At 35.1% G+C, this 115,343-nt stretch carries 103 protein-coding genes and 1 riboswitch (2 of these 104 only partly in view); of the genes, 68 read left to right on the top strand and 35 right to left on the bottom strand.

The window, feature by feature from the left end:
• The 4 genes in view from B9O19_RS02020 to wecB are tightly spaced (at most 20 nt apart) and all read left to right on the top strand, a layout consistent with a single transcriptional unit that may run on beyond the window.
• Positions 1-475, top strand: partial view of an aminotransferase-like domain-containing protein gene (locus B9O19_RS02020; RefSeq protein WP_245862973.1) — the final stretch only. 728 nt of this gene lie to the left of the window's left edge; the window shows 475 of its 1,203 coding nt (coding positions 729-1,203); its start codon lies off the left edge, out of view; it ends in the stop codon at positions 473-475.
• A 1-nt stretch (position 476) separates the two neighbouring features.
• Positions 477-1,481: a tryptophan--tRNA ligase gene (gene trpS / locus B9O19_RS02015; RefSeq protein WP_102364879.1), complete on the top strand. Its 1,005-nt coding sequence runs from the start codon at positions 477-479 to the stop codon at positions 1,479-1,481.
• A gap of 20 nt (positions 1,482-1,501) precedes the next feature.
• Positions 1,502-2,614: a glycosyltransferase family 4 protein gene (locus B9O19_RS02010; protein ID WP_102364878.1), complete on the top strand. Its 1,113-nt coding sequence runs from the start codon at positions 1,502-1,504 to the stop codon at positions 2,612-2,614.
• Positions 2,601-3,725, top strand: coding sequence for a non-hydrolyzing UDP-N-acetylglucosamine 2-epimerase (gene wecB, locus B9O19_RS02005; RefSeq protein ID WP_102364877.1), 1,125 nt, complete (start codon positions 2,601-2,603; stop codon positions 3,723-3,725). The genes B9O19_RS02010 and wecB overlap by 14 nt, the downstream gene beginning before the upstream one ends.
• Before the next feature lie 1,177 nt (positions 3,726-4,902).
• On the opposite strand, the gene B9O19_RS02000 is transcribed toward wecB, so the two are convergent.
• Together B9O19_RS02000 and B9O19_RS01995 are read right to left on the bottom strand one after the other, a co-directional pair.
• Positions 4,903-6,309 carry an MATE family efflux transporter gene (locus B9O19_RS02000; protein WP_102364876.1) on the bottom strand — a complete coding sequence of 469 codons (1,407 nt, stop codon included), beginning with the start codon at positions 6,307-6,309 and terminating at the stop codon, positions 4,903-4,905.
• 212 nt (positions 6,310-6,521) lie between these two features.
• Positions 6,522-12,578 (bottom strand): glycoside hydrolase family 3 C-terminal domain-containing protein, encoded by a 6,057-nt coding sequence (locus tag B9O19_RS01995; protein WP_102364875.1) that lies wholly within the window; start codon positions 12,576-12,578, stop codon positions 6,522-6,524.
• 120 nt (positions 12,579-12,698) lie between these two features.
• Between B9O19_RS01995 and B9O19_RS01990 the strand changes: the two genes are divergently transcribed.
• Both B9O19_RS01990 and B9O19_RS01985 read left to right on the top strand, forming a co-directional pair.
• Positions 12,699-13,496: an AraC family transcriptional regulator gene (locus B9O19_RS01990; protein ID WP_102364874.1), complete on the top strand. Its 798-nt coding sequence runs from the start codon at positions 12,699-12,701 to the stop codon at positions 13,494-13,496.
• A 77-nt stretch (positions 13,497-13,573) separates the two neighbouring features.
• Positions 13,574-14,398, top strand: a complete 825-nt coding sequence (locus B9O19_RS01985) for an AraC family transcriptional regulator (RefSeq protein ID WP_102364873.1) — start codon at positions 13,574-13,576, stop codon at positions 14,396-14,398.
• 3 nt (positions 14,399-14,401) lie between these two features.
• On the opposite strand, the gene B9O19_RS01980 is transcribed toward B9O19_RS01985, so the two are convergent.
• Positions 14,402-15,127, bottom strand: coding sequence for a stage II sporulation protein M (locus tag B9O19_RS01980; protein WP_102364872.1), 726 nt, complete (start codon positions 15,125-15,127; stop codon positions 14,402-14,404).
• A gap of 95 nt (positions 15,128-15,222) precedes the next feature.
• Here B9O19_RS01980 and B9O19_RS01975 point away from each other — a divergent pair, with 95 nt between their 5' ends.
• The 12 genes from B9O19_RS01975 to B9O19_RS01920 all read left to right on the top strand — a co-directional run bounded on the left by B9O19_RS01975 (position 15,223) and on the right by B9O19_RS01920 (position 30,986).
• On the top strand, positions 15,223-16,242 hold the full coding sequence (locus B9O19_RS01975; protein ID WP_102364871.1) for a zinc-binding metallopeptidase family protein: 1,020 nt from the start codon (positions 15,223-15,225) through the stop codon (positions 16,240-16,242).
• 57 nt (positions 16,243-16,299) lie between these two features.
• On the top strand, positions 16,300-17,316 hold the full coding sequence (locus B9O19_RS01970) for a zinc-binding metallopeptidase family protein (protein ID WP_102364870.1): 1,017 nt from the start codon (positions 16,300-16,302) through the stop codon (positions 17,314-17,316).
• Positions 17,317-17,422: 106 nt separating this feature from the next.
• Positions 17,423-20,047 carry a DNA polymerase I gene (gene polA / locus B9O19_RS01965; RefSeq protein WP_102364869.1) on the top strand — a complete coding sequence of 875 codons (2,625 nt, stop codon included), beginning with the start codon at positions 17,423-17,425 and terminating at the stop codon, positions 20,045-20,047.
• A gap of 136 nt (positions 20,048-20,183) precedes the next feature.
• Positions 20,184-20,795 (top strand): dephospho-CoA kinase, encoded by a 612-nt coding sequence (gene coaE / locus B9O19_RS01960; RefSeq protein WP_102364868.1) that lies wholly within the window; start codon positions 20,184-20,186, stop codon positions 20,793-20,795.
• A 24-nt stretch (positions 20,796-20,819) separates the two neighbouring features.
• Entirely contained in the window at positions 20,820-21,464 is a 645-nt protein-coding gene (locus B9O19_RS01955) for a lytic transglycosylase domain-containing protein (protein ID WP_102364867.1), read from the top strand.
• Between the two features lie 26 nt (positions 21,465-21,490).
• On the top strand, positions 21,491-22,897 hold the full coding sequence (locus tag B9O19_RS01950) for an aminopeptidase (RefSeq protein WP_102364866.1): 1,407 nt from the start codon (positions 21,491-21,493) through the stop codon (positions 22,895-22,897).
• Between the two features lie 64 nt (positions 22,898-22,961).
• A complete protein-coding gene (locus B9O19_RS01945; RefSeq protein WP_158648886.1) occupies positions 22,962-25,310 on the top strand; it encodes an S-layer homology domain-containing protein in 2,349 nt (782 codons plus the stop codon).
• Positions 25,307-25,816: an anaerobic ribonucleoside-triphosphate reductase activating protein gene (nrdG, locus tag B9O19_RS01940; RefSeq protein WP_102364864.1), complete on the top strand. Its 510-nt coding sequence runs from the start codon at positions 25,307-25,309 to the stop codon at positions 25,814-25,816. Before B9O19_RS01945 ends, nrdG begins: the two co-directional genes overlap by 4 nt.
• 28 nt (positions 25,817-25,844) lie before the next feature.
• Positions 25,845-28,949: an S-layer homology domain-containing protein gene (locus tag B9O19_RS01935; RefSeq protein WP_102364863.1), complete on the top strand. Its 3,105-nt coding sequence runs from the start codon at positions 25,845-25,847 to the stop codon at positions 28,947-28,949.
• 67 nt (positions 28,950-29,016) lie between these two features.
• Complete coding sequence (locus tag B9O19_RS01930) at positions 29,017-29,571, top strand: ECF transporter S component (protein WP_102364862.1); 555 nt, start codon at positions 29,017-29,019, stop codon at positions 29,569-29,571.
• Positions 29,564-29,977, top strand: a complete 414-nt coding sequence (locus B9O19_RS01925) for a DUF1893 domain-containing protein (RefSeq protein WP_102364861.1) — start codon at positions 29,564-29,566, stop codon at positions 29,975-29,977. The genes B9O19_RS01930 and B9O19_RS01925 overlap by 8 nt, the downstream gene beginning before the upstream one ends.
• 235 nt (positions 29,978-30,212) lie before the next feature.
• The gene (locus B9O19_RS01920) at positions 30,213-30,986 is read left to right on the top strand and encodes a hypothetical protein (protein ID WP_102364860.1); all 774 of its coding nucleotides are present in this window, start codon (positions 30,213-30,215) and stop codon (positions 30,984-30,986) included.
• Positions 30,987-31,034: 48 nt separating this feature from the next.
• Here B9O19_RS01920 and B9O19_RS01915 read toward each other — a convergent pair whose 3' ends face one another.
• The 4 genes from B9O19_RS01915 to B9O19_RS01900 form a co-directional block, all read right to left on the bottom strand.
• The gene (locus B9O19_RS01915; RefSeq protein WP_102364859.1) at positions 31,035-31,553 is read right to left on the bottom strand and encodes a hypothetical protein; all 519 of its coding nucleotides are present in this window, start codon (positions 31,551-31,553) and stop codon (positions 31,035-31,037) included.
• Positions 31,554-32,129: 576 nt separating this feature from the next.
• Positions 32,130-32,771 (bottom strand): CPBP family intramembrane glutamic endopeptidase, encoded by a 642-nt coding sequence (locus B9O19_RS01910; RefSeq protein WP_158648885.1) that lies wholly within the window; start codon positions 32,769-32,771, stop codon positions 32,130-32,132.
• Between the two features lie 4 nt (positions 32,772-32,775).
• Positions 32,776-35,367, bottom strand: a complete 2,592-nt coding sequence (locus tag B9O19_RS01905) for a copper amine oxidase N-terminal domain-containing protein (RefSeq protein WP_102364857.1) — start codon at positions 35,365-35,367, stop codon at positions 32,776-32,778.
• An 88-nt stretch (positions 35,368-35,455) separates the two neighbouring features.
• On the bottom strand, positions 35,456-36,355 hold the full coding sequence (locus B9O19_RS01900; RefSeq protein WP_102364856.1) for an NAD(P)/FAD-dependent oxidoreductase: 900 nt from the start codon (positions 36,353-36,355) through the stop codon (positions 35,456-35,458).
• A 294-nt stretch (positions 36,356-36,649) separates the two neighbouring features.
• On the opposite strand from B9O19_RS01900, the gene B9O19_RS01895 reads away from it, so the two are divergent.
• Entirely contained in the window at positions 36,650-37,645 is a 996-nt protein-coding gene (locus tag B9O19_RS01895) for an SPL family radical SAM protein (protein WP_102364855.1), read from the top strand.
• 384 nt (positions 37,646-38,029) lie between these two features.
• On the opposite strand, the gene B9O19_RS01890 is transcribed toward B9O19_RS01895, so the two are convergent.
• Both B9O19_RS01890 and rlmD read right to left on the bottom strand, forming a co-directional pair.
• On the bottom strand, positions 38,030-39,136 hold the full coding sequence (locus B9O19_RS01890; protein ID WP_102364854.1) for a GGDEF domain-containing protein: 1,107 nt from the start codon (positions 39,134-39,136) through the stop codon (positions 38,030-38,032).
• Positions 39,137-39,327: 191 nt separating this feature from the next.
• On the bottom strand, positions 39,328-40,665 hold the full coding sequence (gene rlmD / locus B9O19_RS01885; RefSeq protein WP_102364853.1) for a 23S rRNA (uracil(1939)-C(5))-methyltransferase RlmD: 1,338 nt from the start codon (positions 40,663-40,665) through the stop codon (positions 39,328-39,330).
• A gap of 111 nt (positions 40,666-40,776) precedes the next feature.
• Between rlmD and B9O19_RS01880 the strand changes: the two genes are divergently transcribed.
• Both B9O19_RS01880 and B9O19_RS01875 read left to right on the top strand, forming a co-directional pair.
• Positions 40,777-41,364, top strand: a complete 588-nt coding sequence (locus tag B9O19_RS01880) for a toprim domain-containing protein (protein WP_102364852.1) — start codon at positions 40,777-40,779, stop codon at positions 41,362-41,364.
• 25 nt (positions 41,365-41,389) lie between these two features.
• Positions 41,390-42,583: a M20 metallopeptidase family protein gene (locus tag B9O19_RS01875; protein WP_102364851.1), complete on the top strand. Its 1,194-nt coding sequence runs from the start codon at positions 41,390-41,392 to the stop codon at positions 42,581-42,583.
• Between the two features lie 15 nt (positions 42,584-42,598).
• Here B9O19_RS01875 and B9O19_RS11600 read toward each other — a convergent pair whose 3' ends face one another.
• Positions 42,599-42,763, bottom strand: a complete 165-nt coding sequence (locus B9O19_RS11600; protein ID WP_158648884.1) for a hypothetical protein — start codon at positions 42,761-42,763, stop codon at positions 42,599-42,601.
• 73 nt (positions 42,764-42,836) lie between these two features.
• On the opposite strand from B9O19_RS11600, the gene B9O19_RS01870 reads away from it, so the two are divergent.
• The 9 genes from B9O19_RS01870 (at position 42,837) to B9O19_RS01830 (ending at position 51,358) form a co-directional block, all read left to right on the top strand.
• A complete protein-coding gene (locus B9O19_RS01870; RefSeq protein WP_102364850.1) occupies positions 42,837-43,541 on the top strand; it encodes a DUF6873 family GME fold protein in 705 nt (234 codons plus the stop codon).
• A complete protein-coding gene (ytxC, locus tag B9O19_RS01865) occupies positions 43,538-43,999 on the top strand; it encodes a sporulation protein YtxC (RefSeq protein ID WP_102364849.1) in 462 nt (153 codons plus the stop codon). Before B9O19_RS01870 ends, ytxC begins: the two co-directional genes overlap by 4 nt.
• 184 nt (positions 44,000-44,183) lie before the next feature.
• Entirely contained in the window at positions 44,184-45,662 is a 1,479-nt protein-coding gene (locus B9O19_RS01860; protein WP_102364848.1) for a sodium:solute symporter family transporter, read from the top strand.
• Positions 45,662-46,972 carry a phenylacetate--CoA ligase family protein gene (locus B9O19_RS01855; RefSeq protein WP_102364847.1) on the top strand — a complete coding sequence of 437 codons (1,311 nt, stop codon included), beginning with the start codon at positions 45,662-45,664 and terminating at the stop codon, positions 46,970-46,972. The genes B9O19_RS01860 and B9O19_RS01855 overlap by 1 nt, the downstream gene beginning before the upstream one ends.
• A 46-nt stretch (positions 46,973-47,018) precedes the next feature.
• Positions 47,019-48,749, top strand: coding sequence for an indolepyruvate ferredoxin oxidoreductase subunit alpha (gene iorA, locus B9O19_RS01850; RefSeq protein ID WP_102364846.1), 1,731 nt, complete (start codon positions 47,019-47,021; stop codon positions 48,747-48,749).
• Between the two features lie 12 nt (positions 48,750-48,761).
• Complete coding sequence (locus tag B9O19_RS01845; protein WP_102364845.1) at positions 48,762-49,343, top strand: indolepyruvate oxidoreductase subunit beta; 582 nt, start codon at positions 48,762-48,764, stop codon at positions 49,341-49,343.
• Positions 49,344-49,378: 35 nt separating this feature from the next.
• Positions 49,379-49,822 carry an ACT domain-containing protein gene (locus B9O19_RS01840; RefSeq protein ID WP_102364844.1) on the top strand — a complete coding sequence of 148 codons (444 nt, stop codon included), beginning with the start codon at positions 49,379-49,381 and terminating at the stop codon, positions 49,820-49,822.
• On the top strand, positions 49,812-51,095 hold the full coding sequence (locus tag B9O19_RS01835) for a methionine gamma-lyase family protein (RefSeq protein WP_102364843.1): 1,284 nt from the start codon (positions 49,812-49,814) through the stop codon (positions 51,093-51,095). Before B9O19_RS01840 ends, B9O19_RS01835 begins: the two co-directional genes overlap by 11 nt.
• 32 nt (positions 51,096-51,127) lie before the next feature.
• The gene (locus tag B9O19_RS01830; RefSeq protein WP_102364842.1) at positions 51,128-51,358 is read left to right on the top strand and encodes a hypothetical protein; all 231 of its coding nucleotides are present in this window, start codon (positions 51,128-51,130) and stop codon (positions 51,356-51,358) included.
• A gap of 165 nt (positions 51,359-51,523) precedes the next feature.
• Here B9O19_RS01830 and B9O19_RS01825 read toward each other — a convergent pair whose 3' ends face one another.
• Positions 51,524-51,742: an alpha/beta-type small acid-soluble spore protein gene (locus B9O19_RS01825; RefSeq protein WP_102364841.1), complete on the bottom strand. Its 219-nt coding sequence runs from the start codon at positions 51,740-51,742 to the stop codon at positions 51,524-51,526.
• 330 nt (positions 51,743-52,072) lie between these two features.
• Here B9O19_RS01825 and B9O19_RS01820 point away from each other — a divergent pair, with 330 nt between their 5' ends.
• From B9O19_RS01820 to thrC, 3 genes are all read left to right on the top strand, one after another.
• Entirely contained in the window at positions 52,073-53,410 is a 1,338-nt protein-coding gene (locus B9O19_RS01820) for a glucose-6-phosphate isomerase (RefSeq protein ID WP_102364840.1), read from the top strand.
• 171 nt (positions 53,411-53,581) lie between these two features.
• Positions 53,582-53,995, top strand: a complete 414-nt coding sequence (locus B9O19_RS01815; RefSeq protein WP_102364839.1) for a hypothetical protein — start codon at positions 53,582-53,584, stop codon at positions 53,993-53,995.
• A gap of 172 nt (positions 53,996-54,167) precedes the next feature.
• Entirely contained in the window at positions 54,168-55,664 is a 1,497-nt protein-coding gene (gene thrC / locus B9O19_RS01810) for a threonine synthase (protein ID WP_102364838.1), read from the top strand.
• Between the two features lie 109 nt (positions 55,665-55,773).
• Here thrC and B9O19_RS01805 read toward each other — a convergent pair whose 3' ends face one another.
• Positions 55,774-55,926 (bottom strand): DUF1540 domain-containing protein, encoded by a 153-nt coding sequence (locus tag B9O19_RS01805; protein ID WP_102364837.1) that lies wholly within the window; start codon positions 55,924-55,926, stop codon positions 55,774-55,776.
• 93 nt (positions 55,927-56,019) lie between these two features.
• Between B9O19_RS01805 and B9O19_RS01800 the strand changes: the two genes are divergently transcribed.
• From B9O19_RS01800 to B9O19_RS01775, 6 genes are all read left to right on the top strand, one after another.
• Positions 56,020-56,715: a metallophosphoesterase gene (locus B9O19_RS01800; RefSeq protein ID WP_102364836.1), complete on the top strand. Its 696-nt coding sequence runs from the start codon at positions 56,020-56,022 to the stop codon at positions 56,713-56,715.
• 113 nt (positions 56,716-56,828) lie between these two features.
• Positions 56,829-58,109: a trigger factor gene (gene tig, locus B9O19_RS01795; protein ID WP_102364835.1), complete on the top strand. Its 1,281-nt coding sequence runs from the start codon at positions 56,829-56,831 to the stop codon at positions 58,107-58,109.
• A gap of 106 nt (positions 58,110-58,215) precedes the next feature.
• Positions 58,216-58,821 (top strand): ATP-dependent Clp endopeptidase proteolytic subunit ClpP, encoded by a 606-nt coding sequence (clpP, locus tag B9O19_RS01790; protein WP_102364834.1) that lies wholly within the window; start codon positions 58,216-58,218, stop codon positions 58,819-58,821.
• Positions 58,822-58,844: 23 nt separating this feature from the next.
• A complete protein-coding gene (gene clpX, locus B9O19_RS01785; RefSeq protein ID WP_102364833.1) occupies positions 58,845-60,119 on the top strand; it encodes an ATP-dependent Clp protease ATP-binding subunit ClpX in 1,275 nt (424 codons plus the stop codon).
• A 134-nt stretch (positions 60,120-60,253) separates the two neighbouring features.
• The gene (locus B9O19_RS01780; protein ID WP_102364832.1) at positions 60,254-60,964 is read left to right on the top strand and encodes a metal ABC transporter ATP-binding protein; all 711 of its coding nucleotides are present in this window, start codon (positions 60,254-60,256) and stop codon (positions 60,962-60,964) included.
• Positions 60,957-61,775 (top strand): metal ABC transporter permease, encoded by an 819-nt coding sequence (locus B9O19_RS01775; protein ID WP_102364831.1) that lies wholly within the window; start codon positions 60,957-60,959, stop codon positions 61,773-61,775. Before B9O19_RS01780 ends, B9O19_RS01775 begins: the two co-directional genes overlap by 8 nt.
• Positions 61,776-61,886: 111 nt before the next feature.
• On the opposite strand, the gene B9O19_RS01770 is transcribed toward B9O19_RS01775, so the two are convergent.
• The 3 genes from B9O19_RS01770 to B9O19_RS01760 all read right to left on the bottom strand — a co-directional run bounded on the left by B9O19_RS01770 (position 61,887) and on the right by B9O19_RS01760 (position 64,698).
• Positions 61,887-62,378, bottom strand: a complete 492-nt coding sequence (locus B9O19_RS01770) for a glycoside hydrolase family 43 C-terminal domain-containing protein (protein ID WP_102364830.1) — start codon at positions 62,376-62,378, stop codon at positions 61,887-61,889.
• A gap of 107 nt (positions 62,379-62,485) precedes the next feature.
• Positions 62,486-63,145 carry a uracil-DNA glycosylase gene (locus B9O19_RS01765; protein WP_102364829.1) on the bottom strand — a complete coding sequence of 220 codons (660 nt, stop codon included), beginning with the start codon at positions 63,143-63,145 and terminating at the stop codon, positions 62,486-62,488.
• Positions 63,146-63,168: 23 nt separating this feature from the next.
• On the bottom strand, positions 63,169-64,698 hold the full coding sequence (locus B9O19_RS01760) for a DHHW family protein (protein WP_102364828.1): 1,530 nt from the start codon (positions 64,696-64,698) through the stop codon (positions 63,169-63,171).
• 336 nt (positions 64,699-65,034) lie between these two features.
• Here B9O19_RS01760 and infC point away from each other — a divergent pair, with 336 nt between their 5' ends.
• The 7 genes from infC (at position 65,035) to trmFO (ending at position 71,863) form a co-directional block, all read left to right on the top strand.
• Positions 65,035-65,532: a translation initiation factor IF-3 gene (gene infC, locus B9O19_RS01755; protein WP_154058597.1), complete on the top strand. Its 498-nt coding sequence runs from the start codon at positions 65,035-65,037 to the stop codon at positions 65,530-65,532.
• A 60-nt stretch (positions 65,533-65,592) separates the two neighbouring features.
• Positions 65,593-65,790 (top strand): 50S ribosomal protein L35, encoded by a 198-nt coding sequence (rpmI, locus tag B9O19_RS01750; RefSeq protein WP_102364827.1) that lies wholly within the window; start codon positions 65,593-65,595, stop codon positions 65,788-65,790.
• A gap of 67 nt (positions 65,791-65,857) precedes the next feature.
• Positions 65,858-66,202: a 50S ribosomal protein L20 gene (gene rplT, locus B9O19_RS01745; RefSeq protein WP_102364826.1), complete on the top strand. Its 345-nt coding sequence runs from the start codon at positions 65,858-65,860 to the stop codon at positions 66,200-66,202.
• A 77-nt stretch (positions 66,203-66,279) separates the two neighbouring features.
• A complete protein-coding gene (locus tag B9O19_RS01740) occupies positions 66,280-67,077 on the top strand; it encodes a TrmH family RNA methyltransferase (protein WP_102364825.1) in 798 nt (265 codons plus the stop codon).
• 33 nt (positions 67,078-67,110) lie between these two features.
• Positions 67,111-68,379 (top strand): DNA-processing protein DprA, encoded by a 1,269-nt coding sequence (gene dprA, locus B9O19_RS01735; RefSeq protein ID WP_102364824.1) that lies wholly within the window; start codon positions 67,111-67,113, stop codon positions 68,377-68,379.
• A gap of 12 nt (positions 68,380-68,391) precedes the next feature.
• Positions 68,392-70,527, top strand: a complete 2,136-nt coding sequence (topA, locus tag B9O19_RS01730) for a type I DNA topoisomerase (protein WP_102364823.1) — start codon at positions 68,392-68,394, stop codon at positions 70,525-70,527.
• A 25-nt stretch (positions 70,528-70,552) separates the two neighbouring features.
• Positions 70,553-71,863 (top strand): methylenetetrahydrofolate--tRNA-(uracil(54)-C(5))-methyltransferase (FADH(2)-oxidizing) TrmFO, encoded by a 1,311-nt coding sequence (gene trmFO, locus B9O19_RS01725; protein ID WP_102366579.1) that lies wholly within the window; start codon positions 70,553-70,555, stop codon positions 71,861-71,863.
• Between the two features lie 314 nt (positions 71,864-72,177).
• On the opposite strand, the gene B9O19_RS01720 is transcribed toward trmFO, so the two are convergent.
• Both B9O19_RS01720 and B9O19_RS01715 read right to left on the bottom strand, forming a co-directional pair.
• Complete coding sequence (locus tag B9O19_RS01720; RefSeq protein WP_102364822.1) at positions 72,178-72,669, bottom strand: GNAT family N-acetyltransferase; 492 nt, start codon at positions 72,667-72,669, stop codon at positions 72,178-72,180.
• 21 nt (positions 72,670-72,690) lie between these two features.
• Positions 72,691-73,188, bottom strand: a complete 498-nt coding sequence (locus tag B9O19_RS01715; protein WP_102364821.1) for an AAA family ATPase — start codon at positions 73,186-73,188, stop codon at positions 72,691-72,693.
• Positions 73,189-73,501: 313 nt separating this feature from the next.
• Between B9O19_RS01715 and B9O19_RS01710 the strand changes: the two genes are divergently transcribed.
• From B9O19_RS01710 to B9O19_RS01690, 5 genes are all read left to right on the top strand, one after another.
• Positions 73,502-74,170 carry a class I SAM-dependent methyltransferase gene (locus B9O19_RS01710; RefSeq protein WP_158648883.1) on the top strand — a complete coding sequence of 223 codons (669 nt, stop codon included), beginning with the start codon at positions 73,502-73,504 and terminating at the stop codon, positions 74,168-74,170.
• A gap of 22 nt (positions 74,171-74,192) precedes the next feature.
• Entirely contained in the window at positions 74,193-75,014 is an 822-nt protein-coding gene (locus B9O19_RS01705; RefSeq protein ID WP_102364819.1) for a DNA-formamidopyrimidine glycosylase family protein, read from the top strand.
• A 151-nt stretch (positions 75,015-75,165) separates the two neighbouring features.
• Positions 75,166-75,561, top strand: a complete 396-nt coding sequence (locus tag B9O19_RS01700; RefSeq protein WP_245862972.1) for an RNHCP domain-containing protein — start codon at positions 75,166-75,168, stop codon at positions 75,559-75,561.
• A gap of 26 nt (positions 75,562-75,587) precedes the next feature.
• The gene (locus B9O19_RS01695; protein WP_102364817.1) at positions 75,588-76,313 is read left to right on the top strand and encodes an ABC transporter ATP-binding protein; all 726 of its coding nucleotides are present in this window, start codon (positions 75,588-75,590) and stop codon (positions 76,311-76,313) included.
• On the top strand, positions 76,297-77,883 hold the full coding sequence (locus tag B9O19_RS01690; RefSeq protein WP_102364816.1) for a hypothetical protein: 1,587 nt from the start codon (positions 76,297-76,299) through the stop codon (positions 77,881-77,883). Before B9O19_RS01695 ends, B9O19_RS01690 begins: the two co-directional genes overlap by 17 nt.
• Before the next feature lie 936 nt (positions 77,884-78,819).
• Here B9O19_RS01690 and B9O19_RS01685 read toward each other — a convergent pair.
• The 6 genes from B9O19_RS01685 to B9O19_RS01660 form a co-directional block, all read right to left on the bottom strand.
• On the bottom strand, positions 78,820-79,779 hold the full coding sequence (locus B9O19_RS01685; RefSeq protein WP_102364815.1) for an alpha/beta hydrolase: 960 nt from the start codon (positions 79,777-79,779) through the stop codon (positions 78,820-78,822).
• A 112-nt stretch (positions 79,780-79,891) separates the two neighbouring features.
• Positions 79,892-80,509 carry a tyrosine-protein phosphatase gene (locus tag B9O19_RS01680; RefSeq protein WP_102364814.1) on the bottom strand — a complete coding sequence of 206 codons (618 nt, stop codon included), beginning with the start codon at positions 80,507-80,509 and terminating at the stop codon, positions 79,892-79,894.
• Between the two features lie 217 nt (positions 80,510-80,726).
• Positions 80,727-81,356: an NAD(P)-dependent oxidoreductase gene (locus B9O19_RS01675; RefSeq protein WP_102364813.1), complete on the bottom strand. Its 630-nt coding sequence runs from the start codon at positions 81,354-81,356 to the stop codon at positions 80,727-80,729.
• 144 nt (positions 81,357-81,500) lie between these two features.
• Positions 81,501-82,355, bottom strand: coding sequence for an SIR2 family NAD-dependent protein deacylase (locus tag B9O19_RS01670; RefSeq protein WP_172620947.1), 855 nt, complete (start codon positions 82,353-82,355; stop codon positions 81,501-81,503).
• Positions 82,321-83,097, bottom strand: coding sequence for a protein-ADP-ribose hydrolase (locus B9O19_RS01665; protein WP_102364811.1), 777 nt, complete (start codon positions 83,095-83,097; stop codon positions 82,321-82,323). Before B9O19_RS01665 ends, B9O19_RS01670 begins: the two co-directional genes overlap by 35 nt.
• Positions 83,098-83,101: 4 nt before the next feature.
• Positions 83,102-83,722 (bottom strand): 4Fe-4S dicluster domain-containing protein, encoded by a 621-nt coding sequence (locus B9O19_RS01660; protein WP_102364810.1) that lies wholly within the window; start codon positions 83,720-83,722, stop codon positions 83,102-83,104.
• Positions 83,723-83,932: 210 nt separating this feature from the next.
• On the opposite strand from B9O19_RS01660, the gene B9O19_RS01655 reads away from it, so the two are divergent.
• From B9O19_RS01655 to B9O19_RS01640, 4 genes are all read left to right on the top strand, one after another.
• A complete protein-coding gene (locus B9O19_RS01655) occupies positions 83,933-84,253 on the top strand; it encodes a winged helix-turn-helix transcriptional regulator (RefSeq protein ID WP_102364809.1) in 321 nt (106 codons plus the stop codon).
• A 51-nt stretch (positions 84,254-84,304) separates the two neighbouring features.
• On the top strand, positions 84,305-84,979 hold the full coding sequence (locus tag B9O19_RS01650; RefSeq protein WP_102364808.1) for an HAD family hydrolase: 675 nt from the start codon (positions 84,305-84,307) through the stop codon (positions 84,977-84,979).
• 345 nt (positions 84,980-85,324) lie between these two features.
• The gene (locus B9O19_RS01645; protein WP_102364807.1) at positions 85,325-85,708 is read left to right on the top strand and encodes a Fur family transcriptional regulator; all 384 of its coding nucleotides are present in this window, start codon (positions 85,325-85,327) and stop codon (positions 85,706-85,708) included.
• Between the two features lie 45 nt (positions 85,709-85,753).
• Positions 85,754-86,302 carry an NADH peroxidase gene (locus B9O19_RS01640; protein WP_102364806.1) on the top strand — a complete coding sequence of 183 codons (549 nt, stop codon included), beginning with the start codon at positions 85,754-85,756 and terminating at the stop codon, positions 86,300-86,302.
• A gap of 74 nt (positions 86,303-86,376) precedes the next feature.
• On the opposite strand, the gene B9O19_RS01635 is transcribed toward B9O19_RS01640, so the two are convergent.
• On the bottom strand, positions 86,377-87,732 hold the full coding sequence (locus tag B9O19_RS01635; protein ID WP_102364805.1) for a citrate/2-methylcitrate synthase: 1,356 nt from the start codon (positions 87,730-87,732) through the stop codon (positions 86,377-86,379).
• Between the two features lie 242 nt (positions 87,733-87,974).
• Entirely contained in the window at positions 87,975-88,235 is a 261-nt protein-coding gene (spoIIID, locus tag B9O19_RS01630; protein WP_102364804.1) for a sporulation transcriptional regulator SpoIIID, read from the bottom strand.
• A 346-nt stretch (positions 88,236-88,581) separates the two neighbouring features.
• Here spoIIID and B9O19_RS01625 point away from each other — a divergent pair, with 346 nt between their 5' ends.
• From B9O19_RS01625 to B9O19_RS01575, 11 genes are all read left to right on the top strand, one after another.
• Positions 88,582-88,890 carry a hypothetical protein gene (locus B9O19_RS01625; RefSeq protein WP_102364803.1) on the top strand — a complete coding sequence of 103 codons (309 nt, stop codon included), beginning with the start codon at positions 88,582-88,584 and terminating at the stop codon, positions 88,888-88,890.
• Positions 88,891-88,920: 30 nt separating this feature from the next.
• The gene (locus B9O19_RS01620) at positions 88,921-90,957 is read left to right on the top strand and encodes a V-type ATP synthase subunit I (protein ID WP_102364802.1); all 2,037 of its coding nucleotides are present in this window, start codon (positions 88,921-88,923) and stop codon (positions 90,955-90,957) included.
• A 2-nt stretch (positions 90,958-90,959) separates the two neighbouring features.
• Positions 90,960-91,442, top strand: coding sequence for a V-type ATP synthase subunit K (locus tag B9O19_RS01615; protein WP_102364801.1), 483 nt, complete (start codon positions 90,960-90,962; stop codon positions 91,440-91,442).
• Positions 91,443-91,473: 31 nt separating this feature from the next.
• Entirely contained in the window at positions 91,474-92,064 is a 591-nt protein-coding gene (locus B9O19_RS01610) for a V-type ATP synthase subunit E (protein WP_158648882.1), read from the top strand.
• 20 nt (positions 92,065-92,084) lie between these two features.
• The gene (locus B9O19_RS01605) at positions 92,085-93,053 is read left to right on the top strand and encodes a V-type ATPase subunit (protein ID WP_102364799.1); all 969 of its coding nucleotides are present in this window, start codon (positions 92,085-92,087) and stop codon (positions 93,051-93,053) included.
• Positions 93,046-93,366: a V-type ATP synthase subunit F gene (locus B9O19_RS01600; RefSeq protein WP_102364798.1), complete on the top strand. Its 321-nt coding sequence runs from the start codon at positions 93,046-93,048 to the stop codon at positions 93,364-93,366. The genes B9O19_RS01605 and B9O19_RS01600 overlap by 8 nt, the downstream gene beginning before the upstream one ends.
• 24 nt (positions 93,367-93,390) lie before the next feature.
• Positions 93,391-95,157, top strand: coding sequence for a V-type ATP synthase subunit A (locus B9O19_RS01595; protein ID WP_102364797.1), 1,767 nt, complete (start codon positions 93,391-93,393; stop codon positions 95,155-95,157).
• A gap of 1 nt (position 95,158) precedes the next feature.
• Positions 95,159-96,538 carry a V-type ATP synthase subunit B gene (locus B9O19_RS01590; protein WP_102364796.1) on the top strand — a complete coding sequence of 460 codons (1,380 nt, stop codon included), beginning with the start codon at positions 95,159-95,161 and terminating at the stop codon, positions 96,536-96,538.
• An 11-nt stretch (positions 96,539-96,549) separates the two neighbouring features.
• Positions 96,550-97,236: a V-type ATP synthase subunit D gene (locus B9O19_RS01585; protein ID WP_102364795.1), complete on the top strand. Its 687-nt coding sequence runs from the start codon at positions 96,550-96,552 to the stop codon at positions 97,234-97,236.
• A 77-nt stretch (positions 97,237-97,313) separates the two neighbouring features.
• Complete coding sequence (locus tag B9O19_RS01580) at positions 97,314-99,302, top strand: fructose-1,6-bisphosphatase (RefSeq protein WP_102364794.1); 1,989 nt, start codon at positions 97,314-97,316, stop codon at positions 99,300-99,302.
• Between the two features lie 21 nt (positions 99,303-99,323).
• Complete coding sequence (locus B9O19_RS01575; protein ID WP_172620946.1) at positions 99,324-99,923, top strand: GrpB family protein; 600 nt, start codon at positions 99,324-99,326, stop codon at positions 99,921-99,923.
• A 147-nt stretch (positions 99,924-100,070) separates the two neighbouring features.
• Here the strand turns inward: B9O19_RS01575 and B9O19_RS01570 are convergent, their stop codons facing one another.
• The 6 genes from B9O19_RS01570 to B9O19_RS01545 all read right to left on the bottom strand — a co-directional run bounded on the left by B9O19_RS01570 (position 100,071) and on the right by B9O19_RS01545 (position 106,330).
• On the bottom strand, positions 100,071-102,788 hold the full coding sequence (locus tag B9O19_RS01570) for a hypothetical protein (protein WP_102364792.1): 2,718 nt from the start codon (positions 102,786-102,788) through the stop codon (positions 100,071-100,073).
• Positions 102,789-103,249: 461 nt separating this feature from the next.
• Positions 103,250-103,744, bottom strand: a complete 495-nt coding sequence (locus B9O19_RS01565; protein ID WP_102364791.1) for an NUDIX hydrolase — start codon at positions 103,742-103,744, stop codon at positions 103,250-103,252.
• Positions 103,745-103,756: 12 nt separating this feature from the next.
• On the bottom strand, positions 103,757-104,356 hold the full coding sequence (locus B9O19_RS01560) for a DJ-1/PfpI family protein (protein WP_102364790.1): 600 nt from the start codon (positions 104,354-104,356) through the stop codon (positions 103,757-103,759).
• A gap of 39 nt (positions 104,357-104,395) precedes the next feature.
• The gene (dmpI, locus tag B9O19_RS01555; protein WP_102364789.1) at positions 104,396-104,605 is read right to left on the bottom strand and encodes a 4-oxalocrotonate tautomerase DmpI; all 210 of its coding nucleotides are present in this window, start codon (positions 104,603-104,605) and stop codon (positions 104,396-104,398) included.
• 124 nt (positions 104,606-104,729) lie between these two features.
• A complete protein-coding gene (locus B9O19_RS01550) occupies positions 104,730-105,782 on the bottom strand; it encodes a DUF5050 domain-containing protein (protein ID WP_102364788.1) in 1,053 nt (350 codons plus the stop codon).
• 59 nt (positions 105,783-105,841) lie between these two features.
• On the bottom strand, positions 105,842-106,330 hold the full coding sequence (locus B9O19_RS01545; protein WP_207655133.1) for a GtrA family protein: 489 nt from the start codon (positions 106,328-106,330) through the stop codon (positions 105,842-105,844).
• Between the two features lie 244 nt (positions 106,331-106,574).
• Between B9O19_RS01545 and B9O19_RS01540 the strand changes: the two genes are divergently transcribed.
• On the top strand, positions 106,575-106,952 hold the full coding sequence (locus B9O19_RS01540) for a metal-dependent transcriptional regulator (protein WP_102364787.1): 378 nt from the start codon (positions 106,575-106,577) through the stop codon (positions 106,950-106,952).
• A gap of 11 nt (positions 106,953-106,963) precedes the next feature.
• Positions 106,964-107,142, top strand: a riboswitch (cobalamin riboswitch).
• 107 nt (positions 107,143-107,249) lie between these two features.
• Positions 107,250-110,276: an S-layer homology domain-containing protein gene (locus B9O19_RS01535; RefSeq protein WP_102364786.1), complete on the top strand. Its 3,027-nt coding sequence runs from the start codon at positions 107,250-107,252 to the stop codon at positions 110,274-110,276.
• Here B9O19_RS01535 and B9O19_RS01530 read toward each other — a convergent pair.
• The 4 genes from B9O19_RS01530 to B9O19_RS01515 form a co-directional block, all read right to left on the bottom strand.
• Positions 110,273-112,693 carry an ECF transporter S component gene (locus B9O19_RS01530; protein WP_102364785.1) on the bottom strand — a complete coding sequence of 807 codons (2,421 nt, stop codon included), beginning with the start codon at positions 112,691-112,693 and terminating at the stop codon, positions 110,273-110,275. The genes B9O19_RS01535 and B9O19_RS01530 overlap by 4 nt on opposite strands.
• Complete coding sequence (locus B9O19_RS01525; RefSeq protein ID WP_102364784.1) at positions 112,666-113,553, bottom strand: energy-coupling factor transporter transmembrane component T; 888 nt, start codon at positions 113,551-113,553, stop codon at positions 112,666-112,668. Before B9O19_RS01525 ends, B9O19_RS01530 begins: the two co-directional genes overlap by 28 nt.
• A gap of 109 nt (positions 113,554-113,662) precedes the next feature.
• Positions 113,663-114,535 (bottom strand): DUF4430 domain-containing protein, encoded by an 873-nt coding sequence (locus B9O19_RS01520; protein WP_102364783.1) that lies wholly within the window; start codon positions 114,533-114,535, stop codon positions 113,663-113,665.
• A 20-nt stretch (positions 114,536-114,555) separates the two neighbouring features.
• On the bottom strand, positions 114,556-115,343 hold the 3' portion of the coding sequence (locus B9O19_RS01515; protein WP_102364782.1) for a prenyltransferase/squalene oxidase repeat-containing protein. Its footprint extends 232 nt past the window's final position; the window shows 788 of its 1,020 coding nt (coding positions 233-1,020); the start codon falls outside the window, past its right edge — the gene reads right to left on this strand; it ends in the stop codon at positions 114,556-114,558.

Here is a 115,343-nt window from a genome sequence, read left to right as displayed (position 1 = left end):
TCCGGGTATCAGGGTTGGATTCACTTCATGCGATAAAGAGCTTATGGAAAGAATGATTATCTGTAAGCAGGTTCAGGATGTACATACAAATGTTTTGGCTCAGATGGTCGTATATGGATTCCTAACAAAATATTCAATAGACGAGCATATTTCAAAACTAAAAGAGACATATGGTGAAAAGTGCAGGTTTATGTGCGAGTGCATGGACAAGTATTTCCCAAGTTCAGTTAGTCATACTGTTCCGGAAGGCGGTATATTCCTTTTCTGTGAAATGCCTGATGGATACGATACCAAAGCTATTATGGCGAAAGCGGTAGACAGAGGTGTTGCTTTTGTACCTGGCTCAACTACTATGATTGATGATAAAGCTGTTTGCAGCAGTTTCAGAATGAATTATTCAACTGCGTCAAAAGAGCAGATAGAAAGCGGAATAAAAACTTTGGGCGATTTGCTAAAAGAAGAAGTAGGTGAATAATTTGGAAGATACAAAGAAGAGAATTTTAAGCGGTATACAGCCATCCGGCGCATTGACACTGGGAAATTATGTGGGAGCGCTCAGAAATTGGGTGAATCTGTCAAAAACAGATGAATACGAGTGTTATTTTATGCTTGCCGATATGCACACCATAACTGTAAGGCAGGAACCAAAGGATTTTAGAAAAAACTCTATGGATTTATTAGCACTTTTTATAGCTTCAGGTCTTGACCCGGAAAAGAGCCCTATATTTTTTCAATCCCATGTTCCGGCGCATTCTATGCTGGCGTGGGTAATGATTTGCAACACTTACATGGGCGAGCTTTCAAGAATGACTCAGTATAAGGATAAAGCTAAAAAACATGCTAATAATTTAAATGCAGGTCTTTTTACTTATCCTTCTCTTATGGCTGCTGATATTTTACTGTATCAGGCAGATTTGGTTCCGGTGGGAAACGACCAGTCTCAGCATTTGGAGATAACCAGGGATTTAGCGAATCGTTTCAATAATGCATACAGCGAGACTTTCAAAATTCCAGAGCCATATATACCCGAGGTCGGAGCCCGCATTATGAGCCTGCAGGAGCCGACGCAAAAAATGTCAAAATCAGATACTAATGAGAATGGATATATTCTTCTTCTTGACCCGGTTGATAAAATTGTTAAGAAAATTAAGCGTGCGGTCACTGATTCAGGCAGTGAGGTGAAACGCGGTGAAGGAAAAGAAGGCGTTGAGAACTTGATGAGTATTTATTCTGCAGTAACCGGTAAAACCATGGATGAAATTGAAGCCGAGTTTGACGGAAAGGGTTACGGCGACTTTAAAAATGCTGTGGCAGAGGCTGTTGTGGATACTATAAGACCTATACAGGACAAGTATAACGACCTTATGAAGAATAAGGATTATCTTAAACAAGTATACAAGTCCGGCGCTGACAAGGCAAATCGGACAGCAATGAAAACTTTGTCTAAAGTATATCGTAAGGTAGGGTTTATTGAACCTTAATCAATTCAGGAGGATTTCCTATGATTTTCGATAATAATATATATGTGCTGCTTGCGCTTGTTGTGGCCTTTTTGGTAGCGTTTTCCGCAACTCCTATGGTAATATCGCTGGCGCATAAGGTGAATGCTATTGATGTTCCGAAAGATTCAAGACGAGTACATAAAAAGCCGATTCCGCTGATGGGCGGTTTGGCAATATTCTATGGATTTATAGTAAGCGTCGCTTGTTTTGCTACAATTGATATAGAAGTTATGGGCATATTAATTGGATGCGCTATAATTGTTACAACGGGCGTCATTGACGATATTACTGAAATGAAGCCTATTGTGAAGCTTGTGTGTCAGATTTTGGCAGCGGCTGTTGTAGTATACTGCGGAGTTCGTATTGAACATTTTGCCAATCCTTTCAGCGCATGGTTCGGAGGACCTTATATAGTCATGAACTATTGGGTTTCATGCGTTGTTACTATGTTTTGGATTGTGGGAATATGTAACGCTGTAAACTTGCTGGATGGATTAGATGGCTTAGCGGTTGGTGTTTCCTCTATATCTTCAATTGCATTGCTGGCATTAACTTTAATCAGTGATAATCTCAATGTAGCTATTTTGACAGCTGCGGTTGCAGGAGCTGGATTTGGATTTTTGCCGTATAATTTTAACCCGGCAAAGATATTTATGGGTGATACTGGGGCGCTGTTTTTAGGTTTTATTTTGGCTTGTATATCAGTGCAGGGTATGCTTAAAATGTCAGCTGTTATCACTTTTGCGGTGCCTATTTTAATATTGGGACTGCCGATTTTTGACACTATGTTCGCAATTATAAGACGTGTGCTTACCGGTCATTCTCCTATGCAGGCTGACAGAGGACATCTTCATCACCGTTTGCTGGATATGGGCTTTTCTCAGCGCAGGGTTGTAACTATTTTATATACTTTGACCGCTGTTTTATGTATGACTGCCGTAGTTATCTCTATAAAAGGATATGGCAGAGGATTGATATTAATTTGCTCAGTGCTTTTGATTATATTGGTTTCAATAAAGGTTATGGGAGAGCTTCATGATCCCGGCGAATATATTAACTATAATGCTGACGAACAGTTGACCGAGGAGGATAACTATAATGAAGAAGATTAAGGTAATGACGATTTTCGGGACAAGACCGGAAGCAATAAAAATGGCGCCATTGGTGAAAGAACTTGAAAAAAATAGTGACAGGATTGAGTCAATTGTTTGCGTTACGGCTCAGCATCGCGAGATGTTGGATCAGGTGCTTAAAATTTTTGATATAAAGCCGGATTATGATTTAGATATTATGCACGAGAGACAAACTTTAGTTAATATTGCTACCAGAGCTCTTGAGGGTTTGGATGAAATAATGAAGGAAGTCAAGCCGGATGTAGTATTGGTTCATGGCGATACATCGACCACTTTTGCAGGAAGTCTTGCCGCATATTATAACCAAATTCTTTTGGGGCATGTTGAAGCAGGGCTTAGGACTTATGATAAATATTTTCCGTTCCCGGAGGAGATTAACCGCCGCATAACAGGAGTTATCGCGGATATGCACTTTGCTCCTACAAAAAGAAATGAAAATAACCTTTTATCTGAGAATACTCCAAAAGAGAATATATATGTTACTGGAAACACTGTTATAGACGCTTTAAAAACTACGGTAAAAGATGACTATGAGTTTTCTGATGAAGGACTAAAAACTTTAAATTGGGACACTAAAAAGGTTATTGTTATGACTGCTCATAGGCGTGAGAATTTGGGCGAACCGTTAAAAAACATTTGCCGTGCAGTATTAAGAATAGTAAATGACTTTGATGATGTTGAGGTTGTATATCCTGTACATTTAAATCCTGCGGTAAGGGAAGTAGTATTTGATATTTTAGGAAATCATGACAGAATAAAGCTTATAGACCCTGTAAATGCTGACGAACTTCATAATGCTATAAAGCGAGGTTATTTGGTTTTGACTGATTCGGGCGGTTTGCAGGAGGAAGCACCTTCTTTGGGCAAGCCGGTCTTGGTTTTAAGAAATGAAACAGAAAGACCGGAAGCCGTTGACGCCGGAACAGTAAAAATTGCCGGCGTTAATGAGGATAACATTTATAATATGACTAAAGAATTGATAGAAAATGTTAATGAGTATGAAAAAATGGCTCATGCGGTTAACCCATACGGTGACGGTCATGCCTCTGAAAGAATAGTTAAAGCTATAATTGAAAGATTTGATAAATAGAGAATTAATAAATATGATATAAAAATGACAGCGGATTGATTCTGCTGTCTTTTTTTATAAAGAGGTTAATAATATAAAATATATTATTAATATATTTTAATCTAGATAGATGATAAATCATACGGATTTGGATTACAGATGTTATCTGTTTATGTAATTATTTAAACAGTAAATTATTTTATATAGTATATTAAAAAGTAAACATTCAATAAACTATTATTATAAAATCAAGTGTATGAACTGGAAGACAACAATCGCGTAAGCAACAAGCCATACAAATTAAACAAAATATAATTGTTCACTAACTATAAAAACAACCTGTTATTTTAAAGTATATTAAAATAAATATTTAATAAAGGCTCATCAATCAGCAAGCATCGGCAGGGTGCCGGCAGGCACCACGTAAGGCGCGCAGGCGAGGAATGCAGCAAAATATAATTATTGATTAAATTAAAAAATCAACTTGTCATTATAAAATATATTGAAAATAAATATATAATAAAGATACATTAACAAGCAAGCATCGGCAGGGTGCCGACAGGCACCACGTAAGGCGCGCAGGCGAGGAATGCAGTAAATAATTATTGATTAAATTAAAAAATCAACTTGTCATTATAAAATATATTGAAAATAAATATATAATAAAGATACATTAACAAGCAAGCATCGGCAGGGTGCCGACAGGCACCACGTAAGGCGCGCAGGCGAGGAATGCAGTAAATAATTATTGATTAAATTAAAAAATCAACTTGTCATTATAAAATATATTGAAAATAAATATATAATAAAGATACATTAACAAGCAAGCATCGGCAGGGTGCCGACAGGTACCACGTAAGGCGCGCAGTCACGGAATGCAGTAAAATATAGTTAATGATGAAATAAAAAATAACTTGTCACAATGAAATATATAGAAAACAATATATAATTAAGGAACATTAATCAGCAAGCATCGGTAGGGTGCCGACATGCACTACATAAGGCGGCAGGCACAGGAGTACATTTATTCTTTAAATAGTTACAAAACCATAATAATATTATTTTAACATTAAGAGGAGCGCGATTAACGCTCCTCTTATAAGTTACAGATATAAATATTTTGAGTAATTTTTCTTATAATAAAATTGCTTTAAAAATTAAACATTATTTTAAACATATAGTATAAATTTATGTATTGTTAATTATGTTTAGCAGGACTTGCGCTGCGAACTCCAAGACTGTCTTTTTCCCATATTCTTGTTGTGTATACTATTAATAATATGAGCGCTGAGAGCCCATTACTTACAACAACAGAATACCAAATACTTTCTACACCCATATGAAGTATATTTTGGCAGAAGAAAATAGTTGCAAATCTAAATACCCATAATCTTGTAGCTTCTATAATCATAGTAATTTTTGTTTTTCCTGACCCGTTTAATAATCCAACAGTACAGTTATATACACTGTTAGTAAAGCACCAAAATGACATTATAGAAATAAAATCAACTGCCATCGGAACAACAGTGTTATCAGATGTAAATATGTTTACAATAATAGTTGATACAGCGGGTCTTGATAGAATCATACCCATTATAAAAAGCAGTCCCATGCCAACAATGGTTGCTGTTTTATAACCTTTTTCAGCGCGTTTTATTTGTCCGGCGCCTAAATTCTGTCCTACAATAGTGGAGGTAGCAGAACCCAAAGCGTTTGCAGGCAGAGTTATGATTCCGTTGATTTTATTTCCAACGCCATATGCAGCCATAGCGGATGAACCGAAAACATATACGTTCTTTGACATAAGTACAAATCCAAACTGCATAGCGCTGCTTCCCAATGCGGTTGGAAGACCGACTGAAATGATTTTTTTAATTTTGTTCCATTTTGGTCTCATATATCTTAAATCCAAAGATATAGAATTATTTCTGTTTAATAAGTATTTAAGTGCGATTATCGCACATGGAATTTTAGCTCCAAGGGTCGCAATTGCCGCCCCTCCAATACCCATATGAAAGACCATTAAAAACAGCGGATCGAGAATCATATTTATTACAATGCCCAGGAAGTTTATAAGCATAGGGAATATTGTATTTCCCTGAGATTGATTAACCGCTCCGAAAATGTTTATTATAAATAATAAAGGAGTATCCAAGATAACTATACGTAAATAAATATTGCCAAGTGAAAAAATTTCGCCGTCTGCTCCCATCCAAGATGTAATTATTGGTGTTAGAGCAAAAAGCGTGCCGGCGCAGAATACTGAAAATATCATAGCGCAAACAAAAATTTGGTTTGCCATTGATTTAGCGCTTCTCATTCGTCCGGCTCCTATGTATTGTGCCATCAAAATTGAGCCGGCCATTGTTATTCCTTGTCCAAAGCTCATCATAGTACTTTGAATCGGTGATACCATTGAGATAGCGGCTTGAGGTATGGTGCCTATTTTCCCGAGCCAGAATGTGTCTGTCAGGTTATACATTTGTTGCAAGAAGTTAGTGATTATAATTGGAATTGCTAAAAACAATAGGGCTCGTATAACATTGCCTTCCAAAATTAAATCACGGTTGTTCTTTACTAAAAAAATTCGTTTAAGTTTTTCCACTTAACGTTACCCCCATAATTATTTTCTTACCTAGGTTAATATTATAGAACATATTTTTATTATATTCTATAAACTTCTTGCGTTATTTAGAAAAAATCTTTGTTTTTTTGCCATATAATTTTTATTCAAGGAACGATTTTTATTATATAAATACCGCCGGGCAATTGAGCGCCGGCGGCAATTTTATATTTTAATAAAACAGTTACTCTTTATTACTTAAGATTATCAATACTGCCTAAGTCATATATTTTTGTATATCCAAGTTTTTCAGCAATCTCAACAGCCTTAGCAGAGCGAGCTCCGGATGAACAATATACTATTATAGTTTCATCTTTTGATTGAGTCTGCAGCCATGTTTCAAACTCATCTATAGGAACATTTATTGAACCGCTGAAATTATTTGCTGAAAATTCTTCTTTGCTTCTGACGTCTGCAAGTACTGCACCTTTTTCTGAAAGTTTCAAAGCTTCATCAGCTTTTATATTTTTTTGTCTTGCGCTGCTTAAATCTATTTCTTTTTTATCATTATTATTGCTGATAAAGATTTTTTCGTTATCATATTCAATACTTTCAATATTGAAATCAGCAGCCTTTTTTAAAGTATAACACTTTGAGCAAGAAGTCATCGTTATTAATATTCCGTCGTTACATCCTAAATAAAGCTGGTCATCTATAACTATGAAATCATTTATAACAAAGTTCTCATTACCTTTTAAATCAATATCACTTTCAGCAAAATCGGATGGTGTTATTTCATTCCAAACACTTCCCAGAGGACTGGCTATTATATCAGTTTTTCCGGTTTCTCTATCCTGTACCAGAGCAGTAAACATATTATTCCATACTGCCAATTTCTTAAAATCAACATTTTTTTGATATTCCTCATTATAATTGAGTTGTGTTGATTTACCGTCTTTTGTTACAGTAATGGTATCACCGCTTACACTTAATTCCACAGAGTTATTTGAAGCATTCAATATAACAGTATTTTCTGGTGATGAAGCAGTGCTTATATTTGGGTCTGAATACATGAGATTCATATAATCAAAGTTACCCAAATATTTTCCTGTAGTTGTTCCTTTCATAAATATCCCTTTGGTTCCTGTAAGTCCAGATTTTATTCTTATTACGTTTGTTTTAAAATCATTCCAGTTTTTTGTACTTGCAATAAGAGTAGCTGAACCAATGCTGTTTGCAGATGTAAGATGCTTATTTATTTCGCTCTGTGAAGCAGTGTCAACATTTATACCTGCCATATCAACAGCAAAAAATTCAACATTTACAGGCGAAGTTTCTTTTGTTCCGGCTATCAATTCTATAATTGCAAAGTCTTGCATATCATGTTCGCCGAAGTAGAAAGTATCATTGTTTCTGGTATTGTCTATAACATAACCTCCACTGGCTTCTGCCACTGAACTCTTAGTCATACCGGCATCGTACCATCCTTTATTGTAATCTTCAAATTCAACTTTTCTAGTATATGTTATATTTGGTGTTGGTTCCGGTTCCGGCGATGCAGTAGGGGAAGGGGACGGTGAAGATTCAACTATAGTTTTTTCAGTATCAAAGAATACTGCAAATATTGATTTATTAGCTCCACCTCCATAGATATATACCGGTGAACCTGCTTTTACCATTACTTCAAGTGCAGTCAATTTACCGGAAGCTGTTCCGTATTGTTGTTTTAATTCAACGCCGTTTTGACTTGCTGCAATATATCTGTCTGAGCTTGAATCAAATAGTACAGTCATTGCTCCGTCAGTATCAGGAGTAAAGTATACACATTTAAGTGTCTCACTGCCGCGGCCGCCTTTTAGACCTCTTTTAAAAGTATAAGAAGTGCCATTATAAGTATATTTTCTGTCTTTTGCCTCAGTGTTCCATCCGCCGATACCATCCATGCCGGTACCGCTGGTCAGTTTAGTTCCGTCAGATGTTTCAAAGAATGAGTCAAAAGCAGGATCGTCGAAACGATATAGTGTCAGTGTTTTTGCTTCAGGTTCGTGATATACATGTTTCACTGCTTTATCAAGAGGAGTAATATTGTTTAAGTTTTCCCATGTAAAGAATGTTACCTCATCGTTTTCTTTGAAGCCGTCAAAAACATAATCACCGGGTGCAGAGAACTCCTGAACTGTTTGATTTTTAAGTGCGCCGTTTTCATATGAAGCAGCTACCAAAACGCCGGATTCATAAGGAACACTCACTTTGGTTTTTCCTCCGGGTTGGTCAACAACATCTATATCTGCATTTATGTGGTTAAGTTTCATAAAATCTAAGTTTGATGTGTTAGTTTGAACATAAATTGTTCCGCAGCCGTTAGCATCAAGATTTAGTTTTGAAAGCTCATTTCTGTTAATTCCAACATTAACCTCAGTCCAGTTTGTCCAAGCTCCGGTTACAGGCACTGTAGCGGTTCCTATAATTCTGTTTGTATTAGGACTGAGTGATACATTAATTTCACTTGGTGTTTCAAGCTGTGATAAACGGAAAGTTATATCGGTGAGTTTATCAAGTTTTACACCATCAAATCTTAACCAGTAATTTTTTGTGCTGCCGGCGTTAAGACCTCCGCTGGCACCTTGTTTTGCGTCACTTAAATTAGCACCGCCGCCGTTGTCAGCGCTTTCACCTTCGATTTGTAAATTGGCATATACAATAATTGTTCCGCACTCTTTGTCAGTATAATTTTTTGCTGAAACTTTAAATACGCCGTTTTCGTATATGGTGAGTTTTCCTGTTGAGCTATCTATTTCAGGAGCTTTTCTTGAAGAGCTGTCAAGCTTTTCAACTGTCCAAATCAGTTTTGAATTATCAACAGAAACATCATTATTTAATGCTTTTAAATCAACTGTGCATGGTGAATCAACAGTGATTGTTCCGGATATTTCGGTTTCGGAAGCTGTATATTCACCGATTCCTGCCTTTGAGTAATCAATTCTATTATCTACCAATATGCTCGGATTTGTTGATTTTATATTATATGTTTCAGCTAATTCAATAGTTGGCACAGCTTTTAAGTCTGCTGCTGCTTGTTTCAAAATACCCGGCAGGTTTTCTTCTAAGAGTTCTGATTCAATAGCAGTTTTGGCTGTGTTATAAACACTTAAAATTGTTTCCCAGTTTTCAGGCAGATAAGCAATTTCCGGGCATGCTTTAAACGCATTTTCCAGTTTTTCTAAATAAGATGCGGTAACTTCAGGAGCAACCTTTTCTTTTAGCTGGGTTACTACTGGGAATGAATCTGTCACAGGAGTTCCTGATTGAGGTGTGATTGTAACTGTTATTAAAGCTGTTCCCTCAATATTTGAAGCTGTAACTTTACCATTGCTGTCAACTTTGGCTACATCTTCATTAGAACTTGTATAAGTAACTGTAGCATTGCTTAGTGTTGATAAATCAGTTATCAGCGTATCGTCTTGAAGTGCTGCTGATGCGTTTGATTCAATATAGTTGGCAGGCGCAACACTTGTTTCTCCCTTAGCTACAGCACCGTAAAGTTTTATACCGGTAGGTACTGCGTGTACGTTTTTAACATTTTTAGAAATGCTTCCGCTCACATTTACAGTGGTAGAAAGAGCATTAGCATCATTTGCATTTGAACCAACTTTAATGGTATATGCACCGTTTACTACATAATTGGACTGAGTTGTTTCATCAAAGAAATATACGTCCGATATATTTAAATCAAATGAAACTGTTTTAGTTTCGCCGGCCTTTAATTCAACTCTCTCAAAACCTTTGAGTTGTTTTAATGGCAAAGTTTTTCCGTCTGCCCCGGGAACTGTAACATAAAGCTGAGCTATTTCAGTGCCGTCAACAGAACCGGAATTAGTTATATCTGCAGTAATTCTGACAGTATCATTGGCGTCAGCGTTGGTTTTGTCAGCCTTGATATTTGAGTATACAAAATTTGTATAACTTGTGCCGTAGCCGAACGGATATACAGGTGTTCCTGAATAATATTGATGTGTTCTGCCCGGATAATTATCTGCCTGTGCTATTTCATAATTTGTAAAGTTATAATCAACGCCATTAACATTTTGTTTTGGCGAGCCGAGAGGCATCTTTTGTAGATCTTCAGAAGTATACCATGTGGTGGTTAATTTACCTGATGGATTAACCTTTCCGGTCAGGACTTTTCCTAAGGCTTCTCCTTGCGTTTGTCCGTTATATGAAGTCCATAACATAGCGGCACATTTATCTTTAAATGGTTCTGCATTGATTTGTCCTACAGTAGACATTACTACAATGGTCTTTTCTGGATAACTGTCACAAATCATTTGAACATGTGCTTGTGATATAGGAAGGTCTATTGAACTTCTGTCGTTTGATTCTTTGGAATCTGCTGTTGTTGTTCCTGCATATGCTATAATATAATCTGCAGCGTCAAGAGAATTCTTGTAGTTCTCTACTGAGAAGTCAGCGCTTGCGTTTATTGTAATATACATATCAGCTGTGGAGTTATATCCACCGTCAGCTCCTGTATATTTAGCTTCGTTTGTAACATAAGTATCAGGACTGTCTGTATTTGCTATGTCAACGGTGGCTACAGTCTGCGTCATATTGCTGTAACTGATATTTACAGACGCTTTAGGCATACCGGGCATTGATGCTGCTTCTATTTTTACGTCTGTAACTTTAGAAAAGTCAACATCTTTTACAACAGCCATGCCTGATTTAGTGACATCTTTAAGGTTTGAACCTGATAAAGTCATTCCTCTAACGCTTGTCGCTTTTGACAAGTCAACAGTTCTTGTTTTTCCATCTTCAAGAACAAGATTTATGCTTTTAATATTAAACAGCGGCGTACTGTCGCTTACATTTCCGATGAGTTCAACATTAGCGTTAGAGTTAATGCTTTGGATTTCGTTTTTCATACCTTGATATGGAGTTGTAGTTTTGGTTGGTTCTCCTGAATAATCACCAAGTGTCAGCTCGTCAGCAAGATTTCCTACAACAGCCACATTAGACACTGTGTTTTTGAGTGGGAGTGTATTATTTCTGTTTTCAAGTAAAACCCAGCTCTTTTCAGCGGCTTCTTCGGCTTTTGCAACATGCTCGTCTTTTTCTATTACATCGCTTTTTATTTTTTGATATTCAACATTTGAATCAAATTCGCCGGTTTTCATACGAGCAAGAAACAGACTATATACAGCTACATCCAGAGTCTCTTCACTCATCCATCCCTGTTCAACGGATTCGAATGTACTGCCTTGCGCTCTGGAACCGCAGTCAAGGTTGTTTCCGGCATTAAAAGCTTTTGATACTGCCATAGGCGCAGTTATATCGTCTAAGTTCCAATCCGGAAACAGTTTTTGTCTCATAGATTGTCTTCCGAAAAGATTTTCCCACGCGCCGCAATCTCCGACTACATAGCCTGAAAATCCCCATGTGCGTCTCAATAAATCTGTCAGCAGATATTTGTTAGCGCTGGAAGCAATATAGTCAGAAAAAACTTCTCCGTTTCTGCTTATGGTAAGCGCGTTATATGAACTCATAACTGATGCAGGATTAGAGCTTTCAACTATATCTTTAAATGTTCTTGTATAATATTCTCTAAAAGTTTTTTCTGTCATAACTGATGTTCCGGTTTGTCTTTCGCCTTCACAGTTATTAGCAGCAAAATGTTTAAGGGTTGCTATTGTTTTAAGATATTTTGCGTCTTCACCCTGCATACCCTCTACAGATTTAGCACCTATTTCAGATGTAAGATATGGGTCTTCACCGTATGATTCCTCATTTCTTCCCCATCTTGGGTCCCGGGCAAGATTTATTGTTGGGTTCCAGTATGATAAATCATACTTATTGTTTTTTCCTCTTGCCTCTGTGGATGTTATGTCAGACGCTTCATATACAAGCTGTCTGTCCCAGGTATTTGACATAGCAAGACTTGAAGGGAAACTTGTTGCTTTACCCTGTCTTGCAACACCATGTATACCTTCTCTCCAATAATTATAAGCGGAGACGCCCAAACGTTTTATAGCCGGTGCGCTGCGTCCTGTTTGAGAAACTTTTTCTTCGAGCGTCATTCTAGCTACCAAATCAGCGGCTCTTTCCTCAAATGAAAGAGAAGTGTCCTGGTATGGAAGCGTTTCAGCAATTTCAGCGTCTTCCATAATAGGTTCGCTGATTTGTTCAACAGCTGATACAGCTTGTTCGGTTGGTTTGTTTTCGGTTCCATTGTCGGCAAATGCAACTGTAATCGGCAGTGTAGTTGCCAGCATTGCAGCTGCGGTGATTGCAGATAATACTTTTCGTATAATCATAAAATTTCCTCCTTGAAAATATATTAGTTCATACTTGAACTATAACACTTTTAGTGCTATAATTAAAGTCAAATTGTATGAAGTTTTAGACAAAATATAGCTGGATTGGAGGTAAGGAAAATGCTTCCGGCATACGAGATTAGAAAATCTGACTTAACCGTAAAACATAACAATTACGAGCTTGATTTTCCTGAGCATATGCATAAATATATAGAAATTGTATATGTATATAAAGGATTTCAGCATTTAAAGATTGAAAATCAGGACTTTGAAGTAACAGAGGGGGTTATGACTGTAATATTCCCGGATACCGTGCATTCTTTTTATTCTATAGACAAAAAGAATTCAGAGGTATTAATTGTTATGTGCGATCCAAAATTATTTGGAAATTTGTTCCCTGACTTAAAAAACTTTAGACCTCAAAATCCGATTATAAGCAGGGAGTCGATAAATAAAAAATTTAAAACTGCTCTTACATGTATTTCTCCTGATGATTCCTTCGAGGTTAAATTTTCTTGGGCATGCGTTATTATGTCGTACATTATGGAAATAATGAAACTTGAACATCTGCCGTCTGACCCTGTGACAGATATTTCGTACAAGATTGTTAAATATGTTGAAGAAAATTTTACAGAACCGATTACTAGAGCTTCTTTGGCTCAGCATTTTAATGTGAGTGAATGTTATATTTCCAGAATTTTTGCCCAAAAGTTTAAAATTAATTTAAGAAACTATTTGGGGTTAATTAGGGCGGAATACGCAGCAAATTTGATACGTACAACTGATGAAAATATAACTTTAATCAGTCAGCTTTCGGGTTTTGACAGTCAGAGAACGTTTAACCGCATGTTTAAAGCAGCGTATGGAAGAACTCCCAAAGAATACAAAAATAGTATTAATCAGTTTATAAAAGAATGATAAAACTAATATAAAAAAACATGTAAAATTATAATTTTATTGTTTACTATACACGATATAAGATTGGAGGGATAGCAGTGCTCCAGGACGACAAGATAACGATTTCAACTGTCCGACGGCAGAGAAATTATGAGACAAATCCACATTTTCACAGACACAATGAGATTTATTATTTGGAAGAAGGAAGCAGTAAAATTTTTGTTGACACAAAGCTATATAATCTCAGTGCAGGAAGTTTAGTATTTATTAGAAGCGGAAGAATACATAGGACAGTGGCTGGGGATAATACTAGTCACAAAAGGACTGTTTTAATGTTCCCGGACAGCATAGTTAAAAAGTTATTTGATATTTGTGATGATTCTCAGGCTTTAAAAAATATTGATTCTATGGTTGTGCATATTCCGGAAATTGTCAGGAACCAGTTAAAAACAAAGTTTTCAAATATTCATAAAGAAGTAACTTCTCCTGACAGCATGTCTGATATTGTGCTGAAAAGTATAATAAACCAAATATTGATAGACATGTTAAGAACATATAAAAATAAATCACATGTAGCAAGAGACAGTGATAATATTCTAAACGAGGTTATTCAGCAGGCGATAAATTTTATATGTAAAAATTATAACCGGCAGATAACTTTAAATATGACAGCAGACTATATAAATATGAGCCCAACATATTTTTCTAAAAAATTTAAGAGAGAGACAGGTTTTGGGTTTAAGGAATATCTTGCGAAATACCGATTGCGTGAGGCAGTCAAATTACTTAAAAGCAATAAGTATAGTTCTATAACAGATGTTGCTACACGCTGCGGATTTAATGACAGCAATTATTTTGCTACAGCTTTTAAAGCTGAATATGGAGTGTCTCCTAATAAGTTCAGGCATTATTCTGATGTTTAAAAATTATGCAAACTTGCTAAAAATAGAGTAGAGTGCTTTTAGCAATCCGGGACCTACAAAACTTTCAATAGGAGCTGAAATCAGGGCTATTGCCAAAAATATAACTAGGCTGAGAAGAAGTTTAAGCAGGTTTTTTCCGACCGGAATGAATTTTGTGTATTTATCCCGGGATAATTTATTCAGTTTGCGTCCGTGTCTTGCAGTTTTTCCTGTTTCAGATGCAGTTATTGTAAACCATATCATAGCAGTGACTATTAATGCATTGCATGCTATAATTGATAAAAGACCAAATATTATTCCTTTTGCCCCATATCTTGAAACAAGAAATGTTAGGGAGAATCCTATAGTAAATCCTTTTGAACACAGTCTGATAAAGCTTAGAGGTGATAAAAAAATAAACATTCCTGATAGAAAAATTATGAAAGCGGTAATAATATGTTCATAGATTACAGTTTTAAATATTTCGGAATGTGATACTCCAATAATAACAGAACCTTGGAAGTAGTTTTGCATATATGAAAAAATTTGATTTTTCAAGTCTTGAGGGAGCCATGTATAGACAGCTCCTCCGGCTATACCGCCGAGCAGCAGCAATACAATACAAAGAATCATTGAAGCTCTGTTTCTTGTTATAAACTCAGAAGCGTTATTTTTATATCTTCTTGATATTTTTATCTGATTTACATTGCTTACTACATTTGGCATTCCGGTATCAAAAAATTTTTTCATATATGTAGGCCTCCAATTAATACTTTTGCTGAGCTAAATATATAAAATTATATGCCTGATAAAAAATATTATGATTTTAGAAAAAAGGAGAAATTATGAAAACAGCTGAATTAATAACTGAATTGACTGAAAAATATGGAGTCAGCGGACATGAGTCTGCCGTTTCAGATTTTGCAGTTGAGATTATATCAAAGTATTGTGACGAAACAAACATAGATAATATGGGAAATGTGATTGGTAAAATTACAGGAACATCGTCAGAAAATGAAGAGAAACAAAAAATTATGATAGAAGCTCATATGGACCAAGTAGGTTTTTTGGTGTCTGAGATTACAGAAGACGGTGAGATTAAATTTGTTGCGGTCGGCGGTATTGACGTTAGAATTTTGCCGGGTTTGCGAGTTAAAATAAACGGTAATAAACAGATACCCGGTGTAATTATGGTTCCAAAAGACGGCGGTGAGAAAAATGCTGCAATTGAGGAGCTAAGAATATACACAGGACTTCAGAAAGAGAGTTTGGAGAGTATGGTTAAAATAGGTGACCACATTGTCTTTGACTATGAGGTTACGCATTTGTTGTGCGACAATATCTGTTCGGGCTCGCTGGATAATCGGTCAGGTATGTCAGCAATAATTATGGCGCTTAAAAAGATTAAAGAGTCAGCTTTAAAGAATGATGTTTATGTTGTGTTTTCTACCCAGGAAGAGGTTGGGTTAAGAGGTGCGTTTACAAGTACCTATGGTATAGAACCGGATTTGGCAATAGTGGTTGATGTTACTCATGGAACCACTGTCGACTCAAAGGATGACTGCGGTGTATTTGAATTGGGAAGCGGAGCCATTATTCTGCGAGGACCAAATGTTGACTATGATAAGGCACTGAAATTGATCGATTTGGCCGAAGAAAATGAGATAAATCATAAGATTGAAGTTGCCGGAGGAGCTTCAGGAACTACCGCTTGGGCAATTCAAACTGTTGGTAAAGGCGTACAGGTTTTGCTGATTTCAATACCGCTTAGGTATATGCACACAAATGTGGAAGTTTTGAAAACATCGGATGTTGAGAACGTTTCAGATTTAGTGGCAGCGGCTGTAAAACACTTTTCAATTTGAGAATAAGCCGATTTATAACAATGAAGCAGAAATTAATTAATAATGGATGGTGATTAAATGAGCAAAGTAGATATGAATTTGTTAAAGCATTTGTCAGAAGCGTTTGGTGTTTCAGGACGGGAAAGGCAAGTGCGTGAAGTAATATTGTCTGAGATAAGGTCAAGCTGTGATGAAATAAAAGTTGATAATATAGGCAATATAATAGCAAAAAAGCATGGAAAAAATAATAAGAATATTTTGATTATGGCAAGCATGGATGAGCCTGGATTTATAATCAGTGGTTATAAAGAAGGCGGCGGAGCATTTTTGAGTTTTGAACCGGTTGGAATAATCAGGCCTCAGTCGATAGTTTCAGAATCGGTTGTTGTGGGAGATAAAATGATTCCGGGCATTATTTCTCTTAAGGCTGTTCATTTATCAACAAAAGAAGAGCGTGAAAAACTTGTGTGCCTGAAAGATTTGTTTATTGACATTGGCGCCGATAATAAACAGGCTGCTGAGCGTGAAATTTTGATAGGAGATTTTGCAGGATTTAAAAGCAAATATACCGAACTTGGTGAATATGGCGTTTCAAACAAAGCGATAGGACAGCGGGCTTGCTGTGCTGTTTTAGCTGCGCTGTTGAAGGCGGACTATGATTGCAGTATAACTTGTGTGTTTACAGTTCAAAAGCAAGTTGGGCTTAGAGGAGCAAAGCTAAGTTTTGGTTCAGATGATGAGTTTGACGAGGCAATAACTCTAGATACAATTGAAGAGGAACAATATAAATTAGGCAGCGGATGTTTTATACCATGCCTAATTAATTCAACATGTCATGACAGGTCTATAGCAATAAAGCTTATGTCCATGAAAGACAATTTAAATATTGAGAACAAAGATAATGATATAAAATGTGAAATTATAGCTAAGAAGATTGATGACGGAGATATTACAAGTGTAAATATTAAGGGAAAAGGAATTCTGACTGCTGAGCTTGATATTCCGGTAAAAAATAAGAATACCTCATCTGAAATTGTCGATAAACGCGACATAGACGCGGCATATCAGATTATATCAAAATATTTGGAAAGCTAAAACCAATAATTATTTTTATTATCTGATTTCCAAATAAAAATTTGATTGAATTCCCTAGTAATGTGTGTTATCATATACACATTATGACAATTCGGAGGATTATACTATGTCTGAGAAAAAGAGACTATTGATTGTGGACGGAAACAGCATTCTTAACAGGGCGTATTATGGAATACGTCCACTCAGCGCTCCTGACGGCACGCCTACAAATGCTGTGTACGGCTTTTTAAATATACTTTTAAAATATCTTGAGGAGGAAACTCCTGATTATCTTGGAGTAGCTTTTGATTTAAAGGCTCCCACTTTCAGGCATAAAATGTTTGATGATTATAAAGCGCAAAGAAAGCCCGCGCCTGATGATTTTATCGTTCAGATACCGATTATGAAAGAAGTTCTCAGCGCTATGGACTGCAAATGTATTGAGCTTGAAGGATATGAGGCTGATGATATTATAGGGACAGTGTCAAAAATCTGTGATGAAAATGATGTTTCATGCAGCATCCTAACAGGGGATAAAGATGACTTGCAGCTCTCTTCAGATAATACTGTTGTTAAACTAGTGGTGACCCGTATGGGTAATACAACCACTACTCCATACGATTATAACGCTGTGATTGAAAAATTTGGGGTTACACCGAGCGAATGTATTGACGTTAAAGGGTTGGCAGGAGATCCAAGCGATAATATACCGGGTGTAAAAGGAGTTGGAGAAAAAACAGCTGTTTCACTTATTGAAAAGTATCAGAGCATAGAAAATATATACGATAAGATAGATGAAATTGAAGTTACTAACTCTGTCAGAACTAAACTTAAAAATGATAAAGATATGGCTTTTTTAAGCAAGAAATTAGCCACGATTATTCGCGACGTTCCCATAGATTTCAAGTTTGAAGATTATAAGTTTGAGGAGCCTGACGAAAAAAAGCTGAGTGAAATATTTATTAGATTAAACTTTAAGTCTTTTTTGAAAAGACTTAATCTGAAAGGCGTTGCAGAGGATGAGCGTGTGATAGAAACTATTTCTTCCGACTGTGAAAAAATAGATATAATCGGCGCTGAAATTATGTTAAAGGATGCTGACAGCGTTTATTATTATCTAAACAGCGGTATGGATAAAATGTACTTTTCCAAAGACGGCAAGAAGGTTTGCTGCTGTACGTGTGATGACAATTTTTTAAAAAGCTTTTTTGAAAATGAACGCATATCAAAACTCGGATATGATATAAAAAATGATATTATACGCCTAAACGATAAAAATATAAAGTTTAATGGGATAGGTTTTGATGTTTTGATTGCCGCATATATAAATAATCCAACAAGAACAAAATACGATTTAGATATTTTGTGTTTCGATTATTTAGGTATGAATATGCCTTCTTCAAATATAGAAGAAGACGGACAAATTTCTATGGATTTAGGCAATGAAGATTCGAATGATGACGCCGGAGTTTTAGCGGCGATAATAAAGCTAAAGAATTTTTTTGAAGCTGATATAAAAAAGAATGAGCAGGAAGACCTCTATTATAAAATAGAACTTCCGCTTGTTGAAGTTCTTGCAGATATGCAAATAACCGGTATGTATGTGGACAAGAGTGAGCTTGAAAAGTTCGGAAACATGCTGAAATCTAGAATAGAGGTATTAACTTCTGAAATATATGATTATGCGGGTGAAGAATTTAATATTAACTCTCCAAAACAGCTGGGAAATATACTGTTTGAAAAGCTGTCGCTGCCTCATGGTAAAAAAACTAAGAGTGGTTATTCAACAAATATTGATGTATTAAATAAGCTGATGGGTGAGCATCCCATTATTGAAGATATAATGGAATACAGAACTCTGACAAAGCTTAACTCAACATATGTTGACAGTCTGATAAGTATAATAAACCCTGTGACAGGGCGCATACATTCAAGTTTTAATCAGACGGTTACAGCAACCGGAAGAATCAGCAGTACCGAGCCTAATTTGCAGAACATTCCGGTCAGAACTGATATTGGCCGTGAAATCAGGAAAATGTTTACGGCTGAGGGTGATAACAGAGTTTTGGTAGACGCCGACTATTCACAGATAGAATTAAGAGTGCTTGCAGATATTTCGGGTGATGAGAATATGTGCGGAGCGTTTAGAAATAATATAGATATTCACAGACAAACGGCTTCTCAAGTTTTTGATGTGCCTTTAGATGAGGTTGATTCCACCATGCGTTTCAGAGCTAAGGCTGTTAATTTTGGAATAGTTTATGGTATTGGCGCTTTTTCACTTGCTCAGGATTTAAAGATTTCACGAAAAGAAGCGGATCAGTATATTAAACATTACCTGGAGCATTATCCAAAAGTTGATGAATATATGAAGAATATTGTTGAAAAAGCAAAAGAAGACGGGTATGTAACGACTATGTATAACAGAAGGAGATATTTGCCCGAGCTTAAAGCAAGCAATAAAATAACCCAGGCATTTGGCGAAAGGGTCGCTATGAATGCTCCTATACAGGGAACTGCCGCAGATATAATAAAAATTGCCATGGTAAACGTGTATAACAGATTAAAAAGGGAAGGACTTAAATCCAAGCTTGTTCTGCAGGTTCATGACGAACTTATAGTAGAAGCTGTAAGCGATGAAAAAGAAGCGGTAGAAAGGGTTGTGAGAGAAGAAATGCAAAATGCGGCTAAGCTGAAGGTTCCGCTGATTGTTGACCTGAACGTTGGGCATAGCTGGTATGATACAAAATAAGCGCTTAATATGATAACAAAAATATTACAGCAGGTTTCAATTATATTAAATATTTGAAAACAATTTCTGATTTGCTTGATAGGAAATGATAGTATGTGTTATAATATATTGGTATGTATGTAAGGAGTTGGGCTGATTGATTATTGTTGGGCTTACAGGAGTTATCGGTTCCGGTAAAAGTACCGTTTCCCACATTTTATCAGAGTTGGGCGCATATACTATTGACGCGGACGAGATTTCCAGAACTGTTCTTGATAAGGATACTCCGGCGTATTTTGAAACTGTTGAGCATTTCGGCAGGAAAATTTTAAGTTGTGACGGAACTATAAACAGAAAAGAATTGGCTAAAATTGTTTTTAATAATAAAGCTGAACTTGAAGTGTTAAACCGCATTACTCATAAATATATTTTTATAAAAATGCAGAATATGATTGATAAGTATATCTCTGCCAGCGGTTCAGGTGATATGATTGTGCTTGACGTGCCATTATTATTTTCTGATGATTTTAATATAAAATACGACAAGTCTGTTGTTGTTACAGCCAGCCGGGAAATTATCATCAAACGCGTAATGCTGCGGGATGGTATGGATGAATCAGAAATTTTGAGCCGTATAAAAAATCAGCTTACTGATGAAGAATTAATAAAAAGAGCAGATTTTGTTATAGAAAATAATTATGAAAATATTGATGAACTTAGAACATGTGTAACAGGTATTTATAAAGAGTTGATAAGTTTGAATACGTAAAATAATGATTTGAGGTTGAAATATATGAGAATACCTGACAGAACACGGCGCAGGTCTCCGAAGAAAAAAGGCAATAAAGGGTGTGCTGTGGCTGCCGTTTTTGGTGTAATAGTTATTATATTATTATCAGCTTTTCTGTTTAGGAGCTGTGTTTCAGGAATAAATAATGCGCTTTCGGGTATAGGAAGTAATATAACAGCGCAGACTTATCCAATAAAATATCAAAACTTGGTTGAAAAATACTCCAAAAAGTATGATGTTGATAAATATTTAGTTTACGCGGTTATAAAAGCCGAAAGTAAGTTCGACCAGTATGCAGTATCCCAAGCCGGAGCGTACGGACTTATGCAGCTTCAGACAGAGACGGCTTCGGACTGTGCTAAAAAACTTGATTTGAAAGTTAATTTGCCGGATGATTTATATGTTCCGGATATAAATATACATATCGGCACATATTACTTATCATGGCTTCTTGATAAATATGAAGGCGATATAAGCCTGGCTATTGCCGCCTATAACGGCGGTATTGGAAATGTTGACAGCTGGCTGAAAGATGAAAGATATAAGGATGGTAAAGGCGGACTTTCAGATATTCCTTTTGCGGAGACAAAAAACTATGTTACCGGAGTGAATTCCGCATACCAAAAATACAAAGAGCTTTATGAATAGTGTAAATATAAATAGGAGGTATTATTATGTCAAACGAAACTGAAAAGAATCTTTTTTATGAAAACAAGAATCAGTATTCATCATTGAGTGAAACGGATAAAAAGAACATGGCGGCTTACAGCAGTGAATACAGGTCTTTTTTGGATATGTCTAAGACAGAACGTGAGTTTGCAGTAAACGCTCAAAAATATTTGGAAACTAATGGATTTGTGCCTCTCAGCTCAAAGGATTCATTAAAAGCAGGAGACAAAGTTTATACTGTTAACCGCGGAAAAGGAATAATTGCGGCAGTTATCGGTTCGGAGGATATTACAAACGGCACATCAATTGTAGGCGCTCATATCGATTCTCCAAGACTTGACTTGAAGCCGAATCCCTTATATGAGGACAGTCATTTTGCATATTTTAAAACTCACTACTACGGCGGTATAAAAAAGTATCAGTGGACAACTATACCTCTTGCTCTGCATGGGGTTGCAACGCTGCAGGATGGAACACAGATACAAATTTCAATTGGTGAAGAGGATGACGACCCAACTTTTGTAATATCTGACTTGCTTCCGCATTTTGCTAAAGACCAAATGCAAAAGAAGTTGGCAGAAGCCATTCCAGGGGAAAGTCTGAATATTATATTGGGAAACATTGAAGGAAAAGACTGCGGAGAAGATGTGAAGGAAAAAGTTAAGTATAATATTTTGAATCTTCTCAATGAAAAGTATGATATATGTGAAGAAGACTTTATAAGTTCTGAAATCGAAGCTGTACCGGCCTATAAAGCTCGTGATTTAGGTTTTGACAGAAGCATGGTTGCAGGGTATGGTCAAGATGACAGGGTTTGTGCATATGCCGCGTTAAGATCTGTAGCGGATGTTAAGAAACCTAAATATACTGCTGTATGTTTGCTTGTCGATAAAGAAGAGATTGGCAGCGTAGGCAATACAGGTATGCGTTCCAGATACTTTGAGAACGTACTTGCAAAGATTGTTGATAAATCAGTTAAAGATTATAACGATATTAAGCTGCGTGACACAATATCAAACTCAATTTGTCTTTCTGCAGATGTATGTGCGGCTTTTGACCCGAACTTCCCTGAAGCGAGCGAAAAGAGAAATGCTTCTTTGGTTAACGGCGGTATTGGTGTTATGAAATACAGCGGTTCGGGCGGAAAGAGCGGTTCAAGTGACGCAAACGCTGAACTTATGGCTCAAATTAGAAAGATATTTAATGAAAATGATGTAAAATGGCAGTCAGGCGAGTTAGGCAAGATAGACGGCGGCGGCGGCGGAACTATCGCCGGTTTTGTTGCTAATTTAGATATGGATGTTGTAGATGTTGGGGTTCCGATTCTTTCGATGCACTCTCCTTACGAGATTGCCGGAAAGCTGGATATCTATATGGCTTATAAAGGTTACAAAGCATTTTATGAAAGATAAATTCAGAATCTGGCGGAATAATCGAAAATTATTCCGCCTTATTTTGTTTTTCTATGGGGGTATTATGAAAAAGTTTAAGAGTTGTTGCTTATCATGTATTTTAGTAGCAGTTTTAATTACCGTTTCTGTTACTGCTTATGGAGTTGAACTTCCGCCACCTTATGAAACTGAAGGACAGGCTGTGTTCAGTGTTTCTAATCCTGTAACAGTTTTAACTGTGGGAGATGCCGCTTATGTAAAAACTGATGTATCAGGTCAGCCTGAAAATCTATATGGATTTGAACTGGTGTTTTCCTATGATGAAAATTTTCTTACATATAAATCATATAGTTTAAAAGAAAAGGACAAGGTTGTTACTGCTGAAAAGGTTTCAGACGGGATTCTTAAAATAGCGGTCAGCTCTTCTGACAATTCAAATATCAAGAGCAGTGTACTGACTACGTTGAATTTTGTTGCAAAAAAGAGCGGAAATACTCAGGTTACTTTGTTGGAAGCTGTGCTCATTGACAGCGGTATGGGTTACACAAAATATAATGATTTGAATAAAAACGTGAGTTTATCAATAAAGGCTAAGAATTCCGGAGGAGGAAGTTCCGGGGGAGGCGGAGGATCCGGCGGTTCAATAACCGTTGGAGGCGGAACAAACTCTACTACCGGGGTTTCTCCTACAATGGAACCTTCAAATAATATACCAACTGTTATACCTGAGGAAACAAATAAACCAACAGATATATTTAATGATATAAATGATGAAAGCTGGTCAAAAAATGCTGTTATTGAACTTTATAACTTGGGTATAGTTAATGGATATGAGGATGGAAGCTTTAAACCTGAAAACAGTGTTACAAGAGCGGAATTTTTGAAATTTATAATTACGGCTTTGGAAGCAGGCGTATCTGAAAATAATATATCTTTGCCATTTTCTGACACATATAATTCAGAATGGTATGCGCCGTATGTTTCTGCCGCATTAAATTTGAAAATGGTCAATGGATATGATGATGAAACTTTCAGACCTGATTCTTATATCAGCCGTGAAGAAGCGGCGGCTATAGTGTGCCGCGGAATTGACGCAATGGGTATATCACTTGATTCATACAGACTTAAAATAACATTTGAAGATGAAAATATAATCTCTGACTATGCTGTTGATTATGTTTATAGACTTTATTCATCAGGTGTGATCAACGGTGATGAAAACCAATGTTTTAGACCTAAAGATGATATGAGCAGAGCTGAAACGGCACAGCTAATTTGGAATCTTATTAATACGCTGAATCCTGTTGAATCTGAGGAACAGATGAAGGTTTTAGGCAAGGATAAAGCATATCCTGTTTCAGAAAACGATTTGGATAGTAAACAAAATGATTCTGATACTGTTGAGAGTGAACCTAGTGCGACGCCAACAGAGGTACCGGATTTGATTCCGACTCCTACATCTATTCCTACTGAAGAACCGCTGCCGAGTGAAACTCCGGGTTCATCGTTTGACACTGATATTGATTATGAGTGCGAGAATTTGGCTGAATTATACTCATATAATAATGTTTACGCTTATTTGATTCCTGATGATGGGAGCCGGGACGCTTTTTACGATGACTTTACTACTTTTCAAAGAGCGGGTGACGGTGAAGCCGAGGTTATTTATTCAATACCATACTCTGATGAAGCTGAAATAATATCATATTTTTTTGCAGGAGAAGAACTTACTGATTTTAAATTTGAGATTTCATCAGACGGAAACACATGGAGCAAACCGGAAGTTAACTGTGATTATTTAGAATCTCCGGGAAAATGGACAAAGGCTTCGTATAGGCTTTCAGAACTAAATCAAACTAAGTATATAAAAGCGATTTTTCCTGAAACACAGAATTGGTGGACGCCTCTAATTGCAAAGGTATCTGCTGTAATTGGAGAAGCAAAGCCGGTGAAGATAAATATTGAAGGGAAAAACGAGCTTATAATTCCAAGATATGATTTTTCTGAGTATCAGTATATTGGGTTTATATCTGACCAAATAGGTGAGAAATTTGATGGCAGTGTTAAATTCTCTATAGCTGAAAGTGAAATTGGAAATTTAGAAATTTCAGAAGACGGAGTTATCAAAATATACAGCGATTTTAAAGATGGCAGTAAGTTTAAGATAAAGGCAGAGAATACTGATTATAATCTTTCAACTGAAATCGAAGTTGTATTGAAGGCTGCCGTTTTAGGAGATGTTGACGGTGACGGAACCGTAAATGAAAACGATGTTAAAATAATATTGACTTATTTTGATAAATCTGAACTTGAAGATAAGGACTGGAAAAGCGTCAGGGACGGGGATATAAACAAAGACGGCGTTATAGATATTGTTGATATTGCTTACGTTGCAAAAAGAGCCGCCATTAATGAAATGGGGAATGTTGAGTGAGCAAGTTAAAAATAGCGGGAGTTGTAAAAGAATCCATTACAGACGGTGACGGAATACGCTTTGTTTTGTTTGTTCAGGGGTGTCCGCATCACTGTTATGGCTGTCATAATCCTCAGACCCATGATTTTAACGGAGGAACAATTGTAGACAGCGGACAGGTTTTGGAAGAATTTAAAGCAAACCCTTTGCTGAGCGGAATAACTTTTTCCGGAGGCGAGCCGTTTTGTCAGGCCGGGGCGTTGGCTGACCTTGCAGAAGAGATTATAAGTTTAGGAAAAAACATAACTGTTTATTCCGGATATACATTTGAACAGTTATATGAAATGGCTAAAGAGGATAAGGACATTATGCGGCTTTTAAATTTAGCTGATGTTTTGATAGACGGAAAGTTCATAATGTCTGAAAAAACTTTATTGTTAAGGTTTAGGGGAAGCAAAAATCAAAGGATGATTGATCTTAAAAAGACCATGGAATCAGACGGAAAAACGGTCTATACTTTTGAGTAGAGAATCAAATTTAATTTGGAGTTTACATATGAAAAAATTATTATCAATTATATTATCTATTATTATTTGTGCCGTGAGTGTTCAGGGAGTTTTTGCAGAAAGTTCAGATGTTGATATAAATACTGAACGAAATGTATACGATGACTGTGCTGATTTTTCTAAAGTTGTTGCCTATAGTGAAGGTTTATCACTTGATGTGGTTACAGATGAAAACAAGTATGCTTTCAGCGGTGATGATACACATATCATAAGGGTGACTTCCGATGCCGAATGGCTGGAATACGCGGTGGAACCCAATGGTTATTTTGTTTTTAACACTGCATTTTCACCCAATGAGGAACTTTCACATTTCACGTTTGAAAGTTCTGCAGACGGAGAAAATTGGACATCGTTTAATCCAATCATCACTGTTGATGATACGGAGCCAAGTAAGTGGATAACCGTGCATTACAGTTTAAAGAAACTGCCTGCGGAAGCTAAATTTATAAAGATTATATTTGGAAATATCGGCGGTACGCCATGGTCGCCTTGTATAGAAAGTATTGAGTTAAAAGAACATAATACTGACGAAGTTGGTTTTGCAGACTGTGTGTCAACAAAATATTATAATTCAACAGCTAAACTAAAAAATCTTGGGTTGATAAACGGTTATAGTAATTCGGAGTTTAAACCGAGCGGTGATATAACAAGGGCTGAGTTTTCAGCGATGATGGCTAAGCTCCTGGATTTAAATTCTGTATATAATCCGGCGTCTCTAAAGCAGGTTTTTAATGATGTAACCGCTGATTACTGGGGAGCAGGCTCAATATATGCACTCTACAGTCTTGGTATAGTAAACGGGGATGAAAACGGTAATTTTAATCCTGAGCTTAATATATCGCTTCAGGAAGCGGTAAAAATTATGGTTTCTTCTTTGGGTTATACGGCTGTTGCAAATCAAAATGGTGGTTACCCGTCAGGATATATGCGCGAGGCGTCACGTTTAAAATTATTGAAGGAAATTGAAGACCTGAAAAATGAGGATAGTTTATCCCGAGGCGACGCTGCTATATTAATGGACAATGCTTTGGATGTTGAATTGATATATCAAACTTCTTTTGGAGATGGTCAAAACAGATATGAATATGACGGTTCAACTATATTAAACAGATATCACGGCATTTATGAGCGCCGAGGGGAAATAACCGATGTTGGGTACGCAAGTGTGTTTGCAGAGGGAGCCGCAAAAGATGGAAGGTTTGAGCTTAATAATCAGTCATACAAAACCGGGGATTATGATATGCTTCAATATTTGGGCATAATGGTTACGGCTTATGTGAAGTATGATAAAGATGAGAATGACTATACAGCCTTGTATGTTGAACAGGATAAAAACACTAAGATTACAGAAATTGATTACAATAGTTATGATCGTTTAGATGATGGATATTTATGTTATAATGGTGATGACGGCAGAGAAAAGCGGATAGCTGTCGGAACTAATACAAAAGTAATATATAATTATAAATATCAAACCAGGGTTGGACTTATTGACAATATAGATATTAAATGCGGATATCTAAAAGTTATTTCTAATAACGTCGGAAGCAGTTATGCGGATTATATAATGGTGTATGACTATGATACATATATAGCATCAGATTCTTCAAAGCTGGGCGGAGTGCTTACGGATAAGTATAAGGGTGCGGTTAATTTTAATCTTGATGAGGCAGATACGGTAATACTAAAATATGACAATGAAAAAGTTCTTTATACTCCTGAATACAAGATAAATAAAAATGAGGTTGTGTGTATAGCCAAAAGTGAAGACGGTAAAATTGCTGATATAAGAATATCAGTCGATACTGATACTGGAACAGTCACGAATATAAATAGTTCTGAGCAGGAATATACAATAGGAGATAAGACGTATAAGCTTTCAAATTACTTCCTTGATACTAATCGGACGATTGATATAAGTTCAGATACAGTAACTGTATATTTGGACATAAATGGAAACATCGTGGATTGCAGAGGAGCGGTGAGCGGCGAACGATATGGATATTTAAAGTCAGTCTCAGAGTTAAATGATGTTTTTGGTAATACGGCTACTCTTCAGATTATTACAGAAAGCGGCAAAGCCGAAGAAATAAAGGCAACGTCAAAGTCGTCGCTTAACGGCTCAGTTTCTTCTGTTAAAAGCTTTTTTAATCTGTCTCCACAACTAGTTAAATTTTCATTGAAGGGTGACGGCACTATAGCTGTTCTTGATACTGCTGTTGATTTGTTCGGTGAAGTTAATACTGAGCTGTTTACAAGGAACTATGTATCTGATTCAGCGAAATTTTATGATACTTTAAATATATTTGCGTCAAAGTACCAATTGAGTTCGGAAACGCAAGTGTTTGTTGTGCCAAATGATAAATCCGAGATAGCAAAATATGAAGTGTCTGATTTAAGCAGATTGCTCAGCGATACCGCGTATAATGTACAGCTGTTTGATTTAAATGATGAGTATAAGGTGGGGGCCGCAGTAATAACTTTGGGCACGGACGACGCTGATATATATAACTATAGTCCAGTTGGAGTTATTATAAATTCGGGAACATATGTAAATGATGAGGGTGATAAATGTTTAAGTCTGAAAATGTTTTCCGGAGGCGAAGAGAAAGAATTACTGTTTGATAATGACGGAGCCACAGACAGGACTAACGGATGGATTGACGGATACGTTAACCGGGATACAAAAAATGGTGTAAATCCATTTAGTACGGGTGAGGTTCTTCAATATTCCGAACGTGATGGAAAATGTGCTGCTTTCCGGATATTGCTTACAAAAGAACAGATTTACAATAATGATTATTATGAAAAAAATCTAGCAGACTATGGGGCTCTGAGTGAAGAATTGTTTTATAGTGAGCTATACACATCTTTAGGCATAGTTGATAAAAAGTTTTCCGATAAGATTTTGCTTATGGGGAATACAATTCAGGGTTATTTAAGAACTATTCCGCTCAACGGAAGTGTATATGTGTATGACCGCCGAACAAAAGTTCTTATAAAAGGTGATAATTCTGATATTGAACAAGGCGGCTCCGTATTTGTTCAGATGAGATATGGAATTGCTAATACAGTGTTGGTTATTAGGAATTAATTAAAGATTGGTATTGAAGAATTGAAATTTATATAGTATAATTAGATTATAAGTGAGGAGGAATATTATGTTGAATTCAGATGTATTAGATAAAAAAGTTATCAGAAAAAAGACAGCCGCAACAGTTTTGGCAGTAATTGCTGCCGTTGTTCTTCCGCAGGTATTTCATTCTGTAGGAATTGTTTCCGGAACAGGTCCAGCGCTTGGACAGTCATTTTTACCTATGCACTTGCCGATTTTGATAGCCGCGCTTATTGCGGGTCCGGTAGTTGGAATTATTGCCGGGTTGTTTAGTCCGCTTATAAGTTTTGCTCTAACGGGAATGCCGGCTTCAGCAATGCTTCCGTTTATGATGGTAGAACTTTTGGTATATGGTTTTGCGGCAGGCGCTTTAAAGGACGTAAAACTTCCGGTTATTTTGAAAGTAATTATCGCACAGTTTTTTGGCAGAGGAGTTAGAGCAGCTGCAATACTTGCCTCATTTTATATTTTTAATATACAGGCAGTGTCGTCGTCAGTTATTTTGTCAAGCATAGTTCAGGGATTACCGGGACTTATTTTACAGTGGTCAATTATACCGTTGTTTATATTCTGGTACAATAAGCGTGGTGAAAATGAATAAAGCTAAAGAAATATTGTTGAGCGATGAATCTTTAACATGTGTTTTATGTGATGGTAAAAATGTATTAAAGAGCAGTTATTCCGGGATTAGACCTATGCTGGAATTTATTAGTAAAGGCACTGATTTTTCCGAATATTCGGCAGCTGACAGAATAGTAGGAAGAGCCGCGGCTATGCTGTTTGTGCTCGCAGGTGTAAAAGAAGTGTATGCCTGCGTGTTAAGCAAAGGCGGAGAAGACGTATTAAAAAAACATGGTATATCATATCAGTTTGGTGAGAGTGCTGATACGATAATTAATAGGTCGGGTAATGATATATGTCCTATGGAAAAAGCTGTCATGGGAATGGATAATCCTGACAGCGCATATAAAGCAATTTTAAGAACAGTAGAGGAATTGCGGAAATAATTTATATTAATTTATATCAATATTTATAAAGTTACTAAAAAAGGCTTGCAATTATTTGTTTTTTTGATATAATATTTTTTATGGCAAGTTTTTATAAATATGAAACTTTTCCTAAAATTAGTCGTCATATATTATATAACAAATTATATAGATTAATTTAAGATATCAGTGTCTTCCTGAGATTTATATGTAAATGCCGGGATTTTATTAATTCCAAATAAGGAGAGTGTTTATTTTGAAGAAGTTAGCTGCATTATGTGTTGCTGTTACATTTATTTTAAGTGCGCTGGCAATGCCTGCATATGCGTATAGTTCTATACAAAAACCGGGAGAATATGTTGGTGAAGCCGATTATACTGATATTATTACGTATGTTAATCATTATGCTATTCCATCTTGGATAGTGAACGGTTATCCTATGGTTGCAGTTGAGGATTTGGACAAGTATGGTTTTGATGTTCTTTGGGATTCTGCTAACCGTACTTTGAGAATTTTCAGAAATTATGACAAAGTTTATCCTAATCCTATACCGGTTTATCTTCCGGCTACAAATCTTTTAGGAACAAAACAATGTGATGTCTATACTTCAGATGTTAAGGTTTACGCTAATGATTATGAGTATCAAATGCAGAGTTTCGCCGGTATATCCGGATATACATTCATATATGTTGGTGATTTAACTGCTTTGGGTGCTACAATGTATTTTGTCAGCGAAAACAAAGCGGTGAATATTTGGCTTGACGGAATGAGCATTGCTGAATATCAAAGACCTACCACAACTAAAGCTCCAACATATGATATACCAAAAGATACTGCGGTTTCAGGTGCAGAACAGGTTACATATTATGATTATATAGACGGCAATATGCCGGAGTGGGCAAGAGCAACTATTACTAAACTTGTCAACAAGGGGTATATAGTTGGTGACATATATGGAAGACTGAGGCTGACAGAAGAAGATTTAAGATACTATGTAGTAAATGACAGAGCTGGAATTTACGGTGATTAATAAGTAAGACAAATTAAAACTCTGAGAAGTATTACTTCTCAGAGTTTTTTAGCTTTTATTTTTGCCGCAGCTTACTAAAAATCCGACGCCGGCAGAGACAAAGTCTCTAAGTTGAGATACTTTTGATGCTACTCTCGGTGTAACCTCGCAGAAATCTCTGAAAGTAAGCAGTATAATTAAACAAGACACACAAATTAATGTTACTATTATAATTTGATGTTTGCTGCAATCTAAGTCGGAACTTTGCTCATCTTCATTTTCTATATCTATATTTCCCAATTTATAATCATTATTATTATCGGCCCCGGTTGTGAAACCTATAGAATTTTCAACTGTTTTTAAACTGTTTTTTGAATTTATATTTTCATTTTTAATTCTATTATTTTTTGTATTATTGTTATTTTTTTTAATGTTTCTGTTTGCAAAATTGGCGCTTAGAAAGTATCCGAAAATAGCTGCCTGCGAAGTTCTCACTATTACATCTATAGTATTTTCTTCTTGATAAGCCGGTTCATCGAGAAAAATATTGTAGGCCGATTGAAGAAGTAAAATCAGCATTATAAGCATAAGACATTTGTTAACAATACAAAAGTTATCAAGAAGTGATTTTATGGCTTTAAATATTTTTACTATGAGTATGCCCCTTTCAATCTTAATCCTAGATATAATTATTTTTTATTTATATTATGTTTCTTTCGACATTAATGTGAAATTTATAAATTTGTTGATTACATATAGGTTAAATAAATTATAAAAGATTATGAAATTGAAATATATTATCTGACAGAAATTTGATATAGCATATTTATTATTTAAGTAGTAAAGTTATAAATCAATATATAATTAACTCTTATTTCTTAAAGAAAAATAATAGTAATTAAATAAATTTGCTAAAAAGGATATAAAAGCAAAGTAACAATATAAAAGGAAACAGTGTTTTTAAATATTTTTTATTTATTAAACAATAGAATAACATGAGTTAAGAAAAATAGGAATCGGTTATAATACATAGTAATTTTAACAAAAAAATATCCTGAAAGTATATTTTCAGGATAACAAAACCGAATATTTAATATGTTTTATAATTGTAGTTGATTGTTTTTTTAATGAACAGATAAACACACATTTTATTTAAATAGATGATCACATTATGAAAGACAGCAAGTCCCAAAATGAATGAAATATAACGCCGGGCCAAATTGAGCGGTTTTTTCTGAAAGTCCATCCAAATAATAAACTCAGTCCGTATAAAATGATGCTGTTTGTAATAATTGCAATAATTCCATAACCATGTGATATCCAAGAAGGATAGTGTATGAACAGGAAAAGAAACGAAGCTAACAAATTTCCAATTCTGTTGCCGGTAAAGCGAGAGATTGCATTTTGAAACCACCCTCTGAATACAATTTCTTCAAAAAAGCCAACAGTTAATACAGTTACAATAAAGTCATATACTTTCATTTCTAATCTAAAACCATCACTGTCAAGAAAGTATACGCCAATATTATAAACGAGTGCAAAAGCCAAAAGGGGAATAAGCAGTTTAAGCTTGGGTTTTGTGAACAGCATTTCTTCTAGAGATACAGTTAAATTATCATTATAACGTTTTATTAAAACGATTGCAAATAAAGGCCACCAAATAATATGAACAAGAAGCCCGATGCCCCAGTCAATATATTCATTTATTGATATTAATTTATTTGTTTTGGACCATATTATCCATCCCGCTAAAAATATCAAATAAGAAAAAACTATTGTTTTAACATCAAGGCTTCTCTTTTTCATGATTTTACTCCTCTGATCTGTTATTATTAACATCAGAATCTATAGTGTCTTTAGCAACGATTTTTATATTTGACCTTAAAATCTGTAAAGCATTGTTGCTTGGTCTTTCGTAACCGCCTTCAAAAGACTGCCATGTATTTTTATCTAAATACCATTTTGAATCGTTTGAGTATTTTGTGTTGTCGCTAAGCTCCAAATTTCCGCTTTCTCTGTCCCATACAAGTTCAGGTACAGAGCCGTCTGACGTATCAAAGAACGAAACTTCAATCCTGCCGTCGCGGTATCCCTCGCGGTAGATGACATAATATTTTTGTGTTACATTAGGAAGAACCGGCATTTCAGATATAGTAACCGTTTGAGAAATCTCTTCCCAATCTACAATATAACCTAAATTTTCACTAAGAAACCTCAGTGGAATCAAAGTTCGGTCGCCAAGTATTTTTGGTCCAACGTCCATTGTTTGTACAGTTCCGTTTACAAAAGCAGTATCGCTTCCAATTGTAAATTTTATTTCAAATGAGTTGTTTTTGCCGTTTATTTTCTTTGCTGAGGCAGTCTGAGTTAAATCGTCCCATTCAACCGTCATACCGAGTTTTTCAAATATAAATCTCATCGGAACCAAAGTTCTGTCATTTTCAATAATAGGAAGTTGATCAAATTTTAAATATTCTCCATTTAGTTTAACTAAAATGACATCTTCGAAATTTGTATCTTCACTCCAATATACACTTGCCCAATTTACTCCGTCAGTAGTAAATTTTTTTGTTCCGTCAATGGTTTTTACTACCATTTTCCCGTTTCCGGCGCTGCATTCTGCAGGAAATGTGGAAAATTTTTGCGAGCCGGCCATATTAAAGTCTTTGTCAAGAAAATATATATAGCTCATCAAACTAAAGAATCTTGCTTGATACCCCGGTTGGTCATCCCAGGCGCACCAGCGCAGCATATAGCCATAATCAGTTTCGGTGACTTCAAAATTGTTAAGATTTCCGGCAAAGAATTCTTTTGTGTAATCGTTGGCATTATTATATTCGTCCATATAATCGCTGAGTATTGTAACATAATCCGGAGCAGGAGCTTTTTTCTCAGTTTTCAAATCGAACTCGCTTTTTGTATCGGTTATAGTAAATGAATTTTTTAGTCCGGCGAGATAGTTAACAGGCAGTATAACTTCTATTGAAAACTGAGTAGTTTGATTAGGAGGAAGTTCTACGCATGCCATTGTATCTGTGGTTTGCTCATCTGTTATACCTTTTGAGTGAACTTCATCTATAAGTTTTCCGTTTTTATCCCTTGCGTATGCAATAACATTACCGCTGGTAAGCAGGTTATAATTAAAATACCTTGTTCGATTTCCAGCATTTGTTACTTTTAAGTTATATTTTGTTGTAACTCCATAATTACCTATACTGCATCCAATACCGTAGTTATCTCTGCCGGGGTCTAAGATGAAATTGGGGCTGTAGTTGTCCCGAGATAATCCTGTTTCACTTAAATAGGAACTCGTATCGCTATGTTTTGTGTCAAAGACCCATACTGCGTCGCGTTTTGATGCAGGGACGCTTTTTCCATAGTAGCTAAGTTTTGAAGGATCGTAATATTTAAATGTTAAAATATCCGATTCTGCGGCAATGTACTTAGACCAAATATCATCCTGTGGATTGAGATTAGTACACCATATATCAACAGCTTCACCATCTACGTATTGATTATAAATTTTAACAGGCAGATTTGTTCCTGTTTCAACGGAATCATCTATTGTATATTTAAGCTCAGTGTTGACCTCGGGAAGTGTGTCGGCTATTCCTTTTTGGCAGCGGTCTCGCTGATATGAGCCAAAGGCGACGCCTTCGCCATTAAAGTAGCTTCGGTCACCGATTTTATCATTAGATTTTAGTTTTACAACGTTCATATCAAGTTTTCCGCTGACAAGCTGCATATCTGCAGCCATAAAAACCGGTTCCATAAAAGCAGTTGAAGCATAGTTATTTACATATTGGCTCAGCCAAACTGTTTCGCCTTTTTTTATATGTACCGTGACAGGTTTATAAGAACTGGGTTTAAATACTGAGCTTGAATGAAGCTGATATATTGGTTCTCCCAGCAATGAAGCACATGCATTCATTGCTCCCCAGTCAGAAAAAGCGACTTTTATATCACCGTTATTATCGTAATAGCGGCGTATTTTTGGCGTTTCAAATACAGCATTGTTAATCGTTAGTACAGAATCTTCTTTAGCTTTTATTTCCATATCCAATTCAATATTAAATCCCATGCCGTTTGGCTGGTAATATTCATCGATTGAATAGGTGTAATTTATATGCGTCAAATATACTAAATACCTGTCCGGTGTAAGATTCTCGTTGTTCATGGTATAGATCGGATTTGGATTTGAAGAATCTGCAAGTACGTGCCGGCCTATACCTTCTTCATTGTTGCAATATATAAATTTTCCGCCGCCTGCCGGAGTAAATCTTAGGTCAGGGGCTTCAATAATACTGCCGGATTCTGTATTGATGTTGTTATCTGCAAATGCGATAATACAACTTGATAAACAGAATGTTAAAACCATAAATGTTAATAATAATTTTTTCATTTACCTTCTCTCCCTATGCATTGTTTTTATATGCTTAGACGACAAAAGGTATAATTTGGTTCCATTTAAGAATTGTTAGTGTCTATAATCATATTATAGCAGCGTTTATTCCGGCAATTGCTCCATCTGAAACTGCTGTTGCAGCCTGTCTTACTTGTTTGACGCAAATATCCCCGGCAGCATAAACGCCGTTAATAGAAGTTTCCATCTTTTCATTCACCGGAATATAGCCGTCAGATAATGATAATTCTTTGTACAGTTCTGTGTTTGGTGTTGAGCCTGCGTATATAAATATTCCGCAACCCTCATCTTCAATAGTTGTTATTTTACTGTCATTTTCCGACAGTATATCTATTTTTTCAATTTGATTAGTTCCGTATACAGCTTTTAATCTTGAATTGGTTAGGACAGAAATATTGGGCAGCTGTTTGATTTTGTTTTTAAATTCGGCAATGCAGCCTAAAGTATTTTCAAAGTGTATGATAGTCAGTCTTTTAGCAAACTGTGCTAAATAAATTGCTTCCTTAACAGCGCCGTCAGCTCCGCCGATTACATAAATGTTTTTACCGCTGAAAGATGGACCGTCTATAGCGGCGTTTGTTCCTATACCTTTACCGGCTAATTCACTTTCTCCGGGTATACCTAACTTTCTTGGAGTTGTTCCATTTGCCAGTATAATTTTTGGCGCCTGATATTCTGCTGTATCAGTTGATACAATTTTTATATCTCCGGTGAGTTTAACGTTTTTAACTTCTTCATATTTTATTTCTACACCTGATTGAACAGCTTGTTTCTTGAGACGGTCTGCAAAGGTTTTGCCTGTCTCTTGTTCTATAATACCTGAATAATGTGTAACGGTTGATACTTTCCCGATAACGCCGCCGACTTCTTCTTTTTCAAGAATAAGTGTTTTTCGGCCTCTGCTGACAGCGTATATACCTGCGCTGATTCCCGCTGGTCCAGCTCCAATAATAATAACATCATACATAGATTTTTCCTCCTAAAATAAAAATTTTAATAGTCTTACATATATGTTAAAAATATATAAGTTCGTATAAAACTGAACGTATTAGATAAAATTTTCTGCTTAAATTGTGATATAGAAAGTATAACACAAGTAAAAGAAAAAATATATTTATTTATATCCAAAATCTGAAAATAATTTTAAAAAAATATAGATATTTATAATTCTTAAAAACCAATATAAATAATTATGTAGAGGAGGTGCATACTATAATCAAAATACGAATTATATCTGAATAATCAGAGCAGAAAGGATATTATGGATTTTGACGCAGTATACTATGAACCGGCAAGTCTATCGTTTGAGCTAGGAAAGCAATTAAAGGAACAGTTTTATGATTTACCATGGATTCCAATAGAAAACCACAATTCTATAGAGGAAATGCGAGAAAAAGAGAATTCCGAATTTAGTAAAATGAAACGCAACTTAATAGTTGGAACCAGGAAAACTCATAAGTATGTTGAAAATCATAAAGTGTCAGACTATCTAGTTCCATATACCTCATCAGGCTGCACTGCAATGTGCTTATATTGTTATCTTGTTTGTAATTATAATAAGTGCGCTTACCTCCGTCTGTTTGTTAATAGAGAACAAATGCTGGATAGGCTTATAAAAAAGAGTAAAAACAGTGAGATACCGCTTACCTTTGAAATAGGCAGCAACAGTGATTTAGTTCTTGAAAATACAATAACAAATAATCTTTTATATACTATTCCACGTTTTGCTGAAGAGGGGGCAGGAAGTCTTACGTTTCCTACCAAGTTTCATATGGTGGATAGTCTGCTTGACCTCCCTCATAAAGGAAAAGTTATTTTCCGTATGAGCGTTAATCCGCAAAGACTTATTAGCCGTATTGAGTTGGGAACTTCCAGTCTTGAAAAAAGAATAGAGGCAGTAAACCGTATGTGTGAAGCCGGTTATCCATGTGGACTGTTAATTGCTCCGGTAATGCTGGTAGACGGCTGGAAAGCGATGTATACAGAGCTTTTGGAACAGCTGCGCGATGATTTGACAGAGAAGGCGCAAAAACAAATGTTTTTAGAAATAATCATGATGACATATTCATATGTGCACCGCGCCATTAACAGTGAGGCTTTTCCGAATGCGTTGGATTTGTATGACAAGCAGTTAATGACAGGACGCGGCAGAGGAAGATATTGTTACAGACCGGAGGCAAGAGCAGAAGCGGAGGAGTTTTTGCGTTCCGAAATAAAAAGAATATTAGGAAATGTGAAAATACTTTATATAAGCTAATGAAAACAAATTTGTTATAAACAAGAACTGACGATAGTAAATCGTCAGTTCTCAGCTTACTAAATTGTATATTTATCGTCTCATTATAAACTATCAATTTAGTGTCAAACTGAAGGATTTTTGGATAAATGTTAACAGATTCAATATTTACTAAAAGAAACATTTTACTTATAGATATTTAAAGTATTTTATCTGTATTTATATAGGCGTTAAATATTTTAATTTAATATAACATTGAAATTTTAAAATTTTTATGCAGTTTCCTTATATAAGGTCAACTATGTAGATTTAGTTTTTTGTATATTATGTATTTCTATGGATAATTTAATTTACTGGTACAGATAACAGCAATATATGTTTTTTACTCATATCTGCTATAATTATTTAATTATTATTATAAATTTTATAGCCGTTTTTGTTTTTTTCTTTTACCTCATATAGCATTTTATCAGCCAGAACATATAATTCTTCGAAGTTTGTAAACCTTTTACTTAACACTATACCTGTGCTTACCGACAAATAAATATGATTTTCCATCAAAGTGATTTCTTTTCTGACTTTTTGATTTAGTCTTTCTGCAATTTCCTTTATTGTCTCAATATTGTCAATATCTTTTGCAAATACTAAAAATTCATCTCCGCCCAACCGTGCCATATAATCTGATTCTCGGAAATTTTCTCGAATAATTTGAGCAAATTCTATTAATATATGATCTCCTTGAAGGTGCCCAAATGTGTCATTGATTTTTTTAAAATGATCAATATCAATAATAAACAATGCACCGGAAGTTCTGTTTTCAGATTTATAATAACTTTCTATTTCTTTAATTATAGCATTTCTGCTCATAAGACCGGTTAGCTGGTCAGTTTGCAATTGCTCCATCATTTGATACTTTGATTTAACATCGTATAGCTTTAAACGTATAGTATACATTCCAATCATACAAGATATAAAGCAAAATGTTAGTGTATTAACACAGTCAATAATTGAAATAGAAAAACTCTTTGTGATGAATGAGAATATTATAAACAGTATACAAATAAAGAAATCAAATAAATAAAATCTCCATAATTCATCAAAAATAAGAATTGGCATACTAGCAATACATCCAATCATGATGGCAGAAGCGTTTTCTCTATAAAAATAAGTTCCTGAAATTATCATGGACATCATTATACCAGATAAAAAAATATATAAAATAGCAGTTGCATGATTTACAAACCATTGATTTAAAAGGATACAGCAAGCAAGACATAGGCAAGAAAAACTTATCCAGAAAATATAAATGTATTTTGTCCCATCATTAAAAACATGAAAAATCCAATTAACTAATAAAAAGAGAAATCCTAAAAGTAATAGACTTACGCTGACATATAATAACATTTTATAATTACGTTTATTTATCTCATTTTTATAAAGTCTATATATATTTTTGTTTTTAATAAAAGATTTATTTTTATAAATTGTTGAATCATTTATTGAGTCATTCATGGTCTTTTTGACTCTCCTTTTATATATTTTTTAATATTATCGTTTTTGTAGTGTAACTATAGCTATATTTATTTTTGTTTCATGTAATCGTATTAAAGCGTTATTTTTCTCTCAATTACACGAATAAATATGCTAATATTAATAGTGTTAAAGGTTTAAAGAGAGTTTTTGTTTTTTATATTATTAAAAAATTATTTACGGTTTAAGAGCACAACTGTCTCAATATGAGGTGTTCTAGGAAACATGTCAACAGGTGTAATCTTTTGTGGTGCAAAACCTTTATCGTTGAGATATTTTAAATCTCTTGCTAATGTTGAAGGTTTGCACGAAATATAAATTATCTTATTTAAGCTTTTTATATCGGATAAAACGTCAAGAAGCTTTTTGTCACAGCCTTTTCTGGGTGGGTCTAATATTGCTATATCCGGTTTTGCTCCTCTGTTTACAATTTGTTTTATTATGCTTTCAGCTTTTCCGCAGTAATACTCTGCGTTTTCTATTCCATTATGTTTTGCATTATCTTTGGCGTCTTCAATTGCCTGCGGAACGACTTCAACACCGATTATTTTTCCGGCACTACGCGCCATAAACTGACCTATTGTTCCGATTCCACAGTACATGTCAAGAACTGTTTCATGACCTTTTAAGTCTGCATATTCACGAGCTAAACTATATAATTTTTCGGTTTGCGGTTTATTAATTTGGTAAAATGACAATGGGGATATTGAAAACTCAATATCGGAAATATTATCAGTAAGCTCAGCGTTTCCATACAATGTTTTGGTTTCTTTGCCAAGCAGTACATTGGTTTTGCCAATATTTATATTTTGAACTATACCGCATATGGTTGTGCCGCAGTTTATAATCTCGTCTATAAGTTCTTTTTTTCTTGGCAGAGTTTGGCCGTTAGTTACAATACAAACAAGCGTTCCGCTTTTTCCGGTTCTTGTATAGATATTTCTTATTAATCCTGAATCTGATAACTCATCATAGGCTTCAATACCAAACTTTTTCATCCAATAATTTACCGATTCCAATATTGGTTTATTGACTTCTGATGAGATTAGACAATCATTCATTTCAATAAGACGATGACTGTGCACGGCATACATACCTATACCTTCAGGGGTTACCGGAAACTGAGATTTATTTCTGTATCTTGAAATTTTGCTGGAAGGAACAACGTCATCAATATTAATATTATCAAATCCGCCTATTCGTTTCAGACAGTCGGAAACTTTTTTCTTTTTGAACAAAAGTTCTTCTTCGTAACTCATGTGCCATAGTTTACATCCGCCGCATTTATAAAAGTCAGCACAGGCTGATTTAGTTCTGCTTTTTGAAGGGATAATAACTTCGATCAATTTTCCTACAGCATAGTTTTTAAGTACTTTTATTAGTATAATACGGACGGTTTCACCGATAATAGTGTATGGAACAAATACTGCAAATCCATTGATTCTGCCGACTCCGTCGCCCTCGTCTGTCATACCTGTTATTTCAATTTCATAGATATCATTTTTTTGCATATATATCCCCTTATTATTCGTCTTAATTATGTCTTTTTATTTTAACCGTACTTTGCGTTAAAGTCAATAGAACCATTGACATTTGCAATAAAATAAAATATAATCAATATTATGTTACATATAAAAGAAACTATAATTGTTGAAGGAAAATTTGATAAAGAGCGGATAAAGCGGATTTGTGACGCACCGATTATTTCTACTAACGGATTTGGTATATTTAAATCAAAGAAACTTTTAAATACAATAGTGAGTCTAGCTAAAACTACCGGTATAATAATTCTTACCGACAGTGACAGGGCAGGATTTGTTATAAGAAATTATATCAAGCAATGCGTTGGAAATGATGGTGTTGTTAAGCATGCATACATTCCTTCTGTTGCCGGTAAAGAGAAAAGAAAAGATAAGCCGGGAAAAGAAGGTCTTTTAGGTGTTGAAGGAATAAGTGAAGATGTGCTGGCGAAAATATTATCAGAAATGTCAGTCGATAAATATGAGACTGTCGATATGAATTCTAAACTGACTAAGTCAATATTATACAGTGACGGATTGTCGGGAAAGCCGGATAGTTTATTAAAACGGAGACAGGTTTTGGAATCGCTTAATTTGCCTGTTCGCATGTCTCCCAACGCTATGATTGACTTTATTAATAAGGCTGATTTATATGATAAGTATAAGGAAGCGGTAAATAAAATTAAATAATAATTAAGCCTGCCGGAGGTATGAAATGTACGAGTATATAAAATCTGAAGTAGAAAAGGCTGTTCCAGAAGCTATAAATAAGCGTCATATTATCCATAGAAATCCCGAGCTTTCTTTTCATGAATTTAATACGTCTTCTTTGGTTTGCGAGACATTAAGTGAACTTGGCATAGAGTTTCAGTCAGGTCTAGCCGGAACCGGAGTGCTTGGAATTATAAATGGATTAAAACATGAAGATAATTCAAAAACCGTTTTAATCAGAGCCGATATAGACGCTCTTCCGGTAAATGAAGATTCAGGTTTGCCTTTTAGTTCCGAAAAAGAAAATGTTATGCACGCTTGCGGGCATGATATTCATACTTCAATATTGCTTTGCTGTGCACAGGTTTTAAATAATTTAAAAGATAAATTCTCAGGCTGTGTAAAGTTGATGTTTCAGCCCGGAGAAGAAACCAGCGGCGGCGCTAAGCCTATGATAGACTCCGGAATACTGGAAAATCCAAAAGTCAATTCTTGTGTAGCGCTTCATATAGAACCAAGTCTTAATGTGGGGCAGGTAAGATTTAAACCTGGCGCCGCATATGCATGTCCTGATGAGTTTTCTATAAAAATATTAGGAAAAGGCGGACACGCTGCCGATCCTCATAAGTGTATTGACCCTATATTGATATCTTCAGAAATTGTATGTGCTCTTCAAACTATACCCAGCAGAATTATTAATCCTTTAAATCCGGTTGTCGTATCTGTATGTTCAATAAACGGAGGAAGTACTTATAATGTGATTCCGGACTCTGTTCATATAAAAGGCACGGCACGTTCATTTAGTGATTATGACAGAGATTTGCTTGAAGAAAAAATTGGTCTGACTGTAAAACAAATATGTGAATTATACGGCGCGGAATTTGAGTATAAATTCGACAGACTTTTCCCGCCTTTGATAAATGACAAAAATACTATAGAACAACTTAAAAAATCGGCGGAAAAGTATCTCGAGCCTGAGAATATATTCTTTGGCGGATACCCAACCATGGGAGGAGAGGATTTTTCATATTTGACGCGTGCTGTGAATGATTCCGCTCTGTTTTGGCTCGGCTGCACTGAGGAGAAAGCTGCACAATATCCTTTGCACAACTGCAGGCTTGCGGCTTCTGATAGCTGCATTAAATATGGAGCCGAGATTTTAGTTGATTATGTTACCCAATACTTAAATGAAAATTAAATTTGAGATTAAGGCTTATATCGAATCATTTGCCATAAAATAAGGGCAGTCTGAATTGATATCAGCCTTATTTTGCTCAGTTTTATTTTTACTTGCTCTTGCCTTTGGAACAGTGTTAAGACAACATTTGCCATCTGACATAAATTTGCAGTCCGGATTAGTACAATTTATATTTGACACAACAAAATCACCCCATAATATTTTTAGCTATATATTCTTTATTATTCAGAAATTCTTTTCAGGAGTTGATAATATGCCAATCATTGTTGATAATAATATGGATGAAGAAATAATCAATGCACTGAGGAGAAAATTTCCTCAAAAAAATTTGATTAAATCGTTTCCCCTGACTTCGATTTCTGCGCCGCTTAATACACACCCGGATATACAAATTCATTTTTTGAATTCAAACACTGCGGTTTGTGCTCCTGAATGCTATGACTATTATGCGCAGTTTAGCAAAAATATAGATAATCTGTTGTGCGGTACTTTGGTGCCTGAAAACACTTATCCGCTTGATGTGGCATACAATGTAGCAAGAGTGGGAAATTATGTTATTTCAAATATTCGGTATACAGAACCCAAAATTATCGAATACTATCAAAGCCATGGTTATACCATTCTTAATACAAAACAGGGATATGCAAAATGTAATCTGTGTATCGCAGATAGATATGCTGTAATCACAGAGGATGCAAATATATATTCAGTTTTATCTGATGTCTTAAATATAGAGTGTTTGGCAGTTGAAAAAGGAAATGTTTTGCTGCCTGGATATCCGTATGGTTTTATTGGAGGCGCCAGCGGTCTTGTGGAAGATACTTTGGTGTTTACTGGTAAAATTACAGACAACAGAATTATTAAGTTTTTAGAAGAATGTGAAATAGATTTTTTTGAGGCAGGTAATGGACAATTAAAGGATTTTGGAAGCATCATTTTTGGAGGTGACGACCATTGAATATTACAGAGATAACAGATCCGGAAACGGAACAAAGCGATGACTTCAGCTGTTTAAAAATTGACAGCTGTGAGTTGGACAGTGACACAGCTGAACTTATTGCAAATTGGCTTATAGCCAAATACCGTTCTAAGATTATATACAGTTGTATAGATGACGTTTTTGGAGATATGGATGGGGACGAGCGTGACGCGGTTTATGACAGCGTGTGTGATATAATAACCGGGCGGTACAGTTTGGAACATCTTAATTATATAAAAGGAAAAATTTCTGATTTTTTTGAGAGAAACAATGAAATGAACATAGATGGTTTCGTTAATTTTAGATTAAAGGCATATAGGGCTGAACTGAAAACACTTGTTGAAGAATGCGGTTATGATATGTTTGCCTACAAAGATTACAGGGACTTTATAGACGTGATGAATTTTTTGTTTGATATCACCGATTTTAAGGATTAACTTTTTTAGACGGAGATTAATTTCTCCGTCTTTTATATTACTGTTTAAAGTTATATTTTTCAACAAGAATATGCAATGTGTTTTATTTTGTAACACTATTGCATATTTTTTTATTTTTTTCTTGCATTATCCATAGCACGATGATATAATATTTACTAATATATTAATTTGAGGGGAGAAAAATATGACAAGTGATACAGTGATTAATATTCTAATACTCATACTGTATATTGGTATGATGGTTGGAATGGGAATATATAGTATCAGGCATACAAAGACTGTAGACGGCTTTCTACTTGGAGGAAGAGGTCTCGGGCCATGGCTTTCAGCTTTTGCCTATGGTACTTCTTTTTTTTCAGCTGTTATATTTATCGGATATGCAGGAAAGAATGGTTGGAATCTTGGAATTTCAGCAGTATGGATAGGTATAGGAAATGCGGTTATAGGATGTCTTTTATCTTGGCTTGTTCTTGCAAAGAGAACAAGAGCTATGACGCATAAACTCGGAAGCAGGACGATGCCTGAATTTTTTGGTTCCAGATATAATGACAACGGAATGAAAATATTCTGTGCACTTATAATATTTGTTTTCTTGACCCCGTATGCAGCTTCAGTATATATGGGACTCAGCTATTTGTTTTCAGCGGTTTTTCCTGCGGTTGACTATATTTGGTGGATGGTTATTATGGCTGTTTTGACAGCGCTTTATCTATCTCTTGGCGGATATGTGGCTACTGTGCTGACTGATTTTGTTCAAGGTATAATTATGATAATCGGTATTGTGTTTGTTGTTTATTTTGTTTTGTCAAGCGATGTGGTTGACGGCCTTAAAAATGGACTGCAAAGCTTATCTCAAATTCCAAAGGACGGTTCTAATCTCACTTCTCCGTTCGGTGGTCAGAACTGGTTTAATCTCTTGTCTCTGCTTGTTTTAACAAGTTTAGGTACATGGGGATTGCCGCAGATGGTACATAAGTTTTATACGATTAAGGATAATAAATCAATCAAACAGGCTGCTGTTATATCGACTTTGTTTGCTTTGTTAATAGGAGGCAGCGCATATTTTATTGGTGCGTTTGCTCGTTTATTCCTTGGAAACCAGGTGCCGGCAGAAGGTTTTGACGCTGTAATGCCATTGATGCTGAATAAAGCTCTGCCTGCTGTTATGATGGGAGTGCTTTTGGTTCTTATACTCTCAGCGTCTATGTCTACACTTTCGTCAGTGGTTATGACGTCCAGCAGTTCAATAGCTATAGATTTGGTTAAGGGAAAATATGCTCCGGATATGAGTGAGAAAGATACAGTTGGACTAATGCGTATTTTATGTGTGGTTTTTGTTGGTCTTTCATTTGCAATCGCTGCGTTTAAGCCAAAAGAGATTATCACGCTTATGTCTTTCTCATGGGGAACATTGGCAGGAACGTTTTTAGGCCCGTATTTGTGGGGATTGTATTCAAAGAAGATAACGCGTATCGGAGCCTGGTCGGGTATGGTTCTAGGATTCTTGACCTCTATTGTCCCGGCGGTTGTGTCCGGCTTTAATGCTCAGTATGCACCGACTTTTGGTATGGTTGCTATGATAGTTTCAATAATAATTACTCCGCTTGTGAGCAGATATACACCAAAATATAAGGATGATTTTATAAAGGGGATTTTTGACTGATGATAAAGATTTGGAATAAGGACATAGAGTGTTGTTCAGACAGGAAAAAAATTGAGGATATTCAGCTTGAGCGTTTACGGCATATGGCTTGCAAGGCGTATGAAAACGTTCCGTTTTATAAGAAAAGATTTGATGAAAGCGGAATTAAGCCTGAAATGATAAAGTCTCTTTCAGATCTGAAAAACTTGCCGTTTACTACTAAGGAGGATTTGAGGGATAATTATCCTTTTGGATTGTTTGCGGAGCCCATGAAGAATGTTGTAAGACTTCATGCGTCATCCGGGACAACCGGAAAACCTGTTGTTGCCGGATATACAAAAGGAGATATTGAAGTTTGGTCTGAGGCTATTGCCAGGATTGTAACGGCCGGCGGTATTGATGAAAACGACGTTGTACAGATTTCATTTGGATATGGATTGTTTACCGGCGGATTTGGACTTCATTACGGTATTGAAAAGGTTGGAGCAACCATCGTTCCTATGTCCAGCGGTAACACTCAGAAACAGTTGATGCTTATGCAGGATTTTGGAACAACTGCGCTTGTTGCAACACCATCGTATGCAATGTATCTGTCTGAGATGATAAAAGAAAAAGGAATACCAAGAGATAACTTTAAATTGAAATATGGATTTTTCGGCTCAGAAGCTATGAGCGAGAAGATGAGAGAGAAGCTGGAAGATTCAATGGGTATTTTGGTTACTTCAAATTATGGTTTAACAGAAGTTATGGGACCGGGCGTTTCGGGTGAATGTATATATAAGTGCGGTGAACATATTAATGAGGATATGTTTATCGTTGAAATAATTGACCCTAAAACCGGAGAAGTACTCCCTTACGGAGAATCCGGTGAGGTTGTTATAACAACTTTAACAAAAGAGGCTATGCCTGTTCTGAGGTATAGAACCAGAGATATTTCGTATATCATACCTGAACCATGCACTTGTGGCAGAACGTCTTACAGACTTGCTCCGATTCAGGGCAGAACTGATGATATGCTCAAAATAAAAGGCGTAAATCTGTTCCCGTCTGAAATTGAGAGCGTTGTTCTTGAGTTTCCTCAGGTGAGCCCGAATTACCAGCTGATTTTGAGAAGAGAAAATATGCTTGATACGCTTGAAATTGTTGTTGAATTGGTTGACGGTTCGCTCCTTGAAAGATTTTCCGAGATAGAAAAATTAGAAAATGAAATGAAAGAACGTCTTCACAGTGTACTGGGGCTTCGAGCAAAGCTTAGACTTGCTGAGCCTAAGTCGATTGAGAGGACGACAGGAAAAGCAAAGAGAATTATTGATTTGAGAGAGCAGGATTAGTTTGTTCTTACATATAGGGTTTAGATTCTAAAGGAGGATACATATTATGGAAAAAAAGCTTATGCTTGGTAATGAGGCTGTTGCACGCGGACTTTATGAGAATGGAGTACATGTTTCAACTGCTTATCCCGGAACGCCGAGTACTGAAATATCAGAATACGCGGCAAAGTATGATGAAATTTATGCTGAGTGGTCACCGAATGAAAAGGTGGCTTTGGAAGTTGCTATAGGTGCTTCAGTTGGCGGTGCAAGAGCGTTTTGTGCCATGAAGCATGTCGGCCTTAATGTAGCAGCTGACCCATTGTTTACAGTGGCATATACAGGTGTTAACGGTGGTTTGGTTATCGGCGTCGCTGACGACCCGAGTATGCACTCTTCTCAAAATGAGCAGGACAGCAGAAATTATGCTAAGGCCTCTAAAGTTCCGATGATAGAGCCGTCTGACAGCAGTGAGTGCAAAGAGTTTATAAAAGCCGCCTACGAGATGAGTGAGAACTTTGATACGCCTGTTATATATAGACTGTCTACAAGAGTTTCACATTCACAAAGTATTGTTGAGCTGTCTGAAAGACAGGAAGTTGAAGTTAAACCATACACTGCAGATATAGCAAAATATGTTATGATGCCCGGCAATGCGATAAAAAAACATCCCGAGGTTGAAGATAGAATAAATAGACTGCGTGAGTACGCAGAAACAACACCGCTTAATAGAATTGAGTACGGCGACAAAAAAATCGGTATTATTACCAGCGGTATGTGCTACAATTATGTGAAAGAAGCTTTTGGAGATTCCGTTTCCGTACTTAAATTGGGAATGGTTTATCCATTGCCTGTTAACATAATAAAAGAGTTTGCAAAGAATGTTGATACTTTATATGTTGTTGAGGAACTTGACCCATTTATAGAGGAACATTGTAACAATATCGGTGTAAAGGTAATAGGAAAAGAACTCTTTCCGATGTGCTATGAATTTTCTACACGTCAGATTAAAGAACTTATTTCAGGTCAAGCCTGTCCTGAATTTGATACGGTTGACGAAGAGGTTCCTATGCGCCCCCCTGTGCTTTGTCCCGGCTGTCCGCATAGAGGAATCTTTTATGTTCTTAAAAAAATGGGAGTTAATGTCTGCGGTGATATAGGATGTTACACTCTGGGAGCGGTTGCGCCGCTTCAGTCTATACATTCAGTGGTTTGTATGGGCGCAAGTATCGGCATGTCGTTTGGTATGTCTTTAGCACGAGGAGAAGAATTCGCAAAAAATACGGTTGCGGTTTTGGGTGATTCAACATTTATTCACAGCGGAATTACCGGTCTTGTTGAAATAGTGTATAATAAGGGAATAAACACAGTTTTAGTTTTGGATAATTCTATTACGGGTATGACTGGTCATCAGGATAATCCAACGACGGGAAAAACTCTAAAGGGTGAAAAGACGAAACAGGTTGATTTAGAACTGCTTGGAAAAGCTGTGGGGATTGACCGAGTTTCTATTATTGACCCATTTGATTTAAAACAGTGTGAAAAGGTTTTAAAAGAGGAACTTGCGTCTGACGAGCCGTCTCTTGTGATAGTGCAGAGACCGTGCGCGTTGTTAAAATCAGTAAAATTCCCCGGCCCGATAAAAATTAATAATGAGAAATGTAAGAAATGCAAGATGTGTATGAAACTTGGATGTCCTGCAATTGTGGATAGAGGCGATTACTTAGAGATTGATAAAACTCTTTGCGTTGGATGTGGATTATGTCAAAATGTGTGCAGTTTCGGCGCAATTGAATAGGAGGATTGAATTATGAAAAAAAGTGAAGGCTTATCAATTATGATAGTTGGAGTAGGCGGGCAGGGAACATTACTTGCAAGCCGAATACTGGGAAACATGTTAATGAGCGAGGGTTATGACGTCAAAGTGTCTGAAGTCCATGGTATGTCACAAAGGGGCGGAAGCGTTGTAACTTATGTAAAGTTTGGTGAAAAAGTTCAATCCCCTATTATCGACAAAGGCGGCGCAGATATAATCCTGGCATTTGAGGAATTGGAAGCATACCGCTATCTTCCATATTTGAAAAAAGGCGGTAAGATAATCTGTAATTCACAGAATATCGACCCAATGCCCGTTATTATAGGCGCTAAAGAGTATCCAAATGATATAGTGGAAAAAATTAAATCAAAAGAAGTTAATATTATATCAGTAGATGCTGATAAATTAGCGTTTGAAGCAGGCAATATAAAAACTGTTAATGTCGTTTTAATTGGTGTTTTGTCAAAGCAGACAGATATACCCGAAGACGTTTGGAAGTCTGCTCTTGAAAATACAGTTCCAGCGAAAGTTATAGATGTAAATTTAAAAGCTTTTGATTTGGGACGTAATATATAATATTATTATAACACTTTATAAAGGAGGAGATAGGAATGTATGTAAAACAGATTTCTGTATTTATGGAAAACCGTCCGGGAAGATTGGCTGAAATAACAAAGATATTGTCTGAAAATTCCGTTGATATAAGGGCGATTAATATTGCCGATACTACAGATTTTGGAATACTCAGAATGATTGTTGATGATGAGGAAAATGCAGAAAAAGTCTTAAGGGGCAATAATATGACTGCAAATATATCTGATGTAATCGCTATATCTATCTCAGACAGCGTTGGTGCTTTCAGCAATGTAATTGAGCTTTTAAAAGATAAGAATATTAGTATTGAATACATATATTCATTTATTGGTGAAAAGTCAAGCAAGGCGGTTATCGTTTTAAAAACAAGCGATTTGGATCTTTCTATTAATGTTTTAAGAGAGAATGGCGTTAATGTTCTCTCTAAAGAGGATGTGAACAATCTCGATTATGCAAAATAACTCATTTGAATATTTGAAAGAAGAATTTGGATTAAAAGACTCCACTATCGAACTCTATAAGAAAGTAAATGAGAAAGTTAAAGAGCGGTTTGCGGAGATTGAAGAGACCGCAGGATATAATCAGGCAAAAGTTCTTAAAGCTTTTCAGAATAACCGTATTTCATATGCTCACTTTGGGGAGACAACCGGATATGGATATGATGATATGGGCAGAGACGCTCTTGATAAAGTTTATGCCGAAATTCTAGGTGCTAAAGACGCAATGGTAAGACACAATATTGTTTCGGGAACGCAGGCTATTTCGGCATGTCTGTTTGGGGTTTTAAGACCGGAAGATGTTCTTGCTTCTGTGGTTGGCGCTCCTTATGACACAATGGAAGAGGTAATAGGAATCCGTGAAGGCGATTATGATGATATGGGATCTTTAAAAGATTATGGAGTCTCATATCGTCAGGTTGATTTAACTGATCAAAACAAAATTGATTATGATAGTATAATAGAACTATTAAAATCTGAAAAAATCAAAGCTGTCTTGATACAGCGTTCACGGGGATATGATTGGCGTGATTCGCTGACCGTTGAAGAAATCGGAAATATAATTAAAACTGTAAAGCATGTTAGCCCGGAAACAATTTGTATTGTTGATAATTGTTACGGTATATTTGTCGAAACTAAGGAACCGACTGAATTTGGTGCGGATTTGATTGTTGGCTCGCTGATAAAAAACGCAGGGGGAAGTTTGGCGTTAAGCGGCGGTTATATTGCCGGCACAGCTGAATGTGTAAGAAAAGTAGGTTACCGTTTGACAGCTCCCGGTCTTGGCAAACATGTTGGAGCCAGTCTTGGCATGAACAGAAACATGTTCCAGGGTCTATTTATGGCTCCTCATATTGTCTCTGAGAGCATAAAAACAGCAGTGCTTTGCGCTGCCATGTTTAAAGAGCTGGGATTTGAAGTATGTCCGGAGGTTAATTCTGCCAGAAGCGATATTATTCAGGCAGTTAAACTAAAAACGCCGGATAATGTTATTAAATTTTGTCAGGCAATTCAGAAAGGCTCGCCTATTGATAGTTTTGTTACACCTGAGCCGTGGGATATGCCGGGATATGAAAATCCTGTTATAATGGCTGCCGGAGCATTTGTTCAGGGCGCATCCATTGAATTGTCAGCTGACGCTCCGATTTGTGAACCTTATATTGCCTATATGCAGGGCGGAGTAATCTACGACAGCGCAAAAATCGGCGTATTAAAAGCAGCAGACGAGTTTGTTTGATTTAAAATCTATTTAATAGAGGATGTGAGCTGATGGGAAGACAATGCGTGCTGTATGACAGAATTTGTACCGGCTGCGGTGAATGTGATTACTGTGACCTTAATCCTATGAAGCTGTGTGATAACTGTGGAAAGTGTATAGAGAGCGGAAAGGATTATCAGGAGATAAAAATAGACAGTATTATTACACCTGATCATCAATATAAAAAACATGTTAAATCAGATAGCTGCGGCTGCGGACATAGTCATCACGATGAAAATTAGATAGCAAAAGAGGAAGCCGATTCGGCTTCCTCTTAAACTTTGACGCTTATTTTGAAAATTTATTATAAATCAGGAAAGCTAATAAACTGCGCCAACTAGTTATATTTTACGCTATCTTCTTCTGATGTTTGAATAAATTTCCAAAAGATAGGATTTACCGTTTTCTTAGCCCTGTTGGCTGTTCGCGATATCCTGCTCATACTTCTGAATCATCTTCTTAACCATCTGTCCACCGATACTTCCGGCCTGTCTAGATGTTAAATCTCCGTTGTAACCCTTGTTGAGTGTTACACCAACTTCTGATGCTGCTTCCATCTTGAACTGTTCCATAGCAGCTTTTGCCTGTGGAACTACCAAGTTATTTGAGCTATTTGAATCTGACATTTTGTTTTCACTCCTTATTTTTTTCTGTGTTGCAATAGTATTTTGTGATTATTTATTGTTTATTATACAAGTAAATTATGGTTAAAATAAATCATCTTTTACATGTTAATACTAATAATGAAATTAACTGATGAAAATTTATTATTATTTATTTTTAAATATATAAAAATCCATGTCGATTTCATTTGAATTAAATCACATTAAACATTATTCCCTAAAAAAACTTTTTTTATTTTCAATAATAGGTATTGCACAAAATTTACTAATATGGTAAAATATTTATTAGTAAATATAATTAAATTTTATACTAATATAAAGGAGCAAATAGATATGAAAAAAAATGTTGTATTTAATTATCGAAGAGCTCTCGGCTTCTTTTCTCAGGAAGAAGTTGATAATATGCAGTCGCAGATAGAGGCTGTAGATAAGGTTTTGATGAGTAAAACCGGAGCAGGCAATGATTATTTGGGCTGGATTGACCTGCCTGTAGATTATGATAAGGAAGAGTTCAGCAGAATAAAATCGGCAGCTCATAAAATTAGAAATGACAGCGATGTTTTGCTCGTAGTAGGAATTGGCGGTTCATATTTGGGTGCTAAAGCTGCCTGCGAGTTTTTAGGCGGTCCGTTTTATAATTTTAATCAAAAACCTCAGATTATTTTTTGCGGTAATAATATTAGTCCAAATTATTTAAATGGAATTTTAAAAACAATAGAAGATAAGGATGTGTCGGTAAATATTATTTCCAAATCCGGAACTACTACAGAACCCGCTATTGCTTTTAGAATTTTAAAAAACTATCTTGAAAATAAATATGGAAAAGAAGGCGCTAAAGAACGTATTTATGCAACCACAGACAAAGCTAGAGGAGCATTAAAAAATTTGGCTGACGAAGAAGGATACGAAACTTTTGTCGTGCCTGATGATGTTGGAGGAAGATATTCAGTTTTGACAGCTGTAGGTTTGCTTCCGATTGCTGTATCGGGCGCTGATATTGATGAAATGATGCAGGGAGCTGCTGACGCGCGTGAAATGTATTCAAAACCTTCTCTTAAAGAAAATGAATGTTATCAGTATGCAGCTATAAGGAATATTTTACACCAAAAAGGAAAAAATATAGAAATGCTGGTAAATTATGAGCCTGAGCTTCAATACTTTATTGAGTGGTGGAAACAGCTGTACGGCGAAAGCGAGGGAAAGGATCAAAAAGGTATTTTCCCGGCCGGAGCATGTTTTTCAACAGATTTGCATTCTATGGGGCAGTACATACAAGACGGTATGAGACAGATTTTTGAGACAGTGTTATATGTTAAAAATCCAAAAAGCGATATAGAAATAACTGAAGACAGTGATAATGTAGACGGTCTTAATTTCCTTGCAGGCAAAACTATGGATTATGTAAACAAAAAAGCTTTTGAAGGTACTCTTTTGGCGCATACCGACGGCGGGGTTCCAAACCTTGTTATTGAACTTGAATCGCTGGACGAATATACATTTGGTCAATTGGTATATTTCTTTGAAAAAGCCTGCGGCATAAGCGGATATTTGCTGGGAGTAAACCCATTTAACCAGCCGGGAGTTGAGAGCTACAAGAAAAATATGTTTGCTCTATTGGGCAAACCGGGATATGAAGCAGACAAAGAGAAGCTAGAATCAAGATTAAAGTAGCAAATTTATTAAATTTATAAATATTTTTAAAATAAGTCTTGTATATTTTGAATATATATGTTAAAATATCTTTAAGAATAAAATAATATTTATCCAAACTTTGATTGATTAGACGATTGGTCAGGTTTTGGATTTTAATTAAAATCCTAGAATGGAAAGGCGGTAATTATTATGATTAAGATACATATTGGATTAAAGGGCAGCGGAAAGACAAAAAAACTCATTGAAGCCGTTAATAATGCTGTTAATGTAGAAAATGGCAATGTTGTTTGTATCACAGACGGAAACCGTTTGATTCATGATATTGACAGAAAAGTTAGAATGATTAATACTGAGGATTTTAATATTAAAAACTTTGATATGTTTGAAGGTTTAATATGTGGTTTGATAGCTCAGGATTATGATATTACTCATATATTTATTGACAGTGTTTTCAAAAGTGTTCCAAACGGTGATATGAATTCTATTGAAGAATTTATCAGTGATTTAGAAAAGCTGGCCGGCGCATTTAACGTTTCGTTTACTATGATGGTAAGCGCTGAGGCTGATTCAGCCGGCGCAAACGTTAAGAAATATATTGTTTAATTGTAATATAATTATTTAAAATGAGTTGAGATTGTTAAGATATATTTTTAATCATATAATTAAAGTTAAAATATTGACTTAAGTTAATTTTTATGATATTGTATAGAGGCTGTGATATAAACACAGCCTCTATTTTATTGTTGAAATAAATCTTTTGAAAGGTTTGATGAAAATGAATTATATCAGTACGAGGAACAAAAACGTAAAACTTACTTCTGCCGAAGCTATAAAAAAGGGGCTTTCTGATGACGGCGGATTGTTTGTTCCAGACGAATTTCCAAAAATAAAAAAAGCGGATATTGAGAGTCTGCTTGGTAAAACATATATTGAAAGAGCTAATTTTATTTTATCTAAGTTTTTAACTGATTTTACTAAGTCGGAAATTGAGAAATGCACTGAGGGAGCTTATGGAGACGGAAAGTTCAGCAGTGAGAAGGTTGCTCCTGTTGTTAAAATAAATGACAGTGAGTATATTTTAGAGTTATGGCATGGACCCACATGCGCATTTAAAGATATGGCTCTGCAAATTCTGCCTCATTTTATGACTACTGCCATGAAAAAGACAGGCGAGGACAAAACAATAGTTATTTTGGTTGCTACATCGGGCGATACGGGAAAAGCTGCTTTAGAAGGCTTTAAGGACGTTGACGGAACTAAAATTATTGTTTTCTATCCAAGTGAAGGCGTAAGCGATATTCAAAAGCTGCAGATGATTACGCAGGATGGAAGAAATGTATGCGTTGAAGGTATAAGCGGTAATTTTGATGATGCGCAAACTGGAGTTAAAAAGATATTTACTAATTCTGAGATAAGCGACGAGTTAGAAAAGAATGGTTTTGCATTCTCATCTGCTAACTCTATCAATTGGGGAAGATTGGTTCCGCAGATTGTGTACTATTTTTCTGCTTACTGTGATATGGTTGAAGGCGGAGAGATACAGAATGGTGATAAAATAAATGTATGCGTTCCAACAGGCAACTTTGGTAATATACTTGCCGCATACTATGCAAGAAAAATGGGACTTCCGGTTAATAAACTGATTTGCGCATCAAATAAAAACGATGTTCTGACAGATTTTATTAAAACTGGTGTATACAACAAAAACAGGGAATTTTATCAAAGCGTTTCGCCTTCTATGGATATCCTTATTTCAAGCAATTTGGAAAGACTATTGTTTGATATTTCAGGAAATGACGATAAAAAGATAAATGACTTAATGAATAAGCTGTCAGCTGGCGGAGAGTATAGACTTACAAAAACTATGCATAACAAAATAACTAAGTTATTTTGGGGCGGCTGCTGTGATGATTATTTTACAAAAGTTCAAATCTGGAAAACATTTGCTGAGGATGGTTATACACTCGACACTCACACAGCTGTTGCTGTTGACGTGTATAAGCAATATGTTACAGAAACAGGTGATATGACAAAAACGATTATAGCGTCTACGGCAAGTCCATTTAAGTTCAATGCAGCAGTATTATCTGCTCTGGGGATTGAACCATATGATAAAAATGAGTTTGAGCTTTTGGATTTATTGAAAGAGAAGAGCGAAATGGAAATACCGGAGTCTTTGGCTGCACTTAACGGAAAAGAAATTCGGTTTGATGAAATAATAGACGCAGACGAAATGTATAAGTCAATTAAAAAAGCTTTAAATATTAAATAAAAGAAGGCTGTCTCAATTGAGACAGCCGTTGATTCGTTTTTATAGAATTTAGAAGTTTGGTTATGATAATAATATATTATTAATCAAAACCTTACCTAATGAATAGGAATTATTCGCAGGGTTTAAATGTTATACATTCTGTATCACATGAGCTGCAGCACTTTGTACCGCCACCCACCTCAATTTGGGAAGCTGTGCAAAGATCTCCGCTTGTATGATACTCACAGTTTTTTACCTTGCAAACGATTTTATTATTGTCCATGATAATTCCTCCTTTCGTTGTACAGTATTATTATTTCCGGGTTATAAAATTATATTCTTAAATTTAAAATATTCATGTGACAGAGGTGATAAAATGGCAATTTTTGCAATCTCAGACTTGCATCTGCCGCTTAGTGTGGATAAGCCAATGGATGTTTTTGGAGAACGCTGGCGTAATTACGTTGAAAGAATGCAGAGCAATTGGCAGAAGATTGTTGGGGCCGATGATATTGTCATTATGCCCGGTGATATTTCATGGGCTACATATTTAGACGATTCTGTCGCTGACTTTGAATATATTAATAACTTAAATGGAACAAAAGTGATTTTGAAAGGCAATCATGATTATTGGTGGACAACTATGAATAAACTAAATAATTTTTTAGAACGAAAAGATTTTAATACAATAAAGTTTATTCATAACAATGCTTTCATGTATGGGAGAACTGCTATATGCGGTACAAGGGGCTGGAATATAGCCGGAGAAAATTCAAGTGAAGAGGATAAAAGAATTTTTTTGAGAGAGAAACAAAGATTGATTCTCTCTTTGGAAGACGCAAAGAGGAATAATTCTGAAGAAATTATAGTTGCGATGCATTATCCTCCTGTCGAAATAGGAGGTCAAAATTTAGAGTTTATTGATATAATGAAAGAATATGGAGTAAAAAAATGTATATATGGACATCTGCATGCTGCTGCACAAAAATTTGCAAGACAAGGTGATGTGAATGGTGTCAATTTATCGTTAGTTTCGTGTGATTTCTTGAATTTTATTCCAAAACTTGTGTAAAATTTGTTAAAAGTAACATATAATTTTTTTTGAAAGTACTTGTCTATTCAATTCTTATATGTTATAATCATTAAATGCGTTAGACAGAAATTTAACATAGTGAGGTATTTTTTATGGGTAATGTAGAAAAAACGGATAAGAATATTGTTAGTTTTGAATTCTCAGTTTCACCTGAGGAATTTGAAAAAGCGGTTCAAAAGGCTTATAAGAAAAATGTTAAGAAGATTAACATGCCTGGATTCAGAAAAGGAAAAGCACCTAGGATTATCATCGAAAAAGCCTATGGAAAAGAAGTTTTTTATGAAGATGCTATTAACTTTGTTCTTCCAGACGCATATGATAAAGCGGTGGAAGAAAACGGAATTTCTCCGGTAGCTCAGCCTGAAGTTGATTTAAAGAGTGAAAAGATTGAGCCGGACAAAGAAATTATCTTTACAGCTAAGGTTGTAGTTAAACCTGAATTTGAGCTCGGCGAATATAAGGGTGTAAAAGCTGAGAAAGCTGTTTATGAAACAACTGATGAAAATGTTAATGAAGAAATAGAAAAGTTAAGAGAAAGAAATTCAAGACTGGTTCCTGTGGAAGACAGAGCTGTTCAGGCTGATGATATTGCTAACATTAATTTTGAGGGCTTTGTTGATGACGTTGCATTTGAGGGCGGTAAGGGTGAAAACTTTGATTTGACAATTGGATCTGGTCAGTTCATTCCCGGATTTGAGGATCAATTGCTAGGTAAGAATGTTGGAGATGATGTTGAAGTTAAAGTGACGTTCCCTGACGAGTATCATGCTGAGGATTTAGCTGGAAAAGACGCTGTGTTTAAAGTTAAAATCAACTCTTTAAAGGTTAAAGAACTTCCTGAAGCAGATGACGATTTTGCAATGGATGTCAGTGAATTTGATACTCTTGACGAATATAAGGCTGATATAAAGGCAAAGCTTGAAAAGGCTAATGAAGATAAAGCAAAGCATGAGACTGAACAGAATGTTATAGACGCTGTGTGTGCAAACACAGAAATTGATATTCCTGATGAGATGATTGACTCGCAAATTGACAGTATGATTCGCGATATGGATATGCAGATGCGTTATCAGGGAATCGACTTAAATACTTATATGCAGTATACAGGTCAGACTATGGATACAATCCGCGAGCAGTATAAGCCTGAGGCTGAAAAGCGTGTTAAGACTACGCTGGTTCTTGAAAAGGTTTCTGAAGTTGAAAAAATAGAACCTACAGATGAAGACGTTGAAAACGAATATCAAAAGATTAGTGAAGAAAACGGCATGAAGATTGACGACATTAAGAAATATATAAAAGAAGATGACGTTAAAGCTAGAATAAAGGCAGAAAAAGCAATTAATCTTTTGGTTGAGAGCGCTGATTTTGAGTAATACTCTATATTAAATAACATAGAATTAAGGTTGATTTGGATTATTTTCAAATCAGCCTTATTGTATCATTAATTATTAACATATTTTTTTTATTGGAGGTAATCATATGGATAGTAAAATTATTAGAAACAGCAGTTTAGTTCCATACGTAGTTGAACAAACAGGTCATGGTGAGCGGTCTTATGATATTTTTTCCAGATTGCTTAAAGATAGAATAATTTTTTTGTCAGATGAAGTTAATGACGCTACAGCAAGTTTAGTTGTTGCCCAGCTTCTGTTTTTAGATAGCGAAGATCCAGATAAGGATATTAATCTTTATATTAACAGCCCCGGTGGTTCTGTGACAGCAGGTATGGCAATTTATGATACTATGCAGTATACAAAAGCGGATGTTTCTACTATCTGTGTTGGAATGGCTGCATCAATGGGAGCATTCCTGCTTTCATCGGGTGCAAAAGGAAAAAGATTTGCACTTCCTAACAGTGAGATTATGATACATCAACCTCTCGGCGGTGTTCAGGGCCAAACGACAGACATGAAGATTCATGTTGAGAGAATGCTCAAAATAAAAGAAAACTTGAATAAGATTTTAAGTGAGAATACCGGTCAGCCGATTGATATTGTTAAGCAAGACACAGAAAGAGATAATTTTATGGATGCTGAAGAAGCATTAAAATACGGACTTATTGACAATATAGTTACTAAACGTTAAATTTTATTATTGGAGGATTGTGTATGTCTGAAAGCAGCACCGACAACCAGGAAAGGTGTTCATTTTGCGGCAAAAGCCGCAGTCAGGTTAAAAAATTGATTCAAGGGCCGGCTGCAAATATTTGCAACGAATGCGTTGACCTTTGCATTGATATAATGGAAATGGACGTTGAGACGGAAAATGAAAACAATAAAAAGATTGAAAGTTTGGAAGAATTACCAAAACCAAAAGAACTTCATGAATTTTTAAATGATTATATTATAGGTCAGGATGAAGCAAAAAAAGCTTTATCAGTTGCTATATATAACCATTATAAAAGAATTGGCACCGATTCAGACAGCGGAGATGTTGATCTTCAGAAAAGCAATATTTTAATGATAGGACCAACAGGCTCGGGAAAAACTTTCCTTGCTCAAACTATGGCAAAACGTTTAAATGTGCCATTTGTAATTGCTGACGCCACTTCACTTACAGAAGCTGGCTATGTTGGAGAAGATGTTGAAAACATTTTGCTTAAGCTGATTCAGGAAGCAGATTATGACATCGCTCTTGCTGAGAAAGGTATAGTATATATTGATGAAGTTGATAAGATTTCCAGAAAATCTGAAAATCCTTCTATAACCAGGGATGTTAGCGGCGAGGGCGTACAGCAGACCTTGCTTAAAATACTTGAGGGAACGGTAGCTAATGTTCCTCCTAATGGAGGAAGAAAGCATCCGCATCAGGACTTTATTCAGATAGATACTACAAATATATTGTTTATTTGCGGAGGAGCATTTGAAGGGCTGGAGAAAATAATCGAAGCTCGCGTATCTGATAAAACTCTTGGCTTTGGCGCCAAAGTTGAAAGCAAAAAAGAGCGTAACCGCGGAGATATTCTAAAGGAGATAGCCCCGGAGGATTTAGTTAAATATGGACTAATACCGGAGCTTATCGGCAGACTGCCGATAATTACAACTCTTGATACTTTAAATCTTGAAGCTTTGAAGCAGATTTTCAGTGAGCCGAAGAATGCGCTTTTGAAACAGTATAAGACTTTGATGAAAATGGACGGCGTTGAACTTGACTTTGAGGATGACGCAGTTGAGGAAATAGCTAAGAGAGCAGTTGAGCGTGAGACTGGAGCCAGAGGTCTAAGGACGATTGTTGAGGATATTATGCTGGATATAATGTATGAGATTCCTTCAATGCCTGACGCTAAAAAGGTTATTATAACACGTGACAGTGTTTTGAAAAAGGGTTCTCCTAAAATTATTACTGAACAAAAAAGTTCAAAAAAGAGACCTAAAACTGCATAGTAATATAAAATTTAGATTAGCGGACAAATATACTTCAGAACACAATCTGTTCAGCGTGTAAATTTGTTTCGCTAATCTTTAAATTTATTTAAGAGAAAAATGACTTAACAAAATTTGTATTGGGAGTTGATTTTGTGTCATTAATTAAGTGTAAAAATGTGAGTTTGAGTTATGATGGACTTATAGTAGCAAATAATATATCTTTTGAAATAAATAAAGGTGACTACTATAGTATAATAGGTCGTAACGGTAGCGGAAAAAGTACACTTTTGAAGGCCTTACTGCATCTAAAATCAACAGAAAGCGGCAGTGTAGAATACGGTGACGGGCTTGTGCAGTCTGATATTGGTTATTTGGCTCAGCAGACGCCGGTTCAGAAAGATTTTCCTGCTTCTGTTAATGAAGTGGTTTTGTCAGGATGTTTAAAAGGAGGAGTTTTTAAACCTTTTTATTCATTATCTGATAAAAAGCTTGCCTTGGAAAAAATGGAACTGTTGGGCATTGCCAATATAAAGTCTAAATGTTTTCGTGAACTAAGCGGTGGACAGCAGCAGAGAGTTTTGCTTGCACGCGCTATGTGTGCTACAAGAAAAATATTGTTTTTGGACGAGCCTGTAACCGGCTTGGATCCGGTTGTTACAACTGAGTTTTTTAATATAATAAACGAAATGCACAGAAATGGTATAACTATTGTAATGGTATCCCATGATATCCATTGTGCAGTTAAATATTCAAACCGAATTTTACATTTGGAAGACGGAAGTGTGATGTTTGACGGACCGTCCAAAGAATACTCACGGTCTAAAATAGGAATTGAGTTTGTTGGAGGTCATAAACATGATTGAAACATTACATATTATGTTTTCTTATTCATTTATATTAAGAGCTCTTATAGTAGGAGTTTTGGTGTCTTTATGCGCATCTCTTCTGGGAGTTAGTTTAGTTTTGAAAAGATATTCAATGATTGGTGATGGACTAAGCCATGTGGGATTCGGGGCTATTGCAGTAGCCACAGCATTTAATTGGGCGCCTATGGAATTTACTATTCCTGTAGTTATTATTGCCGCATTTTTGCTTCTTCGGTTAAGCGAAAACAGCAGTATTAAAGGTGACAGCGCAATAGCTATAATTTCTACGGGTGCACTTGCATTCGGAATACTTGTGGCATCTATGACAACGGGTATGAATACTGATATAAACAGCTATCTTTTCGGCAGTATATTGGCTATGACCTTAAATGACGTTCTGTTAAGTGTTGTTTTGTCAGCAGTTGTAATAGTACTGTTTGTTCTGTTTTATAATAAGATTTTTGCTGTTACCTTTGATGAAACATTTTCAAATGCAACAGGTATCAGGGCAAATGTATATAATATGCTGATTGCTATTTTGACGGCGATAACCATAGTTCTAGGAATGAGAATGATGGGAGCACTGCTTATTTCTAGTCTTATCATTTTCCCGGCTTTAACTTCTATGAGAGTATGTAAGCATTTTAAAACTGTTGTTATAGTTTCAGCAGTAATTTCAATTATTTGTTTTCTTTTAGGACTTATAATTTCTTATTTTTTCTCTACACCTACCGGTGCGACAGTAGTTGTTATAAATATTGGAATTTTCATATTATTTTCGATTTTAGGAAAGCTTAGGTTGAATTAAAAACAAAATATTGAACTATACATTTATCACAAAAAAGCTATTTACAGATGTAAATAGCTCAGGTAGTCAAAATGGATATCCGAGTGTTGAAACTCGGATATCCATTTTGTATTATTGTCTTTTAAGGTTAATAGAATAAGAATCTATTTTAACTTTCATGTTATTATTATCAATAGAATAAGATAATTCAATTGATTTTGAAACTTGCGGAACTGAAAGCGTAAGCTTATTGTCGTTTATTTCATAATTGCCGCTTAAAACTGAAAAAGATACTGTTTTATCAGCTTTAAAGTTTAAAGTAACTCCGGTTTTTAATACCATACCTATCACTCCGGACATTTCCTCCAAGGGGGTTCCGGTTAAATCAACGTCTGACAACGAAACGGTATTACCACTCTTATCAAGTATAGATTCAATTTTCCATTCGCCTACAATTTCTTCTTCAGGGGTCTTTGTTGCTTGTTCCGCAGTTGTTTGAGCAGAAGCAGGCGACGGAGTTGGTGAAGACTTAAACCCTGGAATTGAACATGCAGTTAATGAAACTGTGCCTATCACTGCTGCCATAGTTATAGATGCTAATTTTATACCAGTTTTAAAATTCATAAAAACACCTCATTTTTATATTTAAAAATATTTTAACATACATTTTTAAAGTTTACAATGAGAATTTATGAAATAACTGTAAATTTTATTCTTGTTAGTTATTATAATCACCATTCAATTGGTTCCTGATTTGTGGATATTAAAAAATCATTACATTTCCTGAAATGTCCGCAGCCGAAAAATCCATTGTAAGCTGAAAGTGGGCTTGGATGGGCTGCAGTGAGCACTAAATGGTTAGGATTTGTAATAAGACTTTGTTTTCTTTTTGCGTTTCCTCCCCATAAAATAAACACTATAGGTTTTTCGCGTTTATTTAAAAGCTGAATAATTTTATCAGTAAATATTTCCCAACCCATTCCGCGGTGGGAATTAGCCATACCAGCCCTTACTGTCAAAACTGTATTCAACAACAATACCCCTTGTTTAGCCCACCGAGTTAAATCACCGTTTTTAGGTGGTTCTGTTCCATATTCCGACTGAATTTCTTTATATATATTTACCAGTGATGGAGGAGGTGTTACACCCGGCAGAACTGAAAAACACAGACCGTGTGCCTGTCCTTGTCCGTGATAAGGGTCTTGACCTATAATAACAACTTTTACATCATTATACGGCGTTAATTTTAACGCATTAAAAATATCGTACATATCAGGATATATAGTAGCTGTTTTATACTCTTTTGCAAGAAAGGCCCTCAATTTTAAGTAGTATTCTTTTTGAATCTCTTCACTCAGAAGATCGTCCCAGTCGTTACCTATATGAACCATTTTTATTCTCCAATCTTATATATTTAATTTACCATTTTTGTTAGAAGCTGAACAGATGAACCGGTTGAAACTGTTACTGGATAGCTTATTATAACTAAGTCGTCAAACTTGACAAAATTATAGAAGTCACTTATTTTAAAATCATTTTTGCCGCTTCCATAGTCTCCGTAGGTTCCTCCATTAAACATTCTGTAATCAATAACATATACTTCTTCATAGTTATTTACAGCCCAGGTTGCGAATGCGTCTCCAAACGAATCTTTTATTATACAAATCTTTTTTCCGTTGTTTACGTTTGTTTTAAATACCTCAAGAGGATAATCGCCTTCGATAAAGCAGCTGTAGCTTTTGGCAGGAGGGTAAATCACTTTTATACTTTGTATATATGAACGCATAAACGGATCACGGTAAGCGGCGCCCTCACTGGACGATTTGGGAGAAAACAACTGAAGCATGTCAGGATTTTGAGCGAGCAGTTGATTTCCATATGTTCCTGAAGTGAAAGAACATAGTGAACCATAGTAACCGTATATGTTCTGAACTTCAAAAGTGTTTAAAGGATCAATTTCTGGAATTGACTTATTTTCTAGAGCATATTTTTGATAAGCATAATAGGCTCCTCTTTGCGTCCAGTGATGGTCTGTGCAGAAGTATATTTTTTCAGCAGCATGGTCGTATAATGTTTGGACAATGTTTATTGGTTTCAGATTCTTTTTGTTGTATTGTATTATGTGTTCATATACGTCTGATATTGCTGCTGTCTGATTGGTCTTCTTGCTGTTAGACGCGTAAAATTCCTGAGCAGTAGGAACAATTATATTATACACATTTGCATATGGAACACAATCAGCAATTTTTGCTATTGTTTCAGCATAGGAACTTCCCCAATAATCATTTATACCCAGCAATTCCATACCAAAGTTTTCATTTCCATTTGAAAATATACTTACGCCGCTGTATTCGCCGATATAATCATTATATCTAAATTCATTAGTTATTTTTATATTGTTCATGGGATTATTATTTATATTTACAACATCTCCCAGGAAAATCACTCTGTTACACTCGTCCCATGTAACCGGATAACCAAAAGCGTCGCCTATAGCTTTGACAGGAACCATAGCTGTATTGCCATAATAACATGTTTCGGATCCCATTTCTACCGGTTTGCCATATTTTATCATTACATTGCTTCCAAGTTTAAATTGAACTGTAACTTCATTTAAAGTTGAGGTTATGGTTTCAGATGAAGAATCCCAGCTAGTGGATGCGCCAAAGGTATCGGCTATTTCTCTGAAAGGTGCAAGAGCAGTTCCGTTTTCTACTATTATAGGACATGATGAATAAAATATGTTCCCATTTAGATAAAGAATAATATCGCTGGTTGTTGTTTCAGCAAACGCGGGGTTGACAAGTGATAAAAATATAGGTAAAATAAGAATACAAATCTTATATAATGTTGATTTAAGTAAGCGTTGTATATTAGACTCAATAATTTTTCTAAAGATAAATTTATTTTTTATAGAATTATAATATAAAATGGCGTTTTTCATACTGAACCCTCCAGCATATTAAATACGACATTATTATAGCATAATTGGTAAAATAATACAAGAATTTTTTAATAGGTTGATTGCTTTAGTATAAATATTAGTAAAAATAAATAAATATAATAATTTTTGAAAAAATGCTTGACATATTAAAAATAATGTGGTAGTATTTTTTAGTAAAGCAGAAGTGCCGCTTCTCCCCTTAGCGAAAAGCAAAAGGGTATCCGATTATTACAGATAAATATTTTATGGATATTGCGGTGTACTTTTGTACTTCGCATTTTTTATGCAAATTTTTAAATTATTTTGGAGGTGTTTTATATAGCTAGGCAAGATTTGATGATTAACGACGAAATCAGAGACAAAGAGGTTCGTCTTGTTGGACCTGAGGGTGAACAGCTTGGTATAGTATCATCTGCACGTGCTTTGGAACTTGCGGACGAGAAAAACCTTGATTTGGTTAAAATTGCTCCGCAGGCAAAACCGCCGGTATGTAAGATTATGGATTACGGCAAGCATAAGTTTGAGCTTGCAAAACGTGAAAAGGAAAACCGTAAAAATCAAAAAGTTGTGGCGGTTAAGGAAGTAAGACTAAGTTCAAATATCGATGAGCATGACTTTAACACTAAAGTCAAGGCGGGTATTAAGTTTCTGCAAAACGGTGACAAAGTTAAAGTTTCAGTTAGGTTCAGAGGTCGTGAAATCACACATTCATCTTTAGGCAGAGATATGCTTATGAAGTTTAAGGACGCTATTGAGGAATATGGAAGCGTTGATAAAGGAATAAAGATGGAAGGCAGAAACATGGCTATGTTTATTACACCGAAGAAGAATTAATTATAATGCATAATATGCTTTAGAACATATTTTCATACGAAAACGGAAGGAGAAAAAACAATGCCTAAAATTAAGACTCACAGAGGCGCAGCAAAGCGTTTCGGTATTACAAAAAACGGCAAGGTAAAAAGAGGAAAAGCTTACAGAAGTCACATTCTTAATAAGAAGACTACGAAGAGAAAAAGAAAGCTCAGAAAAATGGGTTACCTGTCAAAGGCTAATGCCGCTACAATAAAAGGCATGATACCTTACAAATAAATCTTAAAACGGTTTATTTATGATTTGATAATTACATTATTTTGAAAATTCGGAAAGGAAAATTACTATGGCTAGAATAAAAGGTGCAGTTAAGACTCGTGCAAGACGTAAGAAAATCCTGAAGCTTGCTAAAGGATACAGAGGTGCTAAGAGTAAGCTGTTTAAGACAGCTAATCAGGCGGTTATGAAGTCGCTTTCATACGCTTATAGAGACAGAAAAGCAAAGAAGAGGGAGTTCAGACAGTTATGGATTGCCCGTATAAATGCTGCTGCTAGAATGAATGGTATTAGTTACAGCAAGTTTATGAATGGTCTTAAAAAGAACAATATAAATATTAACAGAAAGATGTTGTCTGAAATAGCAATATCTGATCCGGCTGCTTTCACTAAGCTGGTAGAAAAGGTAAAATAGTTAAATTTAAAGTTATACTCATTTTTGAGTATAACTTTTGCTATATTCAGAAGTTTATAGATCTAAGGGAGTAGTTTATGATTGAAAGCATTACTGCCAAAGAAAATAAGAAATTAAAACTAATATCTTCACTTTCCGCTAAAAAAGGACGTATAAAAAATAACGCCTATCTTGTAGAGGGAAAACGTATGGTTTTAGAGGCGTTTGAATATGTCAGAGACGCTATTATGTTCATTATTATAAGTGAAAATTTTAGTTCTGAAAATAAAGATTTGGTTACAAGTCTTGACGAGAGCGCTATTTCTGTCTATACTGTCAGTGATAAGCTGTTTAAAGAAAGTGTAGACACAATGAATCCACAAGGAATTGCTGCCGCCGTGTCAATTAAAAACTTATCTGTTAAGAAATCTGAATTGAATGATATTAATAAAATATTAATTCTCGACGGTATTTCTGAACCCGGAAATTTGGGCACTATAATTAGAACAGCTGAGGCAGCCGGTATTGAATTAATATACTTATTAAAGGGATGCGCTGACATATATAATCCCAAGGTAGTTCGCTCGACTATGGGGTCAATATTCAGAACTGAATTTGTATTTGCGGACAACGCGGAAATATTAAATGATGTGAAGAAACACGGATTTAAAATTATTTGTTCCTGCTTAGAAAACAGTGTGGATATTTACCGGTATATTGCTGACAGAGGAGCAGACGAGTCTATTAAGACTGCTATTGTTGTTGGAAGCGAAGCTTTTGGTGTATCAGAGGAAGTTTTAAATATGTCTGATATAAGAGTAAGAATACCTATGAGGGGAAAAGTTGAATCTCTTAATGCTGCTATTGCCGCGGGTATACTGATGTATTTGCTATAATTTTTTATAATATAAATTTTTAGGAGTGTTTTTATGGATGAGTCAAAAATATTAAAGTGTATATGGCTAAATTGCGTCTGTGAACATTCTCCTAAGTTGATACATGATTGCGTATCTCATATCGGAACAGCGGAAGAAATTTATAATGGAAATTTTGATGAAAGAAAACTTAAAAATATTTTGGGTTATAGATTTTCAGAATGTAAAAAGAAGGATTTGAAATCTGCTGAAGAAATTTATGGTTATTGTAATAGAAATAATATTAGAATAATACATATATCCGAACCTGATTATCCAATACTGTTAAAGAATACTGATGTTCCTCCTCAGATTTTGTATATGAAGGGCGATAATCTCAATCTAAATGATTATTTAACGCTTTCAGTTGTCGGAACAAGGCGCTGTAATAAAGATAGCGTTAAATTTACTAAAAAGTTATGTTTTAATTTGGCAAGAGAAGGAATAATAGTTGTTAGCGGAATGGCAATTGGACTTGACGCGGCTGCTCATTCCGGAGCTCTTGAAGCCGGACAAAAAACAATTGCAGTATTAGCAGGAGGAGTAGATACAATTTATCCTCCGCAGAATGAAAATTTATATTATGAAATATTAAATAATGGAATTATTATTTCTGAACGTCCGCCTGAGGATTTGGGCGGAGCTGAATATTATCAGGAAAGAAATAGAATTATATCGGGATTGTCTTATGGAACTGTTATTGTTGAAGGGCATATAAGAAGCGGTACCTCAATAACTGCAAATTATGCACAGGAATATGACAGAGATGTATTTGCAGTTCCCGGACGTCCTACAGATTACAATTCTTATGTGCCCAATTCGCTTTTGAAAGTTGGAGCAATAGTCACTACTTCAGCTGAGGATATATTATCAGAATATAATGACAGATTTGCTGATTTAATGGATAATGGCTTAGATTGTATTGGCAGTGCTGTTCGGTTAAACAACCTGGATGGCACAGATGAATATGAATATGAGATAACCAAAATCGAGAAAGAGAAAACAAAAAAAGAGAATAGAAATCAAATTCAGATAGGTTCAGTTATAAAAGGAAAACAGCCCGCCGTTATTGAGCCGTATAAAAAACCGGACTTTAAAGACTTTGATAACTCAGAACAGCGGATTTTAGAATATTTATATAAGTGTATCGAACCGGCGCATATTGATGAGATTATGAGAAACACAGGTATGAGGTCATCTGAGGTAAGCAGTACAATACTTATACTTCAAATGAAAGGCGCCGTGTCACAGCACGCCGGAAATCTTTATTCACTTAGTATATAACGGAGGAAAATTATGGCGGAAAAGAGAAAAACTTCTACAAAAAAAACCAAGTCTTCTGAAAAAAAGAAGAAGCTGGTTATAGTTGAGTCTCCAACAAAAGTTGACAGTGTTAAAAAGTATTTGGGAAGTTCATATAATATAGAGGCAACAATGGGACATTTGCGCGACTTGCCAAAGAGCCAGCTCGGAGTTGATATAGATAATGACTTTGAACCTAGATATATAACTATAAGAGGCAAGGGAGATTTAATAGCAAAATTAAAGAAAAAGGCTAAATCAGCCGAAAAAGTTTATCTTGCAACTGACCCTGACCGAGAGGGAGAAGCCATTTCATGGCATTTGGCAAATATTTTGGATATTGACCCTAAGAGTCCGTGCAGAATAACTTTTAATGAAGTTACAAAGGATGCGGTTAAAGAAGCGGTTAAAGAAGCCAGAGGTATAGATATGGATTTGGTGGACGCTCAACAGACGCGCCGTGTACTTGACAGAATCGTAGGATATCAAATAAGTCCCCTGCTTTGGAAAAAAATAAAAAAAGGTTTAAGCGCCGGACGCGTGCAATCGGTTGTAACTAGAATGATTGTTGACCGCGAACGTGAGATTGACGCATTTGAACCAACAGAATATTGGTCAATAGACGCTAAACTTACAAATGTTAGTGGAAAACTGCCGTTTATTGCAAGGTTTTATGGCTCTAGGGATGGTAAAAAGATTCCGTTGGAAAATGGTGAGGACACTGATAAAATTGTAAAAGAACTCAAAACTTCCGACTATGCTGTGTCCAAAATAATAAAAAAGGAAACAAAGCGTCGTCCTTCGCCTCCTTTTACCACCAGTACTATGCAGCAGGAAGCTTCAAGAAAGCTGAATTTTACGGCCAGAAGAACTATGATGGCGGCACAGCAGCTTTACGAGATGGGCTTTATAACTTATATGAGAACTGACTCTTTAAGAATCGCCACAGTGGCTCAAAATGAGGCGCGTTCTTATATTTCACAAAAGTTTGGTGATAAATTTATTCCGTCTGCGCCAAGACAGTATAAGGCTAAAAAATCTGCACAGGACGCACATGAAGCAATACGTCCTACTTATGCGGCTAATTCTCCTGAAAAATATAAAGATACATTTAAACCTGACCAGTTTAAACTTTATAGATTGATTTGGCAGCGTTTTATGGCAAGTCAGATGTCTGACGCAATAATGGATACAGTCAGCGCTGAAATAACCACTGATAAGTATATGTTAAAAGCCAGCGGAAGCACTGTTAAATTTGCCGGTTTTACTACTCTGTATGTTGAAGGCAAGGATACTGAAGAGGAAAAAGCAAAAAAACTGCCGGTATTGACAGAAGGGCAGGAATTAAAACTTTCTGAACTTAAGCCGGAACAACATTTCACCCAGCCGCCGCCTCGATATACGGAGGCGTCTATTGTAAAAGCAATGGAGGAAGAAGGCATTGGTCGTCCGAGTACTTATGCTCCAACAATTGCTACGATTACTGCTAGAGGTTATGTTGCTAGGGAAAAAAAGACGCTGTTTCCGACAGAACTTGGATATATAGTGACTGATTTGATGAAAGAAAATTTTAAGGATATAGTTAATACTAAATTTACGGCTAATATGGAAGACAAAATAGAGGATGTCGCCGACGGCTCTACCAACTGGAAAGAAGTTATAAGAGATTTTTATGATCCGTTTGAAAAGACTCTTAAAGAAGCAGAAGAAAAAATAGGCGATATTGAGTTAAAAGATGAGGAATCTGACGTAGTATGCGAGAAGTGCGGCAGAAAAATGGTGTATAAGCAAGGTAAGTTTGGGAAATTTTTAGCATGTCCCGGTTTTCCTGAATGTAGAAATACTAAGGCGATAACTGTTGAACTTGGAGTTCCGTGTCCCAAATGCGGCGGTAAGGTTTTGATACGCAAGTCTAAAAAGGGGGCGACATTTTATGCTTGTGAGCATTCGCCCGAGTGTGATTTTATTTCCTGGGATGAACCTAGTGATGAAAAATGTCCCAAATGCGGAAGCATACTTATGAAAAAACATGCATTCAGAAAAAACGGACCTTTGAGCTTTGTATGTTATAATGAGGACTGTGACTATGTCAGAAAGCCGGAGTCTAAAAAAAAGAAATCTGAGAAATAAAAAATATGTCAGTTTGAGGTTTGATATGAAATTAAAAGTAATCGGAGCCGGGTTAGCCGGTTGTGAAGCCGCATGGCAGGCAGCTAATTTAGGAATAGACGTTGAGCTTTATGAGATGAAGCCTAAAAAATATTCTCCTGCTCATAAAAATAGTAATTTTGCTGAGTTGGTGTGCAGTAACTCTTTGCGTGCTGATGGAATATATAATGCTGTTGGTCTTTTAAAAGAAGAAATGCGTAAATTAAATTCACTTATTATGGTGTGTGCGGATGAAACTAAAGTTCCTGCAGGAGGTGCGTTGGCTGTGGACAGGGAGGGATTCTCTGCCGCAGTTACAAAGAAGATTAAGGAAAATCCAAAGATAACAATTATTGAAAAAGAAGTTGATAAACTGAACCCGGATGAATATACGATTGTAGCGGCAGGTCCTTTAGTGTCAGAGGTTTTGGCTGAAGAAATTCACAGATTTATTGGTCAGGAGTATCTGCATTTTTATGACGCTGCCGCGCCAATAGTCAGCTATGAAAGTATAGATATGTCTAAAGCCTTTAAAGCTGCAAGATATGATAAGGGCGGCGCTGATTATATTAATTGTCCTATGACTAAAGAAGAATATATAAAATTTTATAATGCTTTGATTTCCGCTGAGACTGCAGAGGTTCATGAGAACGTAGAAAATCCAAAGGTTTTTGAGGGGTGTATGCCTATCGAGGTTATGGCAAAACGCGGAGAGGATACAATGCGTTTCGGACCGCTAAAGCCTGTGGGACTGAAAAATCCGCATTGTGAGGATAAGCCTTATGCCGTTGTGCAGCTTAGACAGGATAATGCGGCGCATAGTATGTTTAATATAGTTGGATTTCAAACTCATTTAAAGTTTGGTGAACAAAAACGCGTCTTTAGTATGATTCCGGGACTTGAAAATGCTGAATTTGTCCGGTACGGAGTTATGCATAGAAATACTTATATAAACTCGCCTTGTGCGCTTGATAAGTTTTATTCAATGAGAGAGAATGAAAAAATGTTTTTTGCGGGTCAGATAACAGGTGTAGAAGGATATGTTGAATCAGCTGCAAGCGGATTGCTTGCAGGTATTTATGCCGCAAAGAGAATAATGGGCAAAGATTTAAAACCATTTTCAGCTGATACTGCGATTGGTGCATTGTCAAACTATGTGTCTAACAGCAGTATAACAAATTTTCAGCCTATGAATATTAATTATGGAATAATATCAGATTTGGGAGTAAGGGTGAAAGATAAAAAGAAAAAAGCTGAAATGGTAGCTGAAAGGTCTTTTAATGAAATTGATTCTATGATAAATAATGAAGATTTGTAAAATCAATTAAAAATAGGTTATTTGTAAAGTGAACGCTTTCTTAAAAACAAGAAAGCGTTTTTTGTTTGGCTCATATAATATCCGTTTAAAAGACAGCCATGCGCGTGGACCGCTGTCTGAGAAAGTAACGGGGTCAAACTTCATGACTAATTTGAGCAAGTATGTCTTTTATTTTTATATAGGTTGTGCAATATTGCAGTCTACCGGTTATCTATAATAATCTTTGTTGGTTTGAAGCTTTTTAGAAAAGCCGATTTATTTAGTATAGTATAAAAAGCTTTCTTAACAAATGAAGATTCACTTTACAATAATTATTATAGTGATATGTAGTGAGGGATTATATCTTCATAGGTGCCATTTGGCAGAAGAAAACCATTAGGTATAATTCCAAGCTGAATAAATCCTAATTTTTTATATAATTTCAGAGCGGCAGTATTTGATTTTACCACCGCGTTAAATTGTAATATTTTAAAGCCTAATTTTCTTGCTTGCTCTATGCAGTGTTTTACTAATATTTCACCAACACCATATCCTCTGACAGATGAACTTACTGCAAAGCTGGCATTACTTATATGACCGCATCTTCCAACATTATTTGGGTGAAGTATATATAACCCTACTATTATATTTGATTCAGAATCTTTTGCAACACCGCAAAAGCTCTGTTCATCAAAAAAATTGGCAGCGGATACTTCTGTTAATTCTTCAATTTGCGGAAATGCGTTACCATCTCTAACGACCTCATTCCATATATTTTTCATTTCATTAATATCTTTTTTTTCATATTTGTTTACTATTATTTTCATTTACTTGTTTTCTCCTTTTATCTAGTAATTATTTCGTATTAAGTTTGCGGCTTGTTCAGGTGAAACGTCGGTTACATCAAGCAAATCTGTATTTAATTTATAAAAAAGAGGAAGATACTCAATGCTTCTAAAAATCACATCCGTGTTTCTTATTCCGGCGGCAACATCAGACATTAATCTATCATATAACGTTTGACGTTCACAGACTAAAGAAATTAAATGCAGCTTGACTTCAGATAAATCAAGAGTTTCTAAGATACTATTTATAATTTCTTGCTTGTGCATAACCCAGCAGAAAATAATATTATCATAGCACGAACATTTTAAAAAGTTGTTAAGCATATAACATATATTTTTCATTACCATACTTTTTGTCTCATTATTTATCTGAAATGGGTTCATATCCCAACACCAGTCTCCATCTAAAAATACTGAGTTTGGGAGCTTGTTTTTTAAAAATTTACAAGTTGAAGTTTTACCAATTCCCATAGTTCCGCCAATCATATAAAAATTTTTCATATTATATCCTCCAATGACTTATTGGATAATAAATCGATATCACTTAATTGGTATGCGGTATAAAAAATATTATACAACAAATTTTTTTCTATTTCAATATTAACGTTTGCTGATATATAAAATTTATATAAATTGTGTTTATTATATGTTGACTTTACTATGTTAATGAAGTACAATAAGTAAAATTATCGACATAATTGTTTTTATGTCTTGTTTTATAAACAAGTATATTTTTTATAAGCAAATAGCTTTTTATATTCTGAATAAAATGAGATGTTATAAAACGAATTTTAGAATTTGTGAGGTTAAATCTATGCCGACTTACAACGCTGCGTTTGATGCGTTTGAATATAATGATAAAGTAGAAAAAACAGTACCATACTATAATGAGTTTTTTAAACAGATTATTGATATTGTTGATGTATTAGAATTTAAAGATATAGATTGGCTTGATATTGGATGCGGCACCGGGAAAATGGCTGAAGCAGCTTATAATTATTTTAATATTAATGAATTCGCATTTTGTGATGTTTCTGAAGAAATGTTAAATATAACAAGAGAAAGATTTAAAAATAAAAATAATAGGTTTTTTCTGATGTCTGCTGAAGAAATTGAATTTTGTGATAAATATGATATTGTTACTTCAATTATGGTTAATCATTATTTTAACAAAACTGTCAGGGAACGTGTAATCCTAAACTGTTATAAAGCATTAAAAAAAGGAGGAGTATTATTTTCTTTTGAAAATTTTGCTCCGAATACCGGTTTTGGTAAATCAATGCAGCTTAAAAGGTGGAAAAAATATCAAATTAATAATGGAAAGAGCGAGAATGAGGCTGAAAGTCACATTAACCGTTATGGAGTAAATTATTATCCGATAACTATTTCAAGTCAGCTTGACATATTAAAGAAGTGCGGTTTCAATAAATATGAAACTATATGGATATCAGGTATGCAAGCAGGATTTATGGGTATAAAGTGAATTTATAAAGGGAGTGGATAATGTGTTGGAATTACCGGAAGTTTTGTCAAGAGTACGTGAGTTAAATGAAAACATAGTTGGTAAAATGGTTAAATCAGTTATACCTCCGTCTTCACCTCACAAATTTTGCTGGTTTAATGGCGAAGTTGAATCATATAATGATATTTTAACAGGAAAAAAAGTAATTGCTGTAAATAATGTTGGAATATTTGTTGAAATAGTTTTTTCTGATGAAAAAAGATTATGTTATAACGATGGTGTAAATCTGCGTTTGCTTACTCCAGGTGAAAAGCGTCCATCAAAATATCAATTGATTATTGATTTTGAAGACGGATGTGCTTTGATTTTTACAGTAGCAATGTATGGTGGAATCATATGTCATAACGGAGATTATGATAATGATTATTATATAAGCGGCAAGAAGAGTATTTCAATTATTGGTGATGAATTTAGTTATCAGTATTTTAAAAATATACTTAGTTCGGTGAAACCGTCGCTGAGTTTAAAAGCCTTTTTGGCGACAGAACAAAGATTTGTTGGTCTAGGTAATGGAGTACTGCAGGACATATTATTTGAAGCTCGTTTAAGACCAAGACACAAAATCTCTGAATTGAGTGAAGAAGATATAAAAAACATTTTTAACTCAATAAAATCTGTTTTGCTGGATATGACTGAACATGGCGGTCGTGATACGGAAAAAGATATTTTTGGAAGTCCTGGAAGATATAAAACAAAGCTTTCAAAAAACACCTATAAAAATGGCTGCTCTATATGCGGAAGTGAGATAACTAAAGAATCATATTTAGGCGGGACAGTTTATTACTGTCCTAAATGTCAAATATAGTGTGAATCAAAAAATTATAATGTTTTTAATAAGGAGAAATTTATGTATAAATATGGTAAATTGGAGATTGCAGCAAGCCGGGAGGTTTGCATAAAATAAATCTCTGCATAACCTCCCGAAGTTATTGAAGTAACTTTTAGGAGGAATTAATTTGAATAGAAAAAATAATAAAAGAAGTTTTACTTGTAAGAACTGTGATAAGTTAGTACCGATTGACGGATGCGGAACAAGAAACCGTAATCACTGTCCTAAATGTTTGATGAGTATACATTTAGATAACATTCCCGGAGATAGAAAAGCTAACTGTGGGGGAATAATGGAACCTATCAGTGTATGGGCACGAGAAAATGGAGAATGGGCAATTATACATAGATGTCGAATTTGTGGAAAAATAAGTTCAAATAGAATTGCAGCTGATGATAATATAGTGAAATTGTTGTCTATTGCTGTTAAACCTTTGTCATTGCCGCCGTTTCCGCTGGAATATTTTGAAGAACTGGTTATGTCTGAAAATATAAATATAGAAATAGACAGTAAGTTGGATTAGGTCAACTTTAAATAAGGAGAAAAGTCATGTTAAGAATTAACAATTTAAGCAAAACTTATAAAGGCGGAAAAAAGGCGGTGTCTAATTTAAATATAGAAATCAGTTCCGGCGATATTTATGGATTTATAGGACATAACGGAGCAGGTAAGACCACTACAATAAAGTGTGTGGTTGGTATACATGATTTTGATGAAGGTGAGATATTAATTGACGGAGTTTCAGTAAAAGAAAATCCTATACGGTGTAAAGCTGAGATCGCGTATATACCTGATAATCCTGATATATATGAATATTTAACCGGGATTCAGTATCTTAATTTTATTGCTGATGTTTTTAAAGTTCCGGCAGAAGTTCGGGAAGAAAGAATACGCGAATATTCTGAGATTTTTGAGATAACCGGGTCGCTGGGCGATTTGGTTTCATCATATTCTCATGGTATGAAACAAAAGTTAGCTATTATATCTGCATTAGTTCACCAGCCAAAACTATTGATATTGGATGAACCTTTTGTGGGACTTGATCCAAAAGCCAGTATTGCTTTAAAAGAAATTATGCATAATATTTGTAATGAAGGAGGATCAATCTTCTTTTCAACTCACGTATTGGATGTTGCTGAAAAGTTATGTAATAAGATAGCAATAATAAAAAATGGTGAACTTGTAGTATCAGGTAATATGAATGAGTTTGTTAAAGACGGCGAGACACTTGAGTCAGTATTTATGGAGGTAGTCAGTGATGGTTCGTCAAATTAAAAAACTGGTTCAAATTCAGTTGACAAATTTTTGGAAGATAAATGAAATTCGCTTTGGCAAAGACAAGCAAAAGAAAAAACGTATAATATATTTAATGCTTCTTCGTATATTCCTTGGCATTATGTTTATCTTCTATGTCAGTTTATTTTCATATACGTATATACAGATGGGGATGGCTGATGTCGTTCCCGTAATACTAACGGCGACAACAAGTTTGTTAATATTATTTTTCGGTATAGTATCATCAGGCAATGTTATATTCCAAAAAAACAGCTATGAGGTTTTATGTTCATTGCCGATTTCTAAAATTGATGTAGTTATAAGCCGATTTTTTAATATGTATTTTGATAACCTGTTGATATCTTTTGTAGTAATGGGAACAGGGACTGTTGTCTATGGAATAAGCTTAGGTCTTGGGTTTGGATTTTATTTGACCAGTTTGGTTGGAATAATTTTTCTGCCGTTTCTCCCAATGGCTGTTGCTACATTATTGGGAGCGGCAGTAACGGCGATCGCTTCTAAGATGAAATATAAAGGACCAGTTACCGCTGTTTTATCTATATTGTTTGCTTCTGTGATAATTATATTCAGCATGCAGTCTAATAATATGGAGAATGTTTCATCTGAGACGCTTCAAAATTTGTCACAGGTCATTATTGAACAGATTAATAATATTTATCCGCCGGCAATTTGGCTTGGGGAAGCGATGACATCGGGAAGTATATTATTTTTACTGACTTTTATTATCGTTTCGGTTGCGGTATTTTTAGTTATGGCTGTTATTGTGTCTTTGAATTTTCAAAAGATATGCAGTACACTATACTCAACAACGGCAAAGCATAATTATAAAATTCATAAATTAAAAACTAATTCAACATTAAAAGCTCTTTATTTCAGAGAATTAAGGCGCTACTTTTCATCAGGCGTCTATATATCCAATACTGTAATGGGAGCTGTAATGATGACTTTGGCCTCAGTTGCAATTTTGGTTATGGGAATAGACAAAGTTGAAGCGTTGATTCCTATACCTGGAATGGTAAGAAAAGCTCTTCCGTTTGTAATAGGATATATGCCCGCTTTGATGCCGACCACTTCAGTATCAATTTCTTTAGAGGGTAAGGAATGGTGGATTATAAAATGTCTGCCCGTAAAAGCAAAGACTGTTTTTGATAGTAAAATAATGGTTAACTTTTCAGTTATAGCGCCATTTTATATACTTTCAGAAATATTTTTAATGATTGCTGTAAAACCGTCAATACTTGAAGCTGTTTGGCTTATACTAGTACCAGCGGCATTGATTATATTTACAACAGTATTTGGTATTTTTTCAAATCTGATGTTTCCGGTATTTGATTGGGAAAATGAGGCTGCAGTTGTAAAGCAGAGTACTACGTCTATGATCTCAGTATTTATGAGTATGGTTATAGTACTTATTTTTGCATTACCGGTATTTCTGATTTCCAGCGTACCGTCAGATGTGATTTTAGCTCTTGTGTGCTTGATCCTGTTATTTATATCGTTTGTATTGTATAGAAAAAATAATAGAACTGATTTAAAGTTAATAGTATAATTATGAAGATATAAAGTTAATATACATACTATATCTGAATTGTTGCAAGCTTTATATAAATGGATCTTTTAAATGATAATTTTTAACCTAGTATGTATTTTAAGAAATGAAGCTGCAGACATTTTGTTACTTGTATGGTTAAATAAAATAATTTATGGCAATAACGTACGGAATATGTTAAAATATTTTATTCGGTAGAAATGTCAGTTTATTTTTAAAACATATAAGATAAAAGCAGCTAACTCTATAGAACTTTAATTTTGGAAAATGATGATTTTTGCAAATCTTCAACTTGAAGCAGGATTTTAGCTGGCTTGTGACGCATCTGTTAGAGATGCTGAATACAGTGATATTGGTTCTTCAGACAGCGATTGATAACATATCATGATGTAAACTAAACAAGAGGCACAAAAGCATTTTGCACGGTTATACAAATGATTGGTATTAACAGATTTAAAGCAAGCTGATATACTTGGAAATACAAACAAAATAAATGTCAGTGAAGTTAATTTTGATATTATAAAAGCATGTTTATGGGATTCGTTTAAAAAGTTACGCTGATTTTTGGAGTCAAATAGTTCTAATATTTTAATACTAACTGAAATGAAAAGTATAAGTTTTAAAATATATTTTTCTATAATTAAATATTATAAGAATTCAGGTGTGCATAAAACAGCACACCTGAATTTGTCGTATAGTTAAAATCATCAGTTATTATTTTTCAGTTTTCGAGGCGCATTTATTTTGATTGCAGTTTATATTTTAGTTATGATATATAATTATTATAATATCTGTTATGAGAAAAACATTTATTAAAATGATTATATGCAGATGAAAATTATTGAAATAAACAATATTGATTTATATTATATTTTTCATAGTAATCTAATATTTTATTAGACAAATTTTTGTATATACTGAATTGTGTATTAAATTTTATTCGGCATTTTTCTTTTTTATCCACTCGGTCGAGAGATCCATAGCTGCGCGGCATGCTTTAGTTTGGTCTAAAGCATTAAGCATAACAAAATCATGAATAATTGCCTGAAATCTTACTGCAGTTACATCTACACCGGCTTTTCTAAGACGTCGCGCATAAGATTCTCCATCATCTCGCAGAACGTCTGCCTCACCGTTTAAAATCATCGCTGGCGGTAAATTCTTTAATTCATTAAGCGAACTCTTAAGAGGAGAGGCAGTAATTTGTGTTCTTTCTAAAAGATTGCTTGTATATTGGTTCCAAAACCACATCATTCCTGCTCGATATAGATAATAATTTACAGCAAAGGCGCAGTAAGAGTCTGTTGAAAAGCATGCGTTGGTAACAGGATAGTATAAAAGCTGTTTATTTATATATGGTCCGTTTCGATATTTTGCCATTATAGTCATTACCGTTGCCATATTACCGCCGACGCTGTCGCCCGCCACAGTGAGTTTACTTAAATCAGCTGAAATACTTTCTTGTTTCAGCAGTTCGGGAATACAGCATAAGGCTTCATAACATTGTTCGATAGCAGTAGGATACTTAACTTCAGGGGAAAGACTATATTCAGGAAAGACTAGAATTGAATTGGTTCTTGCTGCAAGTTCCCGAACCAGCTTTTCATGTGTATGAAAACTACCAAATACCCATCCAGCCCCATGTATATAGTAGATAACGCTTGGGATTCCCTGTAAGTTGCTTGGAATAACAAAATATATTTTAAAAGTTCCCCAGTTATCAGATTCAAATTGTAGTCTTTTAATTTCCGCCGGATATTTGTATACTGGGCTGTCTTGCATTTTTTCCAGCACTTCACGGCCTTTTTCAGGCGGAAGCTGAAATATAAGAGGCGGCTTTGAGGCTTCGTTGCATACTTTTTCAGCTTGTGGTTCAAGTGGTACTAAACGTTTCATATATCATTCTCCTTTATGCAGTTTAATATAAGCATTAAATCTTCATTGAATAATATATGATTTTATTTCTAATAAGTTTACAAAAGTTATATTATTGAAGTTGTAATGATGATTAAATTATATTATTAAGATTTACATTATCCAAAAATGATTCTATAAATTCTCTTTTAGGATATATAATATCAGTATTAATATCGGGGAATTCTTTAGAATATTTCTCAAATATAACTTTGATATTATCTAAAGATTTCATATAATCATCTATGATACTGTTTCGGCTTTCTTTGTATATCAGCATTAATATAGCTGAAACAACGCCTGTTCGGTCTTTGCCTGCGCTGCAAAAATATAAAACATTTGTTTTAGCATTTAAAATTGTATTGATTATATTTTTCATATTTTTGTCAGCCATCAAAATATACGATTTTGATACATCAGCAACAGTTTTAGGAACTATACCATTAATATTATCTATATCAACTAAACCGTCTATTGTAACGGGTTTGTGAAGGTATATAAATCTGTTGTCAATTTCAAGAGGGACAGATTCATGCTCGTGTTCCCAATCAGAGCGCAAATCAATGATTGTTGTAAAATTATTTTTATATAACCAATCTATTTCGTCTTTGCTGATATTATTAGGGACATCACTGCGAATATATCTGTGGTAAGGAATATTATCTCCGTTGAGAAACCTGCTGTTAAAAGTTGACTTAAATAAACTTGACATTTTATCACTCCTCTGAATTTAGTATATATGAGTTTATTTAAAATGTCAATTTTATAGTTTTGTTTTAAAATATAATGTTTTGTATAAAACAAACATTATATTATAATCAATATTTAATCTTAAAAAGCCAATTATAAGTTAACAGAGTAATGACAGTCAAACAGTCAAAGTCTGGCGCACTAGTCAAGCTGCCGTTATATATATTAAAGACAAAATATTATGCTCTAACAACACTTATGCGCTCATTTATGTGATTACCATTTATTATTTCATCAACAAGTGCGGCAGCATAATCGGCGTAACTTATTATACTTTCACCGTTTGAATTTAATGTTAGCTCTTCACCGCCTAATATGTATTTTCCGCATTTCTCACCATCTGCCCTGAAATCACCGGCTGGACTAATATATGTCCAGCGCACGTCATCTCGCGAACGAAGTTCTTCTAACGCTTTTCCCATATTAGATGCAAGAGGTTTAAACATATCAGGAAAATCCGGAGTATCCATCAGCTGCAATGTGTGTTCAGGATTAACATATAAACTTCCGGCGCCGCCGACTACTATTAATCTCTTGTTAGTCCCTGATAAAAGATCGCATAGCTTTTTTAATGATGTACTATGTTGCGTCAGGCTTTCTGGATTCCATGTTCCAAAAGCGTCTACTACTGTATCAAAACTATCTAAATCCGATTTCTTAAGATCAAAAAGATCTTTAATGATTGTGTGCTCAGCCAGTGATTTATTTTCTCCTCTAACTATGGCTGTTACGTCAAGTCCTCTTTTCATTGCTTCCTTTACAACTAATTTTCCAACTTTTCCATTTGCGCATACTACTGCGATTTTCATAAATTACAATCCTTTCTATTTTAATATTTAGTTTTAAAACCGGTTTCATTATATTGCCATAAATGTATTTTGTAAAGTAAACACTTTTTTGTGCTGTAGTTACCTAATAGTAACTATTACTGGTATAACGTAAATGTTGTATTTCTAACAGTGTTTTAAGTCTAAAATTACTTTGCGTATATCTGAATTTATACAAATGGACTGTTTTTTTATTTCGTTAGGATATATGTAATTTTTTAAATTTACGCATGCGTATACAGCATTTGGGTTTTCATATGTCATATTCCAAAATGTATATTTGATAATAACAGGAGTATTTTCACCTATGCCAAGCTCAAAGAATAATACTTTCATATTTTTATGACGGCGAATGAAATTTGAATATCTTTCTGCTGCAATATGCCATCCATCATCTTCAACAAATCTATTATCAGACCTCAAATTCATCGTCATTGGCTTCCCGCATTTTGGGCAATAAGGGATTAAATCTGTTGGTATGCGCATATTTTTCTGTTCTTTCATCATTTGTTTTATTATATCTTCATTATTATAAGTTTTATTATGACAAGGCACCGAGCATTGAAATAATCCATAATCACCTTGCGTATAAAACAATCTGTGTTTATCAAATCCTGATTTTTGAAATTGATGGTCAACATTAGTAGTGATGACGAAATAGTCTTTTTCTTTAATAAGCTCAAGCAAATCGGTATACACGGTTGATTTTGCAGGCTCATAACGGTTGATGTAAACATATCTGCTCCAATATGCCCAATATTCTTCGGGTGATTTATAAGGATAAAATCCACCGTAATACATGTCTGTAAAACCATATTTATTCTTAAAGTCTGAAAAATATTTATCAAACCGCTCGCCGGAATAAGTAAAACCGGCAGATGTTGAAAGCCCAGCGCCGGCGCCAATAATAACAGCGTCAGAAATGTCTAAAACATTTTTTAAACGTTCAATTTGTTTGAAGTAATTTTCGGTAGATTTCATAGTCTTTGTCCTTAAAAACATTAAAAATCACCCTTTCTATGTTTGAATATTGAATGAATTCGGATACGGTTTTTACTGCAATTTCAGCAGCCCTTTGATTTGGAAAGTGATATTCACCTGTGGAAATGCAACAAAAAGCTATTGATTTGAGATTGTTTTTCTCTGCAGCATTGAGACAGGATTGATAGCATAATTTAAGGAGTAAACAGTCATTCTGTGTCAACTTTGAATTAATAATAGGGCCTACAGTGTGTATGATATAATCAGACGGCAGGTTATATGCCTGAGTTATTTCCGCACTGCCGGTTCCGGCAAAAGAATTTTTAGACTTCATAATTTTATCGCATGCTAATCTGAGCTGTATTCCAGCATATGTATGTATAGCGTTATCAATACATTCATGACATGGAACAAAACAACCAAGCAATCTGTTATTTGCCGCGCTTACTATTGCATCGCATCTTAATGTTGTAATATCTCCTTGCCACAAATAAATCTTTTCTTTTATCGGAGTCAGGTCATTCACATTAGTAATTCCTTTTTTAATAATTTCCTGTGATAAATATTGATTTTGAACCAATAAAAATTCCTGACTAATATCAGAAGGTGGTCTGACGTTCATAAGTGAACGCAAAAGCTGTTTTTTGTCTTCTAAGCTTTCAGGTATATTTATATTTGAATATTCAGGTTGTTCGTTTAATAAATAATTTATCAAGTATTTTAAACGTTCTTCTTGAGCCATTTTATCATCTTCTTTCTATAGCGCTAGCTGGACAGATATCAAAGCAATTTCCACAGTGAAGACAATTTTCTTGTCTTATATAAGCTGACTTTTCATTTATATTAATGCAGCTTTGCGGGCATACACTGAGACATTGAAAGCAGTGTATACATTTATCGTTAATAAAATAACCATTCCAAGTAAGTTCAGCGTCTCCAAAAGAAAAGGTGTATCGTTCTATAGGACGTTTGGATAAATTAAAATACTCACCAGTACCTTTATAAATTTGAAATACGGTTAGTGCTGCTCTGCTTTCAATAGTAGGATATATGGTGTTCATGTAAGGATTTTTTTCAAATACTTCATTCAATAGTTCAGCTCCAATATCTTTGACATTACCTCGGACAGAGACTGCGATAGAGGAAATCGTACTGTTTCCTTTGAAACCTGTCAGAGAGACATATTTATTATCAATCAATTGTTCATAAAAATTTTTTCCTCTTGCAGTAATAAAATATATACTATTTTCGTCGCAAAGCATTATATCTGTCACTCGTGTTTCGGGACGCCCGAATTCGTTTATTGTAGCAAAAACAACAGAATGTATATCGTCTTGTAAAAGTTTAAATACAGAGGTTATATCCATATGATTGCCTCCTTTATAACTTAATCATAATACTTACACTAATATTTGTAAAGTAAGCACTTTTTTGTTTTATAGTTTCTTTATGGTAACTATAGAACAATTAAATAGTGAAGTTGACAAACTGAAAATTTGTGTTTATAATGTATTATAGATTACTTATTGATGTATAGTTTCAAATATATACTATTATGCTGAGAGGAATGAAATAATATGAAAAGAGAACTGCCGGCATGTCCGGTTGAAACGACTTTGATGTTAATATCAGACCGATGGAAGGTGCTTATAATCAGAGATTTGATGGATGGAACCAAACGGTTTGGTGAGTTAAAAAAGTCTATTGGGAGTATTTCTCAGAAGGTGCTGACTTCTAATTTGCGTTCAATGGAAGAGTCGGGGCTATTAACTAGAAAAGTGTATGCTGAAGTTCCTCCCAGGGTTGAATATACTTTGACTGAGACAGGCTATAGCTTGAAGCCAATATTAGATTCTATGGTTGAATGGGGGAAAGCCTACCAAAAGGCAAATCAATAGTTCACATAATAAAATATTTTGGGTCTTTTTATATTTTGGAGGAATTAAAAAATGAAAAATTATGACGTAGTGTTGTTTGATTTAGACGGCACTTTAACCGATCCCGGCGAAGGTATAACAAATTCTGTGATTTATTCGCTTAAAAAATATAATATTCAAATAAAGGATAGATCAGAATTATATAAGTTTATTGGTCCGCCGCTTCATGAATCTTATGAAAAATATTTTGGATTTTCTAAAGAAGAAGCTAAAAAAGCTGTAGAGTATTATAGGGAATATTATAAGGATACGGGTATTTTTGAAAACAAATTATATGATGGTATAAAAGAGTTATTGTGTGATTTACAGAACAGTGGTATTTGTCTTGGAGTTGCAACTTCAAAACCAAAAGTATTTGCGGAAAGAATATTAAAATATTTTGACATTGCTCAATATTTTTCATTTATAGCCGGAGCCAATTTGGACGGCAGCAAAACTAAAAAAGAAGAAGTTATATCAGACGCATTAGATTTGTGTGGTGTTGAAAACAGGTCTTTAATTGTTATGGTCGGAGACAGAAAATATGATATATTAGGAGCAAAAAAATTTGATATTGATTCAATTGGAGTATTGTTTGGATATGGGTCAAAAGAAGAACTGGAAAATTCCGGAGCAACTTATATTGCAGAAAAAGTAAGAGATATTTTTTCAATTGTAACACGTGACCCAATAATAGTAGATAAATAAGAAAATTATTATATAAATTTATATTTAGTAAGATATAATTTGGCTAGATATTTAATAAAAATAAATCTAAAAATTGCAATACCTTATATCCATTTTTATACTATTTAAATTCTTTATTAAACAAAGACCTTACATTTAGTATTATTAAATAAACTTTATCGATAATTGTTTTCGATACTCTCTAATCAGAGTGACAACTATTTTAGTTTTTATTAATTTGCATTTTATACTTTGAAAATTTAAAATATAAATTTTTTAAAAAAACTCTTGACAAATAAAAATCTTTGAGTTATTATATGTTTGTAAACAGTAATAGTTACTATTTCTGATTTGGAGGTACAAATTATGAAACGAAGCAGACAAAGAGAAGCTATACTGGAAATACTATGTGCCACAACGTCTCATCCAACAGCAGATTGGATATACGATAAGGTTCGTGAAAGAATCCCGAATATAAGTCTTGGAACTGTTTACAGAAACTTAAATATTTTATCCGAAAATGGAGAGATTTTGAAACTAGATGTTGGCTATGACCAAAGTCATTATGACGGCAACACAAATCCGCATAATCATTTTGTATGTCGGCGCTGCCATAGAATTTCTGATATAGAAACAGAATATGATTTTAATATAGACAGAATTGCTGAAAATCATTTTAATGGTGATATAGAATATCATACTCTTCTTTTTTATGGTACTTGTAATGAATGTTTGAGTGAAAATAATTAAGATAAAAATAAAAATTTATATATCAATTTTTTGGAGGTAATTATTATGAAAAAATGGGTTTGTGGAGTATGCGGATACATATATGAAGGAGAACAGCCGCCTGAAAAATGTCCGCAATGTAGTGCTCCGGCTGAGAAGTTTACAGAGCAGGTTTCGAATGGAGAAATGAGCTGGGCATGTGAGCATGTTGTAGGTATTGCTAAGGACGTTGATTCTAGAGTTATAGAAGGTTTACAGGCTAACTTTACAGGTGAATGTACAGAAGTTGGAATGTATCTTGCAATGTCAAGACAAGCAATCCGTGAAGGATATCCTGAAATTGGAGCTTTTTATCAGCAAGCTGCTTTTGAGGAAGCAGAACATGCAGCAAAGTTTGCTGAATTATTAGGTGAAGTAGTATATCCTGATACAAAGAAAAATCTTGAACTTCGTAAGGATGCTGAGTGCGGTGCAACCGCAGGTAAGTTAGAACTTGCTAAGTTAGCCAAGGAGTTAGGATATGACGCTATACATGACACTGTACATGAAATGGCAAAAGACGAGGCAAGACACGGCTGCGGCTTTGAAGGACTTTTAAAGAGATATTTTGGTTAATATTTAAAATTTTAAAAAAACACAGCTGACTCATATAGTCAGCCGTGTTTTTTTATACTAGGAATAAAATAAATCTATCTGTTTTCAATATCAATATAATCTTTTCTTTCGCATACGTTTTTATAAGATGGTCTGATTATTTTTCCTGCATTTATTAATTCTTCCAATCTGTGAGCGCTCCAGCCGGCAATTCTGGCAATAGCAAATATAGGAGTAAATAATTCAGTTGGAAGACCAAGCATTTTATATACAAAACCGCTGTAGAAATCAACGTTAGCACTAACGCCCTTATAAATTTTACGTTTTTCTGATATAACTTCGGGCGCAAGCCTTTCAATCATGCTGTAAAGCGTATACTCTTCATCACAGCCTTTTTCAAGAGATAGTTTTTTAACAAATGACCTAAAAATATTAGCGCGAGGATCAGAAATAGAATATACTGCATGGCCCATTCCGTAAATAAGACCGGATTTATCAAAAACTTCTCCGTCCAGCATTTTACTCAAATAATCTCTGACTTCTCCCTCATCATTCCAATTTTTAATATTTTCTTTAATATTCTCAAACATCTCCACAACTTTAATGTTTGCGCCGCCATGTTTAGGACCTTTTAAGGAACCTAATGAGGCAGCAACGACAGAATATGTGTCGGTTCCAGAACTAGATACAACATGTGTTGTAAAAGTTGAATTGTTTCCGCCGCCATGCTCGGCATGAAGTATTAATGCAATATCCAAAATTTTTGATTCTGTGGCGGTAAACTTTCCGTCAGGTCTCAGGCAATGCAGAATGTTTTCAGCTGTAGAATAATTTGCAACCGGCTGATGAATAAATAAACTGTTGCCGGAATAATAGTGATTATATGCCTGATATCCATAAACAGAAAAAAGCGGAAACAACGCTATGAGCTGCAGACATTGCCGCAATACGTTTGGAATAGATGTATCATTTGCTTTTTTATCATAAGCATATAAAGTAAGCACACTTCTTTGTAATGTGTTCATCATATCACTGCTTGGAGCTTTAAGAATTATGTCCCTAACAAAACTTGTAGGAAGTTTACGGTACTCTGAGAGCAGTGAAAGAAAGCTGTGCAGATTTTCGCTGCTTGGAAGCTCACCGAATAATAATAGGTAAGCAGTTTCTTCAAATCCGTACCTGCGCCCATTTAATCCGGATACTATATCATTAATATTATACCCTCTGTAGTAAAGTTCACCATCGCATGAAACTTCTTTTCCGTCAACAATCTTACTTGAACATATTTCGGATATTTCTGTAAGACCGGTTAAAACACCATTTCCATTGATGTCTCTGAGACCACGTTTAACGTCATATTTTTTATATAGAGCAGGGTCTATATTATTATTTTTAATACATTTTTCTGACAGCTCTATAACCTCAGGTGCAATTTGTGAAATCCTTTTCATTCGTTTTCCTCCGTTTCTTAATTTTATATAGATAATAATATTTAAATTATATCTCTAATATTGAGAACAGTCAATTAAAATTAAAAAATATTAATAAAAAGTTAATATAATATTACAATTATTGTCGTCAATATAATCGGTTAGACGACAATCTGCACAAATTGTTTGAAATATATCGAAAATTTTGCTTTAAATAATTATATAAATCTATATATAAAAAACCGCCGAAAAGGCGGTCTTAATCATCCTGTTTCTTTTATATGTCTGTATTTTTCTCTGGTTGCATTACCGCCTCTGATATGGCGTTCCATTTTGTTTTCAAGAAGAACGGAACCGACTTGGTTTGCGAGCATCAAGTTTATTTTTCTGAGTCTTTGGGTAACGTCTTTATGTACAGTAGATTTTGAAATACCAAACTTTTTTGCTGCTTCTCTGACTGTACATTTTTTTTCGACTATGTATTTCCCAAGCTCAACAGTTCTTTCTTCTATATGTTGTCTCACATTTTTCGCCTCCCGAAAACTTGTTTGTTTATGTTTATGAATGATTTTTGGAAATTAGTACAAAGTTTAATATATATGTTTATGTGCAAAATAATAATTTGTAAATAAACTAATTTTGTCAGCTAGATATATAAAAAAGAAAATTTGGCAAAATACAATTACAATGTTAAAAATCTGTATAATTTTACAAAAACTATTTACAAATTAAAAATGGTTTAGTATAATATGGACAATAAGGAAAGTATTGTATGATATTTTTAAATAAAAATGTTTCTCGACAGTTTTTATCTTGATTTTGTGGTAAACTAAGAAAGATTTACAGTTATTTTGAAAGAAGGTTTAAAATATGCCGAAAGATACAATAAATAAATTAACTGAAGCAGAGGCAAGGGCTGAAAAAATTGAAAAAGAAGCTAAAGAGCAAGCCAAAAGAATAATTGAAGACGCAAAAAAGGAAGCAGATAAAATTATGAAAAATGCTGATGACAGTATTTCAGAAATTTTATCTGATGCTTCTAAAGCGGCAAAGCTGAAAGTTGAAGAGTTAAAAAAGAATACTGATTCTAAACTTAAACAAGAGATAGAATCTATTAGAAAAAAGTCTTCAGCCGGTACTGAAGCTATATTAGAAATAGTTAAAAGAGAATTGTTATAAATTCTGCTTTATGAAGAAAGGAGGATGTGTATGGCTAAGCTGCCAATGAAAAGGGTGGAGATTTATGGATTAAAAACACACCGTAAGAGTATTTTGGAAGCTCTCCAAAGATATGGAGTTTTAGAACCGATAAGCGTAGATTTGTCAGAAGATGGTTTTGAAAAAATGGATACTTCATCGTCAGCGGCTACATTTGCAAAAGCTAGGTCAAATTTAGAACAGTCGCTTGAAGTTTTAAAGAAATATTCGCCGGAAGACGTTCCGCTGTTGGCTATGTTCAGCGGCAAAAAGATGCTGTCGGTTGAACAGTATTATGAAATGGTTGATAATTCCGACAGAGTTATGAATATTGCTCATGAGCTAAATGATTTGTCAAAACAAAATTCTGAGCTTGAAGCTGATATAGCTAAGAAAGAGAATTCGATTTTAGCTTTAAATCCTTGGCTAAATTTAGATATTCCAATGAATTTTATGGGCACTAAAAAAACTTCTGTATTAATTGGAGTTTTTCCTGAGGAGTATGAGCTTAAAGATATATTAGAACAATATAATGAAATTTTGTCGGATGAAGGGAATAGTCAAGATGAAATGTATTCAGTTGATGTTGAAATTATTTCTTCCGCACCTCAGCAGACATGTGCCGTTATAATCTGCCGTAAGGAAAAAAGAGCTGAGATAGAATCATATTTAAGAAATATTGGCTTTTCACGTCCGCAGTATGTTTCAACAGAAATTCCGGCAAATGAAATTGAAAATTTAAAAAATCTTATTCAACTTGATAAATCTATGATAGAGAAAAATACGAAAAGGATAGAGACGCAGTCAAAGCACAGAGACCTTTTGAAATTTATGGTAGACTATTATACCATGCGTATTGAAAAATATCATACCCTAGCTGATACAAATCAGAGAAAAAAGTTCTTTGTCATATATGGTTATGTTCCTGAAAAATATACAGGCAGACTGGAAGATGAATTAGTAAGAAAGTATAATGCGGCAGTAGAAATAAGTGATGTTTCAGAGGAAGACAATCCGCCTGTGCTTTTAAAAAATAATTCTATTTCAGAACCTGTGGAGACAGTGCTGGAAACATATAGTATGCCGAATAAACATGAAATAGATCCTACGTTTATAATGTCTTTATTTTATTATTTTTTATTTGGTATGATGCTGTCAGACGCCGGATATGGACTTTTAATGATTATAGGCTGCGCATTCGTAATATTACGCTATCCGGATATGAACATTGGTATAAAGAAAACATTAAAAATGTTTTTCTACTGCGGTATATCAACCTTTATTTGGGGAGTTCTGTTCGGAGGATTTTTTGGAGACGCTGTCAAGGTAATCTCAACGACGTTTTTTGGAACTTCAGTTACTATACCTCCATTATGGTTTGAACCTATAAAAGACCCAATGAGAATGCTGGTATTTTCATTTGCTGTTGGTATAGTTCATTTATTTGTTGGATTAGGAATAAAATTTTATCAGATGGCGAAAGATGGAGATATAAAAGGTGCAATTTACGATGTCGTTTTTTGGTATCTTTTGGTAGGGGGAGGAGTGGTTTATCTTCTTACTATGGATATGTTTATAAACATGGCGGAGCTTACTTTTAGATTACCTCCTGAAGTTGGAACCGCAGCCGCGGTATGCGCCGGTGTAGGAGCCCTTGGCATTATATTGTTTGCCGGGCGTTCTTCCAAAAATCCGGCAAAGCGTGTAGCAAAAGGATTATATGAGCTTTACGGTGTAACAGGATATTTAAGTGATATATTGTCATATTCGAGGCTTTTGGCTTTGGGATTGGCTACAGGGGTAATAGCTCAGGTATTTAATCAGATGGGTAGTATGTTTGGCGGAGGTTTCCTGGGAGCCATATGTTTTACTTTAGTGTTTGTTATAGGACATACTTTAAATATGGCAATAAATTTGCTGGGCGCGTATGTTCATACAAACAGACTACAGTTTGTTGAATTTTTTGGAAAATTTTATGAAGGCGGCGGAGAAAAATTTAAACCGTTTTCTGTTCACACAAATTATTTTAAGTTTAAGGAGGAAAAGTAAAAATGGGAAATTTAGGTATTGTGTTTGCATTAACCGGAGCTGCTTTAGCAGCTTTAATGGCAGGTATCGGTTCGGCAATTGGTGTTGGTATGGCAGGTGAGGCTGCTGCGGGGGTTGTTACAGAGGACCCAAACAAGTTTGGTAAAGTTTTGATTCTGCAATTGCTTCCGGGAACTCAGGGAATATACGGGCTGCTTATTGCATTTATAACTTTATCACAGATTGGTATTTTAGGCGGCAGCGGTGATATTTCTATTGCAAAAGGTCTATTATATTTGGCGGCATGTCTTCCTATGGCTTTTGTTGGACTTTGGTCAGCAAAGAGACAGGCGAGAGCAGCGGTAGCAGGTATACAGCTGGTGGCAAAACGTCCTGACCAAATGGGTAAATCAATGATATTTGCCGCAATGGTTGAAACTTATGCTATTTTGGCGCTCTTGGTATCGATTCTTTCAATAAATGGTATTGGTGGATTAAATATCTAAGCTATACTATAAATCGAAAGGAGTGATTATGGTGGCGGAAGATATTGCAGGATTAAGTTCAATTATCGGACAAATTAACAGAGAAGCGGTCGAAGCGGCTGAAAAAATAACTGCAAAAGCAAAGGAAGATGCTAAGCAGATTATAAAAAAAGCAACTGAAAGTGCTAATGATAAAATTGAAGCGGCAAAACAAAAGGCGGATATAGTGTTTAAAACTGAGTTTGAACGCGAGGAAACGTCTGCAGAACATGGTATGAGCCAAACAATACTTGAAGAAAAGCAAAAACTGCTTGACAAGTCTGTTGCAAACGCTGCTGAAAAGCTAAAGTCTCTTGACGTTAAAGAGTACTTTAATTTCTTGCAAACACTTATTTCAAAATACGCTCAAAATAAAAATGGCGAGCTTATGTTGTCAGAAAATGATATAAAAAGAATGCCGGATACGTTTAATAGTTTTGTTTCTGAAAATTATCCTGAGCTTAAAATTGTTAAGAGTAAGAAGATAGATGCCGGGTTTGTTATAAAATACGGCGATATAGAAGAAAATTGCACTATTGACGCATTAATAGAAGAAAATATCGACAGTATAAAAGAGAAAGCTTATATGAAATTATTTAGCTGACTGACTTCGGAGGTATTTATATGGTTGAGCAATACACATATGCAGTATCCAGGATACACGCCAGAGAACTTGATTTACTGAGTTCATCTGATTTGGAGCAGCTTCTTATATGTCCTGATTTTGAGACTGCTTTAAAGTATTTGACTGAAAAAGGGTATGGAATTAAAGACAATTACAGAAGCTTTGAAGAATTAGAGAAAGACGAAACAGAAAAAATGTGGGAACTCATAAATGAATTGATCCCTGATAAAACACCGTTTGAAACTCTTTTAAGACAAATCGATTTTCATAATTTAAAAGCTGCAATCAAATCTGTATTCACAGCTGAAGAAGCGGAAGGATACTTTTTGCGAGGCGGAATTGTTGAACCTCAAGTAATATTAAATGCTGTTAAGATAAAAAACTATTCTGAACTTCCTGAATTTCTTTCAGAAACTGCAGTTGAAGCGACTGAGAAGTTTGCTGAGACGGGAGACGGACAGGAGTGCGATATTTATATTGACAGACGTTGTCTTGAGACTATATTAAGCGAGGGAACAGCTTCCGACATATCTATTATAAAAGATTATGCTGAACTTTTTGTGGCGCTCAGTGATATTAAAATTGCCGCCAGAGGTGCATTGACAAAAAAATCTAAAGGGTTTATGCAGCGGGCTTTAGCCGAATGTGAAACTTTAGATGTTGATACTTTAGCTGCGGCAGCCGGAAAAAGCATAAATGATGTATATAAATATCTCGAACATACAAGTTATAAAGAAGCGGCAGAGAAACTCAGTGTGTCAATGTCAGAATTTGAAAAATGGACTGATAATAAGATTATGGATTTAATCAAAAGTCAAAAATCAAATCCTTTTACTGTCGCACCTATATTTTCATATATATTGGCAAAACAAAATGAGCTTAAAGCAGTTCAAATTATTTTGTCCGGTAAAAAGAATAATCTTCCGGATGAATTGATTAGAGAAAGGATACGTGATCTCTATGTATAATGTTGCTGTTATCGGAGATAAGGACAGCGTTGCCGGGTTCGGAACTTTGGGGCTTGACACTTATTTTACAGATACGCGTGATGAATGCAGAAAAATATTTAAACAGCTTGCATCCAGCGGAAAGTTTGCTGTAATTTATATTACTGAAAAAGCTTCGGAATATGTAGCTGATGAGATAGAAAAATATACGGAGTCTATCCTTCCTGCTGTTATAATGATACCCGGAGTATCCGGAAATACGGGTAGCGGCATACTAGGGGTAAGGAAGTCAGTAGAGAAAGCTGTCGGTTCAGATATTATATTTAATGACTAAAATGATAAATAGGAAGTGTTGAATATGGCGAAAGGAATAATTAAAAAAGTTGCCGGACCTTTGGTAATAGCAGAGGGAATGAAAGAATGTAATATGTATGATGTTGTCAGAGTTGGAGAACAGCATCTAATCGGCGAAATAATTGAGATGCACGGTGATAAAGCCTCGGTTCAGGTATATGAAGAAACTTCGGGTCTTGGTCCGGGAACGCCTGTTGTGACTACAGGTATGCCTCTCAGTGTGGAACTAGGACCCGGGCTGATTGGTAGCATTTTTGACGGTATACAAAGACCTCTTGATGATATTATGAAAGCTGCTGGAAATAACTTGCGCCGCGGAGTTGAGGTTCCTTCTTTAAAGCGGGATAAAAAGTGGGAGTTTAAGGCTTCGGCAAAAAATGGGGACAAAGTTACGGGCGGAGACGTTTTGGGGACAGTTAAGGAAACTGACGTTGTTACTCAAAAAATAATGGTGCCTCCAAATATAAGCGGTAAAATCAAGTCGATATCTGACGGAAGTTTCAAGGTTGATGAAGTTATTGCAATAATTGATACCGGCAGCGGTGAAAAAGAAATAACCTTAATGCAAAAATGGCCTGTTCGTATCGGACGTCCTTATAAAGAAAAATTGTCTCCTGACATGCCTCTTGTTACGGGTCAGCGTGTTATTGATACACTGTTCCCGATTGCGAAGGGCGGCGTGGCTTCTGTTCCGGGGCCATTCGGAAGCGGAAAGACAGTTGTTCAGCATCAGCTTGCTAAGTGGGCGGACGCTGATATAGTAGTTTATATTGGATGCGGCGAACGCGGTAATGAAATGACTGACGTATTGAACGAATTTCCTGAACTGATTGACCCTAAGACCGGGAAGTCGCTTATGGAGAGAACCGTTCTTATTGCTAACACATCTGATATGCCGGTTGCGGCTCGTGAAGCATCAATTTATACTGGTATTACAATAGCTGAATATTTTAGGGATATGGGATTCTCGGTTGCTTTAATGGCTGATTCAACTTCACGTTGGGCAGAGGCGCTGAGAGAAATGTCAGGAAGACTTGAAGAAATGCCTGGAGAAGAGGGATATCCTGCATATTTGGGAAGCCGGCTTGCACAGTTTTATGAACGTGCCGGACGTGTTGTAACGTTGGGAAGCGATGATAAAGAGGGCGCGCTTTCGGTAATAGGAGCCGTGTCTCCTCCGGGAGGAGATATTTCAGAACCGGTATCTCAGGCAACGCTTAGAATCGTTAAAGTCTTTTGGGGTCTTGACGCAAATTTGGCGTATAAAAGACACTTCCCGGCTATAAATTGGCTTACAAGTTATTCTTTATATATTGACACAATGGAAAAATGGTTTAATGAGCATGTAAACGGCAACTGGATGAATTTAAGAAATGATATAATGCATCTGCTTCAGGAAGAGTCTGAATTGGATGAAATAGTTAAAATGGTTGGAATGGACGCATTGTCTCCAACTGACAGGATAAAGCTTGAAGCCGCGCGAAGTATACGTGAGGACTTTTTGCATCAAAACGCTTTTCATGACGTAGATACCTATACGCCTTTAAAGAAACAATATTATATGATGAAGCTTATTATAGATTTTTATGAGAATAGCATAGAAGCTTTAAATAGGGGCGGAGATGTTGAAAGTTTGGTGAATCTTCCGGTACGTGAACAGATAGGAAGATTTAAATATTATAATGAAGATGATATAGACGGAGAATATAAAAAAATCCTTGAAAACTTAAATAGCGAAATATCTGGTATGCTCACAAGGGAGGCTGATTAATATGCCAAAGGAATATAGAACCATTGAAGAAGTTGCCGGCCCTCTTATGCTGGTGCGCGGTGTGGAAAATGTTAACTATAATGACTTGGGTGAAATCATATTATCCAGCGGCGAGAAACGCCGCTGTAAAGTTTTGGAAATTGACGGCAGTGACGCTATGGTACAATTGTTTGAGCCTTCAACGGGAATAAATTTATCAACAAGTAAGGTAAGATTTTTGGGAAGAAGCATGGAGCTTGGTGTCTCTGAAGATATGCTGGGCAGAGTTTTTGACGGGCTTGGCCGTCCCATTGATAATGGTCCTGAAATATTGCCTGACAAAAGAATGGACATAAATGGTCTTCCTATGAATCCGGCTGCCAGAAATTATCCTGAGGAGTTTATTCAAACTGGTATTTCTGCTATAGATGGACTTAACACTCTTGTAAGAGGACAAAAACTTCCAATATTTTCTGCAAGCGGACTTCCGCATGCGCAGCTGGCGGCACAGATTGCCAGACAGGCGACTGTAAAAGGAAAGAATGAGCAGTTCGCGGTTGTTTTTGCAGCTATGGGTATAACTTTTGAGGAATCTAACTTTTTTGTTGAAAGTTTTAAAGAAACCGGAGCAATTGACAGAACCGTTATGTTTGTAAATTTGGCTAACGACCCTGCTGTTGAACGTATTGCAACTCCGCGTATGGCGCTGACAGCGGCAGAATATTTGGCTTTTGAAAAGGATATGCACGTTTTGGTTATCCTGACTGACATTACAAATTATGCTGACGCCTTAAGAGAGGTCAGTGCAGCAAGAAAAGAAGTGCCTGGACGACGCGGATATCCAGGATATATGTATACTGACCTTGCTACAATATATGAAAGAGCCGGACGGCAGAGAGGTAAAAAGGGGTCAATAACGATGATACCTATTCTTACAATGCCGGAGGATGACAAGACTCATCCTATTCCTGATCTTACAGGGTATATTACTGAAGGTCAGATAATATTATCCCGTGAATTATACAGAAAAAATATTATGCCGCCTATAGACGTGCTTCCATCGCTTTCACGTTTGAAAGATAAGGGTATAGGAGAAGGCAAGACAAGACGTGATCACGCAGATACTATGAATCAGTTGTTTGCAGCGTATGCAAGAGGAAAAGACGCTAAAGAACTTATGGTTATTTTAGGCGAGGCCGCGTTAACTGATATAGATAAAAAGTATGCAAAGTTTGCTGATGAATTTGAGAAAAAATATGTTTCGCAGGGATATCAAACAAACCGTGATATTGAGGAGACATTAAGTATTGGATGGTCGCTTTTGTCAATTTTGCCGAGAAGCGAGTTAAAGAGAATTAAAGATGAATTTCTTGACAAATATTATGAGGAAGAAAAGAGTTAGGAGGAATTCATATGGCAATGACACAAGTAAATCCAACCAGAATGGAGCTTACACGGCTAAAGAAAAAGCTGGTAACAGCTCTTAGAGGTCACAAACTGTTAAAGGATAAACGTGATGAACTTATGCGGCGTTTTCTTGACTTGGTACGGTTTAATAAGGAGCTGCGTGAGAAGGTTGAAAAAGGAATAGAGGAAGCAAATAAGAAATTTGTGCTTGCGGCTGCCGTTATGAATGATCCCGCTTTAAAGACCGCTTTATTGGCGCCTAAGCAGTCGGTTTCAGTTAATGTGTCTAAGCAGAATGTTATGAGTGTTGAAATACCTGTCTTTGATTATCAGACAAGAACCCCGGCTGAGAATGATATTTATTCATATGGTTTTGCATTTACTTCGGGAGATTTAGATGATGCGGTAGCATCTCTGAACTCTGTTTTTCCGGATATGCTGAAGCTTGCTGAATGTGAAAAATCGTGTCAGCTAATGGCGGATGAAATTGAAAAGACAAGAAGGCGTGTAAATGCTCTTGAACACGTTATGATACCAGAATATCAGCGTCAAATAAAATATATCACTATGAAACTTGATGAGAATGAGCGTTCAACCCAAATCAGACTTATGAAAGTTAAAGATATGATGCTGAAAGAAGCAATAGAGGCAAGACGCGCCGCAGAGGAAAAAGGAATAGAGGTGCTTACTTAATAAGCACCTTTTGCCGCATATTGGACATTTAATTATTACGAAAGGAAAAGCGGATAATTCCGTATGGTTTTTGTTTTATGAAAAGTGATAAAACTGATAACAATAGAGAAAAACGTGATTATAGATATTTAAAGCTTCTTCATATGCGTTATGGGACTATCAGAAAAGCGTCTGAGGAAATTATAAATTTAAACGCAATTCTAAATCTGCCAAAAGGGACAGAACATTTTTTAAGTGATATACATGGAGAGTATGAATCATTTATTCATATTTTAAAAAATGCGTCCGGTGTAATAAAATCAAAAATAGATATGGTTTTTGAGCACACTTTGCCTGAGTCTGAAAGAAAGTCTTTGGCGACTTTGATTTATTATCCTGAAGAAAAACTGGAAATTATAAAAGAAGATATTGAGGACCTTGACGAGTGGTACACCCTTACACTGCATCGTCTTATTGAAGTGTGTAAAGTAAGCGCTTCAAAGTATACACGTTCAGTTGTTAGAAAGGCGCTTCCGGAAGGTTTTGGATATATTATTGACGAGCTGCTGCATTCTCAGGATTATGAAATGGATAAGAATGAGTATTATAAACAAATAGTAGAAACAATAATCAAAATAGGCCGTGCTGACGCTTTTATTATTGCTATGTCAAATCTAATTCAAAGACTGGCTATAGCCCGTCTTCATATAATAGGCGATATATATGACCGCGGCCCCGGTGCGCCTATAATAATGGATACTTTAATGAATCATCATAGCGTGGATATACAATGGGGCAATCATGATATAGAATGGATGGGAGCTTCATTTGGAAGCATGGCGTGTATAGCGAATGTGATACGACTCAGTTCTAAATTTGATAATATGAACACTATTGAAGGAGAATATGGAATAAGTGTGCGTCCTTTGGCGATTTTTGCAATGGAAGCCTATGCGGAAGACGATTGTGAACAATTTATTCCAAGACATATTGATGTGACTGAGTATAGCAAACATGATGAGAAACTTATTTCTAAAATACATAAGGCCATAACAATTATACAATTTAAACTTGAAGGACAAGTTATAAAGCGTCATCCCGAGTATAAAATGGAAGGTCGACTTTTATTAGATAAAATAGATTATGATAAGGGAACAATAATTATTGACGGAAAGGAATATGAGCTTGTTGACAAAAACTTTCCTACAATTGACCCGGAAAATCCGTATGAACTTACTGATGACGAATTAGAGGTAATGGAAAGACTTAGAACTGCGTTTATGACAAGTGAAAGGCTAAAAAAACACATGTATTTTATGTGTGAGAGAGGTTCTATTTATAACAGCTATAATTCTAACTTGATGTTTCACGGCTGTATTCCTATGACGCCTTCCGGAAATTTTGCCACAGTTGATATTTTTGGTAAAAAGCTTAGAGGTAAAAAACTATTTGATGAAATAGACAGAAAAGTCAGACAAGGCATGAAAGTTAAGAATGGAACTAGTGAGCATTCCGATGTTGAGGATTTGCTGTGGTATCTATGGTGCGGTCCGAAATCTCCGCTGTTTGGTAAGGACAAAATAACTACTTTTGAACAATATTTTATTGACGAGCCTAAACTGCATATAGAAAAAAAGAATCCGTATTATGCAAACGTTGAAAAACGTGATATATGTATAAAAATACTTAAGGAATTTGGGCTTTCTCCTGCAATGTCACATATTATTAACGGACATGTTCCTGTTGAAATTAAAAAAGGTCAGAGCCCGATAAAAGCCGGAGGTAAGTTATTTGTTATAGACGGTGGCCTTTCAAAAGGATATCATCCAAAGACCGGTATAGCAGGTTACACCTTATTATATAATTCCCACGGGCTTATTTTAACATCGCATGAACCTTTTGAATCAAAGCAAAAAGCTATTATGGAAGAACTTGATATACACTCTAAAACAGTAGTTTTGGAAAAAGCGGGAAAGAGGAAAATGGTGGCGGATATTGATGAGGGTGAGGTAATAAAAGAACAAATTAAAGATTTGGAAGATTTGCTTGAAGCTTATAGAGACGGAACAATAAAGCAGGCTCAGTAAATTTTATAAAAATTTTATGAAATGTTGTTGGTGGTGATTATTTTGCCTATAGATTTATCTAATATGCCGCTTGAGAAATTGTGGCAATTGTTTCCTATTTATTTAACTGGGCATAAATTATATTGGAAAAATTGGTACGAGGATGAAAAACAGAATATCTTAAAAATATTACCGTATGGCTATATTAAAAGAATAAGTCATATCGGCAGTACATCTATTGAAACAATTCAAGCTAAGCCAATTATTGATATATTATTAGAAACAACAAATGAATGCAAATTTAATTATATTAAGAAAATATTAGTTGAAAATGATTATATATGTATGTCAGAAAGTATTGCTCGCATGTCATTTAACAAGGGCTATACTGCGTGCGGATTTGCAGATAAAGTGTTTCATTTACATTTAAGGCGTTTTGGAGATAATGACGAGTTGTATTTTAGAGATTATTTAATAGAAAATGAGGATATTGCAAAATTATATGAAAAGCTAAAACTAAATTTATGGAAACGTTATGAAAATAATAGAGACGCATACACAGAAAGCAAAACTGAGTTTGTAAATTACTATACTGATAAAGCGAAGAATGTGTATGGGAATAAATATGGAGTAAAAAATTAAGAGAAATAAGTTATGAACCATACAAAATATGTACGTGCAGTATAAAAAAGAGCTCCTATGGTTTTATTTTACCATAAGAACTCTTTTTTTAGTTTATGTTTTTTCTGATTCTAATAAGTTTAGCTATATATTATTTTTTATTTGTAGTTATTTCATTATGCAAGTTTCAAAATTATTTGACCATAAAAATGCTTTAACAGTTCCATTATCAGGTGAAAGTGTTATATTTATTTCTGTCGGGGATTCTTGCCCTTTTACTTCTCTGAGTTCGGCATCTAAAACATTACCGTTTTTATCATATGACGCGGCAATAAAAAATGCAGTCTCTCCCTTATTTATGATACTGGCTTTAACATTATTACCATTTATAACAGGATTGTTTAAATAATAAAGTTCATTCAATGCGTCCGTATTTCCATTTAAAATTATATTGCTGTACTTAGCCTGTGAAAAATAGTCTTTTACAGGAACGCCTTGGATTGAATCAGTAGCAATACCAACATATATAGTATCAGATAATCCTGGAATTTCTATCGACTGTGGCTGTCTTGGATTATTCGTCCAATCTTTTCCGTCATCTGAAACGGATAATGTTATCGTGTTTCCAGTTCTCTGCATTCTCATATATTGTGGAACTCTGCATTCTTCTTTAGATGTATCATAAGAACCTGCATTATCAAGAACCGAACCGTCAGCCTTTTTAAAAAACGAAGTTTCAGCGTTTTGATTTTCACCAGCACGATAAACTGCTCTTACGTTTTCGCCATATTTTAACCATCCGTCTGCCAGCATTGCCATTTTTGAACCGTTGTCTAAGCTTTCACGTAACATTAAACCGCTTATTTGACCATTCTCATATTTTGGTATGTCAACAATTTTAGCCGTTATATCAAAGTCACCTGTAACCTGTTTATACATAAAATCACATGAATCTTCTGTACCGCCAATAAGTCCGCTTCCGCTTATTGTATAGGTTCCATCAATATCCATTGAAGAGCCGCCCTTTCCGTCAAAAGAAGGCTTTCCAATTTGCGTATGTTCAAAGGTTCCGAAATCAGAGGAAGATTTAACGTATACAATTGACGTAGGACTTTGTGTTGATTCATTTTTATTATTATATGCTTTAGAACTCAAATAATGTATTCCTGGAGCAAGAGAGATTGAATCGTTTATTTCTGCAGAATTGTCATATGTCTTAATTAATTCTGCACCGTCATAGAGTTCCATTTTTACAACACTGGTATCAGAGTTTTTGGGAGGGAGACCTATAGCTTTATAACTTAATTGTTCGTTGTCAAATAAAACAGCCCAGTTTCCATTTTCTATTTTATGCCCGTTAATCTCATCACTTAGAGATTGTATAGCGGGTTCAGTAACTATAATGTCAGGATTTTCAGGATTTGGCTGTTTTTCAGTCCAATCATTTACATATGCCTCAATCCAGGTATAACCGGTCCATTTTCCACTTTTAATAATATCGGTTTCTTTGGCTGTTCCCATATTGTTTGAAGTTTTCCAATCACTTGGTATCTCAAACACACGGCTAATATTTTCAGTTTTAATAATACCGCCAACTTCGTTTGCATTATTTATTATTCGTCCCGTTCCATTTTTTACATCAGCAACCACTCTTGCATCTATACTATCACGTTTCGGCAGCGTTGCGCCTGATTCAGCGAGAACTTGCTCATATGCTTCTTGTGCAGTTTGAGTTTTTATATCATAAATATCCATATTAACAGGAGATGATAATTTTTCAGCTTTTTCTGGGAAATTTATCCCTTTCCAGTTATCAGATGTAACTTCGTCATTGCCGGTTACATAATTTCCATTAATAAAGAAATTTGCTTTTGTTATTTCAGGAATATCATTTGATATATCATAAATTCGGCTTCTTAAATTTTCTTTTGTGCCGGGGCCAAATTTATAATAGTTATTAACCCAATTTACGTTTGATGGATTCTTAGAAACAATAGGATATTTTTCAGGATTATCCAAAGATTTAATATAATTATAAGAATATGGTTCGGCACCGTAGGCTGAATTTGTAGTGCCCCAGTCATAAATTATATTATTCCTAACATCTGTAGATACAAGCTCTCTATCCATTCTTGGACTTCGGCTGTCATGATGAGCAAGCAAATTGTGATGATAGCTTGCAAGACCGCCGCCCCAAATTGCTCCGTATCCATGAGCGCCCTTAAAATGGTCAGACATTCTTAAACTTTCGGCACCAATTGTATTTTGCATAGTTATGTTGGTTGACGGGGTATACTCAGTTTTTTCACTGGAGCCGGCATATAAAGTCAGCATTTCGTCCACGCTCCAGCTAACACTGCAGTGGTCTATAATTATATCATGGTTCCATCTTCCGCCCAAGCCGTCGGGTTCACCCTCATTGTCATCAGTAGGACGAATTTTAAGATATCTCAAAATAACGTTTGAAACACCGTGGGATAAGAGGAGATCAGAACCTGCAAAAGTTATTCCGTCGCCCGGGGCGGTTTGACCAAGTATAGTTAAGTTGTTGCTAGGTATATTTAATGTGTTGCTTAAATTTATAGTGCCGCTTACATCAAAAACAATAATTCTTCCAGGCTGAGAGACTGCGTCAGCAAAAGAACCGGCACCATTTTCATTTAAGTTGGTGACATGGTAAATTTCAGGGTTTTCGACTCCTCTAGCACCGGTTGTGTATTTTCCGCCGCCCTCAGCGCCTGGAAAGGCAAGAAGTCCGTTTTTTGTTGCTGCCTCAACAGAAACTTGTCCGTCATAGAGAGTTAAATCATTTTTCGCGAAGACCGGAGTTATTGCAGTAATCATACACGCTGCAGTGAGTCCGGCAAGCAATCTTTTAATCTTCATATTGTCCACTCCTAAAAATTGAAATTATTATACTTCATTTTATCATAATACTTAAGGTAAAACAATAGTTATTTTGTTATGTTTTACAGTCAAACAGATATTAGATATTTAAATATAATAAAATAATTGAATTGTTTGGTATGAGATTTAGGATATATAAAGTTGATTATATAAAACTAATATTATTGAACCAATAAAGTTGAATATTAATCCTGTTAAATAATAAAAAGTGGCTTTAAAGAAACAAAGCCATTATAGCAAATCACACAAAAAACTCTATAATTGTGAGAAAACAGCGCTGTCCTCAGGCTTTTAACCATGAAAAGAGCACCGTTTTTCGTAATATTTTTGAAATAGATAGTTTATTACAGTCAATTTTATAAACAAAAACATTATGTATTTACTATCAATATATCAAATACATAATGTGTATTAATATTATAAGTTTAATTTAACTCACCCTATAATTGCCGGCTTATAAAATGTACAACATTGTTAGAGTTTTCTATTATATACGGAACCAATTCTACTGGATAAACTTTTACAGCATTTAAAGTGTTTAAATCAAGCCAGCAAAAATCCAAGTCATACCGTTTTCCGTTAAGCTCATCATATCCGGGAAAAGTTCCATTAAGCTGAATGTCAGATAAATTCTTTAGCTCAACCTTATAATATAAACTAATTTGGTGGCAAGATTTTGATTTCCACGGAAAAAAGACTTCACCAATAGCGAATAAATTATTAATATTTATATCAGCATGCAGTTCCTCCATATATTCTCTTTTCAACGCTTCCTCAGAAGTTTCGCATGATGAGACATGCCCGCCGATAAATGAGTATCCGTCATCATTTTTAGATTTCTGCATTAAAATTTTATTATTGTGAACAAGTATCCCTGCTGCACGGTAGGAAAATATAAAATCATCCTGTTTGAATAAAATATCTTTTTTCTTCATATTTTCCTCCGATTATATTTCAGGCATTGGGGCTTCATAAAACCCGTATTTGTGAAAATTATACCATTCGAGTATTTTCTGTTCAGGAGCCACTTTCAAGGCTTTTAAAACTTCCAAAGCAAATTCCAGCGGCGCAGTTCCGTTGGCAGTAATTATATTTTTATCACAGATAGCAGGTTCTAAAATATATTTTTCTTCTCCTGAATATGAATCTCCTGCCCATTGTTTGATATCATTTAAATCATTTCCTGTATGTCTTATATTATTCAACACTCCAGTTGTAGCTAAAAATCCTGCGGCGTCACATATTCCTCCCAGAATTTTTTTGTTTTCAAAAGCTATTTTTACAAAAGGTTTTACTTTTTTTGCAGATTCCGTTCTCCAAGACATTCCGCCAATTAATATTAATCCTTCAAAGTCTTTAGGTGCGGTTGCTAAGTCATAATCAGGAATTAATGTAAAACCGCCTAATGATTTTACGGGTTCTTTAGATAACGAAAAAGTTTTGATTGCATATTCACTTTCACCTAATGCATTTATTAAACATGAAACATATGCTGATTCCCAATCCGAGTACTTATCCAAAACAAAAAATAGTATAGTTTTTTTCATATTATCCTCTTTATACTTTATATTTAATATAAAAACTTTTTACTTATTACTTTTTATATATTCTGCTTTTACTTTGTCTATTGTTTTTCCGGCAATACCAATGTTATTATCCGGCAGTTCTTTTATTGTGACCATAAAAAAATCTGAAGGTATTTTCATTATTTTCGAAGAGACTTCAGTAATTTGTTTAATTAAGTCTTCCTTTTGTGATGGAGATAATTCTCCGCCTTCTATTGTGATGTATGGCATTATAAACTCCTTTTACATTTAATAGTTTTATAATATATGCAGCATATTTAAACTGCAAATAATCTTTGTTAACGATACAAATATTGACAGTGAATTTTTATAATATTCTTTTTGAATTAATAAATTATTTGCTTATATTTAGTTTTTCGCTTGTTTCAATGTTTGTTTGATATAGGATGTCTCCTTGATTTGACTTTTCGTAAAAATAAATCTTATTGTCAAACTTTTTAAATCCATAAGCGCTGTCACTTTTCTCATCAATATCAGCAATTTTTATTTCATTATCTCCGTTGATTTCAGATGAATACACTGCAGAATTTGCTTGATAATATAATCTTTCGTCTATTACATCAAAAACGTTAGAGAAACATTCGAAGCTATAAGCGTCAATATTTCCTTTTCCTGATTTAGGAGACCTGTATATTTTGTAGCAGTGGCTAATATCATCATATGCTGAGAAAAATATATACTTATCATAAACAACAATACTGTCAGTCCTTACATTGAAATTAAGAACTTCAGTTTTATCCGTTCCGTCAAAATTCATTCGGTGAAGTATTGTCCCTGAACCGCGGTTTTCTGAATTTGAAGTATAATAAATTTTATCATTATCATATCCATAAATAAAGTATTCGCCTTCAATTGCTTTTTCGGTTTCTCCGCTGTTTATGTTAATTTTATATATTCCGTTATTCAAACCTTCGTCAGCTTCTGTGTAGTAAGCAGAATAAATATAGTCTCCAATAACTACAGGTGAGCCAAGCGGAGAGACAAATTCGCTTATTGATATATCATTGTTACCGTCTAAACCGCACCGTCTAAGTTCCGGTGCAAATTCATCGCTCCCATTTGTTATATAATATACGTCATCGCCAACTATTGTAAAAAAGTCAGACTCAATAGGAATAACATTTGCATTTTCTAAATTGGCAGAAGAGGAAAGTGATTTTGTAATATATAAGCTGCCATTTGATTCCGTCATTGAAGTGAACGGAACTATTGAGTTTTTCTCAGACTTAAATTCTGATGTTATAACGTTATCTTGTGTATTCTCGGCTTCTTCTTGATTTTGACTTGTCTGATTTTGATTAATATAGTATTCATATGTAAAAAGTCCTGATAAGCCCAATATTAATATAACAGTTAAAGAAATAATAATTTTGTAAGACATTTTCATAACTAATACATCCTTTATTGGAATTTAAATTGAAATATATCCTTACTCCACAAATATTACTATTTAGTTTTTTCTGCAGAGTCTTCCTTTTTGAATATCCAAAGTTTGCTGAAAACATAGTTAAGAACTACTATAACAAACTGTGCAATTATGTTCATTAATAATGGTTGAAGAGCAAATACATTTACTGTTACAAACATAAAAATAACCTCAAATACCATAGTTGCCAACCTTGCTGCAAAAAAACTGAGCATTTCTAAAGTTATAGCTTTAAACCCGGAGATTTTACTTTTAAAAACAAATATTCTGTTTGTTATATATGCAAACAAAATTGCTATAATATTTTTAAATACAACGCATGAAGAGTTGATAAAACCGTTATTTTGAAGAGTTAATCCGCTGTTGCCTGATGTTGCGGCAATATAGTCAAACATTACCCCAAGAAGCCAGTAGAGACCAACTGAAATAATAGTTGTTAAAACTCCGAAAAATAAATATAGAATAACTTCCTCATATTTTTTATAGAGTTCTTTAAGTTTATTAATCATTTTCCCTCTCCTTTTATATAGTTAACACGCAAAATTACTATTACTTATCATAATATACCAAACTATTTTTGTCAATCGGTTTACTGATTTTTAAAGTTTTTTTAATGTTGGATGATATATTCATATTTCATAAAAAAATTTATCAATTAAATATTGAACGGTATTTTTGATAAATCTTGACAATCTTTTGGCACTATGATAAAATTATATAGAAAATATATGTAAATTAAGTGAGGTGGTACGGATGAAAATAATGGAGTCGGCTGAAAATTATCTTGAAACTATATTGGTGTTATCAAATAAAGGAGATAAAGTTCGGTCTATTGACATAGTTACTGAGACCGGATATACTAAGCCAAGTATAAGCCGTGCTGTCAAATCACTTAAAGAAAGCGGTTATATATCTGTGGACGTTCATGGATATATTGATTTGCTCCCATCAGGCAGGGCAATTGCAGAGAAAATCTATGAACGCCATAGATTTTTGAGCAAGTATTTGATGAAGATTGGAGTATCTGAAGAAACCGCTCTTACTGATGCATGCAGGATTGAACATGTCATCAGTGAAGAAAGTTTTGATAAGCTGAAAGAGTTTGTCAGAACTTTAGAACAAAATTCTTAGAAGTTAATTTACAAATGAATAGAGATAGAGGTGCGCTGATTTCAGCGATAATAGGGAATATGAGTGAAATTCTCAAACAGACCTTGCTGCCGTGACGCCGAGTGTTTGGCTTATACCACTGAGTTTTCTTGGGAAGGTGCCAAATATGCTGAAGCTAAGTCGGAAGACCTGCCTTTATCTGTGTTTTGTGGTCCACAGGGGTATTGGATTTGGCAAAGGCACATTGCATAGCGCACTGTGTTTTTTGTGTCTATACATTTACCTTGTACAGGCATTTTTATTTTATGGAGGGATTTTATGAAAAATCTAGACTATCAACAACAAAATTTTGTACGCCGGCTTATTTCAGTTTTTCTTGCTGTTATAATCTGTGTATCTGTTATGAGCGGTGCAGTTTTTGCATCGGGAAATCAGGAAAAGACGGTTACTATTTCACTTTCCGGTGATGAATTTTATTTTGCTCCGGAAACTCTCACAGTTTCATCTGATTTAGCGTATCAATACGGTTATGAAAATGAAGACGACGGTCAAGTAAGCATTTTGGATGCTTTGATCGCTGTTCACAAAATATTGCTGTCTGATGGGTTTACTGTAAATACCGCAAAAGATTATTTAGATATTAACAGCGGGTTTATTACCAAAATCTTAGGCGTGGATGCTTCGGCGTCATCTTTTTTTGTGAATGGCGTCCAGCCGAATGATGGTGTTATAAATCCTTTGTATGGTTCATATACTGGCTATACTGCTGATAAGTCATATTTGAAAGACAATGATGATGTCAGAATATTTTTGTATCAGGACAAGTCATTTTGGAGTGACGTATTCTCATGGTTTGATAAAACTAATGTAACTGCTGCTCCTAATCAGGAAGTTAATTTGAATCTCAGTGGGTATGTTTCATTCTTTGGTTGTTATCCGCAGGAAACTATTGAAGCAAATACAGAGGCGATATCGGATATAAAAATATTATCAGGTACTGATAAATATGACTTAAAGGACACCGGAATAGTAACAGATAATAATGGAAACTTTACATTATCTTTTGAAACTCCGGGAAAATATTTTATTTCTGCAGAGAGTTATTCTGATGATTTTACATATATTGTTTTGCCGTGGTGTGAGGTAACCGTAGAGGAAGAAAATGCCGAAACGGCTTCGCCGTCTCCAACTGAAGCACCAGTTGTTGTAAGCGCATCTCCGTTACCGACGGATGTACCTTATGAAGAAACTTTTACCCCTGCCCCAACAGAAACTTCAAATATTGAAAGCGCGTCACCACTTCCGACTTCATCGTCAGTTCCTGATACTGTTATAAATAAAGAAATAAAGCTTTTGATGAGTAACATATCATCTTTATATACTGAAACAACAGAAGCTTGGTCTATATTTGATATGGTTTGCGGAGGTTATTCTTCGAAACTTAAAAACAAGTCTGAAGCTAAGCAATTGATTATAGATGACGCTTTTACTTCTCAATCCATTGGAACATTAGCAAAGGATGGCTTTGCATTAAAGTCTATAGGCACAGATATAAAAAAACTTAAGAGTTCAGATGGTGAAGTATTTGATTTAATAGATAAAATATCAAGCTATAATATTTCTGATATTACATATATAACTGATGCGGTTTTTGCAATGCTTCTATATGATTCAGGAGACTACACTGTTAACGGAAATCTAACCCGTGAGGCTTTAATAGAATATATACTTACGAGCAGAAATTCTGATGGTGTGTGGGGATATACCTGGGAAGGCATGAATTATCCGGATTATGATTCTTCAGCTATGGTATTAAATGCACTTTCTAAGTATTATTTAGCAAATTCAGCAGAAAGTGTAGGAATAGATACAAAGACACATAGTCAAATAAAGACGGCTGTAGACAAAATAGTAAATATATTATCTGAAAAACAATTATCAAGCGGAAGTTTAGGTTCATCAAATACTGATGCTATGGTAATAACTGGATTATCTTCTTTGGGAATTAATTCATTAAATGATTCTAGATTTATAAAAAATGGTAACAGCTTGATTTCGGGATTGCTTTCATATACTCTGGAGGATAACAGCGGATTTGGATATATAGATAATTCAGAATTAAATAAGTTAGCAACTGAACAGGGATTTAGAGCACTGATATCATATGTTGGCTTAGATAGTTATGGAGCATATAATATCTATGATATAAAACCGATTAAAAACTCGTCAAGTTCCGGCAGTAGTTCCGGGAACAGCGGAGGCAGTACAGGGGGCGGAACGACATCTATTACGGTAACAGTATCAGTTATTGGTGATACTGCTCATGGAGATGGAAAGCATACCGGTTCATATCCTACATGGATATTTCCTGTCAAAAAGACTGTTTCTTCAAACGATACAGCTTTAAGCGTCATTATGACAGTTCTAAGTGAGAATGGTTATACTGCAAAGGGATTGGACTCTGGGTATATTTCTTCAATAACTTCGCCAAGCGGCATAACAATCGGAGAATATACTAATGGTAAAAACAGTGGTTGGTTATATACTGTAAATGAGAAAAGCCCAAGTGTTGGAATGGATTCTTATAAACTTAAAAATGGTGATGCTGTAAAGTTATATTATACTGATGACTATACTTTGGAAAATGAGAGCAGCGCAGGTTCAAATGGTTCAGGGATAAGTTCTGAGCCTGGGATTATCAGTTCACCGGATATAACAGCTAGTCCTGAAGCAACACCGGATAAGCCGACAGAAGAGAGTTTTATTTATTCTGACGTTTCAAAAGATTATTGGGCATATAGGTATATAAAAGTTTTATCAGAGAAAAAAATATTGCTTGGTGATAACGATGGCGCTTTTAGGCCAGAAGCTCCAATGACAAGAGCAGAATTTGTGTCTGTGCTTTCAAGAATTTGGAATGCAGAAAACAATATTCAATCGGATGAGGGCGACTCATTGATATTCAATGATGTCAATAAAAGTGACTGGTATTTTGATAATGTTAATTGGGCTTCGGCAAATGGTCTAATAAATGGTTTTGAAAATGGAGAATTTAGACCGAATAATTTTATAACTCGTGAAGATATCTGTGTAATCCTAGACAGATTTTATGAAATGTTATATGGTAAATCTTTAGGAACAGAATCTGAAATGAATTTGGCAGATGAATTTAGTGATTATATTGAGATAGACGGATATGCGAAAAATAGCGTTAAACATCTTAAAGAGGCTGGGATTATAAATGGTATGGAAGGTAGACGGTTTGCCCCAAAAGAAAATGCAGCCAGATCAGAAGTTTCCAAAATGACTGCATTATGTTTCTTTAAAGATGAGTTTAATAATTAGTTATATGAATTTCTGCCTTTGAGGAGAAGACCGTATTTTTTCTTAACTCTATCAAGTTTGGTAAGCATAGGTTTTGCTAAAACTATTAAAAATATAACAGTTGAAGCCGCATGTATAATGTCATATGGGATTCCTGATATATAATAAGCGGCAAGAGTGGACATAGATATTGTATCATTGGCCATTATTAAAGCCGCGGGATTCATAATCCCGCCATATATTAACAGAGTTATTAAAAATCCAAATATACATATTGGCACTGTCGTTTTTGGCAGTGCCTCTTTTTTATACATAAATCCGGATATGAAACCAATAAGACCGCAGGCAAACATTTGCCATGGCGTCCAGGGGCCCTGTCCTAAAAATATGTTTGATACGAAGGCGGTTATTACTCCAATCAGAAAGCCTCGCTGAGAACCAAGAGCCATTGCGGAAATAATTATAATAGCAACTGTTGGCTTAAACTGAGGAATCATATAGAATGCAATTTTTCCAATAACACCTATAGTACAAAGTACTGCTATAGTAACAAGTTCACGCGCCTGTGGTTTTCGGCCTTCAAACATAACAATAAATGGGATTATCGAAAGCAGTATAATTGCAATGCTTATATAATAATATGGTCTTTCATGTATAAATTTCATTCCTAAAAATATACATAACGGTATTAATAATAAGGATAATACTGAGAAAAATACCGAACCTTTTGATCCTTTGTCAGTTATTATATTTGTTTTCACCGGTGTAAGAAGAGGGGGCAGGGCGGAATCACGACTATTATGTTTGGGTGAACTTTTGGTTATGACAGGCGAACCTCCTATAGCATATATAACATCATCGGTGGTTATAGCATTGGGAATTATATGTCTGGCAATTCTGTTAGCAGATGTTGTGTAAAAATTGTTTCCTGAAAAAAATGCACGAGGTTCATCTTTAGAAATAATTTCTCCGTCAAACAGAAATGCACAGTTATCAGAATATTGGGCGCAAAATTCAATATCATGAGATACCATAATGATAGAAATTCCTCGTATCTTTAAGTTCAGGAGTATTCCTGCCAACTTTTTCTTAAATAAAGCGTCAAGTCCTTTTGTCGGCTCATCAAGAAGCAGTATGCGAGGACGTTTCAGTAATACTTTGGCTAAAGCTGCGCGCTGTTGTTCACCTCCTGATAAATCATATGGGTGCATGTATAGTAATTCAGAAAGGTCGCAAAGATTAATAATATTTTGAAGATATGATTCGTCTTTTTGACTTATATCTTGCACCAAATCAGCCATAACAGTATCTTTTTCGAATATAGTTGTGGGATCTTGAGGCAGAAGGCAGACCCTGTTGCCCATTGTATCAACATTTCCTCTATATGGGGATTTTGTTCCTGACAAGATAGACAAAAACGTTGTCTTTCCAACCCCGGTGCTTCCAACAAGCGATTGCCATTCACCGCTGTGCAGTGAAAGAGAAATATTTTTTAAAATATCATTATCACGTTTTTCATATCTAAACCATATATTTTTGGCCTTCAAAACCGTTTCAGATTCTTTGTAACCAATTTTTTTAACTGGTACAGGTTTTATTTCCTTTCCCTGTACATATGTGCTTATCCAATCTCTGCCTTCTCTTACTGTAAGAGGGCAGTTACAGCCTCTGTCAACACTGGCGTAAATTTGAGCCGGTGACGGCATAGCGGAGAACATTTCATTTTGCGTGTTTCTTAAATTAAGTATGACGGATCGGGGTTCGTTATCGGCTATTATCCTGCCGTTTTCCATGACAATTATTCTGTCAGAAATAGGTACGACTTCCTCAAGATTATGCGCTGAAACAAGTATAGCTGTTCCGAACTCACAGTTGATTTTAAGCAGCATCTGCATAAAATCACCCGCAGATATTGGGTCAAGCTGGGCTGTTGGTTCGTCTAAGATAAGTATTTTTGGTTCTAATACCATTACTGACGCAAGACTAAGCAGTTGTTTTTGACCACCGGAAAGGGTGTTTGTGTCTTTATAAAACCATGATTGCAGACCAAAGAAACTTGCCATTTCTGAGACTCTTAACCTTATCTCGTCTGTGTCATACCCCAAACTTTCAAGTCCGAAAGCCATTTCGTGCCATACTTTGTCGGTAACTATTTGGCTTTCTGCTTTTTGCATTACAAAGCCAATTTCCGATGCTTGAACCCAACTGTCTGTTTTTTCAAGTTCATTACCGCAGTATTTTATACTGCCTGATCTAAATCCGCTTGGAGACAAGGTTGTTTTTAACTGTCTTAAAAGACTTGTTTTTCCACAGCCTGATTTACCGCACAGAGTTATAAATTCACCGCTGTTAATTTTGAAACTTACGTCTTTCAGGGCGAAATTATTTCTGTTATTTGTATATGAAAAGTTTAAATCTTTGACCGAAAATAATTCCATTTCATGTCCTCCGTTATGTTAATAATCATTGGTAAAATACATAAAACTGCATAAATAATATAACCCACTATTCCAATTCCGGTAATATTTAATTCATAGAAAGGGTAGAATGTAATATTAGCATATCCTCCATGTGTTAGAAAAATTAATGTTATAATAAGCGCTGCCAATATTATCAGCGCTATACCGTCTCTAAAATAAAATTTATAGTTTGAAAATGCCGTTCTGCCCTTCAAACCATATCCTCTAGAATTCATTGAATCGGCTGTAATAATAGAATTTTCTAATGACCATGTCAGCATTATTGAAAATATATTGAGAGAATGTTTTATTTTTGATGTAATTTTATTGTTTTTATTGTTGTATGTCAATGTTTTTTGAGCCGTTGACACTGCTTGATACTGGTGTTTAAAAAGAGGGATAAACCTTATAATCATAGATAATACCAGAGAAAGTGAGGGGATTATTTTTCCAAAAAGATAGATAAATTTATCTGATGTTATAATCCGGCTAAAACAAAAAAACCAAATAATTATATTTGATAAAAGTACAGCAGCGCATATTCCATAAATTATAGATTCCAACGTTACAGGATTTCCTGTTGGAAGATAGCATAATATTGTCATTCCATTATGATTGAATGCAATATTTACTAAGGCGGCAAATATAGAAATTGGTAAAATAGTAAGCAAATTAAAACGAAATGATTTGCGTCCGTCTAAATAGATTGAGTATATAAGTCCTGAAATGAATGATATTGAAAGTAGTATTGGATTCATATAGATAGTTGAAAATGTTATTACTGCTGCAAAGTATATAAAATTTATTGTTGGGTGAAAACGTGAGAATTCATCTTTCATATATATCCTCCATTAATTATAACTAAACTAGAATGCCGCAAATTATTAAACGGTTGATTACTCTTCTTTTATCTGCAAAAAGTGAATAATAAAACTTCGAATAGTTTTATCAAATATCATTGCCGAGATTGCATGTATAATACCAGCGTATGTCATCACCGGGTCTTATTATATATTTATCACATCCATAACTTGGGCGGCTGCCGTTTACAAAATATGTCCATCCTGATAATTCGCCGCAGTCAAATTCGTGTAATGAGTTTATTCCTTCTATATATTTGGAACCATAAGCAGGAGATGAGGAAAACTCTAAAGGTATACCATTTTCTTTCATGAGACGTTTTAACAGGTCAAAAACACTTTCACCCTGATTAAATTTCGGATTTCCTGAATATATTATTCCGTCCTTAGGAAGCACATCTCTTAAGCTTTGTGATAATTCTGTGGATTCAAAAGCTTTATTGCAGTCGACAATAAATGAACAATAGTTAGAGCTATCAGAACCTTCATTTTCAGTTGATGACGGATTATTTTGTGTATCAGGTATCTGTTGTGTTGTTTGGCTTTCATTATTTATGGTGTTCTGACTTGATGTATCGAGGTTTTCATGATTGTCATTTGCAGGTGAGTTTGAAGTATTAGATGTACCGTTTTGTTCGGGCATAACATTCTGTTCAGAATTGGAACTCATATCTTCGGAGGGAATTTTGGTATTGCTTTGTTGATTATTTGTATCAGAATTACTATTTTCTTCTGACAAATCTGTATTTTTACTGCTGTTGAAACTGTGACTGCTTACAGCACCCCCCTCATCTTTATTGTAACTTTTATTTTCTGAAGATATTGAATAAGAATCATTATTTATATTATCATATAAATTTGACTTAGAGATGTCTTTAGTTGAGCAGCCTGAGAACAGAATTATACACAATATAATTAAAATACTAATATTTAAAATTTTAGCTGATTTTTTAACTTTCATTTAAATGTCCTTTTTTATAGTTATTTTGTAATACTCTCTAAATATTTTACATTAGCGTCAAACCATATTCGGTCATAGATTAACATATTAGCTGGCTTTTGCACCTCAGTCAATGCGAGAAGTGCCTGTTCGCTGGCAATTTGATTTGCGTCGGCATCACTTTTTAAATGAAGATATCCGCCTCCGCTTATTCTATAACTATCAAGTGCGTCATATGGTGTATATCCATTTTTTGTAAAAAAACTGTCATGAGGCGAAAGTCCATATCTTTTCATAGCTATTATAACTTGAGAGATACTTTCGCTGTTTCCTTCTGACTCATTAGGATTTGCAGTAAAACTGCCGTCATTTTTCTGTATTGAAGACAAATACAAGAAAGCTTTGTTGATAGCATTGTCTATTTCTTGACTATCGTTACACAGAGACAATGCACTGATTGCCATTGCCGTAATATCAGTGTCAGGCATATTTTGAGAAAGACCGAAAGAACCGTCAGAATTTTGATGATTTAAAATAAATTCTTTGTATTTTTGAGCTGTTTCTATATCGCTGTCGCCGCATAATACCTTAGCGGTGAGAGCAAATATAGGTCCGTTTATACCTTGTAGAATTACTTTATCATAATCATTAATATATGAAAATAAATTAAATCGTTTTTCACCAATATTGCTGGTTGGAGCTCCAATTGAATTTAACGCAATGGCTATTCTGGAATATTCGGTATATTTTCGTCCTAAATTTCCGTTTTTTTCATCCAAAATATTTGAGACTCTGGCATTATAACTGTCAAAGTATGAATCGGGGACAT

Origin of the sequence: Monoglobus pectinilyticus (genome assembly GCF_002874775.1) — a bacterium.
GTDB lineage: Bacteria > Bacillota > Clostridia > Monoglobales > Monoglobaceae > Monoglobus > Monoglobus pectinilyticus.
The sequence above is the reverse complement of the archived record's forward strand: the minus strand, read 5'-3'. Positions and strand labels throughout refer to the sequence as shown.

Coding starts and splice junctions, on each gene's coding strand:
- B9O19_RS02010 (WP_102364878.1), top strand. CDS start 1,502: ATGATTTTCGATAATAATATATATGTGCTGCTTGCGCTTGTTGTGGCC.
- wecB (WP_102364877.1), top strand. CDS start 2,601: ATGAAGAAGATTAAGGTAATGACGATTTTCGGGACAAGACCGGAAGCA.
- B9O19_RS01995 (WP_102364875.1), bottom strand. CDS start 12,578: ATGATTATACGAAAAGTATTATCTGCAATCACCGCAGCTGCAATGCTG.
- B9O19_RS01990 (WP_102364874.1), top strand. CDS start 12,699: ATGCTTCCGGCATACGAGATTAGAAAATCTGACTTAACCGTAAAACAT.
- B9O19_RS01980 (WP_102364872.1), bottom strand. CDS start 15,127: ATGAAAAAATTTTTTGATACCGGAATGCCAAATGTAGTAAGCAATGTA.
- B9O19_RS01975 (WP_102364871.1), top strand. CDS start 15,223: ATGAAAACAGCTGAATTAATAACTGAATTGACTGAAAAATATGGAGTC.
- B9O19_RS01970 (WP_102364870.1), top strand. CDS start 16,300: ATGAGCAAAGTAGATATGAATTTGTTAAAGCATTTGTCAGAAGCGTTT.
- polA (WP_102364869.1), top strand. CDS start 17,423: ATGTCTGAGAAAAAGAGACTATTGATTGTGGACGGAAACAGCATTCTT.
- B9O19_RS01955 (WP_102364867.1), top strand. CDS start 20,820: ATGAGAATACCTGACAGAACACGGCGCAGGTCTCCGAAGAAAAAAGGC.
- B9O19_RS01950 (WP_102364866.1), top strand. CDS start 21,491: ATGTCAAACGAAACTGAAAAGAATCTTTTTTATGAAAACAAGAATCAG.
- B9O19_RS01945 (WP_158648886.1), top strand. CDS start 22,962: ATGAAAAAGTTTAAGAGTTGTTGCTTATCATGTATTTTAGTAGCAGTT.
- B9O19_RS01935 (WP_102364863.1), top strand. CDS start 25,845: ATGAAAAAATTATTATCAATTATATTATCTATTATTATTTGTGCCGTG.
- B9O19_RS01930 (WP_102364862.1), top strand. CDS start 29,017: ATGTTGAATTCAGATGTATTAGATAAAAAAGTTATCAGAAAAAAGACA.
- B9O19_RS01925 (WP_102364861.1), top strand. CDS start 29,564: ATGAATAAAGCTAAAGAAATATTGTTGAGCGATGAATCTTTAACATGT.
- B9O19_RS01915 (WP_102364859.1), bottom strand. CDS start 31,553: ATGCTTATAATGCTGATTTTACTTCTTCAATCGGCCTACAATATTTTT.
- B9O19_RS01910 (WP_158648885.1), bottom strand. CDS start 32,771: ATGAAAAAGAGAAGCCTTGATGTTAAAACAATAGTTTTTTCTTATTTG.
- B9O19_RS01905 (WP_102364857.1), bottom strand. CDS start 35,367: ATGAAAAAATTATTATTAACATTTATGGTTTTAACATTCTGTTTATCA.
- B9O19_RS01900 (WP_102364856.1), bottom strand. CDS start 36,355: ATGTATGATGTTATTATTATTGGAGCTGGACCAGCGGGAATCAGCGCA.
- B9O19_RS01895 (WP_102364855.1), top strand. CDS start 36,650: ATGGATTTTGACGCAGTATACTATGAACCGGCAAGTCTATCGTTTGAG.
- B9O19_RS01890 (WP_102364854.1), bottom strand. CDS start 39,136: ATGAATGACTCAATAAATGATTCAACAATTTATAAAAATAAATCTTTT.
- rlmD (WP_102364853.1), bottom strand. CDS start 40,665: ATGCAAAAAAATGATATCTATGAAATTGAAATAACAGGTATGACAGAC.
- B9O19_RS01880 (WP_102364852.1), top strand. CDS start 40,777: ATGTTACATATAAAAGAAACTATAATTGTTGAAGGAAAATTTGATAAA.
- B9O19_RS01875 (WP_102364851.1), top strand. CDS start 41,390: ATGTACGAGTATATAAAATCTGAAGTAGAAAAGGCTGTTCCAGAAGCT.
- B9O19_RS01870 (WP_102364850.1), top strand. CDS start 42,837: ATGCCAATCATTGTTGATAATAATATGGATGAAGAAATAATCAATGCA.
- B9O19_RS01860 (WP_102364848.1), top strand. CDS start 44,184: ATGACAAGTGATACAGTGATTAATATTCTAATACTCATACTGTATATT.
- B9O19_RS01855 (WP_102364847.1), top strand. CDS start 45,662: ATGATAAAGATTTGGAATAAGGACATAGAGTGTTGTTCAGACAGGAAA.
- iorA (WP_102364846.1), top strand. CDS start 47,019: ATGGAAAAAAAGCTTATGCTTGGTAATGAGGCTGTTGCACGCGGACTT.
- B9O19_RS01845 (WP_102364845.1), top strand. CDS start 48,762: ATGAAAAAAAGTGAAGGCTTATCAATTATGATAGTTGGAGTAGGCGGG.
- B9O19_RS01840 (WP_102364844.1), top strand. CDS start 49,379: ATGTATGTAAAACAGATTTCTGTATTTATGGAAAACCGTCCGGGAAGA.
- B9O19_RS01835 (WP_102364843.1), top strand. CDS start 49,812: ATGCAAAATAACTCATTTGAATATTTGAAAGAAGAATTTGGATTAAAA.
- B9O19_RS01830 (WP_102364842.1), top strand. CDS start 51,128: ATGGGAAGACAATGCGTGCTGTATGACAGAATTTGTACCGGCTGCGGT.
- B9O19_RS01825 (WP_102364841.1), bottom strand. CDS start 51,742: ATGTCAGATTCAAATAGCTCAAATAACTTGGTAGTTCCACAGGCAAAA.
- B9O19_RS01820 (WP_102364840.1), top strand. CDS start 52,073: ATGAAAAAAAATGTTGTATTTAATTATCGAAGAGCTCTCGGCTTCTTT.
- B9O19_RS01815 (WP_102364839.1), top strand. CDS start 53,582: ATGATTAAGATACATATTGGATTAAAGGGCAGCGGAAAGACAAAAAAA.
- thrC (WP_102364838.1), top strand. CDS start 54,168: ATGAATTATATCAGTACGAGGAACAAAAACGTAAAACTTACTTCTGCC.
- B9O19_RS01805 (WP_102364837.1), bottom strand. CDS start 55,926: ATGGACAATAATAAAATCGTTTGCAAGGTAAAAAACTGTGAGTATCAT.
- B9O19_RS01800 (WP_102364836.1), top strand. CDS start 56,020: ATGGCAATTTTTGCAATCTCAGACTTGCATCTGCCGCTTAGTGTGGAT.
- tig (WP_102364835.1), top strand. CDS start 56,829: ATGGGTAATGTAGAAAAAACGGATAAGAATATTGTTAGTTTTGAATTC.
- clpP (WP_102364834.1), top strand. CDS start 58,216: ATGGATAGTAAAATTATTAGAAACAGCAGTTTAGTTCCATACGTAGTT.
- clpX (WP_102364833.1), top strand. CDS start 58,845: ATGTCTGAAAGCAGCACCGACAACCAGGAAAGGTGTTCATTTTGCGGC.
- B9O19_RS01775 (WP_102364831.1), top strand. CDS start 60,957: ATGATTGAAACATTACATATTATGTTTTCTTATTCATTTATATTAAGA.
- B9O19_RS01770 (WP_102364830.1), bottom strand. CDS start 62,378: ATGAATTTTAAAACTGGTATAAAATTAGCATCTATAACTATGGCAGCA.
- B9O19_RS01765 (WP_102364829.1), bottom strand. CDS start 63,145: ATGGTTCATATAGGTAACGACTGGGACGATCTTCTGAGTGAAGAGATT.
- B9O19_RS01760 (WP_102364828.1), bottom strand. CDS start 64,698: ATGAAAAACGCCATTTTATATTATAATTCTATAAAAAATAAATTTATC.
- infC (WP_154058597.1), top strand. CDS start 65,035: ATGATTAACGACGAAATCAGAGACAAAGAGGTTCGTCTTGTTGGACCT.
- rpmI (WP_102364827.1), top strand. CDS start 65,593: ATGCCTAAAATTAAGACTCACAGAGGCGCAGCAAAGCGTTTCGGTATT.
- rplT (WP_102364826.1), top strand. CDS start 65,858: ATGGCTAGAATAAAAGGTGCAGTTAAGACTCGTGCAAGACGTAAGAAA.
- B9O19_RS01740 (WP_102364825.1), top strand. CDS start 66,280: ATGATTGAAAGCATTACTGCCAAAGAAAATAAGAAATTAAAACTAATA.
- dprA (WP_102364824.1), top strand. CDS start 67,111: ATGGATGAGTCAAAAATATTAAAGTGTATATGGCTAAATTGCGTCTGT.
- topA (WP_102364823.1), top strand. CDS start 68,392: ATGGCGGAAAAGAGAAAAACTTCTACAAAAAAAACCAAGTCTTCTGAA.
- trmFO (WP_102366579.1), top strand. CDS start 70,553: ATGAAATTAAAAGTAATCGGAGCCGGGTTAGCCGGTTGTGAAGCCGCA.
- B9O19_RS01720 (WP_102364822.1), bottom strand. CDS start 72,669: ATGAAAATAATAGTAAACAAATATGAAAAAAAAGATATTAATGAAATG.
- B9O19_RS01715 (WP_102364821.1), bottom strand. CDS start 73,188: ATGAAAAATTTTTATATGATTGGCGGAACTATGGGAATTGGTAAAACT.
- B9O19_RS01710 (WP_158648883.1), top strand. CDS start 73,502: ATGCCGACTTACAACGCTGCGTTTGATGCGTTTGAATATAATGATAAA.
- B9O19_RS01695 (WP_102364817.1), top strand. CDS start 75,588: ATGTTAAGAATTAACAATTTAAGCAAAACTTATAAAGGCGGAAAAAAG.
- B9O19_RS01690 (WP_102364816.1), top strand. CDS start 76,297: ATGGTTCGTCAAATTAAAAAACTGGTTCAAATTCAGTTGACAAATTTT.
- B9O19_RS01685 (WP_102364815.1), bottom strand. CDS start 79,779: ATGAAACGTTTAGTACCACTTGAACCACAAGCTGAAAAAGTATGCAAC.
- B9O19_RS01680 (WP_102364814.1), bottom strand. CDS start 80,509: ATGTCAAGTTTATTTAAGTCAACTTTTAACAGCAGGTTTCTCAACGGA.
- B9O19_RS01675 (WP_102364813.1), bottom strand. CDS start 81,356: ATGAAAATCGCAGTAGTATGCGCAAATGGAAAAGTTGGAAAATTAGTT.
- B9O19_RS01670 (WP_172620947.1), bottom strand. CDS start 82,355: ATGAAATCTACCGAAAATTACTTCAAACAAATTGAACGTTTAAAAAAT.
- B9O19_RS01665 (WP_102364811.1), bottom strand. CDS start 83,097: ATGGCTCAAGAAGAACGTTTAAAATACTTGATAAATTATTTATTAAAC.
- B9O19_RS01660 (WP_102364810.1), bottom strand. CDS start 83,722: ATGGATATAACCTCTGTATTTAAACTTTTACAAGACGATATACATTCT.
- B9O19_RS01655 (WP_102364809.1), top strand. CDS start 83,933: ATGAAAAGAGAACTGCCGGCATGTCCGGTTGAAACGACTTTGATGTTA.
- B9O19_RS01650 (WP_102364808.1), top strand. CDS start 84,305: ATGAAAAATTATGACGTAGTGTTGTTTGATTTAGACGGCACTTTAACC.
- B9O19_RS01645 (WP_102364807.1), top strand. CDS start 85,325: ATGAAACGAAGCAGACAAAGAGAAGCTATACTGGAAATACTATGTGCC.
- B9O19_RS01640 (WP_102364806.1), top strand. CDS start 85,754: ATGAAAAAATGGGTTTGTGGAGTATGCGGATACATATATGAAGGAGAA.
- B9O19_RS01635 (WP_102364805.1), bottom strand. CDS start 87,732: ATGAAAAGGATTTCACAAATTGCACCTGAGGTTATAGAGCTGTCAGAA.
- B9O19_RS01625 (WP_102364803.1), top strand. CDS start 88,582: ATGCCGAAAGATACAATAAATAAATTAACTGAAGCAGAGGCAAGGGCT.
- B9O19_RS01620 (WP_102364802.1), top strand. CDS start 88,921: ATGGCTAAGCTGCCAATGAAAAGGGTGGAGATTTATGGATTAAAAACA.
- B9O19_RS01615 (WP_102364801.1), top strand. CDS start 90,960: ATGGGAAATTTAGGTATTGTGTTTGCATTAACCGGAGCTGCTTTAGCA.
- B9O19_RS01605 (WP_102364799.1), top strand. CDS start 92,085: ATGGTTGAGCAATACACATATGCAGTATCCAGGATACACGCCAGAGAA.
- B9O19_RS01600 (WP_102364798.1), top strand. CDS start 93,046: ATGTATAATGTTGCTGTTATCGGAGATAAGGACAGCGTTGCCGGGTTC.
- B9O19_RS01595 (WP_102364797.1), top strand. CDS start 93,391: ATGGCGAAAGGAATAATTAAAAAAGTTGCCGGACCTTTGGTAATAGCA.
- B9O19_RS01590 (WP_102364796.1), top strand. CDS start 95,159: ATGCCAAAGGAATATAGAACCATTGAAGAAGTTGCCGGCCCTCTTATG.
- B9O19_RS01585 (WP_102364795.1), top strand. CDS start 96,550: ATGGCAATGACACAAGTAAATCCAACCAGAATGGAGCTTACACGGCTA.
- B9O19_RS01580 (WP_102364794.1), top strand. CDS start 97,314: ATGAAAAGTGATAAAACTGATAACAATAGAGAAAAACGTGATTATAGA.
- B9O19_RS01575 (WP_172620946.1), top strand. CDS start 99,324: ATGTTGTTGGTGGTGATTATTTTGCCTATAGATTTATCTAATATGCCG.
- B9O19_RS01570 (WP_102364792.1), bottom strand. CDS start 102,788: ATGAAGATTAAAAGATTGCTTGCCGGACTCACTGCAGCGTGTATGATT.
- B9O19_RS01565 (WP_102364791.1), bottom strand. CDS start 103,744: ATGAAGAAAAAAGATATTTTATTCAAACAGGATGATTTTATATTTTCC.
- B9O19_RS01560 (WP_102364790.1), bottom strand. CDS start 104,356: ATGAAAAAAACTATACTATTTTTTGTTTTGGATAAGTACTCGGATTGG.
- dmpI (WP_102364789.1), bottom strand. CDS start 104,605: ATGCCATACATCACAATAGAAGGCGGAGAATTATCTCCATCACAAAAG.
- B9O19_RS01550 (WP_102364788.1), bottom strand. CDS start 105,782: ATGAAAATGTCTTACAAAATTATTATTTCTTTAACTGTTATATTAATA.
- B9O19_RS01545 (WP_207655133.1), bottom strand. CDS start 106,330: ATGATTAATAAACTTAAAGAACTCTATAAAAAATATGAGGAAGTTATT.
- B9O19_RS01540 (WP_102364787.1), top strand. CDS start 106,575: ATGAAAATAATGGAGTCGGCTGAAAATTATCTTGAAACTATATTGGTG.
- B9O19_RS01535 (WP_102364786.1), top strand. CDS start 107,250: ATGAAAAATCTAGACTATCAACAACAAAATTTTGTACGCCGGCTTATT.
- B9O19_RS01530 (WP_102364785.1), bottom strand. CDS start 112,693: ATGGAATTATTTTCGGTCAAAGATTTAAACTTTTCATATACAAATAAC.
- B9O19_RS01525 (WP_102364784.1), bottom strand. CDS start 113,553: ATGAAAGATGAATTCTCACGTTTTCACCCAACAATAAATTTTATATAC.
- B9O19_RS01520 (WP_102364783.1), bottom strand. CDS start 114,535: ATGAAAGTTAAAAAATCAGCTAAAATTTTAAATATTAGTATTTTAATT.